Source organism: Mycolicibacterium insubricum, assembly GCF_010731615.1.
GTDB classification, from domain to species: Bacteria; Actinomycetota; Actinomycetes; order Mycobacteriales; family Mycobacteriaceae; genus Mycobacterium; species Mycobacterium insubricum.
The window spans coordinates 1,309,668-1,422,193 of the sequence record NZ_AP022618.1; the positions used below are offsets into that span (position 1 = coordinate 1,309,668).

Genomic DNA, 112,526 nt, shown 5'->3' on the forward strand with positions numbered 1-112,526 from the left:
ATCATCCCGTCGGCCGTCGCCCGCAGCGAAGGCTCCGGCGCCGGTACGGCCGAGCTGATCGCCGCGCTGCGCGCCGAAGCCCACGGCGCCGGTAGTGGTGCCGGGATCGTCATCGCGGCCACCACCGCGGCGGCCCTGGGCGTCGGGCAGGGCACTGCCTCCCTGATCGCCGAAGTCCTCGCCGAAGCCGAAGCCTCCGGCGCCGGCGCCGCGACGGCGGTGCAGCACTACTACGTCACGGCCGAGGGCACGGGTATCGGCGCCGGGGCCGCGTCGGCGCTGCTGCAGGCCACCGCGGCTGCGATGGGCACCGGCATGGGCGAGGCCGCGGTCAAGCTGACCACGCTGCTGCAGGCTGTCGGGGAAGGCACCGGCGGCACGGCGGGGCAGGCCATCGCCCGGCTGATCGCCACCGGCCAGGGCTCCGGCGAAGGAACGGCCACCGCGGTCATCAAGGCCACCGCCGCCGCGATGGGCGTGGGGATCGGCACGGCCACCGCCGTCGTCCGCGCGCTCACCGCTGCAGGTGGTGGGTCCGGCGCCGGCACCGCCAGCGCGGCGTTCCCGACGTTTGCCGCGGTCGTTGACCAGGTGACCGCCGCGGGCAATGTCGGGATCAAGTACTGGTGCAGGTACCTCGACCGCATCCTGCTCGGTGCGGGTGGCGCCGGGGGTGGTGGCGGCGCGGGGTTCCAGGATGGCAAGGGCGGTGATGCCGGCACCTGGGCGACCGGCAGCCAGGAGCGTGGCGTCGACCTGCCCTGGAGCATCGGCTACGTCAACGTCACCCCCGGCGGCGGTGGCAACCCCGGCGGTGGGTCCACCACCACCGTCATTAACGGTGCCACCACCACCGCGACCGGCGGGGCGAAAGGCTCCGGCATCAACCCGGTCGACGGGAACTGGCACTACGGCAAGAGCCCCGGCACCTCCCCGGCAGTGGCCGGGTGGACCGTCGCGGGTGGTGGCCAGCAGACGTCGAAGGGCTCCAACGGCAACAACTACGGCGGCGGTGGCGGCGGACAATCCGGCGGTCTGTTCGGCGGGTCCGGCAACACCGGCACCGGCGCACCCGGCTGCGCTTGGCTACGTCACCGCCAAACCTGAACCACCACACCAACACTGATCGAGAGGAACCATCATGGCCGCATCCGACGCATTCCGCATCAAGGCCGCCCAGGACATCGGCGCCCAAGGCGGACTGATCTCCCTGCACTCCGCCGCGGTGGATTGCTCCAGCACCGCCAACGCCAACGCCACCGAGGTATCCGGCGGCGGCTACACCCGCAAGACAACCGCCTGGGGCACCCCCGTGGCGGGGTCTGGCGGCGACGCGGGCAAAGCTGTGATGACCGGAAGCACCCAGCAGTTCGACGTCGAAGCCGGGGACACGGTGTCGCACTTCTGTGTTCGCAAGGCCGATGGGACGCCGCTGTGGTCCGACATCCTCGTGCCCGGTCTGACCCTCAACTCGGCGGGTAACGGCAAGGTCGACGTCGTCGCCGTCTACAAGTACTCCCACCCGTAGCCCGGTGCTCTAAACCCACTCGAAACCCCCACCGCAGACTGCGAAGTCGCTGACCTGCGGTCCTTCGTCGTGCTCTAAACCCACTCGAAAAGAAGGTGCAATGACCGAGAAAGTTCTGCCCTACGACCGGGCTGTCGTCGGACAGGAGACCGGCTACTGGTGCGGCCCGGCCTCCACCCAGGTCGTCCTCGACTCCCGTGGCATCAAAGTCCCCGAGGCCACCCTGGCCGCGCAGATCGGCACCACCGTCGGCGGCACCAACCACATCGGCCTGATCGAGAACGTACTCGACCAGCGGGTGCCCGAGGCTCGCTACACCTCGGTGCAGATGCCCACAGACCCGCCCACCATGGGCCAGCGGGAAACACTGTGGCGCAACATCATGCGCAGCATCGACGCCGGATACGGCGTCGTCATGAACTGGGTCGCCCCACCGAACAACTACCCGCGCGGCGTCAAAGGCAGTATCAGCCCGGCATACCGCGGCGGCACGGTCTACCACTACGTCGCCGCCATGGGCTACGACGACGACCCCGCCTGCCGCGCCGTCTGGATCGCCGACTCCGGATTCCAGCCGCAGGGCTACTGGATATCGCTCGACCAGTGCGCCAGCCTGATCCCTCCGAAGGGCTACTGCTACGCCGACGTCGTCGCGACCGCACCCGAACCGTCCCCGCCGGCCAAGATCGACCCGGTCGCGGTGCTCTCCGAAGTCATGGGCGCAACCGTCAGCACCGACCGGTACCGCGCCCTGCTGCCCGCCGCGTCGAAATGCCTGGCCGACTGCGACTGCACCACCACCGACCGCATCGCTATGTGGGCCGCCCAGCTCCGACACGAGGGCGGTGGGCTCAAGTACTTCACCGAGCTCTGGGGCCCCACCGCCGACCAGCTCACCTACCAGGGACGCATGGGAAACACCGCACCCGGCGACGGCTACCGCTTCCGCGGCCGCGGACCCCTTCAGGTAACCGGCAAGGACAACTACCGCGCGCTGTCGGAGTGGGCGGCGCTGAGTGGTCTGGTCCCGACTGCGACGTTCTTCGTCGACGACCCCGACCAGCTCGCCTCCGACCAGTACGGCTTCATCGGAGTCACCTGGTACTGGACCCGCAACAACCTCAACCGATGGGCCGATGCCCGCGACATCGAGAACGCCAGCAAGGCCATCAACGCCCCGGGATGGATCGGAACAGATAAGCGCGCCAACGGCATCGACGCGCGGATCGCCTACTACCAGAACGCGTTGCGGATGGGGGATCGGCTGCTGGCTCTCGTCGCCACCTCAGCGCCCACCGAGCCGCCGGCCCCGACGCCCAAGCGGTTCCCTGACGACTGGACCGACCGCGAGCTACTGGTCGAGATCTTGCGGCAGCTCCGCGGCCCCACCCTGGCTGGCTGGCAGCAGCTCGACGGCCAGTCGCTCGTCGACGCCGTCGCGCAGCTGCGCGCCCAGGCCCTCGGCCCCGACCCCATCTCGGCACGCTCGGCCGTTGCTCAACTCCTCGACATCGAGGCCACCCGACCGGATGTCCTCACCGCGTACCTCAACCAGATCGGAGCCTGACCCATGAACCCGAAGATCGCCCAGACGCTCTACATCGGCGGCACCGTCGTCACCGGCATCATCAGCATCGCCGCAATCTGGGGCGGCCTGTCCGCCGACACCGCCGCCGGTATCATCCAGGCCCTCACCGGCCTGCTGACCCTCCTCGGCGGCACCGCCATCACCACCACCGCCGCGGTGCGCACCACCCGCCAACGCCAGGACGGCACCCTCGGCACGCCCGTCGACCAGATCCTGTCCGGCCTCGACAAGCTCAACGGCGCCAAGGCCACCGGCACCGCGATCGCCGAGCAGGCCACCGCCGACCTGGACAAGGTCACCCAGGCGGTCACCGGCGCGCTCGGCCAGGTCCCGGTGATCGGACCGACGGTCGGCGCGCTCACCCAACAGGTCATCGACGCCACCCGCCCACGATGACCATCGAGCGGGTGGGGCCCAGCGTGATCCGCGCGCGGGTCGGCAAAGCCACAGTGTCCCTGTCGATCCCGACGGGGCAGATCGTGGCCCGCGCACCCGGCGGCGCGATCACTGACCTGCGGGCAGCGCTCAACGAGCTCGCCGTCGCGGAGCACCTGCGATGACCGGGCGCCGGTGGTTGCCCCGCCGCGGCACCTGGACCCCATTGCTGCCGATCCACATGCGGCTGCTGGCTGTCGGAGTCGTCCCCCTGGTGCCGGCGTCCTACGGTGTTGACTTCCTGCTGCCTGGCCAGGATGACCAGGTCGGGCCCAGCTACACCATCGTCGAGCAGGCCATGCCTATCCAAGCCTGGGGAATCCTCTGCCTGGCCGCCGGGCTCACCATGATCATCGGCTTCGCGATGCGCTGGCCACGCTGGGTCATCTCCGGATCGTGGCTTGCCGGCTCCGTACTGATCACCATCGCCGTCGGCCGGCTCGTCGCCGTTGTCCGCAAGCCGTGGTGGGACGGCATCTCCGGGCCGATCATCGTCGGCGCCGTCGCCATCGCCTGCTACGCCTTCGCCGTCGGATTCGACCAGCAACGCAAGGGGGACCGGTGAATGGGTGGAGCGCGATCCCGCCTGAAATCCCTTGGCTGATTTGGCTGCTCCTGTTCGTGTTCTTCGGGCCGATCGCCCTCGGATCCAAGGTCGCCGCACGCTGGCCGGGCGTCCTCGGGGCCTATGGCCGGTGGCGGCAAGCCCGCCGTCTGCGCGCCGCCGACGCCGACCGTGCCGATCGCAACGCCGCCCGTTTGGCGGCCCTGGAAATCGACATGCGGGAAATGCAGACCACCCACGTCCGGCAGCTCGACGTGATGCAGGCCCAGCTCGACGCCCAGGCCGCCCAGTTGGAGGCCCAGGCCGCGACGATCGCGCAACTGCGCGTCGCCCAGGCCGCCACCGACGCCACCCTGACGGAGGTCAGCCAAAAGTTCTGGGACGCGATCGGCTACATCCGCCGGCTGGCGGACGCCCTGGCCCACCACGCCGAGGTCCCCGAACCCCCAGCGCGCCTCAAAGAGCTGCTGGGCTGACCCGTGCACCCCGCCCAGCTCGCCATGTGCATCTTCGGGATGGCCTGGTCGGCCGGCAGCATGCTCCTCGCCGCGGTGCTCGCGTACCGCAACCGCTGACTACCGGCCGCTGGCGGGCCTACACCGGCGGGGCCGGCGCTATCCGCTACCCTCGACCCCACCGCCCCCGCGCCTGCCCACCCCCCGTGGCAGGACGGGGGCGGCTTTTCGTCGTCGAATGCGCAGGCGGGGGTGGATGGTTTCGAGGCCAAGCCCAGCCCATAGGGTCTGAGATTCAGATTCTTGGGGAACGGGGGCAAAGGTGAGCGAAGCGACGGACGACCGCAAGATCATGGATACGGTCACACTCCGATTCGCCGCCGACGCGAACTCTGACCTGCACGAGCTGCGAGCCACCGACGTAGCGCAGGTACTGCAGGGACTCGCCGGCATCGTCGGGGACTTCGACAAGGCCCACGTTTTCCACGACGAAGGCCCCGCCAACTCCGTCGTCTTCGTGCGTCCACCTCAAGAGGGTTCCTTCATCATCGAAGCGGTGCGCGTCGCGTCCGAGCACTGGGAAACGGTCAAGACGGTGGGCAAGTACGCCGGCCCGCCAACGATTGCCCAGGCCATCTGGTGGTCAACCAAGTCGATGCGAGCAGACGTCAAGAGCTTCCAACACCTCGAAAACGGCAACGTGAAAGTGGACTGGCAGGACAACACCTCCGAGGAGATCCCTGCGGCAGCCTGGGAGGAACTGAACAAGCGGAAGCGGCGCCGCAAGAAGCAGCTGCGGGAGATCATGGCACCGCTTGGTGATGCCCGGGTGACCGAATTGGATGTCAGCAGTCCGCCACCGCGCCGAGACGCCCTCCCCAGCGTGGCGCCGACGCAAGTTGTTCTCACCCGGGAGGACTATGACAGTGTCGCACCGACCGACGACATCGCCGAGCGGGCTGAAACCTTCGAGGTTTTGGCGCGGATGCAGACCATCGACTTCGCCGATTCGACCAAGTGGCGGGTGAAACCATCCGGCGGTCACGCGCGGAAAGCTGTGGTTGCCGACGCCGAATTTCTCAAGAAGGTCGCCAAAGGGTTAGCGATCAGCAACACCGATGTCTTCCGACTCCAGATCCGCGAGGATACGATCGTGAAGAACGGTCGCACCCGCTCCAGCTGGACCGTTCTGAAGGTCGAAAGTCACAGGAGGACGGCAGGTGACGACGACGTATAGACGCACATCGCGTCGCCGGCTGGACCTTCCAAGCCTCGCGCTGACCATCATCGGTCTAGCCTTCGGCGCGCTGTCCTACCGTCTCGTCACCTACTCGGACATCAACGCTCTGGTGATGGTGCCATCGGTTGTCGCCGTCACCGTCGGTGTCACCCACCTGTTCAAACGCGAAGCGCCTCGCGACGTAAACTGAGGGCACCCACCCCGGGCCCTCGTGGCCCGGGGTCTTTCGTCGGCGTGCGAACCGTGCCGCGCGTATCGTTTGCTGGCTCGCAGATCGTGAGCAGGGCATCGTGTGCACAGAAGGTGCACAACTCGCGCCACCCGGCCCCGCTCGACTCACCCGAACGGTATGGAACGCGAGTGGACGTCTAGGTGCGATATCGCCAGTTCGGCGGGCGTTTCGCGGCAAAATGGCGCGGACACTACCGAGCGCGGTGAACCGCCCGGGAACGGCCCGTTCGGGACTGTAAATCCGTCGGCGGAAGCCTACACAGGTTCGAATCCTGTACCTGCCACACCTGGTCAGACCCCCTTTTATCGGGGGTCTGACTGCTTTCCGGCGCGGTCGGGCTCTAATCTGCCCCTATGGCGCGACGGTTGCCGCCGCTGGCGGGGGTACTGCTTCTCGGTGCCCTGCTGTCCCCGGCCACCGCGCCGACGGCGGCCGCGCGCGTCGGGGTGGCCCCCGGGATGGAGATCGTGCTCGACGGCGGCGCCTCCTGCACGCTGGGCTTCCTGGCGGGAAACGACGCCGGCGACCGGCTGGGCGTCACCGCCGGCCACTGCGCCAAGGGGCCTGGCGAGCTGGTCTACAACCGCCAGGGATATCAGATCGGGCAGGTGGTCGCGCACCAGAGCGACGGGAACACCGTCGACGAGGGCCTCGGGATCACCCTCATCGTCCTCGAGGACGACGTCGAGATCCCCGACGGGTTCTTCACCCGCTGGGCCACCCCGGCCAAGGGCGCCGTCGTGCACAAATACGGCAACACCACCCGCGACACCGACGGCACCGTGACCGAGGTCACCATCGACGCCGAGTACCCGCGGTATTCGGTGATGCGCTCCTCCCTGGTGGCCGACCACGGGGACAGCGGTTCGCCCTGGTACGGCGACTCCGAGGACGGCCCGGTGCTCTACGGCATCACCATCGGGCATTTCAGTTCGGCCGAGGATGCCTCGTATCGCGGCGCCTACGGCTTCCCGATCGGCCCGCTCGTCGACTACGTCCGGGAGAGCGCAAACCGCTGGGGCGCCGGATTCACCCCGGCCGGGCACTGACACGCCGCACTCGACACGCCCCGCGGCTACCGATCGGTACGCCAACCCGGCTACGATGAGCAAATAGCCGGGGGCCGCGTGGATCTCGTCGGTTCGAAATCACATTGGAGTTTGTGCTTTGCGTTCGCGTCGCCGTCTGTTCGGGGCCTGCCTCGCCGCCGTTTTCGCATTCCTGGCGGTGGCCGGCGGGGTACTGGTGACCTGGTTGCCGGACTGCCCCGGTCGCTGCCCGAACGTGGCCAACGCCAGTCATCCGGCGGCCATGGTGCTGCCGGCTCCCGAACCCGCCCGGATATCGGTGCTGCCCGCCCCCAAGTCCACGGGCGTCTCGCCGGCCGCCCCGGTCCGAGTGTCCGCCTACACGGGCCGGCTGACGTCGGTCAGCATGGTCAACGAATCCGGTACCGTCATCCCGGGCAGGCTGGCCGCCGACGGGCTCAGCTGGCGGCCCGACGAGCAGTTGGGCTACGGCCGGCTGTACACGATGACCATCTCCGCGCAGGGCCCCACCGGAGTGCCGAGTACCCAGACGGCGTCGTTCAGCACCGTCTCGCCGGACAACCAGGCCCAACTGTACCTCCGGATGTCGTCGGGCATCCCGATCGCCGACGGCGGCGTGTACGGCATCGGCGCCGTCATCTCGGCGCGCTTCGACGAACCGATCCGGGACCGCATCGCCGCCGAGTCCCGGATGAACGTGCGCACCACACCCCCGGTCAGCGGATCCTGGAACTGGATCGACGACCAGACCGTGCACTGGCGCCCGGAGCGCTACTACGCCCCCGGCACCAGGGTCACCATCGACGCCCCGATGTACGGCGCGAGGCTGGGCAACGGCGTCTACGGAGCCCAGGACGAGAGCGTGTCGTTCGTGATCGGGGCCGCGCACCGGTCAGTCGCCGACGACAAGACCAAACAGATCAGCGTGTACGACGGGGACCGGCTGGTGCGCACCATGCCGACCTCGATGGGGATGGGCGGCACCGAGACCATCGGCAGCACCACCCTGTCGTTCTGGACGCCGCCCGGCATCTACAGCGTGCTGGACAAGGGCAACCCGGTGGTGATGGATTCCTCCACGTTCGGGCTGCCGGTCAACTCCCGGCTCGGCTACAAGCTGTCGATTCCCTGGGCGACTCGGATCAGCACCGACGGCATTTATCTCCATCAGCTCAACGCGACGATCTGGGCGCAGGGCAGCCGGAACCTCTCGCACGGCTGCCTCAACCTCAGCGGCGAGAACGCCGAGTGGTTCTTCAACTTCTCCCAGCCCGGCGACATCGTCGAGGTGGTCGGAACCGGTGGCCCCGGGCTGACGCTGCACCAGGGCGGGGACTGGAGCGTCCCCTACGCGGTCTGGCGTAAGGGCAGCGCGCTGGGCGTGTAGCGCTCGCCGGATACCGCCGCGCGATTACGCGACGATGTGATCCGCATCACAAACAGGCGTAGAATTCGGGTATCCCCCTCGAAGGGAGGCGCGAAATGAAGGGTGCCTATCGCGATCCGGTCGATCACGCCCGAACGACCCACCAGCACGCCGGGGAATCGCTCATCGACACGCTGTGGCTGCCCGGACTGCTGGCCGTAGCAATGTCGATCGTCTCGATCGCCGGGCTGATCGCGGCCGTCGGCTATCACCGGATGGAGTTGCTACCGCCCATCGGATTGCTCACGCTCGCGTTGCTGATCACCGGGTTCGGTCTGATCAGCGCCGAGCATCATCGGGTCAACCGCGTCGAACGACGGTGGAATGCCGAACATCCCGACCGTCGTTCGAGCTACTCGGTGCACTGATCGGATGGCGGTGATTCGGTGCCGGGGAATTGTGGCCCGGCACTACGGAGGAGTGTGCTGAACCCGGGTTTTTGGCGGCTGGAAACCCAGTCTGAATAGCCGAAAAACCTTAGCTGAGCTTGTATTTAGCGACGCTTCCATAAGTGGCATTCCTCACAGAAATCACTACGCTGTGGTTTGGAACACATCACCGAAGGGGTGCCGCATGGCCGGGTTGAACAACAGGACGTCGCGATCGGGCAACGGCCTGCCGCCCGCTGCCGGGGGATCGGTGAACGGGGTTCGCCTGCTGCTGGCGATCATGTTCGTCCTCATCGCCATCGCATCCATCACCGGCGTGGTGTTCGCCGTGATGACCGGTCAGCCGACCGTCGCCGTGGCCATCGGCCTCATCGCCGCCGCGTTCTTCTGTGGCGTGGTCTGTTAGCGCCTAACCGCCCATCAGCTGACGCCACTGCTCCAGGTTTGACGCGCGGTAGACGTAGTTACTGCGCTTGACCTCTTCCAGCCCGGCGCTGGGTTCGGCCGAATACCAGTGGCCGGGGAACACCGTCGGATCACCGGGCAGCCGGGACAGTTGCGCCAGGCTGCGGAACATGTCGTCGGGATTGCCGCCGGGGAAATCGGTACGCCCGCAGCCGTCTAGAAAGAGCGTGTCGCCGGCCACCAGGCGACCGTCGAGCAGGAAGCACTGACTGCCCGGCGTGTGCCCCGGGGTGTGCAGCAACTCGATGTCGATCGTGCCGACCGCCACCGTGTCGCCGTGCTGATGCCCGGTCAGTTCGCTGCCGGCGATGCCCGTCACCTTGGCAACCCAGTCCGCCTCGAGTGCATTGACGTGGACCGGCACGCTGTGGCGCTCCAGCAGTTCGGCGAGGCCGGCCAGGGTGAACCCCATCATGGTGCCGCCGACGTGGTCGGGGTGGTGATGGGTCACCAGCACTCCGGACAGCCGCATCCCGTCGGCCTCCAGGATGTCGACGAGGTCGCCAGCCGCGTAGGCCGGATCGACGATCACCGCGTCGCCCGTTTCCCGGTCGCCGATCAGGTAGGCGAAATTGCGCATCTGGCCGGCGATCATGTCGCCGACGGCGAAGTCGCGCCCGGACAACAGTTGCCGGAAGTACAGACGGTCATCGGAAGGCATCCGCCGAGCCTAGGCCGTGGCTGTGTGAACGCCGCGATCCCGGTCGCAAAAACGGTATCCACGCAGGTGCAAAAACCGCACCAACCTTGGTGTTTAACCACACAGACAGAAAACTCGCAGCAAAGATGCGGAATTTACTAACGTCTGACTCGTGCAGCTGACCCGATTCACCGATCTCGGCCTCCGGGCGATGATGCTGCTGGCCTCCGGGGAAGCGCGAGACCAGCGGGTCACCACCCGCGGCCTCGCGCTGGCCGCCGACGCCTCGGAGAACCACACCGCCAAAGCCGTTTCCCGGCTGGCCGAGCTGGGTCTGGTCAACACCCGCCGGGGCCGCACCGGCGGCCTGGAGCTGACCCCCGAGGGCCGCGAGGTGTCGGTGGGCTGGCTGGTCCGCCGGCTGGAGGGCGACCGCGAGGTCATCGACTGCGCCGGCGGCGGCAACCCGTGCCCCCTGGTCCCCGGCTGCCGGCTGCGCCGCGCACTGTCCGCCGCCAAGGAAGCCTTCTACGCCGAACTCGACCGCTACACCGTCGGCGACCTGGTGGCCGGCGCACCGCTGCCCGTGGTCTCTCCGCTGGTGGGAGCGCTGCCGCTACCCGGGCCGACGGCGCGGTTCGGGTGACGGACCCGGAAGCACAAGACCTGCAACACAGCTGAAAACAGAACACCAAAACAGAAGATCAACGAAAGGATCCGCCATGACCACCGCAGCCAAACCGCTCGAGCTGTCGCCGCAGCACGCCGAGGTCGTCGCCGCGACACTGCCTCTGGTGGGCGCGCACGTCGGCGAGATCACCAGCTGCTTCTACGGCCGGATGTTCGGTGCGCGCCCGGAGCTGCTGCGCAACCTGTTCAACCGGGGCAACCAGGCCCAGGGCGCCCAGCAGCGGGCGCTGGCCGCCTCCATCGCTACCTTCGCCACCCACCTCGTCGACCCGGATCTGCCGCACCCGGCCGACATGCTGGGCCGGATCGCGCACAAGCACACCTCGCTGGGCATCGTCGCCGAGCAGTACCCGATCGTGCACGAGCACCTGTTCGCCGCGATCGTCGAGGTGCTGGGCGCCGACGTCGTCACCGCGGAGGTCGCCGAGGCCTGGGACCGGGTGTACTGGATCATGGCCGACACCCTCATCGCGCTGGAAAACGATCTGTACCGGGGTGCCGGTGTGGACGCCGGCGACGTGTACCGCCGGCTGCGGGTGACCGGGCGCGTCGACGACCCGTCGGGCGCGGTGCTGGTCACCGTCGACTGCGGAGCGCATGTCGCGGCACCGGCGCAGTACGTGTCGGTGGGCGTGACCCTGCCCGACGGCGCCCGTCAGCTGCGCCAGTACAGCCTGACCGGCATCTCGGAGACCGAGCTGACCTTTGCCGTCAAGCCGGTGCCGGCGACCGGCGATGCCCCGGCCGGCGAGGTGTCCAACTGGATCCGGGACAACCTGCGGGTCGGTGACCTGCTCGACGTGACGGTCCCGTTCGGCGACCTGCCCACCCCCGGTGCCGGGTCCGTCGCGCTCATCTCGGCGGGCATCGGCGTCACGCCGATGATCTCGCTGCTGGAGTACCTGGTCCAGCGCGCGCCGCAGACCCCCGTGCGGGTACTGCACGCCGACCGCTCCGACGAGGCCCACCCGCTGCGCCAGCAGCAGCGCGAGCTCGTCGGGCAGCTGCCCAACGCCACCCTCGACGTCTGGTACGAGGACGGTGTCGTCGCGGGCAGCCCCGGCGCGCATCCGGGCCGGATGAACCTCGACGGCGTCGACCTCGCGGAGGACTGCCACGTCTACCTGTGCGGTCCGGACGCATTCGTGCAGGCCGTCCGGGCTCAGTTGGTCGGTCCCGACGGCAAGGGCCTGGCCGCCGAACGGGTGCACTGCGAGCTGTTCAGCCCCAACGACTGGCTGCTCTCCTGATACCTGGGGCGTGAAGCTGCAGGGCCGGGACCGGCGGGCGACGCCGGTCCCGGCCTCCGCCGTGGTGGTTTGACCAGCGGTTTGGTGTAGCAAAGCCGCACCCTGTAACCTGCTTAAGGCTCATCCGGCAGCGCCCGGGCGGAGCTGGTAAGACTTGCCCCCTTAGCTCAGTCGGTAGAGCGTTTCCATGGTAAGGAAAAGGTCAACGGTTCGATTCCGTTAGGGGGCTCGGTGGACGCGCGGCGGAGCGCCGCCCGCGGCTATCGGGGCGGTGTAGCTCAGCTGGTTAGAGCGCACGACTCATAATCGTGAGGTCGGGAGATCGAGCCTCCCCACCGCTACAGGACAACCGAGAACGTGAAAGAGGGCGAGCAACGTGGCCTCCAGTACCGATGTGCGGCCGAAGATCACTTTGGCCTGCGAGGTGTGCAAGCACCGCAACTACATCACCAAGAAGAACCGTCGCAACGACCCGGATCGGCTGGAACTGAAGAAGTTCTGCCCGAACTGCGGCAAGCATCAGGGTCACCGCGAATCCCGCTGATCCACGCCGGGCCCGTCGCCCGAGGGGTATCGGCAGGCCTGCTGACGACGAGTAGGTAGGTGTACATCCGTGTTGAGTGACGACCTGGTCGGCTATCACTTCCGCTATCCCGACCACTACGAGGTGGAGCGCGAGAAGATCCGCGAGTTCGCGGCCGCGGTCAAGGCCACCGACGCGCCCTTCCACGATGACGATGCGGCGGTCGGGCTCGGGTTCCCCGGGCTCCTCGCACCCCCGACCTTCGCCTCAATGCTCGGTTACCTGGCGCAGACGGGGATGTTCGACGCCGCCGGGATCGCACTCACCGACGCCCAGATCGTTCAGGTGGATCAAGAGTTCAAGTACCTGCGGCCCATCCACGTCGGCGACAGCCTGTACGCCGACGTGACGGTGCAGTCCATCCGGCACGCGCACGGAACGGACCTCATTGTGCTCAAGACCGTCATCACCGACGGTGACGGCGCCGCAGTTCAGGAGACCTACACCACCTTGGCGGGGCGTAGCGAGGAAAACGGAGAGAGTGGTTTCAGCGATGGCACTGCGTAGTTTCGATTCGGTCAAAGTCGGCGACCCGCTGCCGGAGAAGGTCTACCCGCTGACCCGGCAGGACCTGGTGAACTACGCCGGCGTGTCCGGTGACCTGAACCCGATCCACTGGGACGACGAGATCGCCCGGATGGTCGGGCTGGAAGACGGCGCGATCGCCCACGGCATGCTCACCATGGGCATCGGTGGCGGCTATGTCACCGAGTGGGTCGGCGACCCGGCCGCGGTCACCGAGTACAACGTGCGTTTCACCAGCTTCGTGACCGTCCCCAACGACGGCGTCGGCACCGAGCTCGTCTTCAACGGGCGGGTGAAGTCCGTCGACCCCGAGACCAAGACGGTCACCGTGGCGCTGTCTGCCACCACGGGCGGGAAGAAGATCTTCGGCCGCGCGGTCGCGTCGGCGAAGTTGGCGTAACCATGGCGCTGAACCTCGACGTCGTCGGCATGGAGCACAAGTACTCCCGCACCTTTGTGGTGGGGCGGGAGCAGATCCGTGAGTTCGCCAAGGCGATCAAGTGCGACAACCCGGTCAGCCAGGATCTGGAGGCGGCCGCCGAGGCCGGACACGACGGGCTGATGGCGCCGGTCACCTTCTCCGCGGTGATGGCGTTGCTGGTGCAGAAGGAATTCTTCCGGGTGCACGACTTCGGGGTCGACACCATGCAGATCGTCCAGACCGACCAGCGCTTCGTGTTCCACAAGCCCCTCAAGGAGGGCGACGAGCTGTCCTGCTGGTTCGTCGTCGAGACGCACAAGGAGTCCTTCGGCGTCGACATCGTCACCAGCCGCAATGTGGTGCGCAATCAGGAGGGTGAGATGGTGCTGGAAGCATTCACCACCCTGATGGGCCGGGACTCCGAGGCGATGGCCGATATCAAGCTCAGCCTCTGACCGGGGATTTCGGTCTGAGGCTGCGATCGGGGTATACTCGGCCCTCGGGGTTCTCCCAGGACATGCGCGCTGTCCGGCGGTTCGAATTGTGGACCGATCGGAGAGCGCGCGAGTTTTGTGGGCAACCCCACGAGATCGACAGAGGGGCGTAGCTCAACTGGCAGAGCAGCGGTCTCCAAAACCGCAGGTTGCAGGTTCAAGTCCTGTCGCCCCTGCATAACGAAATATTGCCATTGGTGCACAGACGGTTCTGGACACCAGCCGACGGGGTTCGACGAAGGAGCGAGCGGGTGAGCGACGAGCGCGACGCGGCCGACGAAGTCGGCGGTGCCGACGACACCGACGACGCTCCGGTGTCGTCCTGGAAGCCCGGCGACGACGCACCGGCGGCGCCGGTCCGGCCCACCGGCAAGCGTTCTCGGCAGCGTGCCGCCACCGCGGTCGTCGACGACGAGTCCGAGGGCGAGGCCGATGACGACGAGGGTGCCGGCGCCACCAAGACGGTGACCAAGAAGCAGCCGAAGACGCGCGCCAAGAAGGCCAAGACCGGACCGTCGCGCAACCCGATCATGTTCGTCATCAACTACCTCAAGCAGGTGGTTGCCGAGCTGCGCAAGGTCATCTGGCCGAACCGCAACCAGATGGTCACCTACACCGTCGTGGTCCTGGTGTTCCTGGTGTTCATGACGGCGCTGATCAGCCTGTCCGATCTGGGCCTGGCGCAATTGGTGCTGAAGGTGTTCGGCTGACCGCCCGGCGGCGCCGACCACTGAGATGTTGAGAGAGGATTGACAACCGTGACGAGCTTCGAGGGCGACGAGCCCACGGCCGACGACGGCGAGACCGCTGACACCGCGGTCGCCGAGTCCGCGGCGGAAAGCCCGGCCGAGGATCTGGACCCGGCCGTCGCGCTGAAGAAAGAGTTGCGCGCCAAGCCGGGCGACTGGTACGTCATCCACTCCTACGCCGGCTACGAGAACAAGGTGAAGGCCAACCTCGAGACCCGCGTGCAGAACCTCGACGTCGGCGACTACATCTTCCAGGTCGAGGTGCCGACCGAAGAGGTCACCGAGATCAAGAACGGCCAGCGCAAGCAGGTCAACCGCAAGGTCCTGCCGGGCTACATCCTGGTCCGGATGGACCTGACCGACGACTCCTGGTCCGCCGTGCGCAACACCCCGGGTGTCACCGGGTTCGTCGGCGCGACGTCGCGGCCCACGGCGCTGTCGCTGGACGACGTGGTGAAGTTCCTGCTGCCGCAGGGCGCGGCGAAGAAGGCCGCCAAGTCGACCGCCGCGGCCGCCGGAGCGGGAACCGAGGCAACCCTGGAGCGGCCGGAAATCCTGGTCGACTACGAGGTGGGCGAGTCGGTCACCGTCATGGACGGCCCGTTCGCCACGCTGCCGACGTCGATCAGCGAGGTCAACGCCGAACAGCAGAAGCTCAAGGTGCTGGTGTCCATTTTCGGTCGCGAGACACCCGTCGAGCTGGCCTTCACTCAGGTCGCCAAGATCTGACACAGGTCGCCCAGATCTGACATTTAGGAAAGGAAACACCCCCCAATGGCCCCGAAGAAGAAGGTCACCGGGCTGATCAAGCTGCAGATCCAGGCCGGGCAGGCCAACCCCGCCCCGCCCGTCGGCCCTGCGTTGGGTCAGCACGGCGTCAACATCATGGAGTTCTGCAAGGCGTACAACGCCGCGACCGAGTCGCAGCGCGGCAACGTCATCCCGGTGGAGATCACCGTCTACGAGGATCGCAGCTTCACCTTCGCCCTGAAGACCCCGCCCGCCGCCAGGCTGCTGCTCAAGGCCGCCGGTGTGCAGAAGGGCTCCGGCGAGCCGCATAAGACCAAGGTCGCCAAGGTGAGCTGGGATCAGGTGCGCGAGATCGCCGAGACCAAGAAGGAAGATCTCAACGCCAACGACATCGACGCCGCCGCCAAGATCATCGCCGGCACCGCGCGTTCGATGGGCATCACCGTCGAATAACCCGAGCGACGCTCGACACCGTCGAGTGAGAACTCACGCACGAAAAGTTCGAGTGGATGCCCCGCGTGGCGTCTGACTCAACGCAACAGGAAGCAGTGGGAGGGCCCGCTTCGGCCCGCAAACCACGACCTTGAGAAATCAGGAGAACGCAATGAGCAAGAACAGCAAGGCATACCGCGAGGCCGCCGCCAAGATCGACAAGACCAAGCTGTACACCCCGCTGGAGGCCGCGAAGCTGGCCAAGGAGACCTCGTCGAAGAACCAGGACTCGACCGTTGAGGTCGCGATCCGGCTCGGCGTGGACCCCCGCAAAGCCGACCAGATGGTGCGCGGCACCGTGAACCTGCCGCACGGCACCGGTAAGACCGCCCGGGTTGCGGTGTTCGCGGTCGGCGAGAAGGCCGAGGCCGCGATCGCCGCCGGCGCCGATGTGGTCGGCAGCGACGACCTGATCGAGAAGATCCAGGGCGGATTCCTGGACTTCGACGCCGCGATCGCCACCCCGGACCAGATGGCCAAGGTCGGCCGGATCGCCCGCGTGCTGGGCCCGCGCGGCCTGATGCCCAACCCCAAGACCGGCACCGTCACCCCGGACGTCGCCAAGGCGGTTTCCGACATCAAGGGCGGCAAGATCAACTTCCGCGTCGACAAGCAGGCCAACCTGCACTTCGTCATCGGCAAGGCGTCGTTCGACGACACCAAGCTGGCCGAGAACTACGGCGCCGCGCTGGATGAGATCCTGCGCGCCAAGCCGTCGTCGTCCAAGGGCCGCTACCTGAAGAAGGTCGTCGTCTCGACGACCACCGGCCCCGGCATCCCGGTCGACCCGGCTGTCACCCGGAATTTCGTCGAAGAGGCATAGATCTACGCATGCCGATTGTGGACCTGTTGCGATTGACCCGCCGTTTGGCGCGCAGCAGGTCCACATTCGTCTGCGCGGCGGCCGCCGCGGCGACGTTGAACCCGGCCGTGGCAACCGCCGAGCCGACCGCGGCCGAGGCCGGGTTCGTCGAGATCCACCGGGTGGTGCCGGACGCCGTTGTCGACCTGCGCTACGCCACCACGGACAATTTCACCGGCACGCAGCTCTACCCGACGGGCGCGCAGTGCCTGGTGCACGAATCCCTGGCCCCGGGCCTGACGACGGCGGCCGCGGCGCTGCGCGCACAGGGCGCCCGGTTGGTGTTCTGGGACTGCTACCGGCCGCATTCGGTTCAGGTGAAGATGTTCCAGGTGGTGCCCGACCCGAACTGGGTGGCCAAGCCCGGAACCAGTGCCCGCAGCCACACCGCGGGGCGCTCGGTGGACGTCACCCTGGTCGACGCCGCGGGCCGGCTGCTCGACATGGGTACCGGGTTCGACGACTTCAGCCCGCGGGCACTGGCCTACGCCACCGACGGGGTGAGCGCGGCGGCGCAGGCCAACCGGGCGCTGCTACGCCAGGCGATGGCCGCCGGCGGGCTCAGCGTGTACTCGGGGGAGTGGTGGCACTTCGACGGGCCGGGCGCGGCGGTCGACCGCCCGATCCTCGAGGTGCCGCTCGTCTAGCGAGTCCTACTTCGTCAGCGTGAACTGGTGCACGCTGATGTGCCCGGACGCGAAGTACTTCTGGCAGCCGCTGAGGTATTTGTCGAACCGGTCGTAGACCACCTGCCCCTGCAGCGCGATCGCCTCGTCCCGGTGCGCGTGCAGGGCGTCCTCCCAGATCGCCAGGGTGCGCACGTAGTGCGGCCCGATCTCCTGCACGCGGGCGACGGTGAACCCGGCCGCCTCCGCGTTCTCCTGCACCTTGGGCACCGACGGCAGCCGGCCGCCGGGGAAGATCTCGTCGGCGATGAACTTGGCGAACCGGGCGTGCTCGAAGGTCATCGACAGGCCCAGCTCCTGGGCGCGGCGCAGGTCGAAGCCGGTGATGGTGTGCAGCAGCATCACCCCGTCGTCGGGCAGGGCGTCGTAGGCCATCCGGAAGAATGCCGGATACCGGTCGAAGCCGAAGTGCTCGAACGCGCCGATCGACACGATGCGGTCGACCTGCTCGTCGAACTCCTCCCAGCCCTGCAGCCGCACCTCGACCGTGCGGGTGGTCGGGATCTTCGAGAGTTTCTCGATCGCGTACTGCTGCTGTTCGCCCGACAGCGTCAGGCCGATGACGTTGACGTCGTACTTCTCGACGGCGCGCGCCATGCCGGCGCCCCAGCCGCAACCGATGTCGAGCAGCGTCATTCCCGGTTGCAGTCCGAGTTTGCCGAGGGCCAGGTCGAATTTGGCGATCTGCGCCTCGTCGCCGGAGGAGTCCTCGCGCTCGAAGTAACCGCAGGTATAGCCCATGGTGTCGCCGAGGAACAGTTCGTAGAACTCGTTGGAGATGTCGTAAATCGATGACAGCTCTTCGTATTTGGGCTTCAGATTCGATTCGTGTCTCATCGGGGGACTCCTGCCCATCGCGTTTCGTAACCAGAGCCTCAGGATACGACGCAGGGGGGTCGCCGCGGGGGTGCCGAACCGCGCCGAACGGCCCCGGATGGGGTGACAGAAGTCAGTTCGCGGCGGTGCGGAAAGTGGTATCGAGCTCGGTGACGATGGGATCCCACAGTGGTTCTGGCAGGTCGTGGCCCATCCCGTCGAACAGCACCAGGCGGGCGCCGGGGATGTTCTTGGCGATCGCCTTGCCGCCGGCCGGCCGCATCAGCTTGTCGGAACGGCCGTGGATGACGACGGTCGGCACGGACACCGAACGGTTGTAGCGGCGCAGGCTGCCACTACCCAGGATGGCGCCGAAATGCCGGGCGACACCGACCGGGTAGAAGCTGCGGTCGTAGCTCTCGGCGGCCTCGGCGCGCAGCTTCTCCTCGGGTGCCGGATAGCCGGGGCTGCCGATGATCCGGCTCACCCGCACCGAGTTGTCGAGGATGACGTCGCGCGGTGAATCCGGCGCGGGGCCCTTGAGTAGGGAGAACAGCGCCTTCGGGTGCGGCGGCGGCAACGCGGGCTGGTTGTTCGAGGAGAAAATGACCCCGAGCGAGCGGGTCCGTTCGGCGTGCCGGGCCGCCACGACCTGGGCGATCATGCCGCCCATCGAGCCGCCGACGACGTGCGCCCGTTCGATGTCGAGGTGGTCCAGCAGAGCGGCCGCGTCGTCGGACATGTCCTCCAGCGTGTACACCGCGGGACTGGGCCGGCCCACCTGCGAACGCAACATCCCCGCGTACTGGGAACCCGGTGCGCGCTGCCCGTCGAGCTTGCTGGACAACCCGACGTCGCGGTTGTCGAACCGGATCACCCGGTATCCGCGGTCGACGATCTTCTCGCAGAAACCGGTGCGCCACAACAGAAGCTGCGCACCGAGACCCATGATCAGCAGCACCGCGGGGTCGTCGGGATTACCCATGTCCTCGTAAAAGATGTCCAGGTCGCCGGAACGGGCGAAACCGGTGCGTGCCGGGGTGCTCACTGGGCCTCCTCCGCGGACGGTTCCGCATCGTCTCCGGGGTGTGCTTCCTGGTATTCCCGGCCGGCCTCCACCATGAAGTTGGCGAAATAGCCGGAGAACTGCGGGTCGTTCATCATCTGCCACTTCGGCGCCAGCAGCTTCATGTACCGCTCGACATAGAGGAACTGCTTGCCGATCAGCACCAGTTCCCGGGGCAGTTTGACGTCGTAGGCGTCGGCCAGCGTGGACAGCTGCTTGCCGATCTCCGCGTAGGACATGTCGCCGAGGGTCTTGAGCGTCAGCGGCTTGGCGAACGCCTCCAGATCCTTGGCGGCTTCGGCCTCGGGTTTGGTGCGGCCGACGGCGCCCAGCAGCACGACGATCTTGCCGGCGGCGGCGTGGTCCTTCTTCACCAGCAGTGCGTAGATCAGCTCGCGCAGCAGCCAGCGGGTCCGCGGGTCGATGCGGCCCATGATGCCGAAGTCCAGGAAGACGATCCGGCCCTGGTCGTCGACCAGCAGGTTCCCGGCGTGCAGGTCGCCGTGGAACAGCCCGTGCCGCAGGCCGCCCTCGAACGTCGAGAACAGCAGCGCCTTGACCAGGTCGGTGCCGTCGAATCCCTGCTTGCGGATCGCGGCGACGTCGTCGATGCGCACGCCCTGCACCCGCTCCATGGTCAGCACGCGCTCGGAGGTCAGATCCCAATGCACCTCGGGCACCTTGATATTCGCGCCGAGCGGGGAGTCCTTCAGGCCGGCCACCCAGGTCTCCATGGACCCTCCCTCGATGCGGAAGTCGAGTTCGGAGGCCAGGTTGTCGGCGAAGTCGGCGACGACGTCGCGCGCCGAGAGCCGGCGCCCCACCTTGGCCAGTTCGACGAGCTGGGCGAACCGCTGCAGGATCTGCAGATCGGCGGCCACCCGCTGGCGGATGCCCGGGCGCTGGATCTTGACGACGACCTCTTCGCCGGTGTGCAGCGTGGCGAAGTGCACCTGGGCGATGGAGGCCGACGCGAACGGCTTCTCCTCGAAGTGCGCGAACAGGTTCTGCGGTTCGTCACCGAGTTCCTCGGCGAACAGCCGGTGCACGGCCTCGGTGTCCGCGGGCGGTACCGCGTCGAGCAGGCTGCGGAACTCCCGCGACAGCGGCTCGCCGAAGGCTCCGGGGCTGGAGGCGATGATCTGCCCGAACTTCACGTAGGTCGGGCCGAGGTCGGCGAAGGTCTGCGGGATCTCCCGGACGACCTTGTCCGGCAGTGCGCCGCCGGCGGGCAGTTTGGTGACGACGCGGGCCAGGGTGCGCAGCAGTTGCCAACCCGTCATGCCGATCCGGATCGCCTCGACCGGCAGGGGCACCCGGTCCAGTTTGGCGACCTCCCGGTGATGTTTGGTCGTACTCATTGTTGTAGTGTGCCAAACCCGCCCGAGGCGGCTCCAATCCCGTGACCCGGGTCACGGTGCGTCGATCAGGAAGTCCGGGCGTCCCGGACCAGATAGCGCTGGGCGGATTCGTGCCAGCGCAGCCGCAGGAGCAGCAGGCCGCGGTGAGCCTGCCAGCCCAGCGTCAGAGGGTCCCGCCAGCCGGTGGATGGCTTGTCGGTCACGGTTGCTCCTTGCCTGCGGTGGCCGCTTCGCATTCCAGCGTGCCACGGTTCGGCGGTGTCGGCATCCGATGTGCAGCGGCCCCGGCGCCCCTCCGCGTTGCAGCTACATAACGACAATGATATAACTCCACTCATGCAATCGTCGGACGCCGCGGCTCGTCACGACGAGCTCGGGGAAGCCTTCGACCTCGGCGTCGACCTCAGCGTGCGGCACCTCAGTGACCGCACCAACCTCAGCGGCTCGGCCGCACTGCTGCTCAACCGCGTCTACCGCGAGGGCCCGACCCGGCTGACCACCCTGGCCACGCTGGAAGGTGTCAGTCAGCCGTCGATGACCCAGCTGATCCAGCGGATGGAACGCCAGGGTCTGTTGGAGCGTCATCGCGACCCCGACGACGGCCGGGCGGTGCTGATCGGCGTCACCGAGGAGGGCCAGGAGTTGTTCCGGGCCCGCAAGCGCCACCGCCGCGCTCGCCTGGACGAGCTGATGGCGGGCCTGCCCGCCGAGGATCGGGAAACGCTGCTGCGGTGCGCCCGCGACGTCGAGCCGATTCTGGGGCGGCTGATGGAGCGTGCCGAATCGGCGCGGCGGGACGAGTGCGAGGGACACCAGGCCGGAGGTGCGCGGTGAAACGACTGATCGGGGCCATCGGCGCCGGGGCCAAGAAGGCGTGGATCCCGCTGGTGCTGATCGTGGTGCTGTCCTTCGCCGGGCTGGTGGTCAACCGGCTGCACGGGCAGTTCGCCTCCGAGGACCTCAACGCCAACGCCGGCGCGGGCATCGAGATCGTGCAGTTCAACCCGAAGGTCGTGGTCTACGACGTGCTGGGGCCGCCGGGGACGACGGCACGGATCAGCTACTTCGACGACGTCGCGAACCTGCACAACGTGGAGCACGCCCCGCTGCCGTGGTCGGCCACCGTGACCACGACACTGCCGACGGTCAGCGCCAACATCATGGTGCAGGCCGACGGCGCCGGCGTCACCTGCCGAATCACCGTCGACGATGTGGTCAAGGACGAACGAACCTCTGACGGGGTCAACCCGCAGACCTACTGCCTGGTGAAGTCCGCATGAGCGCACCTGCCCCCGTTCTGGGCGGCGGCTCGAACGCCCCGCACCGAATCAAGCGCGGCAAGGCCGCCCACGCCATGCGCATCCTCGCGGTGCCCATCATCGGTTTCTGGATCGTCTTCACCGTCGTGGTCAACGTGATCGCGCCGCAGCTGGAGATCGTCGGCGAAGAGCACGCCGCGCCGATGGCACCCAAGGACGCGCCGTCGATGATCGCCATGAAGCGCATGGGCGGGAACTTCCAGGAGTTCGACTCCAACAGCACGGTCATGATCGTCATCGACAGTGACCAGGAGCTGGGCCCGCCGGCGCACGCGTACTACGACGAGATCATCGCCAAGCTGGAGAAGGACCCCGAGCACGTCCAGCACATCCAGAACTTCTGGGGCCAGCGGCTGACCGCCGCCGGAGCCCAGGGCGCCGACGCCAAGGGTGCCTACGTGATGCTCAACCTCGCCGGTGAGCAGGGCCTGACCCTGGCCAACGAGTCGGTGCAGGCGGTCCGCAAGGTCATCGCGGACACCCCGGCGCCCGACGGCGTGCACGCCTACGTGACCGGCCCGGCTGCGCTCAGCAACGACATGCACATCATCGGCAACGCCAGCCTGGCCAAGATCACCCTGATCACCCTGATCGCCATCGCGTTCATGCTGCTGGTGGTCTACCGGTCGATCATCACCACGATCGTCCAGCTGATCCTGACCTTCACCGGCCTGCTGGCCGCCCGCGGCGTGGTCTCCGTGCTGGCGATGCACGGTGCCTTCGAGCTGACCACCTTCGCCGGCAACATCCTGACGATGCTGGCCATTGCGGCCGCGACGGACTACGGCATCTTCCTGTTCGGGCGCTACCGCGAGGCCCGGCAGTCCGGGCTGGAGAAGGACGACGCCTACTACGTCACCTTCCACTCGGTCAGCCATGTCATCATCGGATCCGGGCTGACCATCGCCGGCGCCGTGTACTGCCTGTCCTTCGCCCGGCTGACCTGGTTCAAGACCATGGGCGAACCGGTCGCGATCGGCATGCTGGTGGTGATCGCCTCGGCCGTCACCATGGGTCCGGCCGCGCTGTTTTTGGGCAGCAAGATCGGTCTCTACGATCCGAAGACCGCCCGGCCCGGCCGGTTCTGGTACAAGGTCGGCACCGCCGTGGTGCGGTGGCCGGCGCCGATCTTCGTCGTCAGCCTGGCCATCGTGCTGATCGGCATGCTCGGGCTGCCCGGCTACCGGACCGACTACAACGACAAGCACTTCCTGCCGATGGACGCGCCGTCCAACCTCGGTTACCAGGCCGCGGCGCGGCATTTCACCGAGGCCCGGATGAACCCGGACATCCTGATGGTCGAATCTGACCACGACATGCGCAACACCGCGGACATCCTGGTGCTGGACAAGGTCGCCCGCAACCTGCTGGGCGTCGAGGGCATCGCGATGGTGCAGAGCATCTCCCGGCCGCTGGGTATCCCCATACAGCACAGCTCGATCCCGTTCCAGAACGCCGTCGGCAGCCAGGTGCAGAACCAGAGCCTGCCGTACCTCAAGGAGCGGATGGGCGACATCAAGAAGATGTCCGACCAGATGGGCGTGATGATCACGACCATGACGCAGATGTACTCCGTCATGCAGAAGCTCGTCGACAACACCCACGACATGAAGAAGACCACCGACGAGCTGGTCGACGTGGTCTCCGACCTGCGTGATCACATGGCCGACTTCGACGACTTCTTCCGGCCGCTGCGCAACTACCTGTACTGGGAGCCGCACTGCTACGACATCCCGATGTGCTGGTCGATCCGGTCGCTGTTCGACGGCCTGGATGGATTCGACCAGATGTCGGACAAGTTCGGGCAGATGTCGCAGAGCATCACCGAGATGGATCGGCTGATGCCGCAGATGCTGGCGCTGGTGCCGCCGATGATCGCCTCGATGAAGACCACGCAGGCGTTGACGCTGACCACCTACAGCACCTTCCAGGCGATGATCGACCAGCTCGGGGCGCTCAACGACACCGCCATCGTGATGGGCCAGACCTTCGACGACGCCAAGAACGGCGACCTGTTCTACCTGCCGCCGGAGGCCTTCGACAACCCGGACTTCCAGGTCGGCCTCAAGCAGTTCCTGTCGCCCGACGGCAAGTCGGCCCGCTTCTTCATCACCCACGAGGGCGACCCGGCCACCCCGGAGGGCATCGACCGGGTGGCAGGCGAGCGCAAGGCCGGACAGGACGCGCTGAAGATGTCGTCGCTGTCGGGTTCGCGGGTGTTCATCGGTGGCACCGCGGCGACCTACAAGGACATGCACGACGGCGCCAAGTACGACCTGATGATCTCGGTGGTGGCGTCGCTGACCCTGATCTTCATGATCATGCTGATCCTGGTGCGCAGCGCGGTGGCCGCCCTGGTCATCGTCGCGACGGCGGCCAGCTCGATCGCGGCGTCGTTCGGCCTGTCGGTGCTGATCTGGCAGGACCTGTTCGGCTTCCGGCTGCACTGGCTGGTGGCGGTGATGTCGGTGATCATCCTGCTGGCCGTCGGCTCGGACTACAACCTGCTGCTGGTGTCCCGGTTCAAGGAGGAGATCCACGCCGGGCTCAAGACCGGCATCATCCGGGCGATGGGCGGCACCGGCGGTGTGGTGACCTCGGCGGGCATGGTGTTCGCCGCGACCATGGCCGGCATGCTGATGAGCGATCTGACCGTGCTGGCGCAGATGGGTTCGACGATCGCCATCGGCCTGATCCTGGACACCTTCATCGTCCGGTCGCTGCTGATGCCGTCGATCGCGACCATGCTGGGCCGGTGGTTCTGGTGGCCGATGGTGGTGCACCCCCGCGGGGAGTACGGGACGCATCGCCGGCCGTCGGCGCCCGTTTTGGCGGATCAGGGGACCGAGCGCTATTGTTGACGACGATCCACCGAAGACCGTCGGTCACCGAGCAATCGGTTGAAGGTCCGGGAGTTTCCCGGCGGCCCACGCAGGAGGACGAGGCAGCAAATTCTGCACGCCCCGGCCGCATCCTGCGCCGGGGCGTTCGTCGTTCTTCGGGTGGAACACCCTGAATTTCACATTTCACATCTTCGGACAGAGGGAGGCATGCATGGCCAAGGCTGACAAGGCCGTCGCCGTTGCCGAGATCACCGAGCAGTTCAATTCCTCGACTGCCACGGTGATTACCGAATACCGCGGCCTGACGGTGGCCAACCTGGCCGAGCTGCGGCGTTCACTGGGCGCCGGGACCACCTACTCGGTGGCCAAGAACACCCTGGTCCGCCGGGCCGCGTCGGAGGCCGGTATCGAGGGTCTCGACGACCTCTTCAGCGGCCCGACGGCGATCGCGTTCATCAGCGGTGAGCCGGTCGACGCCGCCAAGGCGATCAAGAAGTTCGCCAAGGACCACAAGTCGCTGGTCATCAAGGGCGGCTACATGGACGGCGCGGCGCTGACCGTCGCGCAGGTCGAGGCGATTGCCGACCTGGAGAGCCGCGAGGTGCTGCTGGCCAAGCTGGCCGGTGCCATGAAGGCGAACCTGTCCAAGGCTGCGGCGCTGTTCAACGCCCCGGCCTCCCAGGTCGCACGACTGGCGGCCGCACTGGCCGACAAGCGTGCCGAGGAGGGCGAGACCGTTCCCGCCGCCCCGGCCGCCGAGGAAGCCCCCGCCGCCGAGGAAGCCCCCGCTTCCGAAGAGGCTCCGGCTGCCGACGCCGAATAACCCAAGCCAATCAACCGGCAAACTCATCAAACCCCTGGAAAGGATCCCAAAATGGCAAAGCTGACCACTGACGAACTGCTCGACGCGTTCAAGGAACTGACCCTGCTCGAGCTGAGCGAGTTCGTGAAGAAGTTCGAGGAGACCTTCGAGGTCACCGCCGCCGCTCCGGTCGCCGTCGCCGCGGCTCCGGCCGCCGGTGGCGCGGCCGCCGAGGCCGCCGAGGAGCAGTCCGAGTTCGACGTCATCCTCGAGGGTGCCGGCGACAAGAAGATCGGCGTGATCAAGGTCGTCCGCGAGATCGTCTCCGGCCTGGGCCTCAAGGAAGCCAAGGACCTGGTCGACGGCGCCCCCAAGCCGCTGCTGGAGAAGGTCACCAAGGAGGCCGCCGAGGACGCCAAGGCCAAGCTGGAAGCCGCCGGCGCTTCGGTCACCGTCAAGTAATTCTCGACGTCGAAACTCCCCGTCGATCCGTACCGGATCGGCGGGGAGTTTTGCCGTTCGGGGGCTACCAGCCCACGGTGGCCGCCAGCGAGGCGGACAGTGCCTCGGGCCGGTCTCCCAGGCCGATCAGATGGTGCACGGTGACGGTTCCCAGCACCGGCGGCGCGGCGGTGCCGTCGCCGCCGAAGTAGCCGGCCAGTTCCAGCATCACGAACCCGTGGATCATCGTCCAGAACTGGGCCGCGATGGTCAGCACGGACGCGTCGTCGTCGGGGCTGCCCGCGGTGATCCGGCCCGCCGTCATCGATCGGCGCACCAGTCGCACCAGGTGGCCCAGGCTCGGGTGCACGTCCCACGCCGGCCGGCCGGTCTGGATGTCGAAGGCGGGCGCGGTGATGCCGTGCGCGCTGGTGCTGCCGAACATCAGCCGGTAGAGGTGGGGGCGTTCGGTGGCGAAACGGCGGTACGCGGCACCGCAGGAGAGCAGGTCGGCGACCGGATCCTCGGTTTCCGGCAGGCTCAATGCCGCGTCGAACTCCGCCAGCCCGTAGTCGGCTACCGCGGCGATCAGTTCCCGCATGCCGCCGAAGTGGGTGTAGACGGCCATCGTCGAAGTGTGCGCGGCGGCGGTCACCTTGCGCGTCTGCAGGGCATCGGGACCGTCGGCGTCGAGCAGCGCGACGGCGGCCCGCAATACCTTGTCGCGGGTCTGGTCGCGGCCGGAAATGGGCTCGGCGGTCTTCATCGTCACCGTTCTCTCGCGTTGCAGGGCGCCGTCTAGGTCCAGCGGTTCGAGTGGCCCAACACGGCCTGGCCGGCCGGAGTCTGTTCCACCAGCGCGATGTTGGACTGGCCGGATTGGTTCAGCACCCACTTCAGTCGGTCCAGGTCGAACCGTTCCGCGGGGACCCGTACCCGGACGGGATATCCGGTCAGCACTTCGCCGGTGCGCGTCGGCATCGCCTCCACTACGGCCCCGGGCGCCGGCGCGACGGCGATTTCGACGGTGTCGGTGCTGCGGGCGATGACGACCTGTGCCACGTCCTGCCACTTTTGCATGAAGTGTTTGTTGCGCCGGAAAGTCAGACCCACGGCATTGCCGTAGAACAGGGTGATCCGGTGGAAATAGAAAACGCACACGGCGATTCCGCCCCAGACGGCCGACGCGACAATCCCCACGCCGGCGCGTCTGCCGGCATCAGGTGCGAGCGCTTGGACGACTGAGGTCAGCGCCCATAGCAGCAGGAGCGCGACCCCGGCGGCCACGACGATGACGGGGAGCCAGCCCACCGCGGCGAAGCGCCGGTTGATGCGGTAGCCGGCCTGGCGGGCGAGGCTCCAGGTCCACCACAGGCAGGCCGTGACGAGTCCGTACAGGATGACCACGGCGGAAATTGCGATCGGGTGGGGACCTTCCAGGCTGATGTAGAGGATGGGGATGAGACCGAAGATGCCCGCCATGTATGCGATCCCCTTGGGAACCTGCTGCTTGGCCTTCTGTGCGTTCAGGTTTGCGTACGCCTGCTCCCGGGTCACTGCCTGCAAAGAAATCTTTTCCACGATCGTCCTTCGGCTCCTTGGGCAGGCCAACGTACCAAGATGGCACCCATTGCCAACTTTCCGCGGCGCGGGTACCGTGCATAACGTCGTCATAACAACGTTATACCTGCGATGGCAAAGGTGATCCCATGGCGCTCGATGTCAGCACTCCCACACTCGACAACCCCTACCTGAGCGGGGTGATGGCGCCGGTGCGCACCGAGGTCACCGCGGTCGACCTGACGGTGACCGGGAGCATCCCCGAACACCTCGACGGGCGTTACCTGCGCAACGGCCCCAATCCGGCCGCCGAGGTGGACCCCGCGCGCTACCACTGGTTCGCCGGCGACGCCATGGTGCACGGCCTGTCCCTGCGCGACGGCAAGGCGCTCTGGTATCGCAACCGCTGGGTGCGCACCGCCGCGGTGTCCGACACCCTCGGCGAACCGCGCATCCGCGACCTGGACCCGCGTGCCGGGATGCTGTCGATCGGCCCCAACACCAATGCCATCGAGCACGCCGGCCAGACGCTGGCGCTGGTCGAGGGCGGCGGCGCCAACTACCGGCTGACCGAGGAACTCGACACCCTGGGCACCTGCGACTTCGGCGGGACGCTCTACGGCGGCTACACCGCGCATCCGCACCGGGACCCGGTCACCGGCGACCTGCACGCGGTGTCCTACTCGTTCGCCCGCGGCCACTCGGTCCAGTACTCGGTGATCGGGACCGACGGCCGGGCGAGGCGAACCGTCGACATACCGGTGCACGGGTTCCCGATGATGCACGACTTCAGCCTCACCGAGCGCTACGTGGTGGTTTATGACCTGCCGGTGGTGTTCGATCCGTCGGCGGTGGTGCCCGACGGCGTTCCGCGGCCGCTGCGGTCGGCCGTCGGCAAGCTCATCGGCGGTCTCACCCGCCGGGGCTCGGTGCCCGGCCCGATCGCCGCCCGCATTGCCGCCGACACCACCCCGATCACCTCGCTGCCCTTCGCCTGGGACGCGAGCTATCCGGCCCGGGTCGGGGTGATGCCGCGCGACGGCGGTGCCGACGACGTGCGGTGGTTCGACATCGACCCCTGCTACGTCTTCCATCCGCTCAACGCCTACAGCGAAGACCGCGACGGCCGGGAGATCCTGGTGATCGACCTGGTGCGCTACGACCGGATGTTCGACCGGGACCGCCGCGGCCCCAGCGAGGGTGCCCCGCGGCTGGAGCGCTGGGAGATCGACCTGGGCACCGGCGCGGTGCGCACCGAGCTGCGCGACGACCGCGGCCAGGAGTTCCCGCGGATCAACGAGACGCTCACCGGCACCCGGCACCGCTACGGCTACACCGTCGGGATCGACGGCTTCGACACCGGCGACATCGCCGGATCCCGGGTGTACAAGCACGACTACGACAGCGGCGCGGTCTCGATCGCCCCCACCGATCCAGACCTGGTGCTGGGCGAGGTGTGCTTCGTGCCGAACCCCGGGGCCGCCGCCGAGGACGACGGCGTGCTGATGGGACTGGGCCAGCACCGGGGCCGTGACGAGGGGCAGCTGGTGATCCTCGACGCCCCGACGCTGGAAACCGTCGCCACCGTGACGCTGCCGCAACGGGTGCCGATGGGTTTTCACGGCAATTGGTGTCCTCGATCACAGTGACCTGCGGACGGTAATCCCGACTACTCCCATGGCGGTGATCCCGGTGCGCTACAGTGACTCAAACCACAGGTTGTGCGGGCCGTTGCCGCAGTTCGGAAGGAATAAGCGTGGGCATTGGTATCGAGGTCGAGCACCTCTCCAAGTCGTTCGGGTCCGCCAAGATTTGGGAGGACGTCACCCTGTCGATCCCGGCGGGTGAGGTCAGCGTCATGCTCGGCCCGTCCGGTACCGGTAAGTCGGTGTTCCTCAAGTCGCTGATCGGTCTGCTGCGCCCCGAGAAGGGCAAGATCATCGTCGACGGCACCGACATCATCGAGTGCTCGGCCAAGGAGCTCTACGAGATCCGCACGCTGTTCGGCGTCATGTTCCAGGACGGCGCGCTGTTCGGCTCGATGAACATCTACGACAACACGGCCTTCCCGCTGCGCGAGCACACCAAGAAGTCCGAGAGCGAAATCCGCAAGATCGTCATGGAGAAGCTCGAGATCGTCGGTATGCCCAACGACGGTCACAAGATGCCCGGCGAGATCTCCGGCGGTATGCGCAAGCGCGCCGGCCTGGCCCGCGCCCTGGTTCTCGACCCGAAGATCCTGCTCGTCGACGAGCCCGACTCCGGTCTGGACCCGGTCCGTACCGCGTACCTGTCGCAGCTGCTGATCGACATCAACGCCCAGATCGACTGCACCATCCTCATCGTTACCCACAACATCAACATCGTGCGTACGGTGCCCGACGACATCGGCATGCTCTACCGCAAGCAGCTGGTCATGTTCGGTCCCCGCGAGGTGCTGCTGACCAGCGAGGAGCCGGTCGTCAAGCAGTTCCTCAACGGTCGCCGCATCGGCCCCATCGGCATGTCCGAGGAGAAGGACGAGGCCACCGCGGCGGCCGAGGCGGCCGCCATGGAGCTCGGCCAAGGCGACGGCGGTGTCGAGGAGGTCTCCGGCGTGCCGCCGCAGCTGACGGTCACCCCGGGCATGCCGCTCCGCAAGGCCATCGGCCGCCGCCAGGCCCGGGTGCGCGAGATCCTGCACACCCTGCCCCCGGCCGCCCAGGAGGCGATCCTGGCCGACATGGCCGCCACCGGTGCCGACATGAGTGCCATCGATTACCCGGCGGACACCGTGTCGGTTCCCAGCGGCGCCGCCGACGAACCCACCGCCGTCATTCCCGTCCAGGGGAACTGACGACGCGCGTGGCCCCTTGACGGATAGTCGTCGAGGGGCCACTCTGTTTTTCAGCATGTTGATACGGAGCGATCGGGCCGCCAGCCAGCGCCACGCTTGCACCGTCATACAGAGGTCCCGAGGCCCTGGCCTGGGCGGTTGAGGAATGCGCCACACTGCGCTATCGTTGGACGTTGCGCTGGCTGCCTCCTGCCCACTATTTGCATTGACACCGTAGGTCTCGCCTGAGCTCTTCGCTCAGTGATCGCGTTGTGTGCCGTGTGTCAGGGTCGTCATCCAGCCACAAACCGACGCAGATACGCGGCGATCAGGCCCGGTGGCAGACCGGCAACCCGTGAGTCGCATGAGGTGCTGGAAGGAATGCATCTTGGCAGTCTCTCGCCAGAGCAAGTCAGTGACCACCAACAACTCCGTGCCAGGAGCGCCCAACCGCATTTCCTTCGCCAAGCTCCGCGAACCGCTTGAGGTTCCGGGGCTTCTCGACGTTCAGACCGAGTCCTTCGAATGGCTGATCGGTTCGGACCGGTGGCGCGCAGGCGCCGCGGCCCGCGGCGACATCGCCAACCCCAAGGGCGGCCTGGAAGAGGTACTCGACGAGCTGTCGCCGATCGAGGACTTCTCCGGCTCCATGTCGCTGAGCTTCTCCGACCCGCGCTTCGACGAGGTGAAGGCCTCCGTCGAGGAGTGCAAGGACAAGGACATGACGTACGCGGCACCGCTGTTCGTCACGGCCGAGTTCATCAACAACAACACCGGTGAGATCAAGAGCCAGACGGTCTTCATGGGTGACTTCCCGATGATGACCGAGAAGGGCACCTTCATCATCAACGGCACCGAGCGTGTCGTGGTCAGCCAGCTGGTCCGTTCGCCGGGTGTGTACTTCGACGCCTCCATCGACAAGTCCACCGAGAAGACGCTGCACAGCGTCAAGGTGATCCCGGGCCGCGGCGCCTGGCTGGAGTTCGACGTCGACAAGCGCGACTACGTCGGTGTCCGCATCGACCGCAAGCGCCGCCAGCCGGTCACCGTGCTGCTCAAGGCGCTGGGCTGGACCAGCGAGCAGATCCGGGAGCGCTTCGGCTTCTCCGAGATCATGATGGGCACCCTGGAGAAGGACCCGACCGCCGGGACCGACGAGGCGCTGCTGGACATCTACCGCAAGCTGCGCCCGGGCGAGCCGCCGACCAAGGAGTCCGCGCAGACCCTGCTGGAGAACCTGTTCTTCAAGGAGAAGCGCTACGACCTGGCCCGGGTGGGCCGCTACAAGGTCAACAAGAAGCTGGGCCTCAACGCCGGCCAGCCGATCACCAGCTCGACGCTGACCGAAGAGGACATCGTCGCCACCATCGAGTACCTGGTCCGCCTGCACGAGGGCCAGACCGAGATGACGGCCCCCGGTGGCGTCGAGGTGCCCGTCGAGGTCGACGACATCGACCACTTCGGCAACCGCCGGCTGCGCACCGTGGGTGAGCTGATCCAGAACCAGATCCGCGTCGGCCTGTCCCGCATGGAGCGCGTCGTCCGCGAGCGGATGACCACCCAGGACGTCGAGGCGATCACCCCGCAGACCCTGATCAACATCCGTCCCGTGGTGGCGGCGATCAAGGAGTTCTTCGGGACCAGCCAGCTGTCCCAGTTCATGGACCAGAACAACCCGCTGTCGGGCCTGACCCACAAGCGCCGCCTGTCGGCGCTGGGCCCCGGCGGTCTGTCCCGGGAGCGCGCGGGCCTGGAGGTCCGCGACGTGCACCCGTCTCACTACGGCCGCATGTGCCCGATCGAGACCCCGGAAGGTCCGAACATCGGCCTGATCGGCTCGCTGTCGGTGTACGCGCGGGTCAACCCGTTCGGCTTCATCGAGACGCCCTACCGCAAGGTCGTCGACGGTGTGGTCACCGACCAGATCGACTACCTCACCGCCGACGAGGAGGACCGCCACGTCGTGGCGCAGGCCAACTCGCCGCTGGATCCCGAGGGCCACTTCACCGAGTCCCGGGTTCTGGTCCGCCGCAAGGGTGGCGAGGTCGAGTACGTGTCCTCGACCGAGGTCGACTACATGGACGTCTCGCCGCGCCAGATGGTGTCGGTGGCCACGGCCATGATCCCGTTCCTGGAGCACGACGACGCCAACCGCGCCCTGATGGGTGCCAACATGCAGCGTCAGGCGGTGCCGCTGGTCCGCAGTGAGGCGCCGCTGGTCGGCACCGGCATGGAGCTGCGCGCGGCCATCGACGCCGGAGACGTCGTCGTCACCGAGAAGGCCGGCGTCATCGAAGAGGTGTCCGCCGACTACATCACGGTGATGGCCGACGACGGCACCCGGCAGACCTACCGGATGCGCAAGTTCGCCCGCTCCAACCACGGCACCTGCGCCAACCAGCGTCCGATCGTCGACGCCGGCCAGCGGGTGGAGGCCGGTCAGGTGCTGGCCGACGGGCCGTGCACCGAGAACGGCGAGATGGCGCTCGGCAAGAACCTGCTGGTCGCCGTCATGCCGTGGGAGGGCCACAACTACGAGGACGCCATCATCCTCTCGCAGCGCCTGGTGGAGGAGGACGTCCTGACGTCCATCCACATCGAGGAGCACGAGATCGACGCCCGCGACACCAAGCTGGGTGCCGAGGAGATCACCCGGGACATCCCGAACGTCTCCGATGAGGTGCTCGCCGACCTCGACGAGCGCGGCATCGTCCGCATCGGCGCCGAGGTCCGCGACGGCGACGTGCTGGTCGGTAAGGTCACCCCGAAGGGCGAGACCGAGCTGACCCCGGAGGAGCGCCTGCTGCGCGCCATCTTCGGCGAGAAGGCTCGCGAGGTCCGCGACACCTCCCTGAAGGTGCCGCACGGCGAGTCCGGCAAGGTCATCGGCATCCGGGTGTTCTCCCGCGAGGACGACGACGAGCTGCCCGCCGGCGTCAACGAGCTGGTCCGCGTCTACGTTGCGCAGAAGCGCAAGATCTCCGACGGTGACAAGCTCGCCGGCCGGCACGGCAACAAGGGCGTCATCGGCAAGATCCTGGCGCAAGAGGACATGCCCTTCCTGCCTGACGGCACCCCGGTCGACATCATCCTGAACACCCACGGTGTGCCGCGACGGATGAACATCGGCCAGATCCTGGAGACCCACCTCGGGTGGATGGCCAAGGCCGGCTGGAATGTCGAGGGCTCCCCGGAGTGGGCGGCCAATCTGCCCGAGGACCTGCTGCACGCTCCGTCGGACAGCATCGTGGCCACCCCGGTGTTCGACGGTGCCCGCGAGGAGGAACTGCAGGGTCTGCTGTCCTCCACGCTGCCCAACCGCGACGGTGAGGTCATGGTCGACGGCGACGGCAAGGCGCGGCTGTTCGACGGCCGTTCCGGCGAGCCGTTCCCGTACCCGGTGACGGTCGGCTACATGTACATCCTCAAGCTGCACCACCTGGTCGACGACAAGATCCACGCCCGTTCGACCGGCCCGTACTCGATGATCACCCAGCAGCCGCTGGGCGGTAAGGCGCAGTTCGGTGGCCAGCGGTTCGGTGAGATGGAGTGCTGGGCCATGCAGGCCTACGGCGCGGCGTACACGCTGCAGGAACTCTTGACCATCAAGTCCGACGACACCGTCGGCCGCGTGAAGGTCTACGAGGCCATCGTCAAGGGCGAGAACATCCCCGAACCGGGCATTCCGGAGTCGTTCAAGGTGTTGCTCAAGGAACTGCAGTCGCTGTGCCTCAACGTCGAGGTGCTCTCCAGCGACGGTGCCGCGATCGAAATGCGCGACGGCGACGACGAGGACCTGGAGCGCGCAGCGGCCAACCTCGGCATCAACCTGTCGCGCAACGAGTCGGCATCCGTCGAGGATCTCGCCTAGACCCTCGCCCAACAGACCAACTGACCATCAGCAACACCCGCAAAGGGGAAAGGGAGTTACGTGCTCGACGTCAACTTCTTCGATGAACTTCGCATTGGCCTGGCCACCGCGGACGACATCCGTAACTGGTCCTACGGCGAGGTCAAGAAGCCGGAGACCATCAACTACCGCACGCTCAAGCCGGAAAAGGACGGCCTGTTCTGCGAGAAGATCTTCGGACCGACTCGCGACTGGGAGTGCTACTGCGGCAAGTACAAGCGCGTCCGGTTCAAGGGCATCATCTGTGAGCGCTGCGGCGTCGAGGTGACCCGCGCCAAGGTGCGCCGCGAGCGGATGGGCCACATCGAACTGGCCGCACCGGTCACGCACATCTGGTACTTCAAGGGCGTGCCGAGCCGGCTCGGCTACCTGCTGGACCTGGCCCCGAAGGATCTGGAAAAGATCATCTACTTCGCGGCCTACGTCATCACCTCGGTCGACGAGGAGATGCGGCACAACGAGCTGTCCACCCTCGAGGCCGAGATGGTCGTCGAGAAGAAGGCCGTCGAGGATCAGCGCGACGCGGACCTGGAGGCCCGGGCGCAGAAGCTCGAAGCCGACATGAAGGAGCTCGAGGACGAGGGCGCCAAGAGCGACGTCAAGCGCAAGGTCCGCGACGGCGGCGAGCGCGAGATGCGCCAGTTGCGCGACCGGGCCCAGCGCGAGCTGGACCGGCTCGACGAGATCTGGACGACCTTCACCAAGCTGGCTCCCAAGCAGCTGATTGTCGACGAGAACCTCTACCGCGAGCTGCAGGACCGCTACGGCGAGTACTTCGAAGGTGCCATGGGCGCGGAGTCGATCAAGAAGCTCATCGAGACCTTCGACATCGACGCCGAGGCCGAGTTGCTGCGCGACATCATCAAGAACGGCAAGGGCCAGAAGAAGCTGCGTGCGCTCAAGCGGCTCAAGGTCGTCGCCGCGTTCCAGCAGTCCGGCAACTCGCCGCTGGGCATGGTGCTCGACGCCGTCCCGGTGATTCCGCCGGAGCTGCGCCCGATGGTCCAGCTCGACGGTGGCCGGTTCGCCACCTCCGACCTCAACGACCTGTACCGCCGCGTCATCAACCGCAACAACCGCCTCAAGCGACTGATCGACCTCGGCGCCCCCGAGATCATCGTCAACAACGAGAAGCGGATGCTGCAGGAGTCCGTCGACGCGCTGTTCGACAACGGCCGTCGCGGACGCCCGGTCACCGGACCGGGCAACCGGCCGCTCAAGTCGCTGTCGGATCTGCTCAAGGGCAAGCAGGGCCGGTTCCGCCAGAACCTGCTCGGCAAGCGCGTCGACTACTCGGGCCGTTCGGTCATCGTGGTCGGCCCGCAGCTGCGCCTGCATCAGTGCGGTCTGCCCAAGCTGATGGCACTGGAGCTGTTCAAGCCGTTCGTGATGAAGCGTCTGGTGGATCTCAACCACGCGCAGAACATCAAGAGCGCCAAGCGGATGGTGGAGCGCCAGCGCCCGCAGGTGTGGGACGTGCTGGAAGAGGTCATCGCCGAGCACCCGGTGCTGCTCAACCGCGCACCCACCCTGCACCGCCTCGGTATCCAGGCCTTCGAGCCGCAGCTGGTCGAGGGCAAGGCCATCCAGCTGCACCCGCTGGTCTGTGAGGCGTTCAACGCCGACTTCGACGGTGACCAGATGGCGGTGCACCTGCCGCTGAGCGCGGAGGCGCAGGCCGAGGCCCGCATCCTGATGCTGTCGTCGAACAACATCCTGTCGCCGTCGGACGGCCGCCCGCTGGCCATGCCGCGACTGGACATGGTGACCGGCCTGTACTACCTGACCACCGAGGTTCCCGGCGACACCGGCAGCTACGCGCCGGCCACCGCCGACGCCCCGGAGACCGGTGTGTACAGCAGCCCGGCCGAGGCCATCATGGCGATGGACCGCGGCGCGCTGAGCGTGCGGGCACCCATCAAGGTGCGGCTGTCCGCGCAGCGCCCGCCGGCCGATGTCGAGACCGAGCTGTTCGGCGAAAACGGCTGGCGTCCGGGTGACGCGTGGACCATCCAGACCACGCTGGGCCGGGTGCTGTTCAACGAGCTGCTGCCCGACGGGTACCCGTTCGCCAACGCGCAGATGCACAAAAAGGTGCAGGTCTCGATCATCAACGATCTGGCCGAGCGCTACCCGATGATCGTGGTCGCGCAGACCGTCGACAAGCTCAAGGACGCGGGCTTCTACTGGGCCACCCGTTCCGGCGTGACGGTCTCCATGGCCGACGTGCTGGTGCCGCCGCAGAAGAAGGAGATCCTCGACCACTACGAGGGCGAGGCCGACTCCATCGAGAAGAAGTACCAGCGTGGTGCCCTGAACCATCAGGAGCGCAACGAGGCTCTGGTGAAGATCTGGCAGGACGCCACCGAGAAGGTGGGTAAGGCCCTGGAGGATTACTACCCGGAGGACAACCCGATCACCCTGCTGCCGAAGTCCGGTGCGACCGGCAACATGACCCAGGTACGCAACCTGGCCGGCATGAAGGGTCTGGTCACCAACCCCAAGGGTGAGTACATCCCGCGGCCGATCAAGTCCTCGTTCCGCGAGGGTCTGACGGTGTTGGAGTACTTCATCAACACCCACGGTGCCCGTAAGGGTCTGGCCGACACCGCGCTGCGTACCGCGGACTCGGGTTACCTGACCCGTCGTCTGGTGGACGTGTCCCAGGACGTCATCGTCCGCGAGCACGACTGCGGCACCGAGCGCGGCATCACCGTCCCGATCGCCGAGAAGCAGGCCGACGGCACGCTGATCCGGGATCCGCACGTGGAGACCAGTGCGTTCGCCCGCACCCTGGCCGCCGATGCGCTGGACGCCGACGGCAACGTCGTCGTCGAGCGGGGTCACGACCTGGGTGACCCGGCGATCGACGCCCTGCTGGCCGCCGGCATCACCTCGGTCAAGGTCCGCTCGGTGCTGACCTGCACCACCGGCACCGGCGTCTGCGCCACCTGCTACGGCCGGTCGATGGCCACCGGGCAGCTGGTCGACATCGGCGAGGCGGTCGGCATCGTCGCCGCCCAGTCGATCGGTGAGCCGGGTACCCAGCTGACCATGCGTACGTTCCACCAGGGTGGCGTCGGTGGCGACATCACCGGTGGTCTGCCGCGCGTGCAGGAGCTGTTCGAGGCTCGCGTTCCGCGGGCCCGGGCCCCGATCGCCGACGTCACCGGCCGGGTGCAGCTGGAGGAGTCCGACAAGTTCTACAAGATCACCATCGTCCCCGACGACGGCGGCGAGGAAGTCGTCTACGACAAGCTGCCCCGTCGTCAGCGGCTGAAGGTGTTCAAGCACGAGGACGGCTCCGAGCGGCCGCTGGCCAACGGCGACCACATCGAGGTCGGCCAGCAGCTCATGGAGGGTTCGGCCGATCCGCACGAGGTGCTGCGTGTCATGGGCCCGCGTGAGGTGCAGGTCCACCTGGTCGACGAGGTCCAGGACGTGTACCGGGCTCAGGGTGTGTCGATCCACGACAAGCACATCGAAGTGATCATCCGGCAGATGCTGCGCCGGGTGACCATCATCGATTCCGGTTCCACCGAGTTCCTGCCGGGTTCGCTCACCGAGCGCGGCGAGTTCGAGGCGGAGAACCGCCGGGTGGTCGCCGAGGGCGGCGAGCCCGCGGCCGGGCGTCCGGTGCTGATGGGTATCACCAAGGCCTCGCTGGCCACCGACTCGTGGTTGTCGGCGGCGTCGTTCCAGGAGACCACCCGCGTGCTGACCGATGCGGCGATCAACTGCCGCAGCGACAAGCTCAACGGTCTGAAGGAGAACGTGATCATCGGCAAGCTGATCCCGGCCGGCACGGGCATCGCCCGGTACCGCAACATTGCGGTGCAGCCGACCGAGGAGGCCCGGGCCGCTGCGTACACGATCCCGTCGTACGAGGATCAGTACTACAGCCCGGACTTCGGCCAGGCCACCGGTGCCGCGGTTCCGCTGGACGACTACGGATACAGCGACTACCGCTAAACCCGCCAGATCCGGCACAAAGCGAGCGCTCGCGAGGCATACCCTCGCGAGCGCTCGCTTTGATGAAACGCGGTGCTACGGCGTGATCACCCGTCGCCGGCTACTGGCCGGGTGGAAGGTTCAGGGGTTTGGCGAAGACGCCCACCGCGAAAGTGGTCGGGTACTGGTCGCCCTGAAGTGTGGCCTCCGCGGTCGCCATGCCGATCTCGGTGTATCTGCAGTCGAGCATCGTCTTTTTGTGGCCGGGGCTGTTCAACCATCCGTTGATCAGGTCCGGTCGTGTCGGGAAGTCGGTGTTCAGTCCGAACCCACCCATGATCTCGCCCGCCAGGCCGGCCTTGTAGCCGGTGTCCCGAACGCGGCTGGCAATGGTCGAACTATCCGAACCGGCGTGGTCAGTGGTTTTGAGGCTGGCGTAGTCGTCGGCGTGCCGTTGCGCGGCCGTCAACAGTTGGGGATTCGGGGTGACCGGGCCGCACCCGTTCTTCGCGCGTTGCTCGTTGACCAGATCGACGAGCGTTTGGTCCGGGTCGGCGAGTGCCGTGGCGGGCGCGCCGAAGAGCAGCCCTGCGGTCAATGCGACAGTGACCGCGCCACGACCGAGTGTCGCTCCGTGAAGACCCGTGGCTTTCATGGTGTATTCCTTCTATATGGGCGAATTGCCTTTTCGGTGACGAAAAGATCGCCGCGCACGTACGGAATCGGAAGGTTTTCGCACTATAGCTTTCTATAGCTGTTTTGGTTCCGATTCTGAAAGTTCGCAGTTGGAATGCTCGGCCCGTCGAGTCAGTCGACGATCTCCAGAATGCTTCCGGCCGGGGCGTCGAGCGCATCGACGGTGCGCCGGGCGGCGTCGTCGATCTGCACGCGCGGGGCCGGCGGGAGTTCGTCGGGGTACCAGGTGTCGGGACCGTAGAAGTAGCCGTAGCGCAGGATCACCCCGCCGGCGTCGAGCACCAGCCGTTCGTGCTCGGCGGTGGCCGCCGGGAACGCGGTCGACTGGGCGATGACCTTCGCGGGTCCGGCCGCGGCGATTAGATTGCGGGTGCCGACGGTGCGGATGCGTTCATTGGCGCCCAGCGAGTCCTCCAGCCGCTCGACGCGGTCGGGCAGGTCGGTGAGCTGGTGCAGCACCAGGTCGGGGCAGAAGTCGAGGATCGCGTCGCGCACCCCGTCAGCGTCGTAGACATCGCAGGTCACCGGCTCGGCACCGAGGTGCGCGACGGCCTGGTGATCGGAGCGGGTCATCCCGGCGACGACGTGCCCGTCGGCGAGCAGCAGCGGAACGACGCGCCGTCCGATCACGCCGGTCGCGCCGGCCACAAAGATTCGCACGCGATTTCCTTTCTGTCGGTCACTCCAGTCGGCCGAATCCCCGGATACCCGGATCGTCGGCGATCCGAAACGTCGACAGTCCGATGCCGCGGCCCTCGCCGCCGCCGATGGTGGTCAGGGTGCCGTCGTCGTCGACGAGCACCAGGTTGACGTGCTGGCCCTTGGGGCTCGGCTCGTCGTAGATCACCATGTCACCCGGTTGCGGCCGGTAGTCGGGGCCCTCCCACCGGTTCTCGGCGCGCAGATAGGCGGTCAGCGTCAGCACGCCGGGGATCCGCCAGTTGCCGGAGTTCGGGTTGGCGAACGGGTACCCGGCCTCGCGCATCACCCAGCTGGTGAAGTCCGCGCACCAGGGCTCGTCGTTGCCGTCGGAGTAGCGCCACATGCCCGGCTGGTCCGCGTACTGCTGGTCCAGCACGCCGATCACCGCCGCCCGGGCGGGGCTCAGCGCGGTGGTGTCGACGACCGGGAACGGCGGTTGGGCGGTGTGTTCGCGGTAGGCGCGGTAGCCGAGCATCCCGCCAACCCCGAGTACGGCGAACACCGTCACCAGCAGGAAGGTGCGGCGCAGGATTTTCTGCATACCGTCCAGGCTACGGATGCGCTCGGGGGTACAGGGACGACGATTCGCCCATTACAAGTATTGATCGTCCGTCGTGATTCTGTAACATTGGAGGCATGCCGGATACCCACGTCGTGTTCAACCAGGCCCCGCCGCTTCTCGACTACAACCCCGCGACCTCGCCGGTGCTGATGGAAGCACTGGAACGCGAGGGCGGCGTCTGGGGCGCCGACGAGGTCTTCGCCCTCGGCGCGCTCTCGGGTACCGAGCAGGCGCAGCGCTGGGGTGAGCTCGCCGATCGCAACGCCCCGATCCTGCACACCCACGACCGCTACGGGCACCGCATCGACGAGATCGAATACGACCCCGCCTATCACGAGCTCATGCGCACCGCGATCGCCCACGGACTGCACGCCGCGCCCTGGGCCGACGACCGCCCCGGTGCCCATGTGGTGCGCGCGGCGAAGAACGGGGTGTGGACACCGGAGCCCGGTCACCTGTGCCCGATCTCGATGACCTACGCCGTCGTCCCCGCGCTGCGCTACAACCCCGAGCTCGCCGAGATCTACGAACCGCTGCTGACCTCACGGGTCTACGACCCGGTGTTGCGGGTGCCGGCGACCAAATCCGGGATCACCGCGGGGATGTCGATGACCGAGAAGCAGGGCGGCTCCGACGTGCGCGCGGGCACCACCGCGGCGGTCCCGAACGCCGACGGCAGCTACACGCTCACCGGCCACAAGTGGTTCACTTCGGCGGCGATGGGCGACGTCTTCCTGGTGCTGGCCCAGGCGCCCAGCGGGCTGAGCTGCTTCTTCCTGCCCCGGATTCTGCCCGACGGCACCCGCAACCGGATGATGATCGCCCGGCTCAAGGACAAGCTCGGCAACCACGCCAACGCCTCCAGCGAGATCGAGTACGACGGCGCCACCGCCTGGTTGGTGGGGGAGGAGGGCCGCGGGGTGGCGACCATCATCGAGATGGTCAACCTGACCCGGCTGGACTGTGCGCTGGGCAGCGCGACGTCGATGCGCACCGGCCTGGCCCGCGCCATGCACCACACCCAGTACCGCAAGGCGTTCGGCGCCTATCTCATCGACGCGCCGCTGATGCGCAACGTGCTGGCCGACATGGCCATCGAGGCCGAGGCGGCCACTATGCTGGCCATGCGGATGGCCGGCGCCACCGACGCCGCCGTGCGCGGGGACGTCCGGGAGACCATGTTCCGCAGGATCGGGTTGGCCGCGGCCAAGTACTGGATCTGCAAGCAGGCCACTGCGCACGCCGCCGAGGCGATGGAGTGTTTCGGCGGCAACGGCTACGCCGAGGAATCCGGTATGCCGCGGCTGTACCGGGAGGCGCCGCTGATGGGCATCTGGGAGGGTTCGGGCAACGTCAGCGCGCTGGACACCCTGCGCGCCATGGCCACCCGGCCGGACTGCGTCGAGGTGCTGTTCGACGAGCTGTCCGGGCCCGCCGGACAGGACCCGCGGCTGGCCGCCCATGTCGTTGCGCTGCGCGCACAGCTCGCCGACCCGGCGACCCTGGAATACCGGGCGCGGCGCATCGCCGAGGACATCGCGCTGGGGATGCAGGGCGCGCTGCTGGTCGCCCACGGGCACCCGGCGGTGACCGAGGCGTTCCTGGCCACCCGGCTCGCCGGTGACCGCGGTGGCGCCTACGGCACCCTGCCCGCCGGCCTGGACCTCGCGCCCATCCTGGAGCGCGCCATGGTCAAGGGTGGCTGAAATCGCGGCGGTCGCCCAGGCGTCGCGGCTCAGCGCGCGGTCGGTGGTGCTGTCGGTGCTCCTCGGCGCCCACCCCGCGTCGGCCACGGCGGCCGAACTGATCCGGCTCACCGCCGATTTCGACATCAAGGACACCGCGCTGCGGGTGGCGCTGACCCGGATGGTAGCCGCCGGGGATCTGGTCCGCTCGGCCGACGGCTACCGGCTCGCCGACCGGCTGCTGGAGCGCCAACGTCGCCAGGACGCCGCGCTGGCTCCCCGATTGCGGGACTGGGACGGCCGGTGGCTGACCCTGATCGTCACCCGGACCGGCGCCGACGCCCGCAGCCGCGCCGAGCTGCGCAGACTGCTGGCAGACAACCGATTCGGCGAACTGCGCGAGGGCGTGTGGCTGCGACCGGACAACATCGACGCCGACCTGGACGCCGAGATCGCCCCGTGGGTGCGCGTGCTCTCGGCCCACGACGCCGACCCGGTAGGGCTGGCGGCCGCGCTGTGGGATCTGCCCGCCTGGCGCGATACCGGTGGGGAACTGCTGGCGGCCATGGCGCAGGCCGCCGACGTGCCGGCCCGGTTCGCCGTCGCCGCGGCCATCGTGCGGCACCTGCGCACCGACCCGGTGCTGCCTGCGGACCTGCTGCCCGACGGCTGGCCCGGTGGTGGCCTGCGCGCCGCCTACCGGGACTTTGCCGGCGACTTCGCCGCCGGCGCCCGTATAGCCTTCATGCCATGACGAACCCGCCCATCTATAGCGCCGAGCTCCCGGAAATCTGGCAGCGCCGCTTCGCGTTCTTCGACGCCTACGGTCAGCCGAACTCCTCGCCGGAGGCGCGTGCGGCGTTCCGGGCGTTGCCCTTCGGCACCAGGATGCGGCTCAATTCCAACTTCCTGGCGTTCCTGTTCGGGCCGATCTATTTCTTCGTCAAGGGGATGTGGCGCAAGGGCCTGTCCCTGCTGGCGATCGGGCTCGCCATCGGTGTCCTGCTCTCGGGCGTCGAGACCTCCAACGGGATCGTGCGCGCCCTGAGTCTGGTGGACCCGCTGATCGCCATGCTCACCGCCAACTACGCCTACTATCTGCACGTCGTACACCACAGCGTGTCCTGGAATCCCTTCGAGGGCATGGGCCGGCGGAAGACCGACGCGCCCCGCTTCGACCCGAGCGCATGACCGGCGTCCGCGTCGAGCGCAACGGGCCGGTGACGACGGTCGTCATGAACCGGCCGGGTGCCCGCAACGCCGTCGACCGGCCGACCGCCGAGGAGCTGCACGCCGCGTTCGCCGAGTTCGACGCCGACGACGACGCCGCGGTCGCGGTGCTCTGGGGCGACGGAGGCACCTTCTGCGCTGGTGCCGACCTCAAGGCGTTCGGTACCCCCGAGATGAATCGCACCGAGCCGCACGGGCCCGGTCCGATGGGCCCCACCCGGATGCAGCTGTCCAAACCGGTGATCGCCGCGGTCAGCGGCTACGCCGTGGCCGGAGGGCTGGAGCTGGCGCTGTGGTGCGACCTGCGCATCGCCGAGGAAGACGCCACCTTCGGGGTGTTCTGCCGGCGCTGGGGAGTGCCGCTGATCGACGGCGGCACGGTCCGGTTGCCCCGGCTGATCGGGCACGGCCGGGCGATGGACCTGATCCTGACCGGCCGAGCCGTGGGTGCGGCCGAAGCCCTCGACATCGGCCTGGTCAACCGGGTGGTCCCGCCGGGGCAGGCCCGCGCCGCCGCCGAGGAAATGGCCGCCGAACTGGCCGCCCTGCCGCAGCGGTGCCTGCGCGCCGACCGAGATGCGGCGCTGGCCGCATGGGGGCTCAGCGAGGCCGACGCGCTGGCCGCCGAGTTCACCAGTCTGGCCAGGGTCGCCGACGAACCGCTGACCGGCGCGCGACGGTTCACCGAGCGCGCGGTTTAGCCCCGCCGAACGGTGTTGCCCGCGGCCGCATCGACCTGCGGGTTCCCGTCGTCGTAGCGGATCGTGTTGTTGATCCCGGTCGCGTGGATGCGCCCGCTGATCGCCGCCGCGTTCACCCGGTTGTCGTTGCCCGGCACGTCGACGTTCGCGCACCGGCCGGTGACCGTCAAGGTGTTGTTGGAGCCGGTCACCGTCAGCGACCTGCCCTCGGCGCAGTCGACGGTCATCGTGGTTCCCACGCCCGCATAGGAGATGGCGTCGCCGGGCGCCCCGTGCCCGTCAGAGGTGCCGCCGTCCGACCCGCAGCCGGTCACCGACAGTCCGAGGGCTACCGCCAGCAGGAGGTGCGCGACGGGTCGCACGTCATCAGCCGCTGATCTGGTTGATGATGTTGGTCATGCCCAGTTCGCGGCCCCGGTCGACAACGTAGGGCTGCCCGGACTTGTAGAGCACGGTGTTGCCGGAGCCGTAGACGGTGATGTCGTTGACCACGTTGTCGGCGATGACGGTGTTGTTCGACCCCTGGGTGGTGACCGCCCAGCAGCTGCCCAGCGCGGTGATGGTGTTGTTCGCCCCGTTGACGAACAGCGTCGCGTCGTTGCATTCGATGGTCTCCACGCTGCCCATCTTCGTGATGTGGGTGTCGCCGTTCTTGGCGCCGGCGGGCGCCGCGCCGGACAGCGCGACGCCGGTCAGCGCGGCCGACGAAACCAACAGCGCGGTGCACGACATGCAAACCCCGGCCAAACTCCGCCTCATGGCCGATGAGCCTACGTCAATTAGAGTGCTTTGCTGGTGCTGTTCGCCGGCGCCCACCGCACCGTGCAGCACGACGCCTTCGAAGGGACCCCGGTATGCCCCCCACCCCCGACACTCGGTCGTCGGGCACCCGGGCGCGCGGGGGCGGGCGCGGGGCCAAACTCAGCCGCGACGTCATCGTCAACGCGGCACTGGCGTTCCTCGACCGCAAGGGCTGGGATTCGCTGACCATCAACGCGCTGGCCAGCCACCTCGGTACCAAGGGCCCGTCGTTGTACAACCACGTCGACAGCCTCGACGACCTGCGCCGCGCGGTGCGGATGCGGGTGATCGACGACATCATCGGGATGATCAACACCGCCGCCGAGGGACGCGTTCGCGACGACGCGGTGCTGGTCACCGCGGCGGCCTACCGCAGCTACGCCCATCACCACCCGGGCCGCTACGCCGCCTTCACCCGGCTGCCGTTCGGGGACGACGACCCCGAGTACGCGGTCGCGACCAAGGCTGCCGCCGCGCCGGTCATCGCGGTCCTGGCCTCCTACGGGCTGGACGCCGAGCAGGCATACGTTGCGGCGCTGGAGTTCTGGTCGGCCATCCACGGCTTCGTGCTGCTGGAGATGACCGGCGTGATGGACGACGTCGACGCCGACGCGGTGTTCTCCGACATGGTGTTGCGGCTCAGCGTGGGCCTGCAGAAACGTTGATGTCGCGGCGGGTGCGGGGCGCCGTCCGTGCGCTTTGACCTGTGCTACGCCGGGCGGGTAAGGTAGGACCTCGTGCCTGGCCACCAGGCGCGCACGCCGCTGTCCAGCAGGGGTTATGTGCGCACGCCGGGCGAATTCGCATGTGCAAGCATCGCTGAATCTAGCCGATTCACGTCGGTGTGAGCGCGCGCGACACGCCCGGTCGCGGGGTAAGGGACCGGGGCATAACTGCAGTACAGAGACCTCGCGTCGACAAACCTCAGAGAAGTAGTAGCAACACAGGAAGCCGGTAAATGCCAACCATCAACCAGCTGGTCCGCAAGGGCCGCCACGACAAGGCTGCGAAGGTGAAGACCGCGGCGCTTAAGGGCAGCCCGCAGCGCCGTGGCGTGTGCACCCGCGTGTACACCACCACCCCGAAGAAGCCGAACTCGGCGCTTCGCAAGGTCGCACGTGTGCGTCTGACCAGCGGCGTTGAAGTCACCGCATACATTCCGGGCGAAGGCCACAACCTGCAGGAGCACTCGATGGTGCTGGTGCGCGGCGGCCGTGTGAAGGACCTTCCCGGTGTGCGCTACAAGATCATCCGCGGTTCGCTGGACACCCAGGGTGTCAAGAACCGCAAGCAGGCACGCAGCCGCTACGGCGCGAAGAAGGAGAAGAGCTAATGCCGCGCAAGGGGCCCGCGCCGAAGCGCCCGCTGGTCAATGACCCGGTCTACGGATCGCAGCTGGTGACCCAGCTGGTCAACAAGGTTCTGCTGGACGGCAAGAAGTCCACCGCCGAGCGCATCGTCTACGGCGCGCTGGAGCAGGCCCGCGACAAGACCGGTACCGACCCGGTCGTCACCCTCAAGCGCGCGCTGGACAACGTCAAGCCGAGCCTCGAGGTCCGCAGCCGCCGCGTCGGTGGCGCCACCTACCAGGTGCCCGTCGAGGTCCGCCCGGACCGCTCCACCACGCTGGCCCTGCGCTGGCTGGTCAGCTTCTCCCGGGCCCGTCGGGAAAAGACCATGGTCGAGCGGCTGGCCAACGAGATCCTCGATGCCAGCAACGGCCTGGGCGCCTCCGTCAAGCGACGTGAGGACACCCACAAGATGGCCGAGGCCAACCGCGCCTTCGCGCACTACCGCTGGTGATGACGCCCGGCGGCCGCTACCGGCCGCCGGCGCAAACCGCATGACCTGCGCCGCAGGTACACAACCGAACTGATCGAAAGAGTGGGAATTTCACCGTGGCACAAGAGGTGCTCACCGACCTGAGCAAGGTCCGCAACATCGGCATCATGGCGCACATCGATGCCGGTAAGACCACCACCACCGAGCGGATCCTGTACTACACCGGGGTCAACTACAAGATCGGTGAAACCCACGACGGCGCCTCCACCACCGACTGGATGGAGCAGGAGCAGGAGCGCGGGATCACCATCACCTCCGCGGCGGTGACCTGCTTCTGGGACGGCACCCAGATCAACATCATCGACACCCCCGGGCACGTCGACTTCACCGTCGAGGTGGAGCGTTCGCTGCGCGTGCTCGACGGCGCGGTGGCCGTGTTCGACGGCAAGGAAGGCGTGGAGCCGCAGTCCGAGCAGGTGTGGCGCCAGGCCTCCAAGTACGACGTGCCGCGCATCTGCTTCGTCAACAAGATGGACAAGCTCGGTGCCGACTTCTACTTCTCGGTGCGCACCATGGAGGAGCGCCTCGGGGCCAACGTGATCCCGATCCAGCTGCCGATCGGCGCCGAGAACGACTTCGAGGGCGTCGTCGACCTGGTCGAGATGGTCGCCAAGGTGTGGCGCGGCGAGACCAAGCTGGGCGAGAAGTACGACGTCGTCGAGATTCCGGCCGACCTGGCCGAGCGGGCCGAGGAATACCGCACCAAGATGATCGAGGCCGTCGCCGAGACCGACGACGACCTGATGGAGAAGTACCTCGGCGGTGAAGAGCTGACGATCGAGGAGATCAAGGGCGGCCTGCGCAAGCTGACCGTCAGCGGTGAGGCCTACCCGGTGCTGTGCGGCTCGGCGTTCAAGAACAAGGGCGTGCAGCCCATGCTCGACGCCGTTGTCGACTACCTGCCGTCGCCGCTGGACGTCCCGCCGGCCGAGGGACACGTCCCCGGCAAGGAAGACGAGATCATCTCCCGCAAGCCGAGCCTGGACGAGCCGTTCTCGGCGCTGGCGTTCAAGGTCGCCACCCACCCGTTCTTCGGCAAGCTGACCTACGTCCGGGTTTACTCGGGCAAGGTCGACTCCGGCGCCCAGGTCATCAACGCGACCAAGGGCAAAAAGGAGCGTCTGGGCAAGCTGTTCCAGATGCACGCCAACAAGGAGAACCCGGTCGAGTCGGCGTCCGCGGGCCACATCTACGCGGTGATCGGCCTCAAGGACACCACCACCGGCGACACCCTGTGTGACCCGAGCAACCAGATCGTGCTGGAGTCGATGACCTTCCCGGATCCGGTTATCGAGGTGGCCATCGAGCCGAAGACCAAGAGCGACCAGGAAAAGCTGTCGATCGCCATCCAGAAGCTGGCCGAGGAAGACCCCACCTTCAAGGTGCACCAGGACTCCGAGACCGGCCAGACCGTCATCGGCGGCATGGGCGAGTTGCACCTGGACATCCTGGTGGACCGCATGCGTCGCGAGTTCAAGGTCGAGGCCAACGTCGGCAAGCCGCAGGTGGCCTACCGCGAGACCATCCGCCGCAAGGTCGAGAAGGTCGAGTTCACCCACAAGAAGCAGACCGGTGGATCCGGCCAGTTCGCGAAGGTGCTCATCGACCTGGAGCCGTTCTCCGGCGAGGATGGTGCCACCTACGAGTTCGAGAACAAGGTCACCGGTGGCCGTATCCCGCGTGAGTACATCCCGTCGGTGGACGCCGGCGCCCAGGACGCCATGCAGTACGGCGTGCTGGCCGGCTACCCGCTGGTGAACGTGAAGGTCACCCTGCTCGACGGCGCGTACCACGACGTCGACTCCTCGGAAATGGCCTTCAAGATCGCCGGCTCCCAGGTGCTGAAGAAGGCCGCGCAGTCCGCGCAGCCGGTCATCCTGGAGCCCATCATGGCCGTCGAGGTCACCACGCCCGAGGATTACATGGGCGACGTGATCGGCGACCTGAACTCCCGCCGTGGCCAGATCCAAGCCATGGAGGAGCGCAGCGGTGCGCGCGTCGTCAAGGCGCAGGTGCCGCTGTCGGAGATGTTCGGCTACGTCGGCGACCTGCGGTCGAAGACCCAGGGCCGGGCGAACTACTCCATGGTGTTCGACTCGTATGCCGAAGTTCCGGCGAACGTGTCGAAGGAAATCATCGCCAAGGCGACCGGCGAGTAAGACCATCCGGGTTCGTGGACTACTCTGCTAACCCGGCTGACAAAGAAATCAACCCTGCTTTAACCAGAAGCACCAACTAGTCCAGGAGGACAAGAAGTGGCGAAGGCGAAGTTCGAGCGGACGAAGCCGCACGTCAACATCGGGACCATCGGTCACGTTGACCACGGCAAGACCACGCTGACCGCGGCTATCACCAAGGTTCTGCACGATAAGTACCCCGATTTGAACGAGTCGCGCGCATTCGACCAGATCGACAATGCGCCCGAGGAGCGTCAGCGCGGTATCACCATCAACATCTCGCATGTTGAGTACCAGACCGAGAAGCGCCACTACGCGCACGTTGATGCCCCCGGCCACGCCGACTACATCAAGAACATGATCACCGGTGCCGCCCAGATGGACGGCGCGATCCTGGTGGTTGCCGCCACCGACGGCCCGATGCCGCAGACCCGCGAGCACGTGCTGCTCGCCCGTCAGGTCGGCGTGCCCTACATCCTGGTCGCGCTGAACAAGTCGGACATGGTCGAGGACGAGGAGCTCCTGGAGCTCGTCGAGATGGAGGTCCGCGAACTGCTGGCCGCCCAGGACTTCGACGAGGACGCCCCGGTCATCCGGGTCTCCGCGCTGAAGGCCCTCGAGGGTGACGCGACCTGGGTCAAGTCCGTTGAGGACCTGATGGAGGCCGTCGACGAGTCGATCCCGGACCCGGTCCGCGAGACCGACAAGCCGTTCCTGATGCCCGTCGAGGACGTCTTCACCATCACCGGCCGTGGCACCGTGGTCACCGGTCGCGTCGAGCGTGGCGTGATCAACGTGAACGAGGAAGTCGAGATCGTCGGCATCCGCCCGACCACCACCAAGACCACCGTCACCGGTGTCGAGATGTTCCGCAAGCTGCTCGACCAGGGCCAGGCGGGCGACAACGTCGGTTTGCTGGTTCGTGGCATCAAGCGCGAGGACGTCGAGCGTGGCCAGGTTGTGGTCAAGCCCGGCACCACCACCCCGCACACCGAGTTCGAGGGCAGCGTCTACATCCTGTCCAAGGACGAGGGCGGCCGCCACACGCCGTTCTTCAACAACTACCGCCCGCAGTTCTACTTCCGTACCACGGACGTGACCGGCGTGGTTACCCTGCCCGAGGGCACCGAGATGGTGATGCCCGGTGACAACACCGACATCTCCGTCAAGCTGATCCAGCCGGTCGCCATGGACGAGGGCCTGCGGTTCGCCATCCGTGAGGGTGGCCGCACCGTCGGCGCCGGCCGGGTTACCAAGATCATCAAGTGATCTGATCTAGGCACACGAAAGTGGCGCTCACCCCTACGGGTGGGCGCCACTTTCGTTGTGTGCGGGCGTCCCTGGGGTTGGGCTCCCGGCAGTCCGCGGCCAGATTGACGCCCGGGCTGTTCCAAGTGGGCGGTATTCGTTGAGATTGACAGCTGGGTCGTTGCGGGCGGGCCGTTCCTGTCGAAATCGACGCCCGGGCTGCACCGCCGGCCCGGGAACCGCCCAGGCGTCGATTTCGGTGAGCCTGCCGTTGTGCGTACGGCCTTGGCGTCGATCTCGACGAGCTTCCCGGGTGGGTACCGAACTTTGTTCTACGGACGCCGATTTCGGCCGCTTCGCTGGTGTTCGCTGGGCGGACACGTTGCGCTGAGGTGGCGGCTCACGCAACGCCGACGAAATAGGCCTTGGTAACCCGCAGTGTGGTCAGCGGCCCCTTCGAACCACCCACCTCCACGCTCCATCCGCCCGGGTTCTTGGTGATTCCGTGGTCGGATCCGGAGCCGCCCCAGACCGCAACAAAGTCGGCCTGGACGGTTCCGCCTTGGCAATAGAAGGCTCCGTAGTAGTCGGGGTGCTGCTCTTGGGCGCTCCAGCTGCCGCCGAGCCGGGCCCGGCAAGTGGTGCCGTCCTCGAGTTCGATCCCGATCGGACGGGCCGGTTCCGTTCGTGGTCTCATCGACCCGTAGTTCGTGGTGGGTCGCTTTTTCAGTGTCGTTTGGAACGGATCCTGCAGGCACAGTAGGTAGCTACCGCCCTGGGTGGGCCAGCAGGCGTCGCCCATGTCCGCGCTCGAGCCACATTCCACGACACCGCCGGTGACGTCGTAGCGTGACTCGCTACCGTAGGTGCAGTCCGTTGGCATGTTGAGCATCGAGTCGTCCTCGACAAAGCCCGGCATCAGGTTGCCGTCGTGATCAACGGGCTTGAGGATGATTTCTTCTGGTACTGATTTCGGCTGAGCAGCCGGGCTGCCTGACGGCGTGTCACTGCCCCGGGAACATCCGGCCAGCAGTAGACAGGCGACGGCCAGCAGCGAAAGAACCCCCCGAGTCATGCCCGGAGTATAGGAAAGTCCGGACCCGCAGGACAGGATGTCGGTCGATCAGCTGACTAATTACTGTGAAGGAACTGTGATTGGATGGGCCGATGTCGAACGTGCAGATGACCCGGGGGCGGCGCGCGATCCAGCTGGGGGTGAAGGTCGGGGCGGCGTTGTGTGTTATCGGACTGGCGGGCTGCGGATCGTCGCACGAATCGCAACCGGCCGGCGCGGAGTCGACAGCGGCGGTCTCGTCGAAGCCGGATATCACCCACATGTCGGAAACGCTTGTCGTGGGGCGGGACTCGTTCCCTGACGTTCCCGGCGGGGACTGGCGAGCGCCGTACATGTACGAGCATCCGGAGTCGGACGAATCCGCCGAGTGCGGTCCAATGCTGAATCAATATGTGCGTGGCGAGGATTCGATGGCGTTGGCGAGTTTGAAGAAGGACGGCAACAAGCCCAGCTTCCGAATCGACCTGACGTTGCCGTCAGAACCGCTACCGAATTGGCATGCATTGTCGGAGAAGTGCAGGTCGATTGGGCAATTCGAGCTGACGCCGAGATCGCTCGACGGACTTCCTGCGTGGGCGGTGGCATCTGACATCAACCTCGACGACGGTCAAGGCGACAAGCCCGGCTTGTCAATCGCGGGCGACTACCGGGGGCTCGTCATCTACCTGCAGGCGCAACGTCAGCCGACCGGCCTCACCGACGCCGACCTCGCCGCGTGCGTAAAGCTGTTCAACGACCAGGTCGCGAAACTCGAAGCCGCGCCCGCCTAATCGAGGACCCGCTCCGTGGAGGTCCACTGGCCGCCCTTGAACCGGTGGGTGACCTCGACGGTGGCGTCGGGGGAGAAGCCGAGTTTGTCGGCGCCGAGGGAGTCGGGGTAGATCAGCTGCTCGTCGGTGACGATCGTGGGGCCGTCGATCCGCAGTTCCTTGATGAAGCGTGATTCGCCGTAGGTTTCCCCGCGCAGCGGTGACGAGCCCGGGACGATGGTCTCGCCGACCTGCCTCGGGGCCGAGGTATCCGAGAAGTCGAATACACCAATGAATTTCATCATCGACGAGCGTCCAGCGCAGCAGTACTCAAAGGTCGATCCGAAGCAGGTGAAGGTGACCACCGCGTCCTCGGTACGGTCCCCGTCGGCGTCGATCCAACCCTCCAACTTCGGCTCGGTGATCGACGCGCCGCCGAATTCGCCCGACGGCAGGGTGGCTTCACCCTTGCCGTCGCGCACGTTGATCGGAACCGTGCTGGGCCAACCGTAGGAGCCGTGCGCACACACCCCGGCCGGGAAGGTCATGTTGCGGACGGTGGTGTCGGTGACACCGGCGGGCCTGGTGGGCTTCCCGTGCCCGAACGGCGACCACAGCTTTCCGCTGGAGGTGCATCCCGTCAGGAGCACACACACGACAGCGAGCAGCGACGGGATCTTCGGTGACATGTGTATTCCTTTGCTGCTAGCCGAAACTTCTGTATTCACTGCAGCCCTGCAACTCCTCCGCAATCTCGGGTGGAACCCCGCTGCTGGAGACGCAGTCCCAGTTGCCGCCGAGGGTGACGTATTGCCAGGTGCCGTTGACGCGGTGGAACAGCACCCGCACTCTCTGGAAACCAGGGCTTTCCGATGTCGTCGACGCCATCGCCCAGTCGTCGATACAGGTGGGTTCGTCCAGCCCGATGTTCCACATGGTTCGGGCATAGTCCACGTCGGGACTCTCCAGGAGTACAGGCAGCAGCGTCTTGCTGTTGCAGGCACCGGCAGATGCGCCGAACGCGGATCTCGGGTCTATACCGAAGGGAGCCTGCCCACCCCGCGAGCAGCCGGTGAGGAGCAGGCAGAGGGCGGCGATCAGCGAAAGAATCCCCCGAGTCATGAGCGAAGTATAGGGACGCGTTCCATCGTTGTATTCAAGGCACGAATGGAATTAAGCGGACCGACTCAGGGCTTGCGGAGTTGGATCCGGATGCCGACTTGCTCGCAGTAGCTTAGGACCCCGGTCTCGTCAAACGCGCCAGCGGAATTTCCGGTGCACTTGTAGTCATCAATCTGAACTGACTGTCGCGAAAGGGATTTTCCTTCGCCGCGGAACATTCGATCGAACAGGGTCCGTGCTGTGTCGCACGATGCGGATCCCGACTGCACGACTAGTGCATAGTCCCCCTGGTCGGTCTTGTATAGACCGCATTGCTGCGGCCCCGGCGTTGCGCTAGGGGTCGCCGTCGCGAGACGGCATCCTTCCGAACCGGGCGTACGGCCGACATGCGGTTGCCCGGCGGTGTCGCCATCGACCTGGAATGCCAGAAACTGTCCGGCGCCGGGGTCGTTCGGCTGGACCCGTAGGGTCTCGTGGCCGCCGAGGGAGGGTTCGCGCGTAATCGTGGAATCGCCAGCGTAAGCGGCTTGGATGGCGGAGACCGTGGAGCCGTCGCCGACGCCGCGATCGGTCATTGCGCCCAACGGGGTGTCGAGACCGGTGACGAGGCCGGTCGAGTCGTCGATCCACACAGACAACTCGCGCCAGTCGGCTCCCGGCGCGGCAGCCAGTACGGTGCAGTTGTAGTAGTGCTGCTTCGAAAGCGACTTCCCGGCCGCGGTGGCTGCCTCTGCTTCGGTCATACCTATCTTAATCTTCCCGTATCCCTGGAAAGTGGCAACCGGTGGACCTGCCGGCTGTGGTTTGCAGCGGCACAGGACGATGGTTTTGATGGTGCCGGTGTGGCTGTTGTCGCTGGTTTTGGCGTAGCCGTCGATGTCCATTTTGTAGGCGGCGTCGCTGGTGTTGGTGGCACCGGTGTCGAAGTAGACGGTGGTGTGATCCCCGTTTGGAGTGGTTTCCAGGGGTTGTCCGTAGAGCGTGACGGCGTCGGTGATGTTGGTTCCGGTGGTGATGCCGTCGATGGTGCGTCCGCCGTTGTGGGGGGCGATGGAGGTCAAGACCGCGTCGGTGAATTCGAAGTCGCAATCGCGCCACACCACGGTGACGGTTCCGGTGGGGGCGACGGTGGGGAAGTCGGGGTGGGTGGTGCGGATGTCGGTGATGTTGGTGCCGAGGTTGATGCCGAATATGCCGGTGGCCGAGAGGGATTGGTTGGCTTGTTCGATGTTTTGGGTGGCCAGTAGGCGGGCGGCGAGTTGGCCGGCGTTTGCGGCTTGGACGAAGACGCCGCCGGTGACCTCGGCGATGCAGCGCAGTTGGTCGGCGGCGGCGCCGTCGACTTTGAACCCGACGGTGGAGATGGTCAGGCCGGGGTGGGTTTTCTTGAGGTTGGTGGCGGTGTCGCACGGTGGGGTGTCGCAGGTGTCTTCGCCGTCGGAGACCAGCACGATGGCGGTGTCGCCGTCGGGCAGGGCGTCGGCGCCGGTCTGCAGGGCCAGGGAAATGGGGGTGTACCCCGACGGGGTGATGGCGTCGATGGCCGACCCCATGGCGGTGCGGTCTAGTGGTCCGAGGGGGATCAGGGTGCGCACGTCGTTGCAGCCGGCGGGTTTGTCGGTGTCGGCGGATCCGGTGGCGGTGCCGTAGGCCAGCAGTCCGATGGTGGAGTCGTCGGGGAGGGCTTTGAGCAGTCCGTGGGCGGCGGTTTTGGCGGCGTCGATGCGGGGGCCGGGGGCATCGGCTTCGGTCATCGATCCGGAGGCGTCCAGGATCAGCACGGTGGGTACTGATTTCGCCACGGGTGCCGGGGTCGTCGACGATGCAGCTGAGGGCGCGTCAGTGCCCCGGGAACATCCGGCCAGCAGTAGACAGGCGACGGCCAGCAGCGAAAGAATCCCCCGAGTCATGCCCGCAGCATAGGGCAGCGCCGCGAAGTGATCCGGGTACTGCTGCGCAGGTCAGCCGAACGACGGATAGCGCAGAATCTAGAACACGTTCTAGTTCGACTGTTAGCCTGGACGGACAAGCCCTCGGTCGAGGGAACAGGTCGAAAGGATCCTCAGGATGGCAGGACAGCTGGCGGGCCGGGTGGCCTTCGTGACCGGGGCGGCTCGCGGGCAGGGCCGGGCGCACGCCGTCCGGCTGGCCGCCGAGGGCGCCGACCTCATCCTCATCGACATCTGTGGACCGGTCGACCCGTCGGTGCCCTATGCGGCCGCGACGCCGGAAGACCTCGCGCAGACCGTCGCCGAGGCGGAATCCCTCGGCAGCAAGGTGCTTCACCGCCAGGTCGATGTCCGCGACGACGCCGCCGTCAGCCAGGTGGTCAACGACGGCGTCGAGCAGTTCGGCCGGCTCGACATCGTCGTCGCCAACGCCGGGGTGCTCAGCTGGGGACGGCTATGGGAACTCACCTCCGACCAGTGGAAGACCGTCATCGACACCAACCTGACCGGCACCTGGCACACCATCCGCGCCGCCGTGCCGGCCATGATCGCCGCCGGCAACGGCGGGTCGATCATCATCGTCAGCAGCTCGGCCGGCATCAAGGCGTCCCCGGGCAACGGGCACTACGCCGCATCGAAGTTCGGGCTGACCGCGCTGACCAACTCGCTGGCACTGGAAGCCGGCGAATACGGCATCCGGGTCAACTCCATCCACCCGTACTCGGTCGCCACCCCGATGATCGAGAACGACTCGATGCTCGGCATCCTGCAGAAGCACCCGAACTACCTGCACGCCTTCGCACCGATGCCGTATCAACCCGTGCCCAAGGGGGATTCACAGCGTTCGGACTTCATGACGGCTGACGATGTCGCCGACGTGGTGGTCTGGCTGGCCGGTGACGGCTCGGGCAACCTGTCCGGTTCGCAGATCAACATCGACCGCGGGGTCATGCGGTACTGACGCAAACGCGGGCGGCCCTGTCCGCCCCGGTGACGCACGCCACATACACTGCGAAGTGCCGACGGCGGGTCTAACGGGAGAGGGGGGCCGGTGGCGCGCATCTTCCTCAGCTATTCGCGGGAGAACAAGCAGGCCGCGCATGCGCTGAAGAACTGGCTGCAGGCGCAGGATCCGGACTTGGCCGACGACATCTTCATGGACGTCGACCAGCAGTCCGGCATTCGTCCCGGCGAGCAGTGGCGAAACTCCATCACCCGCGCGATCGACCGCTGCGAGGTGCTGATCGGCTGCGTCTCCCCGGACTGGGAAACCTCCACGATGTGCCAGGCCGAGTACATGCTCGCCCTGAGCAAGGGCAAGCGGGTGATCCCGGTGCACGTCGTGCCGATGGCCGAGGTCGGCTCCACCGCCGACCTCAACGGCATCCCGATCTACCCGGATTCCGCCGACGACACCGTCCGGGTCGACGCCACCGACTTCTCGCTGACCGGGCTGCACCGGCTGCTGTCGGACATTTCGAGTGAGAACATCAAGTTCGAGTTCCCCGCCGGCCGCACGCCCTACCGCGGCCTGGAGCCGCTCGGCGAAGAGGACGCCGCGGTGTTTTTCGGCCGCGACGGTGACCTGGCCCGCGGCATGTCGTCGCTGCGCAGCGTGCGGCTCACCGACAAGACGCTGTTCGTCATCTCCGGACCCTCGGGTGCGGGTAAGTCGTCGTTCCTGCGCGCCGGTCTGCTGCCCCGGATGCGCCGCGACACAAAGAATTTCATCGTGCTCGACGTCGTCCGTCCGGGCCGTCAGGCGATCACCGGCAGCTCCGGCCTGGCAGCGTCGGTGTACAACGCCGCCGGCTCGCTGACCGGCACCACGCGCGCCGAGGTGATGCGGGTGTGTCAGTCCGATCCCGACGAGGTCCTGGAGATGCTGGGCCGGCTCCACGAGGCCACCACCGACGACCAGGGCGGCGACGAGGACAAATCCCCGCCGACCCTGGTGCTGCCGGTGGATCAGGCCGAGGAGCTGTTTTCCACCGGTGAGGACCCCGACGGCAAGGGTGAGGCGTCGGCGTTCCTGGACCTGATCCGCACCCACGCCGAACGCGATGCAACGCAACGGATTCCGCTGCTGGTCATCATGACCATCCGGGCCGACCGGTTCGAGGCGCTGCAGACCGCCGATCAGCTCAAACTGGTCAAGTATGAACTCTTCGGGGATCTGCGGCCGCTGGGCGACGCCGAGTTCCGTGCGGTAATCGAGGGACCGGCGAAGGTCGGCGGCGCCGACGGTAAACCGATCATCATCGAGGACGCACTGGTCGACCAGCTGGTCAACGACTGTCAGCGCGGCGGCGGCAGCCTGCCCCTGCTGTCGCTGACCATGGCGATGCTGTACGAGAACCACCGCGGCGCCGACGGCACGCTGAAACTCGCGGACTACAAACCGGATTCGATGAACTCGGTGGTCCAGTCGCTGGTCGACGAGGTGGTGGTCGGCGACACCGAGCGCAAGTTGGTGGAGCGCGCGTTCCCGTCGCTCGTGGACGTCGAGCCCGGCACCAACAAGGCCGCCCGCCGCGTCGCCCGCTGGGACGAGTTCGACGAGGACGTCAAAACCCTGCTGAACCAGCTGGTCGCCCAGGGGCTGCTGTCCAAGGCCGGTGGCGACGAGACCATCGAGGTCGCCTTCGAGGGACTCTTCGAGCGCTGGGGACTGCTCAACGAGCTGATCATCCGCCAGGGTCAGGACATCGCCCAGGCGGGCCTGCTGAACATCTGGTCGGACGCCTGGAAGCGCGACGGCGACCGCGGCAAGCTGCTGCAGGGCGACGACGTGACCAAAGCGGTCGGCTTCATCGCTGACGGTTCCCCGCTGCGCGCCCGGCTGGAATCGGCCCGCCCCTACATCGAGGCCTCCCAGCGAGCTGAATCCCAGCGGCGCTTCCGCAACCGGGTGATCGCCGCGCTGACCGTCCTGCTGATCGTGGTGATGCTCGGCACCAGCGGCTGGGGCTTCTACAACCACCGCCAGACCCAGGCGGCGCAGCAGGCCGAAACCGGCATGCGGCTGGTCGCCGAGGCCGATCAGATGATGGAGGGCGGGCGTCCGGGCGGTGACGTGCTCGCACTGCAGCAACTCGTCGTCGCCAGCAAGATGGGCGCTCGCAGCGCCGACTCCGTCGCCAACCGCCGCCGCGATCTGGACCGCATCATGGAGAACCCGGACGGTGGGAACGAACAGGGCGTCACCCCGGTTCGCGCCGTCGCGCTCTCCCCGGCCGGCGACGACGGCGCCGGAATGAAGATCGCCGCCGCCAATGACGACGGCACGCTGCGGATCTGGGATGCCGACACCGGTGCCCTGGACCGCGAGATCAAGGTCGTCAACGACGGGCTGGTGCTCAGCGTGGCGTTCAGCCCGGACGGCAGGTTCGTCGCCACCGGAGACGAAACGGCCACCATGAACATCTGGGACGCCGCCACCGGCGAGCGCGTCGGTGTCCCGATGCACCACGGCGGCAAGGTGCTGAGCGTCGTCTACAGCCCGGACGGCGCACTGGTCGCCACCGGCGGCGAGGACGGATTCCTCACCGTGTGGGACGCCAGCGCCCTGTACAACCGGCCGCTGGTCCGGGAACGTGCCGTCGCCGACGTGCGCGGCACCGTCCGCGCCGTCGCGTTCCGCCCGGCGGCTAAGCTGGTGGACGCGAAGGCTGAGGAGAACCACGCCATCCTGGCCACCGGGAACGACGACGGCGTTGTGCAGCTGTGGGATGCGCGAACTGGGGCGAAGATCGGCCCGGGGAAGCTGGCGGCCCCCAACTCGTCGATCATGAGCCTGGCCTTCGGTGTGGGCTATGACCCGGTGATCGGGGAACTGCCGCGGGTCGCGGTCGGTCTGATCGACGGCGAGGTGCAGGTGCTCGACGGCAACACCCTCGACCTGATCCGCGGGCCGGTCCTGGCGCACCCGGGAGTGGTCACCAGCGTGGCGTTCAGCCCGGGTGGCTCGCGGGTGGTTTCCGGCGGCACCGACAACACGGTCCGGGTGTGGGACGTGGGCGGCGGCGTCGAAAAGCGGCCGTTGACCCCGATCGGCGCACCGCTGATCGGCCACCACGGCACGGTCTCCTCGGTGGCGTTCAACGGTGACACCACGCAGATCGTCTCCGGCGGCATGGACGGGTCGGTGCGCATCTGGGATGCGATCGCCGGCCTCCCGATCCCGGCCCAGCAGGGCAATGAGGTACGCGCGCTCGCGTTCAACCCGGCGGACGCCGAGCAGATGGCGTCCGGGGGTACCGACGGGACGGTGAAGCTGTGGAACCCGACCTCGGCTGCGCCGATTGGGCAGCTCGGCGAACCCGTTCCGCCCCAGGACGATTCGCACACCGTCAACGTGCTGGCCTACAGCCCGGACGGCACCCGGATCGTCGCCGGCGGCCAGGACGGCGTGCTGCGGTTGTGGGACGTGAACGTCCCGGCCGAAAAGCTGCGCTTCGGCCTCAAACGCGACCAGGCCAAGGCCGAGGTGCACCTCGGTGCGGACAATCGGATCAAGGCCGTCGCCTACAGCGGCGACGGCTCCCTGATCGTGACCGGGGACTGGAAGGGCGGAGTCCGGCTGTGGGACGGTCACACCCTGGCCGAGAAGGGCTACCAGGCGGTCCGCTACCAGATCTGGAGCGTCGTGTTCAGCGCCGACAGCGAGCACATCGTCACCGGCTCCGGATACAACCTGTCCGGCAACCCGGTGAACCAGATTCAGTTCTGGCGGGTCGATCGCGATTCCGACCAGGGGCTGGTCTCCGACGGTGACCCGATCACGGGTCCGCCAGGCTGGAACATCTATGCGCTGGCGTTCAGCCCGGACGGCAGCCGGGTCGCCTCCGGCGCCAACGACGGCATCACCCGGCTGTGGAACAGTGATCGCACACCGGCGGGCCCCCCGCTGGGGGCCGACCAGAACACCGTGTCGAGCCTGGCCTTCATGCACCACCGGCCTTGGTTGATTACCGGCGGCAGTGACGGCAAGGTCCGATTGTGGGACGTGGCGGCGTTCCGGCCGCTGGGCAGCCCGATCGACGCGCGGCAGACCTGGATTCACAGCGTCGCGGTGAATCCCGACGACACGCTGATTGCCTCGGCGGGTGCCGACGGCACCATCCACCTGTGGCGGGTGCCCCCCGACCTGGTGGAAAACCTCTGCAGCAAGATCAACGCCAATATGTCGGTCGAGCAGTGGAATGCGGTGGTCGGGAACTCGCTGCGTTATCAGACGCAATGCGAGGGCCTGCCGATTCCCAAGTAATCCGGTTTGGTATTGCGGTTCCTGTGGTGGAATAGTTGCAACGTAGTGACCGTCCTGTGATAATTCGGCGAAGGACGCGGATCGGGGGGGATACCGGTATGAGCCAAAGTGCGACAGGTGTGGTGGCGCGGGGTGCTGCTTGTGTCGCGACGCTGGTCGGCGCGATGATCGCCACCGCGCAGGCACCGGCACAGGCCGATCCGTGCACCTCCTCAATGGTCGCACCGCCTGCCTACTGCGTCCCGGCCCAGGCGCCGGGACAGCAGCCCAAGGCCGATGCCAAGGAGCAGCGGGACGCCACGGCCGGCGGCGGCGCGGCCCGTCCCGGCGGCCATCACTGACCGGTGGCCGACGTCGGCAGGTCGCGAATTGGTTGCGTTTCCTGCCACCGGTGGCCTTTGGCTTGTCTCGATGAAAAGATTGGACGCAGCCCTGGGCGCGCCAAAAAGAAAGGACCCCTTGTGAGGACTACCGACGTACTGGTCGCCGAGAACCCGCTGCGGACCGTCATCTCCGACGCCGAGCTGGAGGTCGCCGCCGAGGACCTGGCGCTGATGTACACGGCACAGACCTCCTCCTACAGCAGGTGCTGCAACTAGCCATGGCCTATGCGGCGCGCTGAGTTCGCGACGCGCGCCGCCACCTTCGGGGAGCTGCTGGGGCCCGGGTTCCGGACATCGGGGAGCCACAGCGACTCCACCCGGGCCGACGACGCCCTGGCGGCCTGGTGCCGGTCCAGCTCGGACGGCCGGTGGCCGCTTTTCGAACGCCGACTCGGCCGCGACGGCTGGGACCTCGAAACCGTCCGCCGCCGGTTCTCCGCCGCGCAGCCGTGCACGACGGATGCCTTCACCTGGGCCGCGGACGCGGACTGGATCCGCGCCGCGCTGATGACCCGGCCGACCGCCGGTGCCGGCGGCCCCTTCCCGTTTTCCGATCTGTTCGTTCCGGTGGTCGACGAGGCGCTGCGGCGGCTGGGCCCCGCGCTGCCCGGCGCCGCGGTGCTGGCCGAATCGGCGCGCCGGGACCTGTGCGAGCGGCTGATGGTCGATCTCACCGGCCTGTGCGCGGCGACCCTCTACGACCGGTTCACCGGGCACCCGGGCGGCTACCGATCCTTCATCGCCACCGTCGACACCGACGGCATCTTCGCCGAAAAACCGGTGCTGCTGCGATTGATCGCCACCCTGGTCCGGCAGTGGCTGGACGCGACCGCCGAGTTCGCCGCGCGCCTGAGTGCCGATATCGACGCACTGCGCGGGTTGGGCGGCGCTGCACCCGATGCCGCGGTGGTCGCCGTCGGCGGCGGGCTGTCCGATCGGCACGACGGCGGACGCACGGTGCTGACAGTCACTTTCGACGGCGGGCGCCGGTGTGTCTACAAGCCGCGGGACCAGCGTCTCGCGGCGGCCTGCTCGGATCTGCTGGACTGGCTGGGCGGGCAGGCGCCGCCGGCCGACCTGCGGGTCGCGCGGACGATATCCCGGGACGGCTACGGCTGGACCGAGTTCGTCGAACACACCGGATGCACGGACGACGACGGCGTTTCCCGGTACTTCCAACGCGCCGGAGCCTGGCTGGCCCTGCTGTACGCTCTGGGCGCCGCCGACGTGCACCACGAGAACGTCATCGCCGCCGGGGACCACCCGGTGCCGGTGGACCTGGAATGCCTACTGCAGGAGGAAGATCCGAACCCGGCGCGCAGTGCGGCATACGCCGCCCACGACCGGGCCCGGTCGATGATCGCCGACTCGGTTCTGTCGGTCGGACTGCTGCCCGGGTACGCCCGCGTCGGTGACCGGGAGATGCGCAGCATTGGCGGAATGGCCGCGGGCTGGGCGCAGCAGGCCGAAATCCGTTGGCGCCAGGTCAACTCCGACGACATGTCACCGGAGGCCACGGTCATCTGCGTCGACCCCACCAATCTGCCGCACATCGCCGGGGAATACGGCCGGCTCGACGCCCACCTGACCGAATTCCTCTCCGGATTCACCGACTACGCGAAATTTCTGAGCAACCGGGACTGGAGTCGATCGCTGGACCGGTTCGCCGGACTGGCGGTCCGCAAGGTCCTGCGGCCCACGCAGTACTACCATCTGCTGCTGACCCGGCTGCGTGACGATCGCACCATGTCCGACGGCATCACCTGGTCGGTCCAGGCGGATTTCGTTGCCCGACTGGCGGACTGGAACACCGAGGACGACCCGCGCTGGCCACTGGTCGCGGCCCAGCGCGATGCCCTGCTGGAGTTGTCCGTGCCCATCTTCTCCACACCGTCGGATCCGGGACTCGTGCGGGTGCGCACCCGGCTGGCCGGTCTCGACGACACCGCGATCGCCCGGCAGATCGAACTGATCGGCCAGACCTCGAGTTTCCTGACCCCGCCGCAGACGACCCTCTCCGCGGCGGCGCACGGATCCGCGGAAGGCCAACCCGCGGCGGCCGCCGACCGGATCGCGCAGCAGATTACGGACTACGCCGTCCGGGCCGAAACCGGCGCGGCATGGACCGGACTGACCTGGTTCCCGGATTCCGACAGCTCACAACTGAGCGTGCTCGGCAACGACCTCTACAACGGCAACGGCGGTATCGCGGTATTCCTGGCCGCACACGCGCGACGGCGGTCCGATGCCGCCGCCGCCGACCTGGCCCGCGCTGCCCTGGCGATGCTGCGCGCAGACCTACACGGCGTCAACGCCTTCCGGTCCGCGCGGCTGCTCGGCGTCGGGGGAGCGACGGGCATGGGATCGATCGTCTACAGCCTGGCGGTCACTGCCGCGCTGCTCGACGACGACGGCCTGCGCGCCGACGCGCACCGGGCGGCCGGCCTGATCTCGGATCGGCTCATCGCCGCCGACAACCGGCACGACGTGATCGCCGGCAGCGCCGGGGCGATCCTGGGGTTGCTGCGCCTGTACCGTGATTGCGGTGACGCCTCGGTGCTGGCGACGGCCGTGGCCTGCGGTGAGCACCTGCTGCAGAACTCGCCGGCGGACTCCTGGACCGCGGACGGGATGAGCCACGGGGCCACCGGAGTCGCCTACGCAATGACCGCACTCGCCGCGGCGAGTGCCCGGGACGAGTTCACCCGGGCGGCAGCCGAATACGCGGCCGTCGGCGGTGACGGCTGCTGCGCGGGCGGGCAGGCGTCATCCCAGTGGTGCCACGGCGCTGCGGGAATCGGCCTGGCGCACCTGGGCATGCAGCGTCACCGTCGGGGCGCCGCCGCGGGGACCGTCGAGCATGCGCTGGGCCATGTCCTGGCGGACTGGCCGGCGCGGGTCGACACGCTGTGCTGCGGATCGCTGGGCAACATCGAGTTCCTGCGCGCCGCAGGACGATCTGATCTGGCCGAGGAGCGCCTGTCGGCGGTGCTGGCCTCGGCGCGGGCGAGCGGCGGTTACCGGTGGAACGGCGGTGACACCCGGTTCAACGTCGGGCTTTTCCGCGGTCTGGCCGGCGTCGGGTACACCTGCCTGCGGGGCATCGACCCGACCCTGCCCAATGTCGTGCTGTGGGAGTGAGTCACACCCGTTCGTAGCGGCGGGCGAAATCGGCGCCGGTCACCGGCCAGCATTCGCCGCCCGGGTTTCGTACCAGCCAGTCACCGGGCTGCCCGGTCGCCGTGCCCTCCAGCGTCTGCACCAGCACCGTCTCGGCCAGCTGCACGGCGTGCACCGGCGCGGTCTTGCGGTACCGGTCGCCGTCGACGTGTTCGTAGGTCTGGGCGAAGACATCGGCGGCCACCGACCAGCCGGCGTCGCCGTCGGTGACCCACCAGTCGCCGGTGTTGGCGCGCATCGAATCGGCCCGCGCGGTATCCCAATTGGCTTCTGCGGAAATGGGTTCCGCACGGACGACGATCCTCGACCGGTAGCTCGAGGCGTCCGCCAGCAGGTCGCCGACCTCTGCGGGATCAAGCGTGCGCGGCGTCGTGTCGGTGCGGCACGGGCACAGTGGACGGCCGCAGCGTTCGGGCCGGAACTCCGGTGCCGTCCGGGCGGCGGTACCGGCCGGGACGATCGCGTAGCCGAATGAGGCGGCGATCGCGGGATAGGTTTCGGTGGCGATGCGCCGGTTGTACCGGGCGGCCTTGCGCAGATTCGGGTTCAACGTTCGGCCCAACCGCTGGGCGGTGTGCTGCGCGGTGTTCCAGCCGTCGTCGTTCTCCAGCGCCACCAGACCCGCGTAGCAGAACTCGTTGGCGGCCACACCGCTGAAGGTGGCGAGCCGAACCTCCTCGGGCGCACGCCACGGCGGCTTTTGCGTCCAGGGATAGCGACTACTGTCGGTCCAGGTGCGATCGAGCCAGTCCTGGTGTTCCTGCCAGGCAATGTACTTCTGACAGTCCTCGGGCATCGCAGGCCCGGGCGGCGCGCCGACGCCGTCGTGGCGTTGCAGCTCGAACCCGCACTCGGCCAGCAGCGTGAGCATGTGGTCGACGGCAAGTTTGCTGGAGTACCGGTCGCCGATCTTCTTCTTCGCCTCGCGGAGAAGACTTTCGCGCCAGGCAGTTTCGTCCCACGCCCGGCCCTGACTCACCGTCTTCGCCTTTGCCGCCTGGATCCGGCCGGGGTCAAGAGACGCCCGGCGAGCCTCCTCGACCTGCTGCTGCGTCGACTCACCCATCGGGGCGCCGGGCTGCCAGCCGACCACCGACCAGGTCCCGTTGGAGAACATCAGGGTGTGGGTGAGACTGAACGTCCGGGCCCACTGCGTTCCGGTGTCGTCGGTCACCAGCGCTGCGTCCAGACCGGTCTCGGCCGGGTCCACCACCAGGAGCAGATCCTGCAACGTCTCCTCCGGATGGTCGCCGAGCCCTTTCCCATCGGCCAGCCACTCCCGGCCGGTGGTGACGGTCTGCGGGTCGTCGAGGTAGCGCAGCTTGGCCGCCCCGGCGATCAGCTGCCGGTTGGCGACCGCGATCCGCAGGGCGTGGCGCCGGGGGAGTGCCGCGGCGGCCACCGACGTCGACGACGGGCCGGTGAAGATCTGGATCGTCAAACCGCCGGGTTCTTTCGGCGGTCCCAGGTTGTCCTCGCCGGGTTCGCGCAGCACGATCTGTGGCACTGGGATCTCGTCGTCGTCGCAGACGAAGCTCAGCGACCAGCTCAGCCGCCGCACCCAGATGCGAATGGTCTCGGCGAGCCCGGGCTGGTCCTGGTCGGTGGTCGTCGACGCCGGGAGGTCCACGACGTCGACGACCGCGCGCTGGATCCGCGGACTGCCGGTGATCGCAGCGACGATCAGGTGGCAGATGTGCTCGGCGATGTTCTCCGCCGGACAGGTGACCTCGTTGCCGGGCAGCGTCGTGGTGATGGTGTCCGGGCGCACCAACTCCGCGTAGACGGGGTCGTGGATGATGACCAGATCGGTGCGCCCGCGGTACTTCTCGGACTGGCCGGCCCGGATCACCTGAATCTCGTCGTGCAGCTGCATGTTGACGCCGTCGGAATCGGTGGCGATGACCACCCGCTTGGCGTGGCTGATCACCCGCCGGGCGGTGGGGGTGGTCAGTACCGCCTGGAGCTCGCCGGCGGCGATGATCGGTATGGCCGGGGTGGTGGCCATCGCCGCCACGGAATCGCGGCTCTCGGTGATCAGGATCGTCGGGATGTTGTTGGTGACGGACGACTTGATCAGGGCGGCCGCGGTGTGACCGTCGCCGATGATCCCCAGGTGTGCCTTGGGCCGGACCAGGTGGACGAAATCCCGGACCCGGCGGGACAACAGCACCAGGGAACCGGCGGCGAACAGGGTCAGCAGCAGTGCCAGGATCCCGACGATGCTCAGATCGGTCGGCGGCTGCGGGTCGTAGTCTGGGGTCAGGGACAGATAGCCGCCGGTGAACAGCGACAGGGTCGCCCACAGCCGCTGCGGGAACGACGACGAGACCTGGGTGGCGTGCTCGGCGTGGGTACTGTCGACGGCATAGCGGCCGGTGAGCACGAAGCCCCACACGAACACGACGACGAACGCCGACACGAGAAGCCCGGGCAGGATGATCCGCCCGCGCAACCATCCATCGGCGCGCAACTGGCGCATTCGCCTCGGAGTCGACCGGCCTCGCACGGATCTGAATCTATCGGGTGTCACTCGGCCGGCGGCGGATTCTGCCGCAACCACTCTCGAACGGCCAGCCGGACGTCAGGCGCGGTGAAGAACTCCTCGCATTCGTTGTTGTGCCCGAGGAAATCGGTGAACGGGTTGAAGTTCTGCCAGGCGCGCAGGGCCTTCTGTTCCTCGTCGAACACCGGCCACAGCTGCTCGCGGCGGTTCACCCGGAACGGCCGGTAGATGTCCTCCAGGCTCCACTGCCACCAGGTCATGTTCCGGGCGAAGGTCTGCGTGTAGAACTTCACCTCCCGGACGTCGCGGCCGGAGATCCGGGCGACCTCCTCGGTGTAGGCGCGTTCGAACCCCCGGCTGGTGATCGGCCATTTCGGCATGGTCACCAGGGCGCTGATCCAGTCGAACGAGTCAATGTCGTTGTAGGAGCGGCTCAACAGCATTCGCAGGCTCTCGGAGGCCTCTTCCACCTTCGCCCAGTGTGGGTTGAGCTCGGCGTAGCGGTGGGGTTCGGCCAATTCGGTGAGCAGCTGTTCGGCCAACGGTCCGCGCTGGGTGAAGCGTCCCAGGCTCAGCGGATTGGCACCCAGCAGCAGATGACCGGCGCCCATGAACAGCGGGGCGTGCGCGGCCTTGACGTCGGTGAGCGTCCACAGCGCGACGTCGGGTTCGTGCCGGTGCACCCAGTCCAGCACACCGAGGCCGGTCCAGATCTCGTATCCCGCACCGCTATCCGCCAGCACCTGCGCGCGGAAGTTGGCCTGGTCGTCGCGGAAACAGCCGAGGCTGCAGTCGGCGACGACACCCGCCAGACCGGGCGGGCGACGGTCGTCGGTCAACAGCCGGTAGGCGTCCAGCGGGGTGTAGGCGATCAGGAAGCGGAATTCGAAACCGGGCCGCTGCGCCTGGTAGTGGCGTTCGAACTCGCGGTAGTTCATCGCCTTGCGATGATTGTCCTCGACGATCAGAAACCATCCGGTCACTGTTGCTCCCACTTGAACAGCTCCAGGGGCGCGGGCAGCGCCCGGTCCGACCAGGTCGCGACGATGCGCTTCGAGCCGTCGACGAGTGTCTCCTGCACCAGGTCTCCGTGGTGCTCGGTCCGCAGCAGCTCGCGCAACTCGGTGAGCGACTTGCGCGGCGGGCACCAGTTGTCGATCGGCGGCAGGTGATCGCGAACCGCAAGGTGGTACCGCAGTTCCAGACCGGAACCGCTGCTGTAACCCTCCAGCACGATGTCGCGGCGGTGGCCGGCGAACTCGGGTTTGCTCAGTGCCTGGCCGACGTTGTGCAGCAGCGCGGTCGCCATGGTGATCGCGGTCTGGTGATCGCCCAGACTCAGTTCGCCCCACGACACGTCGTAGCTGACGAACTCCCACAGCCCGTACGGTTCCAGGATCTCCTCGGCGAGATAGTCCAGGGACATCTGCCGCGAATCGCGGATGCCGGTGCGGGTGTGGAAGTAGGTCAGCATCGCGGGCAGCGCGGCCAACTGCGTCGCCCACTGCCGCGGCACCTCCTTGATCTGGGCGGTGCCCTCCGCGGCGGCCTTGATCGGCCCGAACTCGTCGTGCAGCACCCGGCCCAGATCCTCCCGACCGTCCTCGATGGCGTCCCGGGCCGGGACGACGGTGGCGAACACCATCCGGTCGTGGTTGCGCACCGTGACGCCCAGCGCGAGGGCGAGCACAGTGGCCAGGTAGGCGACCGGCACCATGGCCGGTTCCCAGCGGCCCAGCTCCACCCCGACGGTGACCATCGCGACCACCGAGGCCCACGACAGCAGCGGCACCCAGGGCCGCATGGTGTGGAAGATCATCGGCATCGCGCTGGCCTCGGTGTAGTTCGCGACGTCGAGCAGCAGACCCGCCAGGCTGGAATTGAGATAGCCGATCGCCGCGGCCAGCGCCGCGATCTTCACCCAGCCGACGTCGCCGCCGGACGGTGCCAGGCTCACCGCGATCAGGTTGAGCGGGTCGGCCAGCAAGCCGATCAGCGCGGGGATGTTCAGATTGCCCTGCAGGCGTTCGTATCTGGCGGGCAGGATCCGACTGGTACGGCGGCGCTCCGGTCCCCGTGACGGATACGGGTAGGCCAGGAACTCCAGTGCCACCTGCATCACCGCGGGAACCAGCAGTACCCAGATCCACCACGGTGCACCGACGGCCGCCATCGCCGAGGCGACCACCGCCAGGTAGCCGGTGCGGGTGACCGGGCCGCGCAGCCCGTCGTAGTGGGTGATGCGTGCGGCGGCCACCTTGGTGTGCCACTGGCTGAACGTCGGCGGCTGCACCAGGTCGACGACGAGCTGTTTCCACGGCGAGGCAACCCGGTGGTTGTCGTCGGGCAACTGCCACCACAGCGCAACGTCCTCACCGCGCAGGGACTGGGTCCGGAACTGGGCGCGCAGCCGGTCCAGCAGGCCTGCCTTCATGCCACCCCCTGGTTCTACCGGCCTCTGGGCAAACTAACACGCGGCGGCTGCAGGGCCCCGACCTGCGGATTGCCGCGAGGCAATCCCCCGATCGGCCGATCACAGACGATTTCTGCCATGACCATGCCTCAGCAGTTCGGACTCCTCCGCCCCCGCCCGGCCATCGCGCCGGCCCGCCCGCGGATCGCCCCCGCCGTACCCACCGCTCAGCCCGCTCGACCGGCCGCGCCGGTCACCCCGGGAGCCTGCACCACGCCGCTGCGCGTGGTCGGCGGCTCCGCCTCGGGACCCGTCGGCGCAGTCGGCGAGGTACGCCGGCCCGACTTGACCGAACGGGAAGTCGAGGTGCTGCTGACCTGGCTGCGCACCGACAGCAAGGCCGAGGCCGGCCGGATGCTCTACGTCGCCGGCACCACGGTCCACACCCACCTGGAGCGGATCCGGGCCAAATACGACGCCGTCGGCCGGCCGGCCCGCACCAAGGCCGCGCTGGCCGCCCGGGCCATCCAGGACGGTTACGTCGCGCTCTGGGACCTCTGATCAGGTGGATAACCGATACCGGCGGTACATCGTGTAGAAAATGACGATGTCCGAAAACGGAATCGTTATTGCCGGTGGAGGGTTGGCCGCCACCCGGGTCGCCGAGCAGCTGCGACGCGCCGAATACACCGGCCCGATCACCATCGTCAGCGACGAACTGCACCTGCCCTACGATCGGCCGCCGCTGTCCAAGGAAGTGCTGCGCAACCCCGAGGTCGACACCACGCTGCGGCCCCAGGAATTCTACGACGACAACAACATCACCCTGCGGCTGGGCTCGGCGGCCCTGGGTTTCGATGCCGAGGCGCAGACTCTGGCGCTGGCCGACGGGACCTCGCTCGGTTACGACGAGCTGGTGATCGCCACCGGGCTGGTGCCCAAGCGGATCCCGTCGTTCCCCGACCTGGCCGGCATCCATGTGCTGCGCAATCTGGACGAGTCCGCGGCGCTGCGTGATCAAGCCGGCTCGGCCCGCCGCGCGGTGATCGTCGGCGCCGGCTTCATCGGCTGCGAGGTCGCCGCCAGCCTGCGGGCACTCGGTGTCGATGTGGTGCTGGTCGAGCCGCAGCCCCAGCCGCTGGCATCGGTGCTGGGGGAGCAGATCGGCGCACTGGTCACCCGACTGCACCGCGGCGAGGGCGTCGACGTGCGCACCGGCACCGGGGTGAGCGAGGTGCTCGGCGACGACGGCAAGGTCACCGCCGTGGTGCTCGGCGACGGCACCCGGGTAGACGCGGACCTGGTGGTCGTCGGCATCGGCAGCCGGCCGGGCACGGACTGGCTCGCGGACTCGGCTATTGAGGTCGACAACGGCGTCGTGTGCGACGCCGTCGGGCGGACCAGCGCTCCGCACGTCTGGGCGCTCGGCGACGTCGCCTCCTGGCAGGACGGCTCCGGGCACCAGGTGCGCGTCGAGCACTGGAGCAACGTCGCAGAGCAGGCGCGGGTGCTGGTGCCCGCGATGCTCGGCCAGGAGGTGCCGGAAGCGGTTGTGGTGCCGTACTTCTGGAGCGACCAGTACGACGTGAAGATCCAGTGTCTGGGTGAACCCGAGGCCGACGACACCGTGCACATCGTCGAGGACGACGGCCGCAAGTTCCTGGCCTTCTACGAGCGTGACGGCGCGGTTGTCGGCGTGGTCGGCGGTGGCATGCCCGGCAAGGTGATGAAGGCCCGCACCAAGATCGCCTCCGGGGCCCCCATCGCCGAGGTCCTGCCCGGCTGACGCGTCAGTCGATACCGGCGGCGACGGTGTCGAAGGCCTGGCCGAGGGCTCGGCGCAGGCTCATGGACTCGTCGGACAGCCAGTGCTCATAGGCCGCCAGCGCGATCCCGAGCATGGTCCACGCGACGGTCTGCGGGACCAGGGCTTCAGATGACTGGCCGCGGCGGTACGCGACGAACTCGGCGATCACCGCGCGCCAGCCGGCGTACATCGTCATCGAGTAGGCCTGCAGCTCCGCGGTCTGCAGGATCACCCGCATCCGCCGGCGGTGACGGGCGTCCTCCGCGTCGCCGAAATCGTTGAACGCCAACAATGCCGAGCGCAGCGCCGTCGGTAGATCCACGCCGGGATCGGTGGCGTCGAGCAGGTCGCGCAGGTCCTGCAGGTGGGCATCGAAATCCCCCCACGGGATCGCATTCTTCGACGAGTAGTACCGGAACAGCGTGCGCCGGGCGATGCCGGCCGCGGCGGCGACGTCGTCGACGCTGACGGCATCGAACCCGCGCTCGCTGAACAGCTCGATGGCCACGTCTGCGATGTCGTCGTGGGTGGTCGACGGGCGGCGACCCAGCCGGGGACTCGACTCCACCCGCGTCACCCCCCTTTCATTTCTGCACTCGATGCCATATTCTGGCCCAACCCGGCCGATGTGTCGAGGACCACATCACGAAAGGTGCAATACATGGACCAGAATCAGCAGGTCGAGACCGAACTGGTCAGCGAGGCTCTCGTCGAAGAGGTTTCCATCGACGGTATGTGCGGGGTCTACTGACCGTGGTCGAGGCGCCCGCCGCGTCGCCGGTACAGCGGCCCGTGCCGTTCGACCCGGAACGCGGCTGGCGCCTGCACCCGCAGGTTGCCGTGCGGCCGGAGCCCTTCGGCGCGCTGCTGTACCACTTCGGCACCCGCAAACTGTCGTTCCTGAAAAGCTGCACCATTCTGGAACTGGTGCAGGCGCTCGGCGATTGCGACGACGCGAACGCCGCGTTCACCGCCGTCGGTATCGATGCCGACGCCCGCGCCCCCTACCTGAGCGCCCTGCGCGTCCTGGTCGAATCCAAAATGCTCGTTCCGAAGGAGAATTCGTGACCGCAGTGGCACCGGTTCCCCGGCTCGTCGACCAGTTCGAGCGCGGCTTGGACGCGCCCATCTGTCTGACCTGGGAACTCACCTACGCCTGCAACCTGTCGTGTGTGCACTGCCTGTCCAGCTCCGGCAAGCGCGACCCCCGCGAGCTGAGCACCGAGGACTGCAAGGCCATCATCGACGAACTGCAGCGCATGCAGGTGTTCTACGTCAACATCGGGGGCGGCGAACCCACCGTGCGATCGGACTTCTGGGAGCTCGTCGACTACGCCACCGAGCATCAGGTCGGCGTCAAGTTCTCCACCAACGGAGTCCGCATCACCCCTGAGGTGGCCGCCAAGTTGGCCGCCAGTGACTATGTGGACGTTCAGATTTCGCTGGACGGCGCCACCGCGGAGGTCAACGACGCAGTGCGCGGTCCGGGTTCGTTCGCGATGGCGATCCGTGCGCTGGAGAACCTCGCCGAGGCGGGTTTCGCCGACGCCAAGATCTCCGTCGTCGTCACCCGCGAGAACGTCGACCAACTCGATGATTTCAAGGCCCTGGCCGACCGGTACGGAGCCACCTTGCGGATCACCCGGCTGCGTCCGTCCGGCCGTGGCGCCGACGTGTGGGATGAGCTGCATCCCACCGCCGCCCAGCAGGTTCAGCTCTACGATTGGCTGGTCGCCCACGGCGAGGGCGTCCTCACCGGGGATTCGTTCTTCCACCTGTCGGGACTGGGCGCGCCGGGAGCGCTGGCCGGGCTGAACCTGTGCGGAGCCGGCCGGGTGGTCTGCCTGATCGACCCCGTCGGTGATGTCTACGCCTGCCCGTTCGCCATCCACGAGCGCTTCCTCGCCGGGAACATCCTGACCGACAACGGTTTTGCCAACGTCTGGCAGAATGCGCCGCTGTTCCGCGAACTCCGCGAACCGCAGTCGGCCGGTGCGTGCGGCAGCTGCGGACACTACGACGCCTGCCGGGGCGGCTGCATGGCGGCCAAGTTCTTCACCGGTCTGCCGATGGACGGCCCGGACCCCGAATGCGTGCAGGGCTACGGCGAACCGGCGCTGGCCGCCGAGCGTGACAAGCCCAAGTCGCACATCGACCACTCCCGCAGCGGCGGCCGCAAGGGCCCGATTCCGTTGAAGCTGTTGACCATGCCGTCCAAGGCCCCCCAGAAGTTCTGCAACGAAAGTCCGGTCTAGCAATATGGCTCGTGATACCTGGTTCGAAACCGTCGCCATCGCCCAGCAGCGTGCCAAGAAGCGGCTGCCGAAGTCGGTGTACTCCTCGCTGATCTCGGCCAGCGAGAAGGGTCTCACCGTCTCCGACAACGTGGAAAGCTTCGGCGAACTCGGCTTCGCCCCGCACGTTGTCGGTGCGCCGGAGAAGCGTGAGATGGCCACAACCGTTATGGGCCAGGATATTTCGATGCCGGTCATCATCTCGCCGACCGGGGTCCAGGCCGTCGACCCCGACGGGGAGGTCGCCGTTGCGCGGGCGGCCGCGGCGCGGGGCACGGCCATGGGACTGTCGTCGTTCGCATCCAAGCCGATCGAGGACGTCGTCGCTGTCAACGACAAGATCTTCTTCCAGATCTACTGGCTGGGCGGGCGTGAGGCCATCGCCGAGCGGGTGCAGCGGGCCAAGGACGCCGGCGCGGTCGGTATGATCGCCACCACCGACTGGAGCTTCTCGCACGGCCGGGACTGGGGCAGCCCGACGATTCCGGAGAAGATGGACCTGGCCACCATCGTCAAGATGATGCCCGAGGGCCTGGCCCGACCCCGCTGGTTCCTGCAGTGGGCCAAGACCCTGCACCCGCCGAACCTGCGGGTGCCCAACCAGGGGCGTCGCGGTGACGCCGGGCCGCCGTTCTTCCAGGCCTACGGGGAGTGGATGGGCACCCCGCCGCCCACCTGGGAGGACATCGCCTGGCTGCGCCAGGAGTGGGGCGGCCCCTTCATGCTCAAGGGCATCGTCCGTGTAGACGACGCCAAACGTGCTGTGGACGCGGGAGTTTCGGCCATCTCGGTGTCCAACCACGGTGGCAACAATCTGGACGGGACACCGGCCTCGATCCGCTGCCTGCCCGCGGTCGCCGAGGCCGTCGGCGACCAGATCGAGGTGCTCCTGGACGGCGGCATCCGCCGGGGCAGCGACGTTGTCAAGGCCGTCGCGCTGGGGGCCCGGGCAGTGATGATCGGCCGGGCTTACCTCTGGGGGCTGGCCGCCAACGGTCAGGCCGGCGTGGAGAACGTGCTCGATCTGTTGCGCGGCGGCATCGATTCGGCACTGATGGGTCTGGGCCGCGACTCCGTCCACGACCTCAGTCCGGCGGACATCCTGATTCCCGAAGGGTTCACCCGCGCCCTCGGCACCTAGCGGACCGCGGTCCGATTGGCTCGGGTTACTGGTGCGGACGGGACTCACGTGGCGTGGGTGAAAAATGCGGCCCGCGGTTGCCGGATTTTGGAAACTGAGCCACAACAACCGGTGCGCAACCGATGGAATCGGCCTAACATCTGCTGGTGCCTTACTCCGCCGAGCTGGGAGACTCGACGTCGAGTGATTTGGATGGACTGCAGCCGGTGTTGATCGTTCCGGTCGGTTCCGTTGAGCAACACGGGCCGCATCTACCGCTCGACACCGATACCCGCATTGCCGCCGCCGTGGTCGGTGCGGTCACCGACCGCCTGGCGGGCGCGTCCCGGGACGTCCTGACGGCCCCGGCCATCGCCTACGGCGCCAGCGGCGAACACGAGGGCTTCCCCGGGACCGTGTCGATCGGCACCACCGCGCTGTCCGGGCTGCTCATCGAATACGGACGTTCCGCCTGCCGATGGGCGGGGCAGCTGGTGTTCGTCAACGGTCACGGTGGCAACGCCCAGGCCCTGGCCGATGCGGTGGCCCGGCTGCGTTTCGAGGGTCGAGATGCCGCCTGGTGCGCGCCGAGTGTCGCCGGCGCCGATGCGCACGCCGGACACACCGAAACGTCGGTACTGCTGCATCTTTCGCCGGAGGTCGTTCGTTTCGACCGCGCGGTTCCTGGCAACCGGGCGGCATTGCGTGAACTGCTGCCGAGCATGCGGGCCGGGGGGCTCGCGGCTGTGAGCAAGGAGGGAATCTTGGGGGACCCGACAACGGCGAGTGCTGCGGCGGGGGCGCAGATTTTCGCCGAGATGGTCGACGGTTGCGTGCGCCGGATCGAGGACTGGTGCCCCGACGACCGCGGGCTGCTGATATGACAGGGCAGCGACTACCCGACGGCTTCGCCGTCCAGGTAGATCGCCGGGTGCGGGTGCTCGGCTCCGGCTCGGTGCTCCTCGGCGGCTCCCCGATGCGGATGTTGCGGCTCGCACCGGCGGCCCAGAGCATGATCGGCAACGGGCGGCTGGAGGTCCGCGATGCGCAGAGCGCACAGCTGGCCCGCACCCTTCTGGATGCCACCGTGGCGCACCCGCGACCGCCGTGCGGCCCATCGTACCGCGACGTGACGGTGGTTATTCCGGTGCGCGACAACCTGACCGGGGTGCAGCGGCTGGTGCATTCGCTGCGTGGGCTAGCCGTGGTGGTCGTCGACGACGGGTCCGCGCGTCCGGTACAGGTCGAGGACTTCGCCGGCGCCAACTGCGCGGTGCGGGTGATCCGCCGCCTGGAGTCCGGTGGACCGGCGGCCGCCCGCAACGCCGGAATGGCCTTGTGTGAAACGGAATTCGTCGTATTCCTGGACTCCGACGTGGTCCCGCGCCGGGGCTGGCTGGAGGCGCTGCTCGGGCACTTTTGCGATCCCGCGGTCGCGCTGGTGGCACCCCGCATCGTCGGAATGCCCGACGCCGACAATCTGCTCGCCCGCTACGAGGCGGTGCGCTCCTCCCTGGATCTCGGCCAGCGGGAGGCCCCGGTGATGCCGCACGGTTCGGTGTCGTACGTGCCGAGCGCGGCGATGGTCGGCCGCACCGAGGCGCTGCGCGCCATCGACGGTTTCGACGAGGCGATGACCTGCGGAGAGGACGTCGACCTGTGCTGGCGGCTGGTCGAGGCCGGTGCCCGGCTCCGCTACGAACCGATCGCCCTGGTCTCCCACGATCATCGCAGCGACCCGGGACAGTGGCTGCGGCGCAAGGCGTTCTACGGCAGCTCGGCCGGGCCGCTGGCGCAGCGACATCCGGGAAAGGTGGCACCGCTGGTGATATCCGGCTGGGCGCTGCTGAGCTGGCTCCTTCTGGCCATCGGTGGCCGGCTGGGCGTGCTGGGCTCGCTGCTGTGCGCGGCGGTGGCCGGCGGCAAGGTCACCCGAGCGCTGCGGTCCCCGGAGACCGGAGCCCGCGAAGTCGCTCTGCTGACCACCCGCGGTCTGGGCTCAGCAGCCCTTCAGCTGTGCGCTGCGATCTGCCGGCACTACTGGCCGCTCGCGCTGCTCGGTGCGTTGCTGTCGCCCCGGATGCGCCGGGCGGTGTTGATCGCCGCGGTGATCGACGGCGTCGCCGACTGGCTCGCGCACCGCCGCACAGGTGAGGACGCCGACGAGGTCCGGCCGGTCGGAATCATCGCCTACCTGATGATCAAACGGCTCGACGACCTGGCCTACGGTGCCGGGCTGTGGGAATCGGTGGTGCGCGGCCGGACCGTCGCACCGCTGCAGCCGCAGATCCGATTCTGATCGCGACGGTGCGCAGCGACGTCCTGATCGTCGGTGCCGGCAGCGCCGGTTCCGTCCTGGCCGAGCGCCTTTCACGCGATCCGCAGCGCCGCGTCACGGTGCTGGAGACCGGCCCGGATACCGGCGATGCAACCATCGCCGGGTTGATCGGCGACGGACTGCGGCTTCCGCTGGGGCCGGACAGCCCGGTCGTCGCCCGCTACCCGACGCTACTGACCGACGATCCGATACGCAGCGTCGACCTGGTCCGAGGCGCTGTGACGGGCGGCTCCGGAGCGGTCAACGGCGGCTACTTCTGCCGTCCCCCGTCGGGCGATTTCGCCGACTGGGCGCTACCGGGATGGAGCTGGCCAGAGGTGTTGCCGCACTTCCGGGCGATCGAAACCGACCTGGATTTCGCCGGTCCGCTGCACGGCGACGACGGGCCGATCCCGGTCCGCAGGGCCGCCGACCCGGGGGATATCAGCGCCCAATTCGCCGAGGCGGCGACACGTGCGGGCATCGTCTGGCTCGACGACCTCAACGGCGACCATCCCCGGTTGCCCGACGGGATCGGCGCGGTCCCGTCGAACACCATCGACGGACGTCGCCTGGGGCCTGGCGAGACATTCCTCGCTCGGGCGAGAACCCGTCCGAACCTGTTGGTGTACAACGAAATACAGGTGACAAGAATCGAGTTCGCCGGATCCCGAGCGACCGGTGTCATCGGTCGCGGTCCCGACGGGCCGGTGCGGTTCGGCGCCGAGGCGGTGGTGCTGTGCGCGGGTGCGATCGGCACCGCGAAACTGCTGATGCTCTCCGGAATCGGCGATCCGGCGCATCTGGCCGGCCTGGGCATCGAAACGCGGGTGTCCGCCCCCGTCGGATCTGCATGCTGCGATCACCCGGAGTGGGTACTGCCGACCGTTTGGACGTCGGGCTCCCGGGGTCCAGTGCTCGAGGTGGTTTTCAGCCTGGCCGCCGGGATTGAAATACGGCCATATACAACGGGATTCGGTGCGATGACCGGGAATCGCCAGGAAGATGACCCGGTGTGCATCGCGGTGTCCCTGATGACCCCGGCTGCCCGAGGAACGGTCCGGCTGCGCAGTGTCGACCCAGCCGCGGCCCCGGATATCCGCCAGCACTACGACACCGAACCGGCCGACGCGCGTAAACTCGCCCACGGCGTCGCCGTGGTGCGTGAAATACTCAGCGGCACAGGGTCAATCGACGGTCCATACTGGTCCACCTCGCAACACCTGTGCGGTACCGCTCCGATGGGCACCGACGGGGACCCGCGGGCAGTCCTGGACCCGCAGTGCCGGGTCCGCGGCGTCGACGGGCTGTGGGTGATCGACGGATCGGCGCTGCCCGCGGCCCCTGGGCGCGGCCCGCATGCCGTCACGGTGATGCTCGCCCATCGGGCGGCGGAGTTCGTGCACTAGCCCCGTCGCCGGGGGTATCGCCTTGCCGGGTCTTGGAGTTCGCTGTGCAACCGCTGGGCGGTGGCGAAGAATGTGTGCGTCCCGGTGTTGTGGCGCGAGGCCCCGTGCCGTACCTTCGGCTGATTAGCTGCCCTAGCGAAGAAAGGGGCATCGGTGCGGCGGGATACCTTTGCACGCCGGGTGGCGCGGCACTGGACTCTGCTGCTGGCGGTCGCGGTGATCGCGGTGGCAGGGTTCACGGTGTACCGGCTGCACGGACTCTTCGCCGCCCACGACGTGACGGCCACGCCGGACAATTCGTCCAACGACGTCGTCCCCTTCAACCCGAAGCACGTCGTCGTGGAGGTGTTCGGCGCTCCGGGATCGGTGGCCACCATCACCTTCACCGACGTCAACGCCCAGCCGCAGCGTCGCGACGCCGTTACCCTGCCCTGGGCCTACGACACGACGACCACCCAGCCGGCGGTGTTCGTCAACGTCGCCGCCCAGGGTGACCGGGATTCGATCAGCTGCCGCATCACCATCGACGGCGAGGTCAAAGACGAGCGCACGGTCAACACCCACAGTGCGTTCACCTACTGTCTGGATAAGTCCGGATGAGCGCGTGGATCCGGCGGTTCGCCCCGCTCGTCGCCCTGTTCTGGCTCGCGCTGGCCGTCGTCACGAACGTGTTTGTGCCGCAGCTGGAAACGGTCGCCGAGGCGCACAACGTCTCGATGAGCGCCCAGGATGCCCCGTCGATGCAGGCCGCCAAACGGATCGGCAAGGTATTCGACGAGTTCGACTCGGACAGCTCGGCGATGATCGTGCTGGAGGGCGACGAGCCGCTCGGCGCCCAAGCGCACCACTACTACGACGGGCTGATCGGCCAGCTGTCCCGGGACACCGTGCACGTCCAGCACATTCAGAACTTCTGGGGCGACCCGCTGACGGCGGCCGGTTCGCAGAGCGCTGACGGCAAGGCGGCGTTGGTGCAGCTCTACCTGGCCGGCAATCAGGGTGAATCGCTGGCCAACCAGTCCGTCGACGCGGTGCGTCAGGTGGTGGACGAGACCCCGCCGCCCCCCGGCCTGAAGGTGTACGTCACCGGGGCCGCGCCGATGATCACCGACCAGTTCGAGGTGGGTCGGCACGGCACTCTGAAAACGACCCTGATCACCATCGGGGTGATCGCGGTGATGCTGTTCGTACTCTACCGCCGGATCACCACGGTGATGATCGTGCTGTTCACGGTGATGATCGGCCTGACGGCATCGCGCGGGGTGGTCGCGGTACTGGCCAGCGCCGGGGTCATCAAGCTGTCCACGTATTCGACGAATCTGCTTACCCTGCTGGTGATCGCGGCCGGAACCGACTACGCGATCTTCCTGCTCGGTCGGTTCCACGAGGCGCGCTACGACGGGCAGGACCGGGTCACGGCGTTCACCACCATGTACCGCGGCACCGCGCACATCATCGTGGGTTCGGGTCTGACCATCGCCGGTGCGGTGCTGTGCCTGTCGTTCACGCGGCTCCCGTACTTCCAGACCCTCGGCGTGCCCGCGGGGCTCGGGGTCCTGGTCGCCGTGGCGGCGGCGTTGACGCTGACACCGTCGGTCCTGGTGCTCGGCCGGCACTTCGGGCTCTTCGAACCGGCCCGGCCGATGCGGACGCGGGGGTGGCGTCGGATCGGGACGGCCATCGTGCGCTGGCCCGGACCCATCCTGGTGGCGACGTGCGCGGTGGCGGCCGTCGGCCTGCTCGCCCTGCCGGGCTATCACACCAGCTATGACGTGCGGCCGTACATGCCCGCCGGCGCCCCGGCCAACACCGGGTACGCGGCCGCGGAACGGCACTTCTCGCAGGCCCGGCTCAACCCCGAGCTGCTGATGATCGAGGCCGACCACGACCTGCGCAACCCGACCGGGATGATCCTGCTGGAACGGGTCGCCAAGGCGGTGTTCCACACCGACGGCATTGCGCAGGTCCAGTCGATCACCCGGCCGCTGGGCACCCCGCTGGACCACACGTCGATACCGTTCCAGATCAGCGCGGGCAACGGGGCGCAGCTCAACAATCTGCCGTTCCAGCAGGCGCGGTCCGCCGATCTACTCAAGCAGGTCGAGGTGATCAACACCTCGATCAACATCCTGCGCCAGCAGTACGCGCTGCAGCAGCAGTCCAGCGCCGCGACCAACGATCAGACCAAGGCGTTCGCGCAGACCGTCGCCACCGCCCAGGACCTGCGCGACAAGATTGCCAACTTCGATGACTTCCTGCGGCCGATCCGCAGCTACTTTTACTGGGAGCCGCACTGTTTCAACATCCCCGCGTGCGCCGCGCTGCGGTCGGTCTTCGACGCCCTCGACGGCGTCGACGCGCTCGTCGACCAACTGGGCAACGTTTCGACCAGCATCGCCAAACTCGATGCGCTGCAACCGAAGCTGCTCGCATTGATCCCGCCGCAGATCGCCAGCCAGGAGGCCAACCGGGACCTGGCGCTGACGAACTACGCGACCAACTCGGGTCTCAACGACCAGGCCGCGGCGTCGCTGGACAACGCGATGGCGATGGGCCAAGCCTTCGACGCCGCGAAGACCGACGACTCGTTCTACCTGCCGCCGGAGGCGTTCCGCAATCCGGAGTTCCTGCGCGGACTCAAGCTGTTCCTGTCGCCGGACGGCAAGGCCGCCCGGATGATCATCACCCACGAGGGTGATCCGGCCACGCCCGAGGGCATCGCCCACATCGCCGCGATCCGGCATGCCGCGGCCGACGCCGTCAAGGGGACCCCGCTGGCCGGGTCCCGGATCTACCTGGCCGGAACCGCCGCCACGTACTCCGACATTCAGGACGGCGCGAAGTACGACCTGATGATCGCCGGAATCGCGGCGATCAGCCTGATCCTATTGGTGATGGTCTTCATCACCCGCAGCGTGGTGGCCGCGCTGGTGATCGTCGGCACCGTGGCCCTGTCGCTGGGCGCCGCGTTCGGGCTGTCGGTGCTGATCTGGCAGGACCTGCTCGGCATCCAACTGTTCTGGATCGTGCTGGCGCTGGCGGTGATCCTGCTGCTGGCGGTGGGATCGGACTACAATCTGCTGCTGATATCCCGGTTCCAGGAGGAGATCGGCGCCGGCGTGAACACCGGGATCATCCGGGCGATGGCCGGGTCCGGGGCGGTGGTGACGGCCGCCGGTCTGGTGTTCGCGGCGACGATGGCGTCGTTCGTGTTCTCCGACCTGAGGGTGCTCGGCCAGATCGGTACGACGATCGCGCTCGGCCTGCTGTTCGACACGTTGATCGTCCGTTCCTTCATGACGCCGTCGATCGCGGCGCTGCTGGGACGCTGGTTCTGGTGGCCGCTGCGGGTACGCCCCCGCCCGGCCAGCACGATGCTGCAGCCCTACGGTTCGCGCGCGGCGGTCCGGCAGTTGCTGCTCTGGGAGGACGGCGACCCGCTCGCGCCGCCACCAAGCTAGGCGGGCAACCGCGACTTCAACCGCGCCACCCGGCGCAGCTGCGCAGTCATGTTGAGCGAGGCCAACATCGGCAGCAGTCCGATGAAGGTCCGGAACGACGGATGCCCGCCGTGCGCACTCAGCTCGTACATGCAGCCGACGATGTAGAACGACCCCATGGTGAACAGCACGCCGGGTATCGCGTAGGCCATCGGTGACCGTGCGTCGGTGACCAATTCGGTGGCGTACTCCGCCTCCTCGGGCGACAGTGGTTCGCGTTTGCGCATTTTGGCCAGCACGGCCTTGTGCGCGCCGACCTGTTCGCCCATGGGTGCGGGCACCCGCTTGTCCAGCCGGGAGAAATACCGGAAGGCGACGGCGCCGAGGACGACGGCCAGCACGGCGGCCAGTACCGTCAGATCGCCCCAGAAACCGAGAAACATCGGCTTGCTCCTCCGCGCAGTGTGGCCCCGGGATCAATGTAGCCGTGAGGCCCGGTCAGTGCGCGCGGTGACGGCCGGTGTACCCGCCCCCAGTGAGCCGACGGACGAGGGCCAGCTGCCGGCCGTCGCGTCCGGGGGCCCACAATCCGATCAGCACCGCCGAGATGACGGTGACCGCGCCGAGGATGGTCAGCGCGAAGTGGGTGGCGTCGGTGAACGCCTGCATCGCGGCGTCGACGAGACCCTGGCCGGCCGGGCCGAGGTGACCGGAGACCCCGATGGCCTCGCCGAGGGAGCGGGTGGCGGCCTCGCGGACCGGTTGCGGGAAGCCGTCCAGCGACGGCGCGAGCACCCGGGTGTACTGGGTGGCCAGCATCGAGCCCGCCAGCGCGATGCCCAGGGCGGCACCGACCTCGCGGGTGGTGTCGTTGACCGCCGACCCGACGCCCTGCTTGTCGTCGGGGATCGAGGACATGATGGCCGTGGTGGTCGGGGCGATGGTCAGCCCGAGACCGGTGGTCAGGATCAGGATGGGCCAGGCCAGCCCCCAGTAGTCGGAATCCAGTGTCAGGTAGCGCATACAGATGAACCCGGCGCCGGTGATCGCCAGGCCGAGGAAGACGACCAACCGCAGCCCCATCCGCGGCAGGTACCAGAACGAGGTCGCGGCCAGGAACAGCAACGGCGGTGCGAGCGGGGTCAGTGCCACCGCGGTGCCCAATGCGCTGTACCCCAGGGCGATCTGGATGAACTGCATGTAGATGAAGAAGAAGCCGTAGAGGGCGAAGAACACCATGGTGATGGCCGCGGCGCCGGTGGCGAACGTGGTGTTGGAGAACAGTCGCACGTCGAGCAGCGGGTGACGCCGACGCAGTTCGACCGCGGCGAATCCGATCGCCAGGACCACGCCGGCGCCCAGGCAGCCGTAGACCACTGGGTCGCCGAATCCCCGGCTCGGGATCTCCAGGATGCCGAACACGAAGATCGCCACCGCGGCCCCGATCAGCACAGCGCCCACCGTGTCGAGCGGATGGGGCTCGGACTCCTTGGACGGCCGTGCCAGCAGCGTCAGCGGAATCAGCGCGACGGAGGAGATGGTGAAAGCCCAGAAGATCGACGGCCAGGACCAGAAGTTCAGCAGGACACCGGATCCCAGCATGCCGACCACACCGCCGATGCCGGACACCCCGGCCCACAGGCCGACCGCCTTGGTCCGTTCCTCCCGGCTGTACACCGAGGTGATCAGCGACAGGGTCGCCGGCATGATGAACGCCGCGCCGGCGCCGGCCAGACCGCGCGAGATGATCAGCATCGCCGGGTTCGGGGCGAGGATCGGCGCGGCCGAGGCGATGGCGAACACCACCAGCCCGAACAGCAGCGCGCCGCGGCGTCCGAACCGGTCGCCGAGCGCACCCGCCGGCAGCAGCAGGCAGGCCATCACGAGTGTGTAGGCGTCGACGATCCAGGTCAGTTGCGTCTGGGTGGCCGAGGTCTCGATGGCCAGATCGCCGAGCGCGGTGTTCAGCGCAACCATCGAGGACAGCACCAACAGCAGGCCGAAGCAGGCCGCGACCAGCGTCCACACCCGGCGGTGCATCGGTGGTTCGGCCGGGCTCTCGGTTTCGGCGACCTGAGTGGCGGAGGCTGTCATCGTGGCGCGGGCTCCCCTCGGTGACTGCCCGTTATAAGACTGGGCGTCTCGGAATGTCCGAGACTAACAGTCTTGTAGGGTTGATCGCGTGGTTTTGCTGCACGGACCGCACCGCCGCTGCAGCATGGAGACAGGGAGGTGGCGTTGAGCGGCAACCGGACGGACCCACGGCCGGCGCGTTCCCGGGCCCGGCTGCTGGAGGCCGCCACCACCCTGCTGCGCGCCGGTGGCCCCAGCGCGGTGACCGTGGATGCTGTGCTGCGCGGCGCCAACGTCGCCCGCGCCACGCTGTACCGGCATTTCCCCAGCGGCAACGACTTGCTGGCCGCCGCATTCCAGAGCCTCATCCCGCCCGCCCCGATGCCTCCGGAGGAGGGCTCGCTGCACGACCGGCTGACGGCGCTGCTCCTGGCCTGGGCCGAGCACATCGCCGAGGCGCCCGCTCTGCTCACCGCGATGAACTGGCTGGCGCTGGGCCGCGACCTGGACGCGCTGCCCGACGCCGGGGAGGCTACCGACAGCGACGAGGTGCGCACCCTGCGCGAGCGGATCGCCCACCAGTACGCCGCGCCGTTCGACGCCATCTTCGACAGCCCGCAGGCCACGGCGGAACTCGTCGACTTCGACCGTGCGACGGCGATGACGCTGCTGCTGGGCCCGCTGGTGACGGCCCGTCTGTCCACCCTGCCCGACATCGACTATCGCGAAACCGTGCGCGCCGCCGTGGAAGGGTTCCTGCACGTTTACGGCAGGCACTGACCGGGGAGCTCCCGTAGGCTCGGCAGTCGTGTCGAGTATCGCCGCCCGTCCGTCGCGCACGGCGGTCCTGGGGGCGGTGCTGGCGCTGCTGCTCGGACTGTGGCTGGCCGGCTGCGCCACCGAGAAGGCCGAGCCGGCGACCCCGGCCCCGCCACCGCCCGACCCCGGGCTGGACAGCGGGCTGGTGCACACCGGCGGCGGTGCGGTACGCGGCGTCGTCGCCGACGGCTACCGGCTGTTCTACGGCATCCCGTACGCGGCGCCTCCGGTCGGGGCGCTGCGCTGGCAGGCGCCGCAGCCGGCAGCCGGCTGGCCCGGTGAGCGGGACGCCACCCGGCCCGGGCCGCGCTGCATCCAGGACACCCGCCGCGATCCCGGCTCCGGCCACGGCGACTCCGAGGACTGCCTGAATCTCAATGTGTGGAGCCCGGCGGGGGCCAGGGGGCTGCCCGTCCTGGTGTGGATCCACGGCGGCGGTTTCGCCAGCGGCGACGGCGCGATGTACAACGCGGCCCGGCTGGCCACCGGCGGCAACGTCGTCGTCGTCACCCTCAACTACCGGCTCGGAGCGCTGGGATTCCTGGCCCACTCGGCGCTCGGCGAGGGCAACTACGGGCTGGCCGACCAGCAGGCGGCGTTGCGCTGGGTGGCCGACAACATCGGCGGCTTCGGCGGCGATCCGGCCAAGGTCACCATCGCGGGCGAGTCCGCCGGGGCGATGTCGGTCTGCGACCACCTCGTTGCACCGGGATCCACCGGCCTGTTCCGCGCGGCCATCATCGCCAGCGGCCCGTGCCAGAAGCAGACCGACCTGACCGCGGCCCGCATCGTCAGCGCCGCCTACGCCCGCGACCGCGGCTGCCCCGACGACAAGACCGCCGCGGCCTGCCTGCGCGCGCTGCCGGCCACGGCGCTGACGAGTCCACCCTGGTACATCCACATGGGCGACAACTGGCTGACCGGTCCGGCGACCGGCACCTCACTGCTGCCGGTCAACCCGGTCGACCGGCTGGGGACGGAGAACGCGGCCAGGGTGCCGATGCTCATCGGCACCACCGCTGACGAGTTCACCCTGTTCCCGGCCATGCAGTACCTGAGGACGCGCACGTTGCCGACCGCGGCGGACTACTCCCGGCTGATCACCTCGACGTTCGGGTCGCACGCCGCGGTGGTCCTCGCCGAATACCCGGTGGCGCCCGGTGCCACCGATGCGCAGGTGGTCCTGCAGTACGCGCGGACGGTCACCGACGGAGTGTTCGCCTGCCCAGCCGCGCGGATGGCCGGCGCGCAGTCCGCCGTCGCCCCGGTGTACGCCTACCAGTTCAACGACCCCGACGCCGTCGCGCCCGAATCGATGCGCCACCTGCCATTCCCGATCGGCGCCGGGCACGCCCTGGACCTGCGCTACCTGTTCGACATCGCCGGCGGTTCCGTCCCCGATGCGGCCCAGCGGGCTCTGTCGGCCCAGATGATCCGATACTGGGCCGCATTCGTCACCAACGCCACCCCGAACGCCGAAACTCCCGACGACGACCCGGACTGGCCCCAGCTCGCCGACGCCGCCGGCGCGGGCCCGGTGATGTCACTGCAGCCCGACGGTTCCCGGCCGATCTCCACCTTCGCCGGCGATCACCGCTGCGCCTTCTGGGCGGGGCTGGCGGCCTGATCAGGCCGGGGTGACCCAGGTGGTGATCTGCGCGCGGACCACCTCGGTGCCCGCCTTGTCGGTGATGGTGACCGGAACGACGACGTCGGTGCCCTCGGTGATCGCGGCGAAATCGGGAATGTCCAGCTCGGCGACCGCACGCAGCCCCGTCGTCGCCTTCCCGAGGTATTCCACCGTCATCGCCTTGGGGATCCACCGGTGCGACGACGGCACCGTCGCCTCCATCAGCATGCCCATCGACACCTCGGCCAGATTGCAGGCCGCGATGGCGTGGAAGGTGCCGATGTGGTTGTAGACGCCGTACCACTTCGGGGCGGTCACCTCGCAGTAGCCCGGCTCCATCCGGTGCACGTGCGGCATCACCGAGGTGAAGTAAGGGACCCGGGCCATCATCGCCGCGGAGAACAGCGCCGAGCCGCCGGGCTTGCCGGACAGCTTCTGCCAGGCCTTATAGGTGGGGGATGAGCTCATACCCGGACCTTACTTCAAAGTAAGTTCAGCGGTCGCCGCCCACCCCGAAGACGGGTGACCTGCGATTTGGCGCGCACGCCGATCTGGGGCATACTGGTCGGGTTGCCTTGAGCCGGGTTCCCGCCCGGCCGGGCATACGACCGGCGTCCGCATGGGCGCGTCCGGTCCCAACTTCGAGCGCCACGATTCGTCGTGCGGTCGAAGCGCGCGAGGGCGACACACCCGACCGCGGGGGTCGGTGTACTTCAGACAGGTAAACAGCGGCGGCATTCCAGCGCGGTTTCGCGCCGGGAGCACTCCAATGTTGTCGGGCCTTCGGGCCCGTATTAATTGAGTGAGGTAGGAGAAGCGTGGCGGGACAGAAGATCCGCATCAGGCTCAAGGCCTACGACCACGAGGCGATTGACGCCTCGGCGCGCAAGATCGTCGAGACGGTCACCCGTACGGGCGCGTCCGTGGTCGGCCCGGTGCCGCTGCCGACCGAGAAGAACGTGTACTGCGTCATCCGGTCTCCGCACAAGTACAAGGATTCGCGGGAGCACTTCGAGATGCGCACGCACAAGCGCCTCATCGACATCCTCGATCCGACGCCGAAGACGGTCGACGCCTTGATGCGCATCGACCTGCCGGCCAGCGTCGACGTGAACATCCAGTAGGAGACCAGAAGAAATGGCACGTAAAGGCATTCTGGGCACCAAGCTGGGCATGACGCAGGTGTTCGACGAGAACAACCGGGTGGTCCCGGTGACCGTCGTCAAGGCCGGCCCCAATGTGGTGACCCGCATCCGCACCACCGAGCGCGACGGCTATGCCGCCGTGCAGCTCGCCTACGGCGAGATCAGCCCGCGCAAGGTCAACAAGCCGGTCACCGGCCAGTACACCGCCGCCGGGGTCAACCCCCGCCGCCACCTGGCCGAGCTGCGGCTCGACGACGAGGCCGCGGCCGCCGACTACGAAATCGGCCAGGAGCTGACCGCCGAGATCTTCGCCGACGGCAGCTACGTCGACGTCACCGGCACCTCCAAGGGTAAGGGCTTCGCCGGCACCATGAAGCGGCACGGCTTCGCCGGTCAGGGCGCCAGCCACGGCGCGCAGGCCGTGCACCGCCGGCCCGGCTCGATCGGTGGCTGCGCCACCCCGGGCCGTGTCTTCAAGGGCACCCGGATGTCCGGCCGGATGGGCAGCGAGAAGGTCACCACGCAGAACCTGAAGGTGCACAAGGTCGACGCCGAGAACGGCGTGCTGCTGATCAAGGGCGCCATCCCCGGCCGCAACGGCGGACTCGTCATGGTTCGCACCGCGATCAAAAAGGGTGAGAAGTAATGACCAAGAAAATTGACGTTCTTGCCCCCGGTGGCAAGAAGGACGGCAGCGTCGAGCTGCCGGCGGAGTTGTTCGACGTCGAGCCCAACATCGCGCTGATGCACCAGGTGGTCGTCGCGCAGCTGGCCGCCGCACGTCAGGGCACGCACTCCACCAAGACCCGCGGTGAGGTCTCCGGCGGCGGCCGCAAGCCGTACCGGCAGAAGGGCACCGGCCGCGCCCGCCAGGGCTCGACCCGCGCCCCGCAGTACACCGGCGGTGGCACCGTGCACGGCCCGAAGCCGCGCGACTACAGCCAGCGGACCCCGAAGAAGATGATCGCCGCCGCACTGCGCGGTGCTCTGAGCGACCGGGCCCGCAATGACCGCATCCACGCGATCACCGAGCTGGTGTCGGGTCAGACCCCGTCGACCAAGAGCGCCAAGGAATTCCTCGGCCAGCTGAGCACCAACCGCAAGCTGCTCTTGGTCATCGGCCGCACCGACGAGGTCGGCGCCAAGAGCGTCCGCAACCTGCCGGGCGTGCACGTCGTCGCACCGGATCAGCTGAACACCTACGACGTGCTCAACGCCGACGACGTGGTGTTCTCGGTGGAGGCACTCAACGCCTACATCTCGGCCCACGCGAAAGAAGGAGTGTCGGCCTGATGGCAACCGTGACCGCACCCCACGACATCATTCTGGCCCCGGTCATCTCGGAGAAGGCCTACGGCCTGATCGAGGGCAACGTCTACACGTTCCTGGTCCACCCGGACTCGAACAAGACGCAGATCAAGATCGCCGTCGAGAAGATCTACAAAGTCAAGGTCGACTCGGTGAACACCGCCAACCGGCAGGGCAAGCGCAAGCGCACCCGGGCCGGCTACGGACAGCGCAAGAGCACCAAGCGCGCGATCGTGACCCTGGCCGCCGGCGAGAAGCCGATCGACGTGTTCGGAGCGCCGGCCTGAGGCCGGCCCGAAAGAACTAGAGAGACCTACTGATGGGAATTCGCAAGTACAAGCCGACGACCCCCGGTCGTCGCGGTTCCAGCGTCTCCGACTTCGCCGAGATCACCCGTTCGACGCCGGAGAAGTCGCTGATCCGTCCGCTGCACAGCACCGGTGGCCGTAACGCACACGGCCGCATCACCACCCGGCACAAGGGCGGCGGCCACAAGCGCGCCTACCGCCTCATCGACTTCCGTCGCAACGACAAGGACGGCGTCAACGCCAAGGTCGCACACATCGAGTACGACCCGAACCGCACCGCGAACATCGCGCTGCTGCATTTCCTGGACGGCGACAAGCGCTACATCATCGCCCCCAAGGACCTCAAGCAGGGCGACGTGATTGAGTCCGGGCCGAACGCCGACATCAAGCCGGGCAACAACCTGCCGCTGCGCAACATCCCGGCCGGTACCGTCATCCACGCCGTGGAGATGCGGCCCGGCGGCGGGGCCAAGCTGGCCCGCAGCGCCGGCGTCAGCATCCAGCTGCTCGGTAAGGAAGGCGCCTACGCCACGCTGCGTATGCCCTCGGGCGAGATCCGCCGCGTCGACGTGCGCTGCCGCGCCACCGTCGGCGAGGTCGGCAACGCCGAGCAGGCCAACATCAACTGGGGCAAGGCCGGCCGTATGCGGTGGAAGGGCAAGCGCCCGACCGTCCGCGGTGTCGTGATGAACCCGGTCGACCACCCGCATGGTGGTGGTGAAGGCAAGACCTCCGGTGGCCGCCATCCGGTCAGCCCGTGGGGCAAGCCGGAAGGCCGCACCCGCAAGCCCAACAAGCCGAGCGACAAGCTCATCGTCCGCCGCCGGCGCACCGGCAAGAAGCGCTAGGCCGGAAAGGAATAGACGATGCCTCGTAGCCTCAAAAAGGGTCCGTTCGTCGACGACCATCTGCTCAAGAAGGTCGACGTGCAGAACGAGAAGAACACCAAGCAGGTCATCAAGACCTGGTCCCGTCGGTCGACCATCATCCCCGACTTCATCGGTCACACCTTCGCCGTCCACGACGGCCGCAAGCACGTGCCGGTGTTCGTCACCGAGGCGATGGTCGGGCACAAGCTCGGCGAGTTCGCCCCGACGCGGACCTTCAAGGGTCACATCAAGGACGACCGGAAGAGCAAGCGCCGCTAATGACTACCGTTACTGAATACCCGTCCGCCACGGCGAAGGCCCGCTTCGTCCGGGTGTCGGCCAGCAAGGCCCGCCGGGTCATCGACCTGGTGCGCGGCAAGTCCGTCGAGGAGGCTCTCGACATCCTGCGCTGGGCGCCCCAGTCTGCCAGCGAGCCGGTCGCCAAGGTGATCGCCTCCGCCGCGGCCAACGCCCAGAACAACGAAGGCCTGGACCCGTCCACCCTGGTGGTGGCGACCGTCTACGCCGACGAGGGCCCCACCGCCAAGCGCATCCGTCCGCGCGCCCAGGGGCGTGCCTACCGGATCCGCAAGCGCACCAGCCACATCACGGTGATCGTGGAAAGCCGTCCGGCCAAGGAGAACCGCGGCCGCAAGGCCACCTCGGCCTCCGGTGCCCGCGCGGCTCGCGCCCAGGGCTCCAAGGCCGCCGCGGCGAAGAAGGCAACTGCAACCGAGGCTTCCAGCGAAGCGAAGGGAGGCTCGAACTAGTGGGCCAGAAGATCAACCCCCACGGCTTCCGCCTCGGCATCACCACCGACTGGAAGTCCCGGTGGTATGCCGACAAGCAGTACGCCGACTACGTCAAGGAAGACGTCGCGATCCGCAAGCTGCTGGCCACCGGCCTGGAACGCGCCGGCATCGCCGACGTCGAGATCGAGCGGACCCGTGACCGGGTGCGCGTCGACATCCACACCGCCCGCCCGGGCATCGTCATCGGCCGCCGCGGCGCCGAGGCCGACCGGATCCGCACCGACCTGGAGAAGCTGACCAAGAAGCAGGTTCAGCTGAACATCCTCGAGGTGAAGAACCCGGAGAGCCAGGCCCAGCTGGTCGCCCAGGGTGTCGCCGAGCAGTTGAGCAACCGCGTGGCGTTCCGCCGGGCGATGCGCAAGGCCATCCAGTCGGCCATGCGTCAGCCCAACGTCAAGGGCATCCGCGTGCAGTGCTCGGGCCGCCTCGGCGGTGCGGAGATGAGCCGCTCGGAGTTCTACCGCGAAGGCCGGGTGCCGCTGCACACGCTGCGCGCCGACATCGACTACGGCCTGTACGAGGCCAAGACCACCTTCGGTCGCATCGGTGTGAAGGTCTGGATCTACAAGGGCGACATTGTCGGAGGCAAGCGCGAGGTCACCGCCGCCGCTCCCGCCGACCGTCCGCGCCGGGACCGCCCGTCGGGCACCCGTCCGCGTCGCAGCGGGGCCTCGGGCACCACTGCAACCAGCACCGACGCCGGCCGTGCGGCCAGCGACGACGCTGCCGAGACCGCCGAGTCGGCGACCCCGGTCACCGCCGAGGCGCCGGCCGTTGAGAGTACGGAGAGCTAGTCATGTTGATTCCCCGTAAGGTCAAGCACCGCAAGCAGCACCACCCCAAGCAGCGGGGTATCGCCAGCGGCGGGACCTCGGTCACCTTTGGTGACTACGGCATCCAGGCACTGGAACACGCCTACATCACCAACCGGCAGATCGAGTCCGCTCGTATCGCCATCAACCGGCACATCAAGCGTGGCGGCAAGGTGTGGATCAACATCTTCCCGGACCGCCCGCTGACCAAGAAGCCGGCCGAAACCCGCATGGGTTCCGGTAAGGGTTCGCCGGAGTGGTGGGTGGCCAACGTCAAGCCCGGACGCGTGCTGTTCGAGCTGAGCTACCCCAGTGAAGAGGTGGCGCGTGCGGCCCTGACCCGCGCGATCCACAAGCTGCCGATCAAGGCACGCATCGTTACCCGAGAGGAGCAGTTCTGATGGCAGTGGGCGTTTCCGCCGGCGAACTGCGCGAGCTCACCGACGAAGAGCTGACCGACCGTCTGCGCAAATCCAAGGAAGAGCTGTTCAACCTGCGCTTCCAGATGGCCACCGGCCAGTTGGAGAAGAACCACGCACTGGGCCGTGTCCGCCGGGAGATCGCGCGGATCTACACCGTGCTCAACGAACGTGAACTGGGCCTGTCCGCCGGGCCCGCAGGTGAGGAATCGTAATGGCAGACACCAAGGGACCCAAGCACACCCCGGCCACCGAGAAGCCGCGCGGCCGTCGCAAGACGGTCATCGGCTACGTGGTCAGCGACAAGATGCAGAAGACGATCGTCGTCGAGCTGGAGGATCGCAAGTCCCACCCGCTCTACGGCAAGATCATCCGGACCACCAAGAAGGTCAAGGCGCACGACGAGAACGGTGACGCCGGCATCGGCGACCGCGTCTCGCTGATGGAGACCCGGCCGCTGTCGGCGACCAAGCGCTGGCGCCTGGTCGAGGTTCTGGAGCGGGCCAAGTAGGCGCGCACACGCGAGTTGACGACGGGGAGCCCGGCACCGTGAGGTGCCGGGCTCCCCGCGCGTCGGCGTCCCCGTCGCTGATCATCGCGCTGCTCGTCGCGTCGGCGTTTGTGATGATCCTCAACGAGACCGTGATGAGCGTCGCGCTGCCGGTCCTGATCGCCGACCTGAACATCACCGCCGGCACCGCGCAATGGCTGACCAGCGGCTTCCTGCTGACCATGGCGGTTGTCATCCCGATGTCCGGGGCGCTGCTGTCGCGTTACCCGACCCGCTCGGTGTACCTGGCGTCGATGGGCCTGTTCTGCACCGGCACCTTGACCGCCGCGCTGGCGAGCGGCTTCGGAGTGCTGTTGGCCGGCCGTGTGGTGCAGGCCTGCGGCACCGCCCTGATGATGCCGCTGCTGATGACGACGGTCATGCGGCTGATCCCGGCGGACCGACGCGGCCAGACGATGGGCACCATCTCGATCGTCATCGCGGTGGCACCCGCGATCGGGCCGACGCTGTCCGGACTGATCCTCAACGCGCTGAGCTGGCAGTGGATGTTCGCCATCGTGCTGCCGATCGCGGTGGCAGCCACCGTCGCCGGGGCGCTGTGGCTGCACGTCGACGACGACCGGTCCGACCCCGTGCCGATCGACCTGGTCTCGGTGCCGCTGTCGGCGATCGCGTTCGCCGGACTGGTGCTCGGACTGACATTGGCGGGGGCACCGGGTCCGCAGCGGATGCCGGCCTGGGTGCCGACGGTCGCCGGCGCGGTCGCGATGGTGGTCTTCGTCGTGCGGCAGCAGCACCTGCAGCGCCGCGATCGGGCGTTCCTGGATCTGCGGCCGTTGGGCAACCGGCGGTTCTCGCTGTCGCTGGGCCTGGTGATCCTCGGCTTCGTCGGGCTGTTCGGTGCGATCATCATGGTGCCGCTCTACGTCCAGGACGTCCTGGGCCGCAGCGTGCTGGTCGCCGGGTTGACCAGCCTGCCCGGCGGGCTGCTGATGGGGCTGGCCGGGCCGCTGGTCGGCCGGGTCTATGACCGCCGCGGTGCCCGGGTCCTCGTCATCCCGGGATCGGTGCTGCTCGCCGTTGCACTCGGTGGATTCACCCTGTTGTCGGAGCGCTCGCAGATCTGGCAGTTGGTGGTGCTGCAGGCGGTCATGATGGTCGGCCTGTCGATGATGTTCACCCCGTTGATGACCGATGCGCTGGGCGCGCTGCCGGACCGGCTGTACTCACACGGCAGCGCCATCATGTCCACGCTGCAGCAGCTCGGCGGCGCGGCGGGCACCGCGCTGTTTGTCACCGTGATGGCCACCGCATCGCACGCCGGCGGCACGCCGGACCTGCCCGGCGTGCACGCCGCGTTCGTCGTCGCCGCGGTGATCGGTGTGCTGACCGTCGTGCTGGCATTGTTCACCGCGCGAGCCCCCAGCGGTGAGTAGCCTCTGCCTCGGCGACTGGTTCCGCCACCGCACTCTCAAATCCGGTCACTGTCGTCCGAACAGGTGAATCCTGTTTCGATTCAGCCGTTCTGGACATTCGATGGGTACTGTCCGTATTCAACGTGATGCAAATCCGATGGCCGGCACTGCCGAGCACCATTCCGAGGAGATTGATTGTCGTGAAACGACTTAACGCAGTAGTTGCAGCAGTCGCGGTAGCTGGCTTCGCCGGTCTGACAGCCGGTTGCTCAACGCATACCAGCGATTCCGATGGCTCTGGGGCGCCGGCTACGACGGCGAAGTCAGATATCACCGCACTTACTCCCTCCATGGTTGTCGGACGGAATTCATTTCCCGATCTGCCACGCGGAGAGTGGACAGCAGCGGAGGTGAAGGAAGCCAAAGGCGGCGCTGGCAGCGAAACGCTGAGCGCCGATGATTGCCGCCTGCTGTTCAAAGGGCCACTGTACAAACCGACCTCCCGGGTTGGGGCGAGTATGTCCGGGAGGGGAGAACGAGGAGGTGCAGAGATTTACAGCGTCGATATCGGAATCCCCAGTGAAGAAGCACCGGATTGGGTTGGGCTCGTTGACAAGTGCAGTGCCCTCGCTGTGGTGAGCAACGGGCATGGGGGTGATTTCAAGATGGAGCCAGGAAACATCGAGGGGCTGCCTTCATGGGCAACAAGCTATCTGGCAACCGATCCGGGTGGAACGGGGTGGATACGCGCCATCATCGGCAATGCTGGGCATGGTGGCGATCGCGACGGCCGGTTGCGGTGGTGATCCGACCCGCAGCGCGCCGGACCTGACGCCGGAATCCTCGATCGCCCAACGGGTGACCACGTCCGCTACGACGTCCAACACGACGCCGTCGTTCCAGACGCCCGACTACGGCATCGAACCCACCGATACCGCGTCACCGCAGACCGGCTGCCCGCTGTCCGATGCAGCGGCCGATGTCCACGTGCGCGTCCCGGACGGATTCACCGCGGCGTCGCGGGCGGGCACCGCCCGGCTCACCATGTCCGGGCCCGGCGAACTGACCGCGGCCGTCGAGGTCCGCTCGGCCGATCCCGGCCCGAGGACCGCTTTCAGCCGGTACATCTCCGAACGAATCGGCGTTTCGCAGGACCAGGTGGTCAGCGTGCTGCCCGGCCCGATGTGCGGATACAGCGGGCAGCGGATCGGCGGCCTGCTCGACGGTGACGACTTCGCCGACCGGATCGTGCACGTCGGAACCGGATCCGGCGACTTCCTGCTCGTTGTCGCTCTCCAGGGGCCTTCGGGCGCAGGCGATTTCGGCGCCACCCGCAGCGCGCTGTTGGCCGATTTCGGCGTCAGGCTGCCCTGACCCCTGGTGACCCGACGTCGCGCGGGGTAGCCTGCGCAGATCGCCCGCCCGCGGCGTGATCCCCATCGAGGAGAGGCGCACCGCCGTGGCCGCTGAATTCGCCGGCAAGATCGCACTCGACATCCGCGACTCCGAACCGGACTGGCCGGCGTATGCGGCGCCGACCGCGCCCGAGGGCGCGCCGAACGTCCTCTACCTGGTGTGGGACGACACCGGCATCGCCACCTGGGACTGCTTCGGCGGGCTGGTCGAGATGCCGAACATGACCCGCATCGCCGACGCCGGGGTGCGGCTGACCCAGTTCCACACCACCGCCCTGTGCTCACCGACCCGCGCGGCGCTGCTGACCGGACGCAACCCCACCACCGTCGGGATGGCCACCATCGAGGAGTTCACCGAGGGCTTCCCCAACAGCAACGGCCGCATCCCGGCCGAGACGGCCCTGCTCTCGGAGGTGCTCGCCGAACGCGGCTGGAGCACCTACGCCGTCGGGAAATGGCACCTGACCCCGCTGGACGAATCCAACCTGGCCGCCACCCGCCGACACTGGCCCTGCTCGCGCGGATTCGACCGGTTCTACGGCTTCATGGGTGGCGAAACCGACCAGTGGTACCCGGAACTCGTCTACGACAACCATCCCGTCGACCCACCGGCCACCCCGGAACAGGGCTATCACCTGTCCAAGGACCTGGCTGAGCGGACAATCGAATTCATCCGCGATGCCAAGGTCATCGCGCCGGACAAGCCGTGGTTCTCCTACCTGTGCCCGGGCGCCGGGCACGCGCCGCACCACGTGTTCCGCGAGTGGGCCGACCGCTACGCCGGGCGGTTCGACATGGGCTACGAGGCCTACCGGGACATCGTGCTGGCCAACCAGAAACGCCTCGGCATCGTGCCGCCGGAGACCGAACTGTCCCCGATGAACCCCTACGCCGACGTCACCGGCCCGCAGGGACAGCCCTGGCCGCCGCTGGACACCGTGCGGCCCTGGGATTCACTCTCGCCCGACGAGCAGCGGCTGTTCGCCCGGATGGCCGAGGTGTTCGCCGGGTTCCTGTCCTACACCGACGACCAGATCGGCCGGATCCTGGACTACCTGGAGGAATCCGGCCAGCTCGACAACACCATCATCGTCGTCATCTCCGACAACGGGGCCAGCGGCGAGGGCGGGCCCAACGGCTCGGTCAACGAGGTGAAGTTCTTCAACGGCTACATCGACACGGTCGCCGAAAGCCTGCGCTACTACGACGAACTCGGCGGCCCGTCGACCTACGGGCACTATCCGATCGGCTGGGCGATGGCGTTCAACACGCCCTACAAGCTGTTCAAACGCTACGCCTCGCACGAGGGCGGCATCGCCGACACCGCCATCATCTCCTGGCCGGCGGGCATCGGTGCGGCCGGCCAGCTCCGGGACCACTACATCAACGTCGCCGACGTGACCCCGACGATCTACGACCTGCTCGGCATCGTACCGCCGGCCACCGTTCGGGGTATCCCGCAGAAACCACTGGACGGGGTGAGTTTCGCTGCTGCACTGCGTGATCCGAATCTGCCCACCGGCAAGGACACCCAGTTCTATACCATGCTCGGCACCCGAGGAATCTGGCACCGCGGCTGGTTCGCCAGCACCGTGCACGCCGCCACCCCCAGCGGCTGGGGACATTTCGACGACGACCGTTGGGAGCTGTTCCACATCGACACCGACCGCAGCCAGTGTCACGACCTGGCCGGCGCGGAGCCGGAGAAGCTCGCCGAACTGCAGGCGCTGTGGTTCGCGGAAGCGGAGAAGTACAACGGCCTGCCGCTGGCGGACCTCAGCATCGCCGAGATCTTCACCAGGCCGCGGCCCGGCGCGGGCACCGACCGCACCAGCTTCACCTTCTACCCGGGTACCGCCGACGTCGGGCTGGGGGCGGACCCGCAGCTGCGCGGGCAGTCTTTCTCGGTGCTCGCCGACGTCGAGGTGCAGACCGATCCCGACGGCGTGATCTTCAAACACGGTTGTGGACACGGGGGATACGCCCTGTACGTCACCGACGGCCGGTTGTCCTTCGTCTACAACTTCATGGGCACCGACGAGCAGGCGGTGACCGCGGACACCACGGTGCCAGCGGGGCGGCACGTGCTCGGGGTCCGCTACGAGCGCACCGGCACCGTCGAGGGCAGCCACACCCCGGTGGGGGTGCTGTCGCTCTATGTCGACGATGCCGTCGTGGGCACCCGCGCCGATGTGCGCACCCACCCGGGCACCTTCGGCCTGGGTGGGGTCTCGGCATCGGTGGGCCGCAACTCCGGGCAGGCGGTGTCGAAGGCGTTCGCCGCGCCCTTCCCGTTCGCCGGCGGGACCATCGCCAAGGTCGTCGTCGATGTGTCCGGGACGGCCTACCTGGACGCCGAGGCCGAACTTGCCGCCGCGTTCGCCCGGGACTGAGCGGGATCAGTAGTAGTAGCCGCCCCAGAAGCCGGTGTCACCGTTGTCGCAGTTGACGTTGATGTCCCAGGGCCGATTCAGCGGCACACCCGGGATGAACAGGCCGCCCTGACCCGCGGCGTTCTGGTAGACCCGGTTGGTGTACCAGTCCGAGGTGTAGGTGCACCAGGTGCCGCCGCTGCCGCCGTCCCAGCCGACCCAGATCCCGCCGACGTGCTGCACCGGATACAGCGTCAAGGTGTTGGCGTGCGCGATGCCGGCGCCGGCGAGCGCGGCGGGCATCGCCCCCGCCGCCGCCAGCGTCGCGAGCGCCTTCTTCAAGTGAACTGCCATGGTCGCCTCCCGGTGCCCGCGGCTACCGGTTGGCGACCGCTGTGGGCACAGTTCAGCAAATCAGGGGGGAGCCGGACAACGCGTTGTCCCGCTGGCCGGAACGGCGTTCGCGTGGAGTCAGTACCAGAAGCCGGGCACGTGGCCGGTGTCGCCGTTGTCGCATTTGACGTCGATCAGTGACACCCGGTTCAGCGGGATTGAGGTGACGAACACCCCGCCGGTCCCGGTGGCGTTCTGATAGGCCCGCGAACTGAACCAGTCCGAACTGGCCGTGCACCACGTCGCACCGCTGCCGGCCGTCCAGCCGATCCAGATGCCGTCGCCGGTGATCTGCGGCACCGGCGTGACGTTCAGGCCGGCGGCGTGTGCCGTGCCGGCACCGGCGAGCAGGCCCGGTACGGCCGCCGCGGCGGCCACAGCGGTGACGATCTTTGTGACGGTGGTCCCCATGATCCCTCCAGGTTAGTGCCTCGACCGTAAACCGTGGCACCCACCCGGGGCAGGGAAATTCCGGCATTCGGCCACTCGCGCCGGCTATCCGCAGGATTGGTCGCCCACCGGGGTGAGGCCGCCGGAGAAGTGGACCGTGCCGGTCTTGGTGTTCGCGGCGATGTTGGAGTTTGCCGAGCACTCCAGGGTCAAGCCGACCAGTCCGGGGCTGTTCGCCGACACCTTGAGCACCGGTGCGCCCTTGGGTTTGACGGTCTTGGTCCAGGTCCAGCCCGCGATCACCGCGATGTTGTTGTCGGTGATCAGCTGATCGTTGTCACCGAGGTAGCTGATATTGATGCTGGAGACCGGAAGTCCGGTCGCCTTCAGCGTGTAGGTGACCGATTGGTCCACCGGTGGGTCGGCGGGCTTGTCGACGGGTACCAACTGCCCCTGAGGCAGGTTCGTCTCGATGTTCGGCAGCTTGGCTACGACGTTGGGCTGTGCAGCGGCCTGCTTGAAGTCCGTGCTGAGCACAACGGTCTCGTAGTCCATGTCCTGGTTGTCATCGCGCCAGAAGGAGATGCCGACGGTCGTGTAGGTGCAATCCCGGATGACGGCGCTGGCGTGGTCGATGAGCTGATCGGTCGTCGGGTCCTCGCGGTCGTCGACCGCGGCGCGTGCGATGGCCGCATCCACCGTGACTCCGAGCTCGGCGAAGCCCTTGGCGGGGTCGTTGAAGTACGTGGTCCCGGCGGCGTCCGGGCTGTTCACTTTGCTCGCAACTTGGTCGGCCACCGGGTCCCAGTGCAGCGGGGCGCATCCCGCGTTGGAACGGACGGCGGTGACCCGGGCGATCATCCGCTCCATGGGGGTTCCGGCCAGGGCGTTGGGTGCGCAGGTGAGGCCGACGGCGATCACCCCGAGTCCGGCCAGGGTCTGGGGGATCGCGGAACTGACGCGGCGGGTCATGACATCTCCTCACATCGGCGGGTTTGGGGTGAATGAACCACCACCGGCCGCCGGAGGAAAGTCGTCGTTCCGCTGTGCGGAACCCGGCCTCGCGGACCTCTCGGCAGCCGGTCCCGCCTACGCTGGGTCGGTGCTGACCGAACTCGTCGCGTTGCCCGGCGGCACATTCGCCATGGGCGCCGACGGGTTCTACCCGGAGGAGACCCCGGTGCACACCGTCACCGTCGGACCGGTATCGGTCGAGCGGCACCCGGTGACCAACGCGCAGTTCGCCGAATTCGTCGCCGCCACCGGCTACCTCACCGTCGCCGAACGCCCGATGGACTCGGCGGCCTATCCCGGGGTCGCCGCCGAGGACCTGGCGCCCGGCGCGCTGGTGTTCAGCCCGACCTCCGGCCCGGTCAACCTCGCCGACTGGCGCCAGTGGTGGGACTGGGCGCCCGGCGCCAGCTGGAAACACCCGTTCGGGCCGGACAGTTCGGTGGCCGACCGGGGCGACCATCCCGTCGTGCAGGTGTCCTATGTCGACGCGGTCGCCTACGCAGCATGGGCGGGTCGGCGGCTGCCGACGGAAGCCGAGTGGGAGTACGCGGCCCGGGCCGGGTCGTCGTCGACGTATTCGTGGGGTCCCGACGCCGCGCCGGGTGGGCGGTTGATGGCCAACACCTGGCAGGGCGCCTTCCCGCACCGCAACGACGGCGCGCTCGGTTGGGCCGGCACCTCGCCGGTGGGGGCGTTCCCGCCCAACGACTTCGGGCTCGTCGACATGATCGGCAACGTGTGGGAGTGGACGACGACGATCTTCGCCGGCCGGCACCGGCTGAGGGAGGCCAAGGGGTGCTGCACGCCGAGCCGCGGGCCCGTCGACCCGGACCCCACCGTCAGCCAGGTGCTCAAGGGCGGATCGCATCTGTGCGCGCCGGAGTACTGTCACCGCTACCGGCCCGCCGCCCGGTCCCCCCAGTCGCAGGACAGCGCCACCACCCACATCGGGTTCCGGTGTGTGCGCTGACATCATGTCCGGTCGGACACCTCCCGGGCCACGTGCCCGGCGATGCGCGCGTAGGAATCCTCGGTGACGGCGGTCGCCGAGCTCATGATGTTGTACCCGTGGTCGACGTCCTCCACCTCGTGGTAGGCCGCCAGCACGCCGGCGGCGCCGAGCTTCAAGGCGTAGCAACGGGCCTCGTCGCGCAGTCGGTCGTGTTCGGCGGTGACCACGAGTGCAGGTGCAATGCCGGCGATCTCATCTGCGTTGTCGCCCCACGCCGGCGACGCTAAACGGTCGCGACGTTGCGCGGCATCGGGAATGTAGGCCGTGTCGAAGAGATCGCCCATCCACGGTTTGAGGACCGCCCGGGATCCTATGGTCGACGGCTTGTCTCGGGTCGGCGTCACCAGGTCCAGCGGTGCGTAGTGCAGCACCTGCAGCGCGATGCGGGGCCCGCCCAGTTCGAGGGCGAGCCGGGCGGCCGCAGCGCTCAGATTGCCGCCCGCGCTCTGCCCGCCGACGCACAGCCGCGACCCGTCCCACGCCCGGTCGCAGCTCGCCGCCCAGCACACCACGTCGTAGATCTGTTGTGGCGCATCGGGAAAGCGATGCTGCGGTGCCAGGACATAATCAGGATTGAGGACCGCCACGCCCGCGCGGGCCGCCAGATACCGGCACCACGGGTCATCCTGTTCCGGGTGCCCGACGACGAATCCGCCGCCGTGGACGTTGACGTAGACGGCTGGGCGGTCGACGCCCGCGGCGGGCAGGTAGACCGTCGCCGGGATCGGGCCGAATCGCGTCGGGATCACCAGGTGCTCAATGCGCCCGGTGATATCAGGGAACCTGACCGCGGGCTTCGGCGCCGTTCTGGCGGTGGCCGCGAGCAGCCGGGAAAGGGCGTCGGCGACGCGTTGGTTCGTCATGATCGACGTTGCTCTCCTTCATCGAGCGTGGCTTCAGATGGCGGCCCAGCCGCCGTCGACACTGAGGACGGCGCCGTGGATATTGGCGGCCCGCGGCCCGGCGAGGAAGACCACCGCGTCGGCCACTTCGCCGGGGGTGCTCATCCGGCGCGAGGGCAGCCGGTGCAGTACCGGGGCGAGGTAGTCGGCGTACTCCTGCTGACGCTCGGTGGCGATCGGCCCCGGGGCGACGGTGTTGACCCGCACGCCGTGCGGGCCGAACTCGTCGGCCCAGGAGGTCGTGAGGGAGTGCAGGGCGGCCTTGTTGGCGCAGTATAGAGCGCCGATCCGGCGGCGCCGCGCAACCCGGTGATCGACCCGATGTTGACGATCGCACCGCCGCCGGCCTCGGCCATCGCCGGTGCGATCGCCCCGGTGAGTAGGAACGGGGCAAACACGTTGACACCGAACGCATCCCGGAGCAGTTCCGCGGACACCTCGGCGGTCGGGGTGGGCATGAGCAGGAGTGCGGCGTTGTTCACCAGGATATCGAGCCGGCCGCCGGCTGCCTCGGCGGACAGTTCGGCGAACCGCCGGATCTCCGGCTCGCCCGCGGACAGGTCGACCGCGACGAACGCCGCGGTGCCACCGGATGCCCTGATCTCGTCAACGACGGCGTTGCCGCGTTCGGCGCTTCGGCCGCTGACGATCACCGACACATTGTCCGCGGCGAGCGCTTTGGCGATGGCGGCGCCGAGTCCTCCGGTGGATCCGGTCACCAGGGCGGTGCGATTGTTGTTCATCTGTACTCCAATGTCTTTCGTGATCCGGGTCAGGACAGGGTGGCGACGTCGACGACGGCCGAGGCGAACTGTGCCGGGGCCTCCTGTGGCACGTTGTGCCCTATACCGTCGAGGACGCGGTGGCGGTGGGGCCCGGTGTAGAGGGAGCGGTACCCGGCGCCATCGTGTGCGCCGGGTTGGCGGGGAGTTTCGGGAGTCCCGGGGAGCTGTGGCACGCGGTCGCGACCGGGGTTGCCGCGACGGCGCCCGCGGCCAGCGCGGCGAGCCTGCCGAATCCCCGGCGGCTGAGCCGGCTCTGGGTCGCGGGAGTGGTGGTGTGCATGGAGCCCATGACACCCGCCCAAAACCATCGTGTCCAACGATTACTTTGAATAGGTTTCATCGTTAAAATCGATGATTGTGGAGCTGCGCCAGGTCGAGCATTTCGTCGCGGTCGCCGATGAGCTGAGCTTCACCCGGGCCGCCGAGCGGATCCGGGTGGTGCAGTCGGCGCTGTCGTCGTCGATCGCCAAGCTCGAGCGCGAACTCGGCGCCGCGTTGTTTGACCGGAGCAGGCAACGGATCACCCTCACCGCCGCGGGAGAGAGCTTCCGGCCGCACGCGCTGCGGCTGCTCCACACCGCTCGGGAGGCGTCGGAGTCGGTCATCGCGTTCCGCGGAATGCTTTCCGGAACAATCGAATTCGGCTCGCTGATCGCCTTCGGCCCGCTGGATGTGCCGAAGGCGCTGGGGGAGTTCCACCGGGAGCACCCGTTCGTCCGCCTGCGGCTACGGCTCAGCCAGGCCGGGGCGTCGGCATATCTGGCCGCGCTGATGGAGGGATCATTGGATCTCGCCCTGGTCTCCGAGCCGAACCGGTTCCCGCCGCAGCTGCACCTGCGGAAGCTCTTTGCGGATCCCATGGTCTTCGTCTGCCGTCCGGATCATCCGCGTGCGATGCAAGATCGGGTGAGCCTGAGGGAGCTGGCGGCAGAGGAGCTCGTCGGATTCCCGCGCGGGTTTGGGCTGCGCGGGCTGATCGACGATGCGTTCCACGCCGCCGGAATGCAGGCGAATACGCCCTACGAGGTGCCGGCCGGCTACGGCGCCATCGCCGAGCTGGTGGACAACGGGCTGGGCACCGCGTTCATGCCGATCTCCGAGGCCGGTCGGTTTCCGGCGCTGTGTGCGGTACGGCTGGCCGAGCCGGTGCTCTGGCGGGTCTATCTGGCGTCGCCGCCACCGGAACGGATGACACCGGCGGCAAGGGAGTTGGCGGACGGCCTGTGGAGTCTCCGGGTTCCGTAGCGAGATCCGACTGCCGGCGAAGCGCCCGGCGCTCCTGCGGTGTGGTGGCGCCCCAGATTCCGTAGGGCTCGTCGGCAGCGACGGCGTAGTCGCGGCAGTGCTGCAATACCGGGCAACCCCGGCAGATCTTCTTAGCGTTTTCCTCGTGGGCGTCGCGGCGATGGCCCTTGTCGGATTCTGCGGTGAAGAACACCTCGGCGGGCACGCCGCGGCACTCCGCGCGCAGTTGCCACGCCCAGTGCTCGGCCAGCGGGGGCAGTGGCAGGCGCACGCTCACCGGTGGTCTCCGTCTTCGCCGCTGGACACCAGATCATCGGTGGTGCAGTCGGTTTCGCTCCAGCCCTCGAAGGGATCGCCGTAGTCGGACCACTCCCCGGGGTTGTCCATCTCCGCGTCGGTCAGCAGTGCGCAGCTCAGCGCGGCGAAGATCTCGTCGGGATCCGCGCCGCAGACCAGCGCGGTCAGCGCTGTGTGCCGGTCGCCGTGGACCCGGTCCCATCCGACGTCGGCCAGCGCGCGACGCTCCGGGGCGACGTAGGCGAGTTCGGAGGTGTCCATGGCGGCGAGCCATTTGCCGGCCGAGGTCGCCCGCCAGCCGCCACCTGCGGTCTCCAGCCACATCGCCTCGATGATGTTGTTGGCCAGCCACATCCGGCCGCGGGTGCGCACCACCCCCTCCAGCAGTAGGCCGAGCGCGGCGTCGAGCCGGCCGGGGTGGAACGGGCGCCGGGCGTAGAACTCGACCAGCGACACCCGGCCGGCGGGTTCCAGTGGAGGCTGACCGTCGAGCAGCGGATCGTGCGGACAGCTGCTGCGACCCCGGCGGGCGCCCGACGGGAGACTGGCCACCGCTACCTCGACGGCCCGTGCGTCGTCGATGATCTCGGCCCTGGGGGAGAGGCGGCGCAGCACCGCGGGAAGCTCGGGATCGGCCGTGCGGCACAGCAGTACGTCGGCGAACTCGGCCTGGCCGACCACCACCTGGGCGACGGTGCGGCCGTCGGCCAGGTCGTCGTCGCCGAGCGCCTGCTGTAACCAGGTGAATTCCTCGACGCAGGTGATGACGGCGGTGATGGCGACATCGCGTGCCGCCGGCCCGTCGACGAAGCCGGGTGCGCTGACCCGGACGTGGCGGACGGCCCAGCAGATCGGCTCGGGCTCCAGCCAGGGCGCCAGGTGCACGACGATGCGGGTGACGTCGTCGCGCTGGTGCAGCCGGCGCAACAGGATCAGCAGGTCGTTGCGGATGGTGCACGACGTGCAGCCGTGCGCGAGTTCGAGTGCGGTCTCGGTGACAGTGGGCACGCCGTGGTCGACGGTGTGGGTGCTGCGCAGGACGACATGGCCGTCGTAGCGGTGCCGCACGGCCAGCGTTCCCGACCGGCGGAGCAATTCGTCGACGATCCCTTCGGTGTCACCCTGTCCGGCGACGAGGATCACGGGGGTGCGCATCGGCCTCCTTGGCGCTCAGCTAGCGTCACAGCTATTGGTAATGATTTTCATTAACGCGTGCTTGAGGGTACAGTCCCGAGTGGAGCTTGTCGAAAATGATTTTCAATAAGCCGCCCGCGGGGCGGCAGCGTGAAGGAGGTGGCGGCTTGTCCGCGCACTGCCAGGTCACCGGGCGCAAGCCCGGTTTCGGTAACACGGTGTCTCACTCACACCGCCGCACCCGTCGGCGCTGGGACCCGAACATCCAGACCAAGACTTACTTCCTGCCTTCGGAGGGCCGGCGGGTGAAACTGCGGGTCAGCGCCAAGGGCATCAAGGTCATCGATCGGGACGGCATCGAAGCCGTGGTGGCCCGGCTGCGCCGCGACGGGCAGCGGATCTGATGGCTCGCGCCACCGACATCCGGCCCGTGGTGAAACTGCGCTCCACCGCCGGCACCGGCTACACCTACGTCACCCGCAAGAACCGCCGCAACGACCCCGACCGGCTGGTGCTGCGCAAATACGACCCGATCGTGCGCCGGCACGTCGACTTCCGCGAGGAGCGCTGAATGGCCAAGAAATCCAAGATCGTCAAGAACGAACAGCGCGCGCTGATCGTCGCCCGCTACGCCGAACGCCGCGCCGAGCTCAAGGAGATCATCCGCAAGCCGTCGAGCTCGGCCGAACAGCGACTGGCCGCCCAGCAGGAACTGGCCCGCCAGCCGCGCGACGCCAGCGCGGTGCGGCTGCGCAACCGCGACGCGGTCGACGGCCGTCCCCGCGGCCATCTGCGCAAATTCGGGTTGTCCCGGGTCCGGGTGCGCGAACTCGCCCACAACGGGCAGCTGCCCGGCGTCCGGAAAGCGAGCTGGTGATGGCCGCAAAACGCCGTGATAACCGTCCCGAACTGGACAAGCGCAAGCCCAGGCGAAACCTGTTGAAACAGTTGGGCATTACCCAGGTCGACTACAAGGACACCGCGACGCTGCGGCAGTTCATCTCCGACCGCGGCAAGATCCGCTCTCGCGCGGTCACCGGCCTATCGGTGCAGCAGCAGCGCCAGGTGGCGACCGCGATCAAGAACGCCCGGGAGATGGCCTTGTTGCCCTACGGCCCCGCGGCCCCGCGCGGCTGACCGCTACCTCGCCCACGGGTGGCATGCTGAAAGACCCGACGGGAAGGCAGCCGATGAGCACCGTGGACCTGGACCGGCTGGCCGTCGCGCTGGACGAGTACCAGCAGGCGTTCCTGGTGACCGTCGGCGACGACCATCGCCCGCATTCAGTGCTTGTCGATCCGGTGCTGACCGGCGGGGTCTTCGACCTCGGCCCTTTTGGTGGCCACACGGCGACCAATATCACCGCCCATTCGATCGTCACCATCCTGTGGCCGCCGCGCGAGCCGGGCGGGTATGCGCTGATGGTCGATGGTCGGGCGTCGCCAACCACTCCAGGAACCCTGCGGGTGACACCGACCAGGGCGCTGCTGCACCGGCGGGCCAAGCCGGGATCGGCGGTCGCCGAATTGGGGTGTCTGCACGACTGCGTGGTGTTCGAGGCATGAGGACCGTGCCGCTGGGGATGTATGCCTGAGCAACTCGCACAGAACACGACGAAGACCGTCAGCGACGGTGTCTACTTCCCGCTGGGCGCGACGGTCTGCGCAGACGGGGTCAACTTCGCCGTCCGATCCCAGGCCGCGACCGCGGTCTACCTGCTGCTGTTCGACAGTCCCGACGCTCCGCCGACCGACGTCATCGAACTGACCCGTCGGGACCGGGACGTCTGGCACGTCTTCGTCGCCGGCGTGCGCGCCGGCCAGCTCTACGGCTACAAAATGTCCGGCGACTACAACCCTGCGGCCGGCCTGCGCTTCAACGACGCCAAGCTACTGCTCGATCCCTATGCCAAAGCGGTGTCCGGCAAGTTCCGCAACGTCGACAACCTGCTGCTGGCCTACGACCCCGAGGCGCCCGGGCGGGACCTGGTGCCCGACGCCCGCGACAACTGTGCCGTCGTGCCCAAAGCCATTGTGGTTGACGACATGTTCGACTGGCAGGGGACGGCGTCACCGGACCTCGATCTCGCCGAGTTGATCGTCTACGAGGTGCATGTGAAGGGCTTCACGGCGCACCACTCGTCCGGCGTCGCGCACCCGGGCACGTATCTGGGGTTCATCGAGAAGATTCCGCACCTGAAGCGCCTCGGGGTGAACGCGGTCGAGTTGCTGCCCGTCCACGAGCATTACGTCGATGATTTCCTGTGCGACAAGGGATTGACCAACTACTGGGGCTACAACTCGATCGGCTTCTTCGCCCCCGAATCCTCCTATGCGACGGGCGCGGCGCCGGGCCGTCAGGTCGACGAGTTCAAAACGCTGGTCCGTGAGCTGCACCGAGCGGGCATCAAGGTCATCCTGGACGTCGTCTACAACCACACCGGCGAAGGCAACCAGATGGGGCCGACCCTGGCGTTCCGCGGGATCGACAACCCCTCCTACTACAGCTTGACCGGACCGGCGGGCGCGCCGCAGCGCTACTACATGAACTACACGGGCTGCGGCAACAGTCTGCGGTTCGACAGCCCGGCGGTCATCCGGCTGGTGATGGATTCACTGCGGTACTGGGTCGAGGTGATGGGCGTCGACGGATTCCGCTTCGACCTGGCTGCCGTGCTCGGCCGCGACGACAACGGGACGTTCAGTCCCTCCGGCGCGTTCTTCGACGCGGCGGCCCAGGATCCCGTCCTCAACCGCCATCGCACCATCCTGATCGCCGAGCCCTGGGACACCGGGACCTATCAGTTGGGGAACTTCCCCGTCGACTGGTCGGAGTGGAACGGCAGGTTCCGCGACACCGTCCGGCGGTTCGGAAAGGGCGACGGCGCCCAGGTGGCCGACCTCGCCTCCCGAATGACCGGCTCCGCCGATCTCTACCGCGACGACGGCCGGTCGGCCTACAACAGCATCAACTTCGTCACCTGCCACGACGGATTCACCCTGCGGGACCTGGTCTCCTACAACGACAAACACAACCAGGCCAACGGCGAGAACAACCAGGACGGCTCCAACGACAACAACTCGTGGAACTGCGGCGTCGAAGGGGACACCGACGATCCTGCGGTGCTGGCGCTGCGGCGGCAACAGACGAAGAACTTCGCCTGCTACCTCCTGTTGGCGTCGGGCACCCCGATGATCCTGGGCGGCGACGAGTTCGCCCGAACCCAGGGCGGCAACAACAACGCCTACTGCCAGGACAACGAGACCAGTTGGTTCGACTGGACCCTGGTCGACAAGCACCAGGATCTGGTGGACTTCTTCGCCAAGCTGATCGCGTTCACCCAGCGGTTCCCGGTGTTGCAGCAGCGCAAGTTCTTCGCCGGCAAGGACATCTACCACGACGGCATTCCGGATCTGACCTGGTTCGGCCCCGATCTGGGTACACCGGATTGGAACAACCCGGAGCTGCGCACGCTGTGCTATCAACTCGACGCGGCCGAGGACCGCTGCAACGTCGGCGCGACGCGGCTCTACGTCATCCTCAACGCCGACTTCCAGATGCGGGACATCACCCTCCCGTCGCTGCCCGACGGCAGCGCCTGGTTCCGGGCAATCGATACGAGTCTTCCCGCGGGCCAGGATTTCTCATCCGACGGCGCGGAGGTCCCCGTCGAGCCCGCCGGCCACTATCTCGCCAACCCGCGGAGCACGGTCGTTCTGCTGGCGAGGTAGGGGAGCGGTGCACGCCGTCGCTATGTGAAACGGTGGCTATCCGCGGCCGACATCATCGGCGGATCTCTGAGCCGCTGGGGATAACCGCCCCGGGGTGAATTGCGGTTTCCCGGCCGGCGGGCAGGGTGACGACATGAGCGGACTACGGATCGCAAGCGAGGCGCTGGCTCGGGGCGAACTCACCGAATTCGGGTTGCACCGTCGGTTCCGGCGGGTGCTCCCGGGAGTATGGGCTCCGAACACCTTGGACCTCGACCTGCCCGACCGGGCCGAAGCGGCCTGGCTGTGGTCGGGCAGGCGTGGCGTGGTCGGTGGACTGGCGGCCTCGGCAATGCTCGGCGCGAAATGGGTCGACGACAACGTCCCCGTCGAGCTGTACTGGTCGAACTATCGGGCGCCCGAGGGGGTCGTCGTCCGCAAGGGTCTACTCCTTCCCGACGAAGTTCAAACGGTCCGCGGGGTACCGACGACGACCGCGCTGCGAACGGCCGTTGACCTGGCTCGGGTCGGGACCGTTGCCGAGGCGGTCGCTCGGCTCGACGCGCTGGTGCGGGCGACGCAGATCGACCCGAGCAGCATCCTTGCCGTGGCGGAACGGCATCGGAACATCCGTGGTCTAGCGCGCGTGCCGCGGGTCGTCGGTCTGGTCGACGCAGGCGCGCAATCTCCCAAGGAAAGCTGGCTGCGGTTGGTGCTCGTCGGCGGGGGATATCCGCGCCCGGGAACCCAGATACCGATACTCGGGCCGGACGGGCGGGTCCGCTACTACATCGATATGGGGTGGGAGGGTCCGAAGATCGGCGTCGAATACGACGGGCAGCAGCACCGACTCGATGACCGCCAGTATCACGGTGACATTCGCCGATCGGAATACCTCGCGAGTCTGGGGTGGCGGATCGTGCGCGTTGTGGCGGGGGACAGCCGCGCCGACGTCTTGGCCCGGGTCGCCGAGTTGTTCGCCCAGAGCTGATCGCGGCCGCTGGGTGGTGCGCGTGCGATCGGCAGTGCACAGAGCGCAGATCCAGCGCACGGGAGTGCACTCAGCCGTGGTTTTCCCGTCGGGAGTGCGCTGGGCGTGCTCAGAAGGGGGATCTGGGGCAAAACGGGCACGATGAATGCACTGTCGACGGGAAAACCACGGCTGAATGCACTCCCGAGACCGAATACCGCGCTGAGCGCACTCCCGAACGCGCTGAGCGCACTGCCGACCGCCGACTCCACGCTGAGCGCACTCCCGAACGCGCTGAGCGCACCCCCGACCGCCGACTCCACGCTGAGCGCACTCCCGGCCCACGTACACCCCGGCTCTCCCCGGTAATAGAGCCCCGCCGATACCCCACCAGCGGCAATTTGGACCATCGCCGCTTCTCCCCTAGACTCAGGGGGTTGCCGTGGGCAGACCTCGGCTGACTTCTGCGGTATCGATGTCAGCCCCGCGTGCCTTTCGGTGGCAACGACCGCGCATGTCAGGTTACAAGTGCTGCCCTTCGGGGTGGCGTTTTCTGGCGTGCAGACACACAACAGGGAGATCGAGTGATTCAGCAGGAATCGCGGTTGAAGGTCGCCGACAACACGGGCGCCAAGGAGATCTTGTGCATCCGCGTGCTCGGTGGCTCGTCGCGGCGATACGCCGGCATCGGCGACATCATCGTCGCGACGGTCAAGGACGCCATCCCGGGCGGCAACGTCAAGCGTGGTGACGTCGTGAAGGCCGTCGTCGTGCGGACCGTCAAGGAGCGTCGCCGGGCCGACGGCAGCTACATCAAGTTCGACGAGAACGCCGCCGTCATCATCAAGAACGACAACGACCCGCGCGGCACCCGCATCTTCGGGCCGGTCGGTCGTGAACTGCGCGAGAAGAAGTTCATGAAGATCGTCTCGCTGGCCCCGGAGGTTTTGTAAATGAAGGTCCACAAGGGCGACACCGTTCTGGTGATCTCCGGTAAGGACAAGGGCGCCAAGGGCAAGGTGCTGCGCGCCTACCCGACCCGCGGCCGGGTCCTCGTCGAGGGCGTCAACCGGATCAAGAAGCACACCGCCGTCTCCACCAACGAGCGCGGTGCCTCCTCCGGCGGCATCGTCACCCAGGAAGCGCCGATCGACGTGTCCAACGTGATGGTGCTCGACTCCGACGGCAAGCCCACCCGCGTCGGGTTCCGCACCGACGAAGAGACCGGCAAGCGCGTCCGCATCGCCAAGACCAACGGCAAGGACATCAAGGCATGACCACGACTGAGAAGGTTCAGCCCCGGCTGAAGCAGCGCTACCGCGAAGAGATCCGCGACGCGCTCAACACCGAGTTCAACTACCCCAACGTCATGCTCATTCCGGGCGTGACCAAGGTCGTCGTGAACATGGGCGTCGGCGACGCCGCCCGCGACGCCAAGCTGATCAACGGCGCCGTCAACGACCTCGCGCTGATCACCGGTCAGAAGCCGGAGATCCGCAAGGCCCGCAAGTCCATCGCCCAGTTCAAGCTGCGCGAGGGCATGCCGATCGGCGCCCGGGTCACCCTGCGCGGCGACCGGATGTGGGAGTTCCTGGACCGGCTGATCTCCATCTCGCTGCCGCGCATCCGCGACTTCCGCGGCCTGAGCCCCAAGCAGTTCGACGGCACCGGCAACTACACCTTCGGCCTCACCGAGCAGTCGGTGTTCCACGAGATCGACGTGGACTCCATCGACCGCCCGCGGGGCATGGACATCACCGTCGTCACCTCGGCGACGACCGACGACGAAGGGCGAGCGCTGCTGCGGGCCCTTGGCTTCCCGTTCAAGGAGAACTGAGCAGATGGCAAAGAAGGCTCTGGTCAACAAGGCCAACAAGAAGCCGAAGTTCGCGGTGCGCGGGTACACCCGCTGCAACAAGTGCGGTCGCCCGCACGCCGTCTATCGCAAGTTCGGCCTGTGCCGGATCTGCCTGCGCGAAATGGCCCACGCCGGCGAACTGCCGGGTGTGCAGAAGTCCAGCTGGTAATCCGGCTACACAGACCAACTGACCACATAGAACAGGTGCGCGGTAGGCCCCCTGGACTCATCCAGCCGGGAACCGCCGCGAGGAAGGTGACACCGCTGTCATGACAATGACGGATCCGATCGCAGACTTCTTGACGCGTCTGCGCAACGCCAACTCGGCGTTCCACGACGAGGTGACCCTGCCGCACAGCAAGATCAAGGCCAACATCGCCGAGATCCTGAAGCGCGAGGGTTACATCAGCGACTACCGGACCGAGGATGCCCGGGTCGGCAAGTCGCTGGTTGTCCAGCTCAAGTACGGCCCCAGCCGTGAACGCAGCATCGCGGGCCTGCGCCGGGTTTCCAAGCCCGGCCTGCGGGTCTACGCGAAATCCACCAATCTGCCCCGGGTGCTCGGCGGCCTGGGCGTGGCGATCATCTCCACGTCCTCGGGCCTGCTCACCGACCGCCAGGCAGCACGACAGGGCGTGGGCGGCGAAGTCCTCGCTTACGTCTGGTAGGGGAGTAGATACATGTCACGCATTGGAAAGCAGCCGGTCCCGGTTCCCGCCGGGGTCGACGTCACGATCGACGGCCAGAACGTCGCGGTCAAGGGCCCCAAGGGCGCCCTGACCCTGGATGTCGCCGCGCCGATCAGCGTCTCCCGCAACGACGACGGCGCCATCGTGGTGGCCCGTCCGGACGACCAGCGGCAGAATCGCAGCCTGCACGGGCTGTCCCGCACGCTGATCGCCAACCTGGTCACCGGGGTGACCGAGGGCTACACCACCAAGATGGAGATCTACGGCGTGGGTTACCGCGTGGTCGCCAAGGGCAAGGACCTGGAGTTCGCCTTGGGCTACAGCCACCCGGTGCTGATCACCGCCCCCGAGGGCGTCAGCTTCGCGGTGGAGACCCCCACCAAGTTCTCGATCTCCGGTATCGACAAGCAGAAGGTCGGCCAGGTCGCCGCCAACATCCGCCGGTTGCGCAAGAACGACCCGTACAAGGGCAAGGGCATCCGGTACGAGGGTGAAGTGATCCGCCGCAAGGTCGGAAAGACAGGTAAGTAACCATGGCTGCCAACACTGAAGCTAAGCCGTTCCAGCCGGTCGGCCAGAACGTCTCCGCCACCCGTCGGACCGCCCGGCTGCGTCGGCACGCCCGGCTGCGTAAGAAGGTCGCCGGCACCTCCGCGGTGCCGCGGCTGATGGTGAACCGGTCCGCCCGGCACATCCACGTGCAGCTGATCGACGACCTGACCGGCACCACCCTGGCCGCCGCCTCCTCCATCGAGGCCGACGTCCGTGGCGTCGATGGCGACAAGAAGGCGCACAGCGTCCGCGTCGGACAACTGATTGCCGAGCGCGCCAAGGCCGCCGGCATCGACTCCGTGGTCTTCGACCGCGGCGGCTACACCTACGGCGGACGGATCGCGGCCCTGGCCGATGCCGCCCGCGAAGGGGGGCTGAAGTTCTAGTGAACGAGCATTCCAACAACGGAAGGACCGCATGATGGCGGAGCAGACTACGGCCGCTGACGCCGGCGCTGCCACCACCGGCCGCAACGACGAGCGCGGTTCGGGCCGCGGGGACCGCGGCGGGCGCCGCGACGACCGTGGCGGCCGCGGCGGTCGCGACGACCGCGGTGACAAGAGCAACTACCTGGAGCGGGTCGTCACCATCA

The 112,526-nt window shown here is 67.8% G+C and carries 122 protein-coding genes, 3 tRNA genes and 3 pseudogenes (2 of these 128 cut by a window edge); 96 read left to right on the forward strand and 32 right to left on the reverse strand.

What is annotated here, in order from left to right; genetic code table 11:
• From G6N16_RS06175 to G6N16_RS06235, 13 genes are all read left to right on the forward strand, one after another.
• Positions 1–1,107 carry the 3' portion of a glycine-rich domain-containing protein gene (locus G6N16_RS06175; protein ID WP_083031841.1) on the forward strand. Its footprint begins 105 nt before the window's first position, so 1,107 of the gene's 1,212 nt are visible here — the last part of the coding sequence; its start codon lies off the left edge, out of view; its stop codon occupies positions 1,105–1,107.
• 34 nt (positions 1,108–1,141) lie between these two features.
• A complete protein-coding gene (locus tag G6N16_RS06180) occupies positions 1,142–1,528 on the forward strand; it encodes a hypothetical protein (protein ID WP_083031843.1) in 387 nt (128 codons plus the stop codon).
• Positions 1,529–1,628: 100 nt separating this feature from the next.
• Positions 1,629–3,095 carry a C39 family peptidase gene (locus G6N16_RS06185; protein WP_083031844.1) on the forward strand — a complete coding sequence of 489 codons (1,467 nt, stop codon included), beginning with the start codon at positions 1,629–1,631 and terminating at the stop codon, positions 3,093–3,095.
• Between the two features lie 3 nt (positions 3,096–3,098).
• Positions 3,099–3,512: a phage holin family protein gene (locus tag G6N16_RS06190; protein WP_083031845.1), complete on the forward strand. Its 414-nt coding sequence runs from the start codon at positions 3,099–3,101 to the stop codon at positions 3,510–3,512.
• Entirely contained in the window at positions 3,509–3,676 is a 168-nt protein-coding gene (locus G6N16_RS06195; RefSeq protein ID WP_163787797.1) for a hypothetical protein, read from the forward strand. The genes G6N16_RS06190 and G6N16_RS06195 overlap by 4 nt, the downstream gene beginning before the upstream one ends.
• Positions 3,673–4,116 (forward strand): hypothetical protein, encoded by a 444-nt coding sequence (locus G6N16_RS06200; protein ID WP_083031846.1) that lies wholly within the window; start codon positions 3,673–3,675, stop codon positions 4,114–4,116. The genes G6N16_RS06195 and G6N16_RS06200 overlap by 4 nt, the downstream gene beginning before the upstream one ends.
• A complete protein-coding gene (locus G6N16_RS06205) occupies positions 4,113–4,592 on the forward strand; it encodes a hypothetical protein (protein WP_083031847.1) in 480 nt (159 codons plus the stop codon). The genes G6N16_RS06200 and G6N16_RS06205 overlap by 4 nt, the downstream gene beginning before the upstream one ends.
• 301 nt (positions 4,593–4,893) lie before the next feature.
• Positions 4,894–5,808, forward strand: coding sequence for an LAPAL motif-containing putative phage structural protein (locus tag G6N16_RS06210; RefSeq protein WP_234805905.1), 915 nt, complete (start codon positions 4,894–4,896; stop codon positions 5,806–5,808).
• Positions 5,792–6,001, forward strand: coding sequence for a hypothetical protein (locus G6N16_RS06215; RefSeq protein WP_083031848.1), 210 nt, complete (start codon positions 5,792–5,794; stop codon positions 5,999–6,001). Before G6N16_RS06210 ends, G6N16_RS06215 begins: the two co-directional genes overlap by 17 nt.
• Before the next feature lie 395 nt (positions 6,002–6,396).
• On the forward strand, positions 6,397–7,092 hold the full coding sequence (locus G6N16_RS06220; RefSeq protein ID WP_083031849.1) for a chymotrypsin family serine protease: 696 nt from the start codon (positions 6,397–6,399) through the stop codon (positions 7,090–7,092).
• 118 nt (positions 7,093–7,210) lie between these two features.
• A complete protein-coding gene (locus tag G6N16_RS06225; RefSeq protein WP_083031850.1) occupies positions 7,211–8,479 on the forward strand; it encodes a L,D-transpeptidase in 1,269 nt (422 codons plus the stop codon).
• 95 nt (positions 8,480–8,574) lie between these two features.
• A complete protein-coding gene (usfY, locus tag G6N16_RS06230) occupies positions 8,575–8,886 on the forward strand; it encodes a protein UsfY (RefSeq protein WP_083031851.1) in 312 nt (103 codons plus the stop codon).
• Positions 8,887–9,091: 205 nt separating this feature from the next.
• Complete coding sequence (locus G6N16_RS06235; RefSeq protein ID WP_083031852.1) at positions 9,092–9,313, forward strand: hypothetical protein; 222 nt, start codon at positions 9,092–9,094, stop codon at positions 9,311–9,313.
• 3 nt (positions 9,314–9,316) lie between these two features.
• Here the strand turns inward: G6N16_RS06235 and G6N16_RS06240 are convergent, their stop codons facing one another.
• Complete coding sequence (locus G6N16_RS06240) at positions 9,317–10,033, reverse strand: MBL fold metallo-hydrolase (protein WP_083031853.1); 717 nt, start codon at positions 10,031–10,033, stop codon at positions 9,317–9,319.
• A 151-nt stretch (positions 10,034–10,184) separates the two neighbouring features.
• Here G6N16_RS06240 and G6N16_RS06245 point away from each other — a divergent pair, with 151 nt between their 5' ends.
• The 14 genes from G6N16_RS06245 to G6N16_RS06310 all read left to right on the forward strand — a co-directional run bounded on the left by G6N16_RS06245 (position 10,185) and on the right by G6N16_RS06310 (position 17,475).
• The gene (locus G6N16_RS06245) at positions 10,185–10,658 is read left to right on the forward strand and encodes an RrF2 family transcriptional regulator (RefSeq protein ID WP_083031854.1); all 474 of its coding nucleotides are present in this window, start codon (positions 10,185–10,187) and stop codon (positions 10,656–10,658) included.
• Positions 10,659–10,734: 76 nt separating this feature from the next.
• Positions 10,735–11,952, forward strand: coding sequence for a globin domain-containing protein (locus tag G6N16_RS06250; RefSeq protein WP_083031856.1), 1,218 nt, complete (start codon positions 10,735–10,737; stop codon positions 11,950–11,952).
• 156 nt (positions 11,953–12,108) lie between these two features.
• Positions 12,109–12,181, forward strand: a tRNA-Thr gene (locus G6N16_RS06255).
• Positions 12,182–12,219: 38 nt separating this feature from the next.
• Positions 12,220–12,293 (forward strand) — tRNA-Met (locus tag G6N16_RS06260).
• A gap of 35 nt (positions 12,294–12,328) precedes the next feature.
• On the forward strand, positions 12,329–12,496 hold the full coding sequence (gene rpmG, locus G6N16_RS06265) for a 50S ribosomal protein L33 (protein WP_068915518.1): 168 nt from the start codon (positions 12,329–12,331) through the stop codon (positions 12,494–12,496).
• A gap of 69 nt (positions 12,497–12,565) precedes the next feature.
• Positions 12,566–13,042, forward strand: a complete 477-nt coding sequence (hadA, locus tag G6N16_RS06270; protein WP_083031857.1) for a (3R)-hydroxyacyl-ACP dehydratase subunit HadA — start codon at positions 12,566–12,568, stop codon at positions 13,040–13,042.
• Positions 13,029–13,460 carry a (3R)-hydroxyacyl-ACP dehydratase subunit HadB gene (gene hadB, locus G6N16_RS06275; protein WP_083031859.1) on the forward strand — a complete coding sequence of 144 codons (432 nt, stop codon included), beginning with the start codon at positions 13,029–13,031 and terminating at the stop codon, positions 13,458–13,460. Before hadA ends, hadB begins: the two co-directional genes overlap by 14 nt.
• A 2-nt stretch (positions 13,461–13,462) precedes the next feature.
• Positions 13,463–13,936 (forward strand): FAS1-like dehydratase domain-containing protein, encoded by a 474-nt coding sequence (locus tag G6N16_RS06280; protein WP_083031860.1) that lies wholly within the window; start codon positions 13,463–13,465, stop codon positions 13,934–13,936.
• 142 nt (positions 13,937–14,078) lie between these two features.
• Positions 14,079–14,151: transfer RNA gene (locus tag G6N16_RS06285), tRNA-Trp, on the forward strand.
• 75 nt (positions 14,152–14,226) lie between these two features.
• On the forward strand, positions 14,227–14,685 hold the full coding sequence (gene secE, locus G6N16_RS06290; RefSeq protein WP_083031862.1) for a preprotein translocase subunit SecE: 459 nt from the start codon (positions 14,227–14,229) through the stop codon (positions 14,683–14,685).
• 39 nt (positions 14,686–14,724) lie between these two features.
• Entirely contained in the window at positions 14,725–15,453 is a 729-nt protein-coding gene (gene nusG, locus G6N16_RS06295) for a transcription termination/antitermination protein NusG (protein WP_283165429.1), read from the forward strand.
• Between the two features lie 45 nt (positions 15,454–15,498).
• A complete protein-coding gene (rplK, locus tag G6N16_RS06300; RefSeq protein WP_083031865.1) occupies positions 15,499–15,927 on the forward strand; it encodes a 50S ribosomal protein L11 in 429 nt (142 codons plus the stop codon).
• A 151-nt stretch (positions 15,928–16,078) separates the two neighbouring features.
• Positions 16,079–16,789 carry a 50S ribosomal protein L1 gene (gene rplA / locus G6N16_RS06305; protein ID WP_083031866.1) on the forward strand — a complete coding sequence of 237 codons (711 nt, stop codon included), beginning with the start codon at positions 16,079–16,081 and terminating at the stop codon, positions 16,787–16,789.
• An 8-nt stretch (positions 16,790–16,797) separates the two neighbouring features.
• Complete coding sequence (locus G6N16_RS06310; RefSeq protein WP_083031868.1) at positions 16,798–17,475, forward strand: M15 family metallopeptidase; 678 nt, start codon at positions 16,798–16,800, stop codon at positions 17,473–17,475.
• A 6-nt stretch (positions 17,476–17,481) separates the two neighbouring features.
• Here the strand turns inward: G6N16_RS06310 and G6N16_RS06315 are convergent, their stop codons facing one another.
• From G6N16_RS06315 to G6N16_RS06330, 4 genes are all read right to left on the reverse strand, one after another.
• Entirely contained in the window at positions 17,482–18,351 is an 870-nt protein-coding gene (locus G6N16_RS06315; RefSeq protein WP_083031869.1) for a cyclopropane mycolic acid synthase family methyltransferase, read from the reverse strand.
• 112 nt (positions 18,352–18,463) lie between these two features.
• The gene (locus G6N16_RS06320; protein WP_083031884.1) at positions 18,464–19,315 is read right to left on the reverse strand and encodes an alpha/beta fold hydrolase; all 852 of its coding nucleotides are present in this window, start codon (positions 19,313–19,315) and stop codon (positions 18,464–18,466) included.
• A 59-nt stretch (positions 19,316–19,374) separates the two neighbouring features.
• Positions 19,375–20,757, reverse strand: a complete 1,383-nt coding sequence (locus G6N16_RS06325) for an ABC1 kinase family protein (RefSeq protein ID WP_083031871.1) — start codon at positions 20,755–20,757, stop codon at positions 19,375–19,377.
• Positions 20,758–20,822: 65 nt separating this feature from the next.
• On the reverse strand, positions 20,823–20,960 hold the full coding sequence (locus G6N16_RS06330; RefSeq protein ID WP_163787798.1) for a hypothetical protein: 138 nt from the start codon (positions 20,958–20,960) through the stop codon (positions 20,823–20,825).
• A 133-nt stretch (positions 20,961–21,093) separates the two neighbouring features.
• Here G6N16_RS06330 and G6N16_RS06335 point away from each other — a divergent pair, with 133 nt between their 5' ends.
• From G6N16_RS06335 to rplL, 5 genes are all read left to right on the forward strand, one after another.
• Positions 21,094–21,591 carry a MarR family winged helix-turn-helix transcriptional regulator gene (locus G6N16_RS06335; RefSeq protein WP_083031872.1) on the forward strand — a complete coding sequence of 166 codons (498 nt, stop codon included), beginning with the start codon at positions 21,094–21,096 and terminating at the stop codon, positions 21,589–21,591.
• Between the two features lie 5 nt (positions 21,592–21,596).
• Entirely contained in the window at positions 21,597–22,037 is a 441-nt protein-coding gene (locus G6N16_RS06340; RefSeq protein WP_083031886.1) for an MmpS family transport accessory protein, read from the forward strand.
• Positions 22,034–24,937, forward strand: coding sequence for an MMPL/RND family transporter (locus G6N16_RS06345; RefSeq protein ID WP_083031874.1), 2,904 nt, complete (start codon positions 22,034–22,036; stop codon positions 24,935–24,937). The genes G6N16_RS06340 and G6N16_RS06345 overlap by 4 nt, the downstream gene beginning before the upstream one ends.
• A gap of 193 nt (positions 24,938–25,130) precedes the next feature.
• Positions 25,131–25,742, forward strand: coding sequence for a 50S ribosomal protein L10 (gene rplJ / locus G6N16_RS06350; protein WP_083031875.1), 612 nt, complete (start codon positions 25,131–25,133; stop codon positions 25,740–25,742).
• A 51-nt stretch (positions 25,743–25,793) separates the two neighbouring features.
• Positions 25,794–26,183: a 50S ribosomal protein L7/L12 gene (rplL, locus tag G6N16_RS06355; protein WP_083031877.1), complete on the forward strand. Its 390-nt coding sequence runs from the start codon at positions 25,794–25,796 to the stop codon at positions 26,181–26,183.
• A 64-nt stretch (positions 26,184–26,247) separates the two neighbouring features.
• Here rplL and G6N16_RS06360 read toward each other — a convergent pair whose 3' ends face one another.
• Positions 26,248–26,928, reverse strand: coding sequence for a TetR/AcrR family transcriptional regulator (locus G6N16_RS06360; RefSeq protein ID WP_083031878.1), 681 nt, complete (start codon positions 26,926–26,928; stop codon positions 26,248–26,250).
• A gap of 32 nt (positions 26,929–26,960) precedes the next feature.
• Positions 26,961–27,743 (reverse strand): phosphatidylglycerol lysyltransferase domain-containing protein, encoded by a 783-nt coding sequence (locus G6N16_RS06365; RefSeq protein WP_133052962.1) that lies wholly within the window; start codon positions 27,741–27,743, stop codon positions 26,961–26,963.
• 128 nt (positions 27,744–27,871) lie between these two features.
• Between G6N16_RS06365 and G6N16_RS06370 the strand changes: the two genes are divergently transcribed.
• The 4 genes from G6N16_RS06370 to G6N16_RS06385 all read left to right on the forward strand — a co-directional run bounded on the left by G6N16_RS06370 (position 27,872) and on the right by G6N16_RS06385 (position 38,419).
• Positions 27,872–29,371 carry a carotenoid oxygenase family protein gene (locus tag G6N16_RS06370; RefSeq protein ID WP_083031881.1) on the forward strand — a complete coding sequence of 500 codons (1,500 nt, stop codon included), beginning with the start codon at positions 27,872–27,874 and terminating at the stop codon, positions 29,369–29,371.
• 107 nt (positions 29,372–29,478) lie between these two features.
• The gene (locus G6N16_RS06375; RefSeq protein ID WP_163787799.1) at positions 29,479–30,558 is read left to right on the forward strand and encodes an ABC transporter ATP-binding protein; all 1,080 of its coding nucleotides are present in this window, start codon (positions 29,479–29,481) and stop codon (positions 30,556–30,558) included.
• 343 nt (positions 30,559–30,901) lie between these two features.
• Positions 30,902–34,408 carry a DNA-directed RNA polymerase subunit beta gene (gene rpoB / locus G6N16_RS06380; RefSeq protein ID WP_110810891.1) on the forward strand — a complete coding sequence of 1,169 codons (3,507 nt, stop codon included), beginning with the start codon at positions 30,902–30,904 and terminating at the stop codon, positions 34,406–34,408.
• 60 nt (positions 34,409–34,468) lie between these two features.
• Positions 34,469–38,419, forward strand: a complete 3,951-nt coding sequence (locus G6N16_RS06385; protein WP_163787800.1) for a DNA-directed RNA polymerase subunit beta' — start codon at positions 34,469–34,471, stop codon at positions 38,417–38,419.
• A gap of 100 nt (positions 38,420–38,519) precedes the next feature.
• On the opposite strand, the gene G6N16_RS06390 is transcribed toward G6N16_RS06385, so the two are convergent.
• The 3 genes from G6N16_RS06390 to G6N16_RS06400 all read right to left on the reverse strand — a co-directional run bounded on the left by G6N16_RS06390 (position 38,520) and on the right by G6N16_RS06400 (position 40,337).
• Positions 38,520–38,996, reverse strand: coding sequence for a CAP domain-containing protein (locus G6N16_RS06390; protein WP_163787801.1), 477 nt, complete (start codon positions 38,994–38,996; stop codon positions 38,520–38,522).
• A gap of 209 nt (positions 38,997–39,205) precedes the next feature.
• Complete coding sequence (locus G6N16_RS06395) at positions 39,206–39,754, reverse strand: NAD-dependent epimerase/dehydratase family protein (protein WP_083033812.1); 549 nt, start codon at positions 39,752–39,754, stop codon at positions 39,206–39,208.
• A gap of 19 nt (positions 39,755–39,773) precedes the next feature.
• Positions 39,774–40,337: a CHAP domain-containing protein gene (locus G6N16_RS06400; protein ID WP_083033814.1), complete on the reverse strand. Its 564-nt coding sequence runs from the start codon at positions 40,335–40,337 to the stop codon at positions 39,774–39,776.
• Between the two features lie 95 nt (positions 40,338–40,432).
• On the opposite strand from G6N16_RS06400, the gene G6N16_RS06405 reads away from it, so the two are divergent.
• From G6N16_RS06405 to G6N16_RS06420, 4 genes are read left to right on the forward strand one after another with little or no spacing between them, the layout of a single operon-like run.
• Complete coding sequence (locus G6N16_RS06405; RefSeq protein WP_083033816.1) at positions 40,433–42,064, forward strand: acyl-CoA dehydrogenase family protein; 1,632 nt, start codon at positions 40,433–40,435, stop codon at positions 42,062–42,064.
• Positions 42,057–42,797, forward strand: coding sequence for a PaaX family transcriptional regulator C-terminal domain-containing protein (locus tag G6N16_RS06410; RefSeq protein ID WP_234806043.1), 741 nt, complete (start codon positions 42,057–42,059; stop codon positions 42,795–42,797). Before G6N16_RS06405 ends, G6N16_RS06410 begins: the two co-directional genes overlap by 8 nt.
• A complete protein-coding gene (locus G6N16_RS06415; protein WP_083033818.1) occupies positions 42,794–43,234 on the forward strand; it encodes a DUF2628 domain-containing protein in 441 nt (146 codons plus the stop codon). The genes G6N16_RS06410 and G6N16_RS06415 overlap by 4 nt, the downstream gene beginning before the upstream one ends.
• Positions 43,231–43,974 (forward strand): crotonase/enoyl-CoA hydratase family protein, encoded by a 744-nt coding sequence (locus G6N16_RS06420; protein WP_083033820.1) that lies wholly within the window; start codon positions 43,231–43,233, stop codon positions 43,972–43,974. Before G6N16_RS06415 ends, G6N16_RS06420 begins: the two co-directional genes overlap by 4 nt.
• Here G6N16_RS06420 and G6N16_RS06425 read toward each other — a convergent pair.
• Together G6N16_RS06425 and G6N16_RS06430 are read right to left on the reverse strand one after the other, a co-directional pair.
• A complete protein-coding gene (locus tag G6N16_RS06425) occupies positions 43,971–44,336 on the reverse strand; it encodes a DUF3060 domain-containing protein (protein WP_083033822.1) in 366 nt (121 codons plus the stop codon). The two genes, G6N16_RS06420 and G6N16_RS06425, sit on opposite strands and share 4 nt — an antisense overlap.
• Before the next feature lie 4 nt (positions 44,337–44,340).
• On the reverse strand, positions 44,341–44,691 hold the full coding sequence (locus tag G6N16_RS06430) for a DUF3060 domain-containing protein (protein WP_407663679.1): 351 nt from the start codon (positions 44,689–44,691) through the stop codon (positions 44,341–44,343).
• A gap of 137 nt (positions 44,692–44,828) precedes the next feature.
• Between G6N16_RS06430 and G6N16_RS06435 the strand changes: the two genes are divergently transcribed.
• From G6N16_RS06435 to tuf, 5 genes are all read left to right on the forward strand, one after another.
• Positions 44,829–45,440: a TetR/AcrR family transcriptional regulator gene (locus tag G6N16_RS06435; RefSeq protein WP_083033763.1), complete on the forward strand. Its 612-nt coding sequence runs from the start codon at positions 44,829–44,831 to the stop codon at positions 45,438–45,440.
• 293 nt (positions 45,441–45,733) lie between these two features.
• Positions 45,734–46,108, forward strand: a complete 375-nt coding sequence (rpsL, locus tag G6N16_RS06440) for a 30S ribosomal protein S12 (protein WP_083033764.1) — start codon at positions 45,734–45,736, stop codon at positions 46,106–46,108.
• Entirely contained in the window at positions 46,108–46,578 is a 471-nt protein-coding gene (gene rpsG, locus G6N16_RS06445) for a 30S ribosomal protein S7 (RefSeq protein ID WP_083033765.1), read from the forward strand. The genes rpsL and rpsG overlap by 1 nt, the downstream gene beginning before the upstream one ends.
• 95 nt (positions 46,579–46,673) lie before the next feature.
• Positions 46,674–48,776 carry an elongation factor G gene (gene fusA, locus G6N16_RS06450; RefSeq protein WP_083033766.1) on the forward strand — a complete coding sequence of 701 codons (2,103 nt, stop codon included), beginning with the start codon at positions 46,674–46,676 and terminating at the stop codon, positions 48,774–48,776.
• 96 nt (positions 48,777–48,872) lie between these two features.
• Positions 48,873–50,063 (forward strand): elongation factor Tu, encoded by a 1,191-nt coding sequence (tuf, locus tag G6N16_RS06455; RefSeq protein ID WP_083033768.1) that lies wholly within the window; start codon positions 48,873–48,875, stop codon positions 50,061–50,063.
• A gap of 379 nt (positions 50,064–50,442) precedes the next feature.
• Here the strand turns inward: tuf and G6N16_RS06460 are convergent, their stop codons facing one another.
• A complete protein-coding gene (locus tag G6N16_RS06460; protein WP_133053028.1) occupies positions 50,443–51,117 on the reverse strand; it encodes a hypothetical protein in 675 nt (224 codons plus the stop codon).
• Positions 51,118–51,209: 92 nt separating this feature from the next.
• Between G6N16_RS06460 and G6N16_RS06465 the strand changes: the two genes are divergently transcribed.
• Positions 51,210–51,887 (forward strand): hypothetical protein, encoded by a 678-nt coding sequence (locus G6N16_RS06465; protein ID WP_083033771.1) that lies wholly within the window; start codon positions 51,210–51,212, stop codon positions 51,885–51,887.
• Here the strand turns inward: G6N16_RS06465 and G6N16_RS06470 are convergent.
• The 3 genes from G6N16_RS06470 to G6N16_RS06480 form a co-directional block, all read right to left on the reverse strand.
• Positions 51,884–52,555, reverse strand: a complete 672-nt coding sequence (locus G6N16_RS06470) for a hypothetical protein (RefSeq protein WP_083033773.1) — start codon at positions 52,553–52,555, stop codon at positions 51,884–51,886. The genes G6N16_RS06465 and G6N16_RS06470 overlap by 4 nt on opposite strands.
• Positions 52,556–52,571: 16 nt before the next feature.
• Positions 52,572–52,988 (reverse strand): hypothetical protein, encoded by a 417-nt coding sequence (locus tag G6N16_RS06475; RefSeq protein ID WP_083033775.1) that lies wholly within the window; start codon positions 52,986–52,988, stop codon positions 52,572–52,574.
• A 65-nt stretch (positions 52,989–53,053) separates the two neighbouring features.
• Positions 53,054–54,898 carry a vWA domain-containing protein gene (locus G6N16_RS06480; protein WP_163787802.1) on the reverse strand — a complete coding sequence of 615 codons (1,845 nt, stop codon included), beginning with the start codon at positions 54,896–54,898 and terminating at the stop codon, positions 53,054–53,056.
• 148 nt (positions 54,899–55,046) lie between these two features.
• On the opposite strand from G6N16_RS06480, the gene G6N16_RS06485 reads away from it, so the two are divergent.
• The 5 genes from G6N16_RS06485 (at position 55,047) to lanM (ending at position 63,730) form a co-directional block, all read left to right on the forward strand.
• Positions 55,047–55,898, forward strand: a complete 852-nt coding sequence (locus G6N16_RS06485) for a mycofactocin-coupled SDR family oxidoreductase (protein ID WP_272937587.1) — start codon at positions 55,047–55,049, stop codon at positions 55,896–55,898.
• A gap of 90 nt (positions 55,899–55,988) precedes the next feature.
• Positions 55,989–60,206: a toll/interleukin-1 receptor and WD40 repeat domain-containing protein gene (locus G6N16_RS06490; protein ID WP_083033545.1), complete on the forward strand. Its 4,218-nt coding sequence runs from the start codon at positions 55,989–55,991 to the stop codon at positions 60,204–60,206.
• A 98-nt stretch (positions 60,207–60,304) separates the two neighbouring features.
• A complete protein-coding gene (locus G6N16_RS06495) occupies positions 60,305–60,547 on the forward strand; it encodes a hypothetical protein (protein ID WP_133053017.1) in 243 nt (80 codons plus the stop codon).
• Positions 60,548–60,667: 120 nt separating this feature from the next.
• Positions 60,668–60,805, forward strand: a complete 138-nt coding sequence (locus G6N16_RS06500; protein WP_163787803.1) for a hypothetical protein — start codon at positions 60,668–60,670, stop codon at positions 60,803–60,805.
• A 9-nt stretch (positions 60,806–60,814) separates the two neighbouring features.
• Positions 60,815–63,730: a type 2 lanthipeptide synthetase LanM gene (gene lanM, locus G6N16_RS06505; protein ID WP_083033547.1), complete on the forward strand. Its 2,916-nt coding sequence runs from the start codon at positions 60,815–60,817 to the stop codon at positions 63,728–63,730.
• A 1-nt stretch (position 63,731) separates the two neighbouring features.
• Here lanM and G6N16_RS06510 read toward each other — a convergent pair whose 3' ends face one another.
• The 3 genes from G6N16_RS06510 to G6N16_RS06520 are packed head-to-tail and all read right to left on the reverse strand — an operon-like array spanning position 63,732 to position 68,709.
• On the reverse strand, positions 63,732–66,242 hold the full coding sequence (locus G6N16_RS06510; protein ID WP_163787804.1) for a potassium channel family protein: 2,511 nt from the start codon (positions 66,240–66,242) through the stop codon (positions 63,732–63,734).
• 56 nt (positions 66,243–66,298) lie between these two features.
• The gene (locus G6N16_RS06515; RefSeq protein WP_083033551.1) at positions 66,299–67,258 is read right to left on the reverse strand and encodes a hypothetical protein; all 960 of its coding nucleotides are present in this window, start codon (positions 67,256–67,258) and stop codon (positions 66,299–66,301) included.
• Positions 67,255–68,709, reverse strand: coding sequence for a hypothetical protein (locus tag G6N16_RS06520; RefSeq protein WP_083033553.1), 1,455 nt, complete (start codon positions 68,707–68,709; stop codon positions 67,255–67,257). The genes G6N16_RS06515 and G6N16_RS06520 overlap by 4 nt, the downstream gene beginning before the upstream one ends.
• 117 nt (positions 68,710–68,826) lie before the next feature.
• On the opposite strand from G6N16_RS06520, the gene G6N16_RS06525 reads away from it, so the two are divergent.
• Positions 68,827–69,249 carry a LuxR C-terminal-related transcriptional regulator gene (locus tag G6N16_RS06525; protein ID WP_235674062.1) on the forward strand — a complete coding sequence of 141 codons (423 nt, stop codon included), beginning with the start codon at positions 68,827–68,829 and terminating at the stop codon, positions 69,247–69,249.
• A 40-nt stretch (positions 69,250–69,289) separates the two neighbouring features.
• A complete protein-coding gene (locus G6N16_RS06530; protein ID WP_083031348.1) occupies positions 69,290–70,474 on the forward strand; it encodes an NAD(P)/FAD-dependent oxidoreductase in 1,185 nt (394 codons plus the stop codon).
• A gap of 4 nt (positions 70,475–70,478) precedes the next feature.
• On the opposite strand, the gene mftR is transcribed toward G6N16_RS06530, so the two are convergent.
• Complete coding sequence (mftR, locus tag G6N16_RS06535) at positions 70,479–71,063, reverse strand: mycofactocin system transcriptional regulator MftR (protein WP_083031347.1); 585 nt, start codon at positions 71,061–71,063, stop codon at positions 70,479–70,481.
• Between the two features lie 93 nt (positions 71,064–71,156).
• Here mftR and mftA point away from each other — a divergent pair, with 93 nt between their 5' ends.
• The 9 genes from mftA to G6N16_RS06580 all read left to right on the forward strand — a co-directional run bounded on the left by mftA (position 71,157) and on the right by G6N16_RS06580 (position 81,096).
• Positions 71,157–71,246, forward strand: coding sequence for a mycofactocin precursor MftA (gene mftA / locus G6N16_RS06540; RefSeq protein WP_083031346.1), 90 nt, complete (start codon positions 71,157–71,159; stop codon positions 71,244–71,246).
• 2 nt (positions 71,247–71,248) lie between these two features.
• Positions 71,249–71,563: a mycofactocin biosynthesis chaperone MftB gene (gene mftB, locus G6N16_RS06545; RefSeq protein WP_234805867.1), complete on the forward strand. Its 315-nt coding sequence runs from the start codon at positions 71,249–71,251 to the stop codon at positions 71,561–71,563.
• The gene (gene mftC, locus G6N16_RS06550) at positions 71,560–72,750 is read left to right on the forward strand and encodes a mycofactocin radical SAM maturase (RefSeq protein WP_083031343.1); all 1,191 of its coding nucleotides are present in this window, start codon (positions 71,560–71,562) and stop codon (positions 72,748–72,750) included. Before mftB ends, mftC begins: the two co-directional genes overlap by 4 nt.
• Positions 72,751–72,754: 4 nt before the next feature.
• Positions 72,755–73,930: a pre-mycofactocin synthase MftD gene (gene mftD, locus G6N16_RS06555; protein ID WP_083031341.1), complete on the forward strand. Its 1,176-nt coding sequence runs from the start codon at positions 72,755–72,757 to the stop codon at positions 73,928–73,930.
• 140 nt (positions 73,931–74,070) lie between these two features.
• Positions 74,071–74,793: a mycofactocin biosynthesis peptidyl-dipeptidase MftE gene (gene mftE / locus G6N16_RS06560; protein WP_234805868.1), complete on the forward strand. Its 723-nt coding sequence runs from the start codon at positions 74,071–74,073 to the stop codon at positions 74,791–74,793.
• Positions 74,790–76,208, forward strand: coding sequence for a mycofactocin biosynthesis glycosyltransferase MftF (gene mftF, locus G6N16_RS06565; RefSeq protein ID WP_083031340.1), 1,419 nt, complete (start codon positions 74,790–74,792; stop codon positions 76,206–76,208). The genes mftE and mftF overlap by 4 nt, the downstream gene beginning before the upstream one ends.
• On the forward strand, positions 76,205–77,635 hold the full coding sequence (mftG, locus tag G6N16_RS06570; RefSeq protein ID WP_083031354.1) for a mycofactocin dehydrogenase MftG: 1,431 nt from the start codon (positions 76,205–76,207) through the stop codon (positions 77,633–77,635). Before mftF ends, mftG begins: the two co-directional genes overlap by 4 nt.
• A 153-nt stretch (positions 77,636–77,788) precedes the next feature.
• Complete coding sequence (locus tag G6N16_RS06575; protein ID WP_083031339.1) at positions 77,789–78,235, forward strand: MmpS family transport accessory protein; 447 nt, start codon at positions 77,789–77,791, stop codon at positions 78,233–78,235.
• Positions 78,232–81,096 carry an MMPL/RND family transporter gene (locus G6N16_RS06580; protein WP_083031338.1) on the forward strand — a complete coding sequence of 955 codons (2,865 nt, stop codon included), beginning with the start codon at positions 78,232–78,234 and terminating at the stop codon, positions 81,094–81,096. The genes G6N16_RS06575 and G6N16_RS06580 overlap by 4 nt, the downstream gene beginning before the upstream one ends.
• Here G6N16_RS06580 and G6N16_RS06585 read toward each other — a convergent pair.
• Both G6N16_RS06585 and G6N16_RS06590 read right to left on the reverse strand, forming a co-directional pair.
• Entirely contained in the window at positions 81,093–81,518 is a 426-nt protein-coding gene (locus tag G6N16_RS06585) for a hypothetical protein (protein WP_083031337.1), read from the reverse strand. The two genes, G6N16_RS06580 and G6N16_RS06585, sit on opposite strands and share 4 nt — an antisense overlap.
• 55 nt (positions 81,519–81,573) lie before the next feature.
• Entirely contained in the window at positions 81,574–83,169 is a 1,596-nt protein-coding gene (locus tag G6N16_RS06590; RefSeq protein ID WP_083031336.1) for an MFS transporter, read from the reverse strand.
• A 144-nt stretch (positions 83,170–83,313) separates the two neighbouring features.
• Between G6N16_RS06590 and G6N16_RS06595 the strand changes: the two genes are divergently transcribed.
• Together G6N16_RS06595 and G6N16_RS06600 are read left to right on the forward strand one after the other, a co-directional pair.
• Positions 83,314–83,928: a TetR/AcrR family transcriptional regulator gene (locus tag G6N16_RS06595; protein WP_083031353.1), complete on the forward strand. Its 615-nt coding sequence runs from the start codon at positions 83,314–83,316 to the stop codon at positions 83,926–83,928.
• Positions 83,929–83,956: 28 nt separating this feature from the next.
• Entirely contained in the window at positions 83,957–85,594 is a 1,638-nt protein-coding gene (locus tag G6N16_RS06600) for a carboxylesterase/lipase family protein (protein WP_234805866.1), read from the forward strand.
• Here G6N16_RS06600 and G6N16_RS06605 read toward each other — a convergent pair whose 3' ends face one another.
• The gene (locus tag G6N16_RS06605) at positions 85,595–86,065 is read right to left on the reverse strand and encodes a hotdog fold domain-containing protein (protein ID WP_083031335.1); all 471 of its coding nucleotides are present in this window, start codon (positions 86,063–86,065) and stop codon (positions 85,595–85,597) included.
• 350 nt (positions 86,066–86,415) lie between these two features.
• On the opposite strand from G6N16_RS06605, the gene rpsJ reads away from it, so the two are divergent.
• The 15 genes from rpsJ to G6N16_RS06680 all read left to right on the forward strand — a co-directional run bounded on the left by rpsJ (position 86,416) and on the right by G6N16_RS06680 (position 97,004).
• Positions 86,416–86,721 carry a 30S ribosomal protein S10 gene (gene rpsJ, locus G6N16_RS06610; protein WP_003883485.1) on the forward strand — a complete coding sequence of 102 codons (306 nt, stop codon included), beginning with the start codon at positions 86,416–86,418 and terminating at the stop codon, positions 86,719–86,721.
• A gap of 13 nt (positions 86,722–86,734) precedes the next feature.
• A complete protein-coding gene (gene rplC / locus G6N16_RS06615; RefSeq protein ID WP_083031334.1) occupies positions 86,735–87,388 on the forward strand; it encodes a 50S ribosomal protein L3 in 654 nt (217 codons plus the stop codon).
• Positions 87,388–88,035 (forward strand): 50S ribosomal protein L4, encoded by a 648-nt coding sequence (gene rplD, locus G6N16_RS06620; protein ID WP_083031333.1) that lies wholly within the window; start codon positions 87,388–87,390, stop codon positions 88,033–88,035. Before rplC ends, rplD begins: the two co-directional genes overlap by 1 nt.
• Positions 88,035–88,337 carry a 50S ribosomal protein L23 gene (rplW, locus tag G6N16_RS06625; protein WP_083031332.1) on the forward strand — a complete coding sequence of 101 codons (303 nt, stop codon included), beginning with the start codon at positions 88,035–88,037 and terminating at the stop codon, positions 88,335–88,337. Before rplD ends, rplW begins: the two co-directional genes overlap by 1 nt.
• A gap of 32 nt (positions 88,338–88,369) precedes the next feature.
• Positions 88,370–89,206, forward strand: coding sequence for a 50S ribosomal protein L2 (gene rplB / locus G6N16_RS06630; RefSeq protein WP_083031331.1), 837 nt, complete (start codon positions 88,370–88,372; stop codon positions 89,204–89,206).
• 18 nt (positions 89,207–89,224) lie between these two features.
• Positions 89,225–89,506, forward strand: coding sequence for a 30S ribosomal protein S19 (gene rpsS, locus G6N16_RS06635; RefSeq protein ID WP_003892827.1), 282 nt, complete (start codon positions 89,225–89,227; stop codon positions 89,504–89,506).
• A complete protein-coding gene (gene rplV, locus G6N16_RS06640; protein ID WP_083031329.1) occupies positions 89,506–89,997 on the forward strand; it encodes a 50S ribosomal protein L22 in 492 nt (163 codons plus the stop codon). Before rpsS ends, rplV begins: the two co-directional genes overlap by 1 nt.
• Positions 89,997–90,833: a 30S ribosomal protein S3 gene (gene rpsC / locus G6N16_RS06645; RefSeq protein ID WP_083031327.1), complete on the forward strand. Its 837-nt coding sequence runs from the start codon at positions 89,997–89,999 to the stop codon at positions 90,831–90,833. The genes rplV and rpsC overlap by 1 nt, the downstream gene beginning before the upstream one ends.
• A 2-nt stretch (positions 90,834–90,835) precedes the next feature.
• Positions 90,836–91,252 carry a 50S ribosomal protein L16 gene (gene rplP / locus G6N16_RS06650; RefSeq protein ID WP_083031326.1) on the forward strand — a complete coding sequence of 139 codons (417 nt, stop codon included), beginning with the start codon at positions 90,836–90,838 and terminating at the stop codon, positions 91,250–91,252.
• Positions 91,252–91,485, forward strand: a complete 234-nt coding sequence (gene rpmC, locus G6N16_RS06655) for a 50S ribosomal protein L29 (RefSeq protein WP_083031325.1) — start codon at positions 91,252–91,254, stop codon at positions 91,483–91,485. The genes rplP and rpmC overlap by 1 nt, the downstream gene beginning before the upstream one ends.
• Positions 91,485–91,781 carry a 30S ribosomal protein S17 gene (gene rpsQ / locus G6N16_RS06660; RefSeq protein ID WP_083031324.1) on the forward strand — a complete coding sequence of 99 codons (297 nt, stop codon included), beginning with the start codon at positions 91,485–91,487 and terminating at the stop codon, positions 91,779–91,781. Before rpmC ends, rpsQ begins: the two co-directional genes overlap by 1 nt.
• 38 nt (positions 91,782–91,819) lie before the next feature.
• Positions 91,820–93,217 carry an MDR family MFS transporter gene (locus G6N16_RS06665; RefSeq protein WP_163787805.1) on the forward strand — a complete coding sequence of 466 codons (1,398 nt, stop codon included), beginning with the start codon at positions 91,820–91,822 and terminating at the stop codon, positions 93,215–93,217.
• Positions 93,218–93,606: 389 nt separating this feature from the next.
• Complete coding sequence (locus tag G6N16_RS06670) at positions 93,607–94,002, forward strand: hypothetical protein (RefSeq protein WP_133052937.1); 396 nt, start codon at positions 93,607–93,609, stop codon at positions 94,000–94,002.
• Positions 93,971–94,570, forward strand: coding sequence for a hypothetical protein (locus G6N16_RS06675; RefSeq protein ID WP_163787806.1), 600 nt, complete (start codon positions 93,971–93,973; stop codon positions 94,568–94,570). The genes G6N16_RS06670 and G6N16_RS06675 overlap by 32 nt, the downstream gene beginning before the upstream one ends.
• A gap of 85 nt (positions 94,571–94,655) precedes the next feature.
• Positions 94,656–97,004, forward strand: coding sequence for an arylsulfatase (locus G6N16_RS06680; RefSeq protein WP_083031351.1), 2,349 nt, complete (start codon positions 94,656–94,658; stop codon positions 97,002–97,004).
• 6 nt (positions 97,005–97,010) lie between these two features.
• Here G6N16_RS06680 and G6N16_RS06685 read toward each other — a convergent pair whose 3' ends face one another.
• The 3 genes from G6N16_RS06685 to G6N16_RS06695 all read right to left on the reverse strand — a co-directional run bounded on the left by G6N16_RS06685 (position 97,011) and on the right by G6N16_RS06695 (position 98,738).
• Positions 97,011–97,337 (reverse strand): hypothetical protein, encoded by a 327-nt coding sequence (locus G6N16_RS06685; protein ID WP_083031321.1) that lies wholly within the window; start codon positions 97,335–97,337, stop codon positions 97,011–97,013.
• A 117-nt stretch (positions 97,338–97,454) separates the two neighbouring features.
• Complete coding sequence (locus tag G6N16_RS06690; RefSeq protein ID WP_083031320.1) at positions 97,455–97,787, reverse strand: hypothetical protein; 333 nt, start codon at positions 97,785–97,787, stop codon at positions 97,455–97,457.
• An 84-nt stretch (positions 97,788–97,871) separates the two neighbouring features.
• Entirely contained in the window at positions 97,872–98,738 is an 867-nt protein-coding gene (locus G6N16_RS06695) for a spore germination YkwD domain-containing protein (RefSeq protein ID WP_083031319.1), read from the reverse strand.
• 130 nt (positions 98,739–98,868) lie between these two features.
• On the opposite strand from G6N16_RS06695, the gene G6N16_RS06700 reads away from it, so the two are divergent.
• Complete coding sequence (locus G6N16_RS06700; RefSeq protein WP_083031318.1) at positions 98,869–99,750, forward strand: formylglycine-generating enzyme family protein; 882 nt, start codon at positions 98,869–98,871, stop codon at positions 99,748–99,750.
• Positions 99,751–99,752: 2 nt separating this feature from the next.
• Here the strand turns inward: G6N16_RS06700 and G6N16_RS06705 are convergent, their stop codons facing one another.
• The 4 genes and pseudogenes from G6N16_RS06705 to G6N16_RS06715 all read right to left on the reverse strand — a co-directional run bounded on the left by G6N16_RS06705 (position 99,753) and on the right by G6N16_RS06715 (position 101,759).
• Positions 99,753–100,655: an alpha/beta hydrolase gene (locus G6N16_RS06705; protein ID WP_083031317.1), complete on the reverse strand. Its 903-nt coding sequence runs from the start codon at positions 100,653–100,655 to the stop codon at positions 99,753–99,755.
• 33 nt (positions 100,656–100,688) lie between these two features.
• A pseudogene (locus tag G6N16_RS06710) lies at positions 100,689–101,437 on the reverse strand (SDR family NAD(P)-dependent oxidoreductase).
• A gap of 29 nt (positions 101,438–101,466) precedes the next feature.
• Positions 101,467–101,601 (reverse strand): annotated as a pseudogene (locus G6N16_RS21730) (alpha/beta hydrolase); the annotation flags it as partial.
• Entirely contained in the window at positions 101,538–101,759 is a 222-nt protein-coding gene (locus tag G6N16_RS06715; RefSeq protein ID WP_163787807.1) for a hypothetical protein, read from the reverse strand. The gene G6N16_RS06715 and the pseudogene G6N16_RS21730, both read right to left, overlap by 64 nt.
• A gap of 77 nt (positions 101,760–101,836) precedes the next feature.
• On the opposite strand from G6N16_RS06715, the gene G6N16_RS06720 reads away from it, so the two are divergent.
• Positions 101,837–102,724 (forward strand): LysR family transcriptional regulator, encoded by an 888-nt coding sequence (locus G6N16_RS06720; protein ID WP_083031350.1) that lies wholly within the window; start codon positions 101,837–101,839, stop codon positions 102,722–102,724.
• Between the two features lie 31 nt (positions 102,725–102,755).
• Here the strand turns inward: G6N16_RS06720 and G6N16_RS21940 are convergent.
• Both G6N16_RS21940 and mrf read right to left on the reverse strand, forming a co-directional pair.
• Positions 102,756–103,001: pseudogene (locus tag G6N16_RS21940) on the reverse strand (WhiB family transcriptional regulator); the annotation flags it as partial.
• Entirely contained in the window at positions 102,998–104,176 is a 1,179-nt protein-coding gene (gene mrf, locus G6N16_RS06730; protein ID WP_083031315.1) for a ribosome hibernation factor-recruiting GTPase MRF, read from the reverse strand. The pseudogene G6N16_RS21940 and the gene mrf, both read right to left, overlap by 4 nt.
• Positions 104,177–104,322: 146 nt before the next feature.
• On the opposite strand from mrf, the gene rpmB reads away from it, so the two are divergent.
• The 15 genes from rpmB to rpsE all read left to right on the forward strand — a co-directional run.
• A complete protein-coding gene (gene rpmB / locus G6N16_RS06735; RefSeq protein ID WP_083031313.1) occupies positions 104,323–104,559 on the forward strand; it encodes a 50S ribosomal protein L28 in 237 nt (78 codons plus the stop codon).
• Complete coding sequence (gene rpmG, locus G6N16_RS06740; protein ID WP_083031312.1) at positions 104,559–104,726, forward strand: 50S ribosomal protein L33; 168 nt, start codon at positions 104,559–104,561, stop codon at positions 104,724–104,726. Before rpmB ends, rpmG (G6N16_RS06740) begins: the two co-directional genes overlap by 1 nt.
• Complete coding sequence (gene rpsN, locus G6N16_RS06745; protein WP_083031310.1) at positions 104,727–105,032, forward strand: 30S ribosomal protein S14; 306 nt, start codon at positions 104,727–104,729, stop codon at positions 105,030–105,032. It begins immediately after the preceding gene.
• A complete protein-coding gene (rpsR, locus tag G6N16_RS06750; RefSeq protein ID WP_083031309.1) occupies positions 105,032–105,292 on the forward strand; it encodes a 30S ribosomal protein S18 in 261 nt (86 codons plus the stop codon). The genes rpsN and rpsR overlap by 1 nt, the downstream gene beginning before the upstream one ends.
• A 53-nt stretch (positions 105,293–105,345) precedes the next feature.
• Positions 105,346–105,720, forward strand: coding sequence for a pyridoxamine 5'-phosphate oxidase family protein (locus G6N16_RS06755; protein ID WP_083031307.1), 375 nt, complete (start codon positions 105,346–105,348; stop codon positions 105,718–105,720).
• Positions 105,721–105,741: 21 nt separating this feature from the next.
• A complete protein-coding gene (glgX, locus tag G6N16_RS06760) occupies positions 105,742–107,886 on the forward strand; it encodes a glycogen debranching protein GlgX (protein ID WP_083031306.1) in 2,145 nt (714 codons plus the stop codon).
• Between the two features lie 244 nt (positions 107,887–108,130).
• Entirely contained in the window at positions 108,131–108,856 is a 726-nt protein-coding gene (locus G6N16_RS06765; RefSeq protein WP_234805865.1) for a type IV toxin-antitoxin system AbiEi family antitoxin, read from the forward strand.
• A gap of 563 nt (positions 108,857–109,419) precedes the next feature.
• The gene (gene rplN, locus G6N16_RS06770; protein ID WP_018601827.1) at positions 109,420–109,788 is read left to right on the forward strand and encodes a 50S ribosomal protein L14; all 369 of its coding nucleotides are present in this window, start codon (positions 109,420–109,422) and stop codon (positions 109,786–109,788) included.
• Positions 109,789–110,112 (forward strand): 50S ribosomal protein L24, encoded by a 324-nt coding sequence (gene rplX, locus G6N16_RS06775; RefSeq protein WP_083031304.1) that lies wholly within the window; start codon positions 109,789–109,791, stop codon positions 110,110–110,112. It begins immediately after the preceding gene.
• Positions 110,109–110,672 (forward strand): 50S ribosomal protein L5, encoded by a 564-nt coding sequence (rplE, locus tag G6N16_RS06780; protein ID WP_083031303.1) that lies wholly within the window; start codon positions 110,109–110,111, stop codon positions 110,670–110,672. The genes rplX and rplE overlap by 4 nt, the downstream gene beginning before the upstream one ends.
• Positions 110,673–110,676: 4 nt before the next feature.
• A complete protein-coding gene (locus G6N16_RS06785; RefSeq protein WP_083031301.1) occupies positions 110,677–110,862 on the forward strand; it encodes a type Z 30S ribosomal protein S14 in 186 nt (61 codons plus the stop codon).
• A 100-nt stretch (positions 110,863–110,962) separates the two neighbouring features.
• The gene (gene rpsH / locus G6N16_RS06790) at positions 110,963–111,361 is read left to right on the forward strand and encodes a 30S ribosomal protein S8 (protein ID WP_083031299.1); all 399 of its coding nucleotides are present in this window, start codon (positions 110,963–110,965) and stop codon (positions 111,359–111,361) included.
• A 12-nt stretch (positions 111,362–111,373) separates the two neighbouring features.
• A complete protein-coding gene (gene rplF, locus G6N16_RS06795) occupies positions 111,374–111,913 on the forward strand; it encodes a 50S ribosomal protein L6 (RefSeq protein WP_083031298.1) in 540 nt (179 codons plus the stop codon).
• A 2-nt stretch (positions 111,914–111,915) separates the two neighbouring features.
• Complete coding sequence (gene rplR, locus G6N16_RS06800) at positions 111,916–112,320, forward strand: 50S ribosomal protein L18 (protein ID WP_083031296.1); 405 nt, start codon at positions 111,916–111,918, stop codon at positions 112,318–112,320.
• 34 nt (positions 112,321–112,354) lie between these two features.
• Positions 112,355–112,526, forward strand: partial view of a 30S ribosomal protein S5 gene (gene rpsE, locus G6N16_RS06805; RefSeq protein ID WP_179961185.1) — the 5' end (the start) only. Its footprint extends 515 nt past the window's final position; the window shows 172 of its 687 coding nt (coding positions 1–172); the start codon lies at positions 112,355–112,357; its stop codon lies beyond the right edge, outside the window.

Coding starts and splice junctions, on each gene's coding strand:
- G6N16_RS06180 (WP_083031843.1), top strand. CDS start 1,142: ATGGCCGCATCCGACGCATTCCGCATCAAGGCCGCCCAGGACATCGGC.
- G6N16_RS06185 (WP_083031844.1), top strand. CDS start 1,629: ATGACCGAGAAAGTTCTGCCCTACGACCGGGCTGTCGTCGGACAGGAG.
- G6N16_RS06190 (WP_083031845.1), top strand. CDS start 3,099: ATGAACCCGAAGATCGCCCAGACGCTCTACATCGGCGGCACCGTCGTC.
- G6N16_RS06195 (WP_163787797.1), top strand. CDS start 3,509: ATGACCATCGAGCGGGTGGGGCCCAGCGTGATCCGCGCGCGGGTCGGC.
- G6N16_RS06200 (WP_083031846.1), top strand. CDS start 3,673: ATGACCGGGCGCCGGTGGTTGCCCCGCCGCGGCACCTGGACCCCATTG.
- G6N16_RS06220 (WP_083031849.1), top strand. CDS start 6,397: ATGGCGCGACGGTTGCCGCCGCTGGCGGGGGTACTGCTTCTCGGTGCC.
- usfY (WP_083031851.1), top strand. CDS start 8,575: ATGAAGGGTGCCTATCGCGATCCGGTCGATCACGCCCGAACGACCCAC.
- G6N16_RS06235 (WP_083031852.1), top strand. CDS start 9,092: ATGGCCGGGTTGAACAACAGGACGTCGCGATCGGGCAACGGCCTGCCG.
- G6N16_RS06240 (WP_083031853.1), bottom strand. CDS start 10,033: ATGCCTTCCGATGACCGTCTGTACTTCCGGCAACTGTTGTCCGGGCGC.
- G6N16_RS06250 (WP_083031856.1), top strand. CDS start 10,735: ATGACCACCGCAGCCAAACCGCTCGAGCTGTCGCCGCAGCACGCCGAG.
- hadB (WP_083031859.1), top strand. CDS start 13,029: ATGGCACTGCGTAGTTTCGATTCGGTCAAAGTCGGCGACCCGCTGCCG.
- G6N16_RS06280 (WP_083031860.1), top strand. CDS start 13,463: ATGGCGCTGAACCTCGACGTCGTCGGCATGGAGCACAAGTACTCCCGC.
- rplK (WP_083031865.1), top strand. CDS start 15,499: ATGGCCCCGAAGAAGAAGGTCACCGGGCTGATCAAGCTGCAGATCCAG.
- rplA (WP_083031866.1), top strand. CDS start 16,079: ATGAGCAAGAACAGCAAGGCATACCGCGAGGCCGCCGCCAAGATCGAC.
- G6N16_RS06310 (WP_083031868.1), top strand. CDS start 16,798: ATGCCGATTGTGGACCTGTTGCGATTGACCCGCCGTTTGGCGCGCAGC.
- G6N16_RS06315 (WP_083031869.1), bottom strand. CDS start 18,351: ATGAGACACGAATCGAATCTGAAGCCCAAATACGAAGAGCTGTCATCG.
- G6N16_RS06320 (WP_083031884.1), bottom strand. CDS start 19,315: ATGGGTAATCCCGACGACCCCGCGGTGCTGCTGATCATGGGTCTCGGT.
- G6N16_RS06325 (WP_083031871.1), bottom strand. CDS start 20,757: ATGAGTACGACCAAACATCACCGGGAGGTCGCCAAACTGGACCGGGTG.
- G6N16_RS06335 (WP_083031872.1), top strand. CDS start 21,094: ATGCAATCGTCGGACGCCGCGGCTCGTCACGACGAGCTCGGGGAAGCC.
- G6N16_RS06345 (WP_083031874.1), top strand. CDS start 22,034: ATGAGCGCACCTGCCCCCGTTCTGGGCGGCGGCTCGAACGCCCCGCAC.
- rplJ (WP_083031875.1), top strand. CDS start 25,131: ATGGCCAAGGCTGACAAGGCCGTCGCCGTTGCCGAGATCACCGAGCAG.
- rplL (WP_083031877.1), top strand. CDS start 25,794: ATGGCAAAGCTGACCACTGACGAACTGCTCGACGCGTTCAAGGAACTG.
- G6N16_RS06360 (WP_083031878.1), bottom strand. CDS start 26,928: ATGAAGACCGCCGAGCCCATTTCCGGCCGCGACCAGACCCGCGACAAG.
- G6N16_RS06370 (WP_083031881.1), top strand. CDS start 27,872: ATGGCGCTCGATGTCAGCACTCCCACACTCGACAACCCCTACCTGAGC.
- rpoB (WP_110810891.1), top strand. CDS start 30,902: ATGAGGTGCTGGAAGGAATGCATCTTGGCAGTCTCTCGCCAGAGCAAG.
- G6N16_RS06400 (WP_083033814.1), bottom strand. CDS start 40,337: ATGCAGAAAATCCTGCGCCGCACCTTCCTGCTGGTGACGGTGTTCGCC.
- G6N16_RS06405 (WP_083033816.1), top strand. CDS start 40,433: ATGCCGGATACCCACGTCGTGTTCAACCAGGCCCCGCCGCTTCTCGAC.
- G6N16_RS06415 (WP_083033818.1), top strand. CDS start 42,794: ATGACGAACCCGCCCATCTATAGCGCCGAGCTCCCGGAAATCTGGCAG.
- G6N16_RS06420 (WP_083033820.1), top strand. CDS start 43,231: ATGACCGGCGTCCGCGTCGAGCGCAACGGGCCGGTGACGACGGTCGTC.
- G6N16_RS06435 (WP_083033763.1), top strand. CDS start 44,829: ATGCCCCCCACCCCCGACACTCGGTCGTCGGGCACCCGGGCGCGCGGG.
- rpsL (WP_083033764.1), top strand. CDS start 45,734: ATGCCAACCATCAACCAGCTGGTCCGCAAGGGCCGCCACGACAAGGCT.
- rpsG (WP_083033765.1), top strand. CDS start 46,108: ATGCCGCGCAAGGGGCCCGCGCCGAAGCGCCCGCTGGTCAATGACCCG.
- G6N16_RS06460 (WP_133053028.1), bottom strand. CDS start 51,117: ATGACTCGGGGGGTTCTTTCGCTGCTGGCCGTCGCCTGTCTACTGCTG.
- G6N16_RS06465 (WP_083033771.1), top strand. CDS start 51,210: ATGTCGAACGTGCAGATGACCCGGGGGCGGCGCGCGATCCAGCTGGGG.
- G6N16_RS06470 (WP_083033773.1), bottom strand. CDS start 52,555: ATGTCACCGAAGATCCCGTCGCTGCTCGCTGTCGTGTGTGTGCTCCTG.
- G6N16_RS06475 (WP_083033775.1), bottom strand. CDS start 52,988: ATGACTCGGGGGATTCTTTCGCTGATCGCCGCCCTCTGCCTGCTCCTC.
- G6N16_RS06480 (WP_163787802.1), bottom strand. CDS start 54,898: ATGACTCGGGGGATTCTTTCGCTGCTGGCCGTCGCCTGTCTACTGCTG.
- G6N16_RS06495 (WP_133053017.1), top strand. CDS start 60,305: ATGAGCCAAAGTGCGACAGGTGTGGTGGCGCGGGGTGCTGCTTGTGTC.
- lanM (WP_083033547.1), top strand. CDS start 60,815: ATGCGGCGCGCTGAGTTCGCGACGCGCGCCGCCACCTTCGGGGAGCTG.
- G6N16_RS06520 (WP_083033553.1), bottom strand. CDS start 68,709: ATGAAGGCAGGCCTGCTGGACCGGCTGCGCGCCCAGTTCCGGACCCAG.
- G6N16_RS06525 (WP_235674062.1), top strand. CDS start 68,827: ATGACCATGCCTCAGCAGTTCGGACTCCTCCGCCCCCGCCCGGCCATC.
- G6N16_RS06530 (WP_083031348.1), top strand. CDS start 69,290: ATGACGATGTCCGAAAACGGAATCGTTATTGCCGGTGGAGGGTTGGCC.
- mftA (WP_083031346.1), top strand. CDS start 71,157: ATGGACCAGAATCAGCAGGTCGAGACCGAACTGGTCAGCGAGGCTCTC.
- mftD (WP_083031341.1), top strand. CDS start 72,755: ATGGCTCGTGATACCTGGTTCGAAACCGTCGCCATCGCCCAGCAGCGT.
- mftF (WP_083031340.1), top strand. CDS start 74,790: ATGACAGGGCAGCGACTACCCGACGGCTTCGCCGTCCAGGTAGATCGC.
- G6N16_RS06580 (WP_083031338.1), top strand. CDS start 78,232: ATGAGCGCGTGGATCCGGCGGTTCGCCCCGCTCGTCGCCCTGTTCTGG.
- G6N16_RS06585 (WP_083031337.1), bottom strand. CDS start 81,518: ATGTTTCTCGGTTTCTGGGGCGATCTGACGGTACTGGCCGCCGTGCTG.
- G6N16_RS06590 (WP_083031336.1), bottom strand. CDS start 83,169: ATGACAGCCTCCGCCACTCAGGTCGCCGAAACCGAGAGCCCGGCCGAA.
- G6N16_RS06605 (WP_083031335.1), bottom strand. CDS start 86,065: ATGAGCTCATCCCCCACCTATAAGGCCTGGCAGAAGCTGTCCGGCAAG.
- rplC (WP_083031334.1), top strand. CDS start 86,735: ATGGCACGTAAAGGCATTCTGGGCACCAAGCTGGGCATGACGCAGGTG.
- rplD (WP_083031333.1), top strand. CDS start 87,388: ATGACCAAGAAAATTGACGTTCTTGCCCCCGGTGGCAAGAAGGACGGC.
- rplW (WP_083031332.1), top strand. CDS start 88,035: ATGGCAACCGTGACCGCACCCCACGACATCATTCTGGCCCCGGTCATC.
- rplB (WP_083031331.1), top strand. CDS start 88,370: ATGGGAATTCGCAAGTACAAGCCGACGACCCCCGGTCGTCGCGGTTCC.
- rpsS (WP_003892827.1), top strand. CDS start 89,225: ATGCCTCGTAGCCTCAAAAAGGGTCCGTTCGTCGACGACCATCTGCTC.
- rplV (WP_083031329.1), top strand. CDS start 89,506: ATGACTACCGTTACTGAATACCCGTCCGCCACGGCGAAGGCCCGCTTC.
- rplP (WP_083031326.1), top strand. CDS start 90,836: ATGTTGATTCCCCGTAAGGTCAAGCACCGCAAGCAGCACCACCCCAAG.
- rpmC (WP_083031325.1), top strand. CDS start 91,252: ATGGCAGTGGGCGTTTCCGCCGGCGAACTGCGCGAGCTCACCGACGAA.
- rpsQ (WP_083031324.1), top strand. CDS start 91,485: ATGGCAGACACCAAGGGACCCAAGCACACCCCGGCCACCGAGAAGCCG.
- G6N16_RS06685 (WP_083031321.1), bottom strand. CDS start 97,337: ATGGCAGTTCACTTGAAGAAGGCGCTCGCGACGCTGGCGGCGGCGGGG.
- G6N16_RS06690 (WP_083031320.1), bottom strand. CDS start 97,787: ATGGGGACCACCGTCACAAAGATCGTCACCGCTGTGGCCGCCGCGGCG.
- G6N16_RS06695 (WP_083031319.1), bottom strand. CDS start 98,738: ATGACCCGCCGCGTCAGTTCCGCGATCCCCCAGACCCTGGCCGGACTC.
- G6N16_RS06705 (WP_083031317.1), bottom strand. CDS start 100,655: ATGACGAACCAACGCGTCGCCGACGCCCTTTCCCGGCTGCTCGCGGCC.
- G6N16_RS06715 (WP_163787807.1), bottom strand. CDS start 101,759: ATGCACACCACCACTCCCGCGACCCAGAGCCGGCTCAGCCGCCGGGGA.
- mrf (WP_083031315.1), bottom strand. CDS start 104,176: ATGCGCACCCCCGTGATCCTCGTCGCCGGACAGGGTGACACCGAAGGG.
- rpmG (WP_083031312.1), top strand. CDS start 104,559: ATGGCTCGCGCCACCGACATCCGGCCCGTGGTGAAACTGCGCTCCACC.
- rpsN (WP_083031310.1), top strand. CDS start 104,727: ATGGCCAAGAAATCCAAGATCGTCAAGAACGAACAGCGCGCGCTGATC.
- rpsR (WP_083031309.1), top strand. CDS start 105,032: ATGGCCGCAAAACGCCGTGATAACCGTCCCGAACTGGACAAGCGCAAG.
- G6N16_RS06755 (WP_083031307.1), top strand. CDS start 105,346: ATGAGCACCGTGGACCTGGACCGGCTGGCCGTCGCGCTGGACGAGTAC.
- glgX (WP_083031306.1), top strand. CDS start 105,742: ATGCCTGAGCAACTCGCACAGAACACGACGAAGACCGTCAGCGACGGT.
- rplX (WP_083031304.1), top strand. CDS start 109,789: ATGAAGGTCCACAAGGGCGACACCGTTCTGGTGATCTCCGGTAAGGAC.
- rplE (WP_083031303.1), top strand. CDS start 110,109: ATGACCACGACTGAGAAGGTTCAGCCCCGGCTGAAGCAGCGCTACCGC.
- G6N16_RS06785 (WP_083031301.1), top strand. CDS start 110,677: ATGGCAAAGAAGGCTCTGGTCAACAAGGCCAACAAGAAGCCGAAGTTC.
- rpsH (WP_083031299.1), top strand. CDS start 110,963: ATGACAATGACGGATCCGATCGCAGACTTCTTGACGCGTCTGCGCAAC.
- rplF (WP_083031298.1), top strand. CDS start 111,374: ATGTCACGCATTGGAAAGCAGCCGGTCCCGGTTCCCGCCGGGGTCGAC.
- rplR (WP_083031296.1), top strand. CDS start 111,916: ATGGCTGCCAACACTGAAGCTAAGCCGTTCCAGCCGGTCGGCCAGAAC.